The organism is Streptomyces sp. NPDC049687 (assembly GCF_044465285.1).
Lineage (GTDB): Bacteria > Actinomycetota > Actinomycetes > Streptomycetales > Streptomycetaceae > Streptomyces.
Genome location: NZ_JBITLN010000003.1, coordinates 172,077 through 286,680, shown reverse-complemented (window position 1 = coordinate 286,680; position 114,604 = coordinate 172,077). Strand labels below are relative to the sequence as shown.

At 71.2% G+C, this 114,604-nt stretch carries 92 protein-coding genes, 2 tRNA genes and 5 pseudogenes (2 of these 99 only partly in view); 55 read left to right on the top strand and 44 right to left on the bottom strand.

The window, feature by feature from the left end; genetic code table 11:
* Nucleotides 1-1,121 carry the 3' portion of an adenylosuccinate synthase gene (locus tag ACIBVL_RS11240; RefSeq protein ID WP_399095533.1) on the top strand. The gene continues 163 nt to the left of window position 1, outside the view, so only the last 1,121 of its 1,284 coding nucleotides appear in the window; its start codon lies off the left edge, out of view; its stop codon occupies nucleotides 1,119-1,121.
* Between the two features lie 71 nt (nucleotides 1,122-1,192).
* On the opposite strand, the gene ACIBVL_RS11235 is transcribed toward ACIBVL_RS11240, so the two are convergent.
* Together ACIBVL_RS11235 and ACIBVL_RS11230 are read right to left on the bottom strand one after the other, a co-directional pair.
* Nucleotides 1,193-1,795, bottom strand: a complete 603-nt coding sequence (locus ACIBVL_RS11235; protein ID WP_399095530.1) for an SRPBCC family protein — start codon at nucleotides 1,793-1,795, stop codon at nucleotides 1,193-1,195.
* Between the two features lie 50 nt (nucleotides 1,796-1,845).
* On the bottom strand, nucleotides 1,846-2,877 hold the full coding sequence (locus ACIBVL_RS11230; RefSeq protein ID WP_399095527.1) for a medium chain dehydrogenase/reductase family protein: 1,032 nt from the start codon (nucleotides 2,875-2,877) through the stop codon (nucleotides 1,846-1,848).
* Nucleotides 2,878-2,979: 102 nt separating this feature from the next.
* Here ACIBVL_RS11230 and ACIBVL_RS11225 point away from each other — a divergent pair, with 102 nt between their 5' ends.
* Nucleotides 2,980-3,570 carry a TetR/AcrR family transcriptional regulator gene (locus ACIBVL_RS11225; protein WP_399095524.1) on the top strand — a complete coding sequence of 197 codons (591 nt, stop codon included), beginning with the start codon at nucleotides 2,980-2,982 and terminating at the stop codon, nucleotides 3,568-3,570.
* A gap of 343 nt (nucleotides 3,571-3,913) precedes the next feature.
* Here the strand turns inward: ACIBVL_RS11225 and ACIBVL_RS11220 are convergent, their stop codons facing one another.
* The 4 genes from ACIBVL_RS11220 to ACIBVL_RS11205 all read right to left on the bottom strand — a co-directional run bounded on the left by ACIBVL_RS11220 (nucleotide 3,914) and on the right by ACIBVL_RS11205 (nucleotide 11,818).
* On the bottom strand, nucleotides 3,914-4,381 hold the full coding sequence (locus ACIBVL_RS11220) for a hypothetical protein (RefSeq protein ID WP_399095521.1): 468 nt from the start codon (nucleotides 4,379-4,381) through the stop codon (nucleotides 3,914-3,916).
* A gap of 314 nt (nucleotides 4,382-4,695) precedes the next feature.
* Nucleotides 4,696-4,983 carry a hypothetical protein gene (locus tag ACIBVL_RS11215; RefSeq protein ID WP_399095518.1) on the bottom strand — a complete coding sequence of 96 codons (288 nt, stop codon included), beginning with the start codon at nucleotides 4,981-4,983 and terminating at the stop codon, nucleotides 4,696-4,698.
* Nucleotides 4,984-5,519: 536 nt separating this feature from the next.
* Nucleotides 5,520-6,794, bottom strand: coding sequence for a hypothetical protein (locus ACIBVL_RS11210; protein WP_399095515.1), 1,275 nt, complete (start codon nucleotides 6,792-6,794; stop codon nucleotides 5,520-5,522).
* Nucleotides 6,795-6,871: 77 nt separating this feature from the next.
* Entirely contained in the window at nucleotides 6,872-11,818 is a 4,947-nt protein-coding gene (locus ACIBVL_RS11205) for a ricin-type beta-trefoil lectin domain protein (protein WP_399095513.1), read from the bottom strand.
* A gap of 385 nt (nucleotides 11,819-12,203) precedes the next feature.
* Between ACIBVL_RS11205 and ACIBVL_RS11200 the strand changes: the two genes are divergently transcribed.
* Together ACIBVL_RS11200 and ACIBVL_RS11195 are read left to right on the top strand one after the other, a co-directional pair.
* Nucleotides 12,204-14,006 (top strand): bifunctional metallophosphatase/5'-nucleotidase, encoded by a 1,803-nt coding sequence (locus ACIBVL_RS11200; protein WP_399095509.1) that lies wholly within the window; start codon nucleotides 12,204-12,206, stop codon nucleotides 14,004-14,006.
* Nucleotides 14,007-14,499: 493 nt separating this feature from the next.
* Nucleotides 14,500-14,793 (top strand): hypothetical protein, encoded by a 294-nt coding sequence (locus ACIBVL_RS11195; protein WP_399095507.1) that lies wholly within the window; start codon nucleotides 14,500-14,502, stop codon nucleotides 14,791-14,793.
* 18 nt (nucleotides 14,794-14,811) lie between these two features.
* Here the strand turns inward: ACIBVL_RS11195 and ACIBVL_RS11190 are convergent, their stop codons facing one another.
* From ACIBVL_RS11190 to ACIBVL_RS11175, 4 genes are all read right to left on the bottom strand, one after another.
* The gene (locus ACIBVL_RS11190; RefSeq protein ID WP_399095504.1) at nucleotides 14,812-15,462 is read right to left on the bottom strand and encodes a hypothetical protein; all 651 of its coding nucleotides are present in this window, start codon (nucleotides 15,460-15,462) and stop codon (nucleotides 14,812-14,814) included.
* A gap of 18 nt (nucleotides 15,463-15,480) precedes the next feature.
* Nucleotides 15,481-17,904, bottom strand: a complete 2,424-nt coding sequence (locus tag ACIBVL_RS11185) for a dolichyl-phosphate beta-glucosyltransferase (RefSeq protein ID WP_399095501.1) — start codon at nucleotides 17,902-17,904, stop codon at nucleotides 15,481-15,483.
* Nucleotides 17,901-18,602 carry a GntR family transcriptional regulator gene (locus tag ACIBVL_RS11180; RefSeq protein ID WP_399095498.1) on the bottom strand — a complete coding sequence of 234 codons (702 nt, stop codon included), beginning with the start codon at nucleotides 18,600-18,602 and terminating at the stop codon, nucleotides 17,901-17,903. The genes ACIBVL_RS11185 and ACIBVL_RS11180 overlap by 4 nt, the downstream gene beginning before the upstream one ends.
* A 135-nt stretch (nucleotides 18,603-18,737) precedes the next feature.
* The gene (locus ACIBVL_RS11175) at nucleotides 18,738-20,093 is read right to left on the bottom strand and encodes an aspartate aminotransferase family protein (protein WP_399095495.1); all 1,356 of its coding nucleotides are present in this window, start codon (nucleotides 20,091-20,093) and stop codon (nucleotides 18,738-18,740) included.
* Between the two features lie 178 nt (nucleotides 20,094-20,271).
* On the opposite strand from ACIBVL_RS11175, the gene ACIBVL_RS11170 reads away from it, so the two are divergent.
* From ACIBVL_RS11170 to ACIBVL_RS11160, 3 genes are all read left to right on the top strand, one after another.
* A complete protein-coding gene (locus ACIBVL_RS11170; RefSeq protein WP_399095492.1) occupies nucleotides 20,272-20,883 on the top strand; it encodes a type 1 glutamine amidotransferase family protein in 612 nt (203 codons plus the stop codon).
* Nucleotides 20,880-21,368, top strand: a complete 489-nt coding sequence (locus ACIBVL_RS11165; RefSeq protein WP_399095489.1) for a MarR family winged helix-turn-helix transcriptional regulator — start codon at nucleotides 20,880-20,882, stop codon at nucleotides 21,366-21,368. The genes ACIBVL_RS11170 and ACIBVL_RS11165 overlap by 4 nt, the downstream gene beginning before the upstream one ends.
* Nucleotides 21,369-21,446: 78 nt before the next feature.
* A complete protein-coding gene (locus tag ACIBVL_RS11160; protein ID WP_399095486.1) occupies nucleotides 21,447-23,252 on the top strand; it encodes a serine/threonine-protein kinase in 1,806 nt (601 codons plus the stop codon).
* Nucleotides 23,253-23,308: 56 nt separating this feature from the next.
* On the opposite strand, the gene ACIBVL_RS11155 is transcribed toward ACIBVL_RS11160, so the two are convergent.
* Nucleotides 23,309-24,058, bottom strand: a complete 750-nt coding sequence (locus ACIBVL_RS11155; RefSeq protein WP_399095483.1) for an SLATT domain-containing protein — start codon at nucleotides 24,056-24,058, stop codon at nucleotides 23,309-23,311.
* A gap of 235 nt (nucleotides 24,059-24,293) precedes the next feature.
* Here ACIBVL_RS11155 and ACIBVL_RS11150 point away from each other — a divergent pair, with 235 nt between their 5' ends.
* The 3 genes from ACIBVL_RS11150 to ACIBVL_RS11140 all read left to right on the top strand — a co-directional run bounded on the left by ACIBVL_RS11150 (nucleotide 24,294) and on the right by ACIBVL_RS11140 (nucleotide 26,006).
* Nucleotides 24,294-24,656 (top strand): YbaB/EbfC family nucleoid-associated protein, encoded by a 363-nt coding sequence (locus ACIBVL_RS11150; RefSeq protein ID WP_399095480.1) that lies wholly within the window; start codon nucleotides 24,294-24,296, stop codon nucleotides 24,654-24,656.
* Between the two features lie 98 nt (nucleotides 24,657-24,754).
* A complete protein-coding gene (gene recR / locus ACIBVL_RS11145) occupies nucleotides 24,755-25,354 on the top strand; it encodes a recombination mediator RecR (protein WP_399095477.1) in 600 nt (199 codons plus the stop codon).
* Nucleotides 25,347-26,006 carry a DUF5063 domain-containing protein gene (locus ACIBVL_RS11140; protein WP_399095474.1) on the top strand — a complete coding sequence of 220 codons (660 nt, stop codon included), beginning with the start codon at nucleotides 25,347-25,349 and terminating at the stop codon, nucleotides 26,004-26,006. Before recR ends, ACIBVL_RS11140 begins: the two co-directional genes overlap by 8 nt.
* Before the next feature lie 31 nt (nucleotides 26,007-26,037).
* Here ACIBVL_RS11140 and ACIBVL_RS11135 read toward each other — a convergent pair whose 3' ends face one another.
* On the bottom strand, nucleotides 26,038-26,772 hold the full coding sequence (locus ACIBVL_RS11135) for a sulfite exporter TauE/SafE family protein (protein WP_399095471.1): 735 nt from the start codon (nucleotides 26,770-26,772) through the stop codon (nucleotides 26,038-26,040).
* 113 nt (nucleotides 26,773-26,885) lie between these two features.
* Between ACIBVL_RS11135 and ACIBVL_RS11130 the strand changes: the two genes are divergently transcribed.
* The gene (locus ACIBVL_RS11130) at nucleotides 26,886-27,074 is read left to right on the top strand and encodes a hypothetical protein (RefSeq protein ID WP_399095468.1); all 189 of its coding nucleotides are present in this window, start codon (nucleotides 26,886-26,888) and stop codon (nucleotides 27,072-27,074) included.
* Nucleotides 27,075-27,182: 108 nt separating this feature from the next.
* Complete coding sequence (locus tag ACIBVL_RS11125) at nucleotides 27,183-27,683, top strand: SgcJ/EcaC family oxidoreductase (protein WP_399095466.1); 501 nt, start codon at nucleotides 27,183-27,185, stop codon at nucleotides 27,681-27,683.
* On the opposite strand, the gene ACIBVL_RS11120 is transcribed toward ACIBVL_RS11125, so the two are convergent.
* On the bottom strand, nucleotides 27,684-29,036 hold the full coding sequence (locus tag ACIBVL_RS11120; protein WP_399095463.1) for a sensor histidine kinase: 1,353 nt from the start codon (nucleotides 29,034-29,036) through the stop codon (nucleotides 27,684-27,686).
* Complete coding sequence (locus ACIBVL_RS11115) at nucleotides 29,033-29,719, bottom strand: response regulator transcription factor (protein WP_399095460.1); 687 nt, start codon at nucleotides 29,717-29,719, stop codon at nucleotides 29,033-29,035. Before ACIBVL_RS11115 ends, ACIBVL_RS11120 begins: the two co-directional genes overlap by 4 nt.
* 195 nt (nucleotides 29,720-29,914) lie before the next feature.
* On the opposite strand from ACIBVL_RS11115, the gene ACIBVL_RS11110 reads away from it, so the two are divergent.
* The 4 genes from ACIBVL_RS11110 (at nucleotide 29,915) to ACIBVL_RS11095 (ending at nucleotide 34,491) form a co-directional block, all read left to right on the top strand.
* Complete coding sequence (locus ACIBVL_RS11110) at nucleotides 29,915-31,207, top strand: aspartate kinase (RefSeq protein ID WP_399095456.1); 1,293 nt, start codon at nucleotides 29,915-29,917, stop codon at nucleotides 31,205-31,207.
* A complete protein-coding gene (locus ACIBVL_RS11105; protein WP_399095453.1) occupies nucleotides 31,207-32,265 on the top strand; it encodes an aspartate-semialdehyde dehydrogenase in 1,059 nt (352 codons plus the stop codon). Before ACIBVL_RS11110 ends, ACIBVL_RS11105 begins: the two co-directional genes overlap by 1 nt.
* A 391-nt stretch (nucleotides 32,266-32,656) precedes the next feature.
* Nucleotides 32,657-33,349 carry a SigE family RNA polymerase sigma factor gene (locus ACIBVL_RS11100; RefSeq protein ID WP_399095450.1) on the top strand — a complete coding sequence of 231 codons (693 nt, stop codon included), beginning with the start codon at nucleotides 32,657-32,659 and terminating at the stop codon, nucleotides 33,347-33,349.
* A 113-nt stretch (nucleotides 33,350-33,462) separates the two neighbouring features.
* Complete coding sequence (locus ACIBVL_RS11095) at nucleotides 33,463-34,491, top strand: hypothetical protein (RefSeq protein ID WP_399095447.1); 1,029 nt, start codon at nucleotides 33,463-33,465, stop codon at nucleotides 34,489-34,491.
* Here ACIBVL_RS11095 and ACIBVL_RS11090 read toward each other — a convergent pair.
* Nucleotides 34,461-35,270, bottom strand: coding sequence for an SURF1 family protein (locus tag ACIBVL_RS11090; RefSeq protein ID WP_399095444.1), 810 nt, complete (start codon nucleotides 35,268-35,270; stop codon nucleotides 34,461-34,463). The genes ACIBVL_RS11095 and ACIBVL_RS11090 overlap by 31 nt on opposite strands.
* Before the next feature lie 200 nt (nucleotides 35,271-35,470).
* Between ACIBVL_RS11090 and ACIBVL_RS11085 the strand changes: the two genes are divergently transcribed.
* Nucleotides 35,471-37,294 (top strand): prolyl oligopeptidase family serine peptidase, encoded by a 1,824-nt coding sequence (locus ACIBVL_RS11085; protein WP_399095441.1) that lies wholly within the window; start codon nucleotides 35,471-35,473, stop codon nucleotides 37,292-37,294.
* Nucleotides 37,295-37,412: 118 nt separating this feature from the next.
* Here ACIBVL_RS11085 and ACIBVL_RS11080 read toward each other — a convergent pair whose 3' ends face one another.
* Nucleotides 37,413-39,329: an NAD-binding protein gene (locus ACIBVL_RS11080; RefSeq protein WP_399097180.1), complete on the bottom strand. Its 1,917-nt coding sequence runs from the start codon at nucleotides 39,327-39,329 to the stop codon at nucleotides 37,413-37,415.
* A 188-nt stretch (nucleotides 39,330-39,517) separates the two neighbouring features.
* Here ACIBVL_RS11080 and ACIBVL_RS11075 point away from each other — a divergent pair, with 188 nt between their 5' ends.
* On the top strand, nucleotides 39,518-40,534 hold the full coding sequence (locus ACIBVL_RS11075; RefSeq protein WP_399095438.1) for a permease: 1,017 nt from the start codon (nucleotides 39,518-39,520) through the stop codon (nucleotides 40,532-40,534).
* Entirely contained in the window at nucleotides 40,531-41,247 is a 717-nt protein-coding gene (locus ACIBVL_RS11070) for a TIGR03943 family putative permease subunit (RefSeq protein ID WP_399095435.1), read from the top strand. Before ACIBVL_RS11075 ends, ACIBVL_RS11070 begins: the two co-directional genes overlap by 4 nt.
* A gap of 28 nt (nucleotides 41,248-41,275) precedes the next feature.
* On the opposite strand, the gene ACIBVL_RS11065 is transcribed toward ACIBVL_RS11070, so the two are convergent.
* Nucleotides 41,276-41,734, bottom strand: a complete 459-nt coding sequence (locus ACIBVL_RS11065; protein ID WP_399095431.1) for a hypothetical protein — start codon at nucleotides 41,732-41,734, stop codon at nucleotides 41,276-41,278.
* A gap of 211 nt (nucleotides 41,735-41,945) precedes the next feature.
* Here ACIBVL_RS11065 and ACIBVL_RS11060 point away from each other — a divergent pair, with 211 nt between their 5' ends.
* Together ACIBVL_RS11060 and ACIBVL_RS11055 are read left to right on the top strand one after the other, a co-directional pair.
* A complete protein-coding gene (locus tag ACIBVL_RS11060) occupies nucleotides 41,946-42,335 on the top strand; it encodes a luciferase family protein (RefSeq protein WP_399095428.1) in 390 nt (129 codons plus the stop codon).
* Nucleotides 42,336-42,535: 200 nt separating this feature from the next.
* Nucleotides 42,536-43,630 (top strand): hypothetical protein, encoded by a 1,095-nt coding sequence (locus tag ACIBVL_RS11055; RefSeq protein ID WP_399095425.1) that lies wholly within the window; start codon nucleotides 42,536-42,538, stop codon nucleotides 43,628-43,630.
* 10 nt (nucleotides 43,631-43,640) lie between these two features.
* On the opposite strand, the gene ACIBVL_RS11050 is transcribed toward ACIBVL_RS11055, so the two are convergent.
* The 3 genes from ACIBVL_RS11050 to ACIBVL_RS11040 are packed head-to-tail and all read right to left on the bottom strand — an operon-like array spanning nucleotide 43,641 to nucleotide 46,878.
* Nucleotides 43,641-44,948 carry a sugar ABC transporter permease gene (locus tag ACIBVL_RS11050; protein ID WP_399095422.1) on the bottom strand — a complete coding sequence of 436 codons (1,308 nt, stop codon included), beginning with the start codon at nucleotides 44,946-44,948 and terminating at the stop codon, nucleotides 43,641-43,643.
* The gene (locus ACIBVL_RS11045) at nucleotides 44,939-45,718 is read right to left on the bottom strand and encodes an ATP-binding cassette domain-containing protein (RefSeq protein WP_399095419.1); all 780 of its coding nucleotides are present in this window, start codon (nucleotides 45,716-45,718) and stop codon (nucleotides 44,939-44,941) included. The genes ACIBVL_RS11050 and ACIBVL_RS11045 overlap by 10 nt, the downstream gene beginning before the upstream one ends.
* A 47-nt stretch (nucleotides 45,719-45,765) precedes the next feature.
* Nucleotides 45,766-46,878, bottom strand: coding sequence for a sugar ABC transporter substrate-binding protein (locus tag ACIBVL_RS11040; protein ID WP_399095416.1), 1,113 nt, complete (start codon nucleotides 46,876-46,878; stop codon nucleotides 45,766-45,768).
* A gap of 492 nt (nucleotides 46,879-47,370) precedes the next feature.
* Here ACIBVL_RS11040 and ACIBVL_RS11035 point away from each other — a divergent pair.
* The 3 genes and pseudogenes from ACIBVL_RS11035 to ACIBVL_RS11025 form a co-directional block, all read left to right on the top strand.
* Nucleotides 47,371-47,496, top strand: a pseudogene (locus ACIBVL_RS11035) (transcriptional regulator); the annotation flags it as partial.
* A gap of 354 nt (nucleotides 47,497-47,850) precedes the next feature.
* On the top strand, nucleotides 47,851-48,555 hold the full coding sequence (locus ACIBVL_RS11030; RefSeq protein WP_399095412.1) for an RNA polymerase sigma factor: 705 nt from the start codon (nucleotides 47,851-47,853) through the stop codon (nucleotides 48,553-48,555).
* On the top strand, nucleotides 48,552-49,658 hold the full coding sequence (locus tag ACIBVL_RS11025; protein WP_399095409.1) for a CU044_5270 family protein: 1,107 nt from the start codon (nucleotides 48,552-48,554) through the stop codon (nucleotides 49,656-49,658). Before ACIBVL_RS11030 ends, ACIBVL_RS11025 begins: the two co-directional genes overlap by 4 nt.
* A 122-nt stretch (nucleotides 49,659-49,780) precedes the next feature.
* On the opposite strand, the gene ACIBVL_RS11020 is transcribed toward ACIBVL_RS11025, so the two are convergent.
* Nucleotides 49,781-50,647 carry an MBL fold metallo-hydrolase gene (locus tag ACIBVL_RS11020; protein WP_399095406.1) on the bottom strand — a complete coding sequence of 289 codons (867 nt, stop codon included), beginning with the start codon at nucleotides 50,645-50,647 and terminating at the stop codon, nucleotides 49,781-49,783.
* Nucleotides 50,648-51,213: 566 nt separating this feature from the next.
* Nucleotides 51,214-52,032: a hypothetical protein gene (locus ACIBVL_RS11015; protein ID WP_399095403.1), complete on the bottom strand. Its 819-nt coding sequence runs from the start codon at nucleotides 52,030-52,032 to the stop codon at nucleotides 51,214-51,216.
* 209 nt (nucleotides 52,033-52,241) lie between these two features.
* Here ACIBVL_RS11015 and ACIBVL_RS11010 point away from each other — a divergent pair.
* A pseudogene (locus ACIBVL_RS11010) lies at nucleotides 52,242-53,006 on the top strand (tyrosine-type recombinase/integrase); the annotation flags it as partial.
* 107 nt (nucleotides 53,007-53,113) lie between these two features.
* On the opposite strand, the gene ACIBVL_RS11005 reads toward ACIBVL_RS11010, so the two are convergent.
* From ACIBVL_RS11005 to ACIBVL_RS10995, 3 genes are all read right to left on the bottom strand, one after another.
* A tRNA-Pro gene (locus tag ACIBVL_RS11005) sits at nucleotides 53,114-53,187 on the bottom strand.
* A 42-nt stretch (nucleotides 53,188-53,229) separates the two neighbouring features.
* Nucleotides 53,230-54,015, bottom strand: a complete 786-nt coding sequence (locus ACIBVL_RS11000; RefSeq protein WP_399095400.1) for a Pr6Pr family membrane protein — start codon at nucleotides 54,013-54,015, stop codon at nucleotides 53,230-53,232.
* 197 nt (nucleotides 54,016-54,212) lie between these two features.
* Nucleotides 54,213-55,139 (bottom strand): metallophosphoesterase, encoded by a 927-nt coding sequence (locus tag ACIBVL_RS10995; protein ID WP_399095397.1) that lies wholly within the window; start codon nucleotides 55,137-55,139, stop codon nucleotides 54,213-54,215.
* Nucleotides 55,140-55,278: 139 nt separating this feature from the next.
* Between ACIBVL_RS10995 and ACIBVL_RS10990 the strand changes: the two genes are divergently transcribed.
* Nucleotides 55,279-55,743 (top strand): GatB/YqeY domain-containing protein, encoded by a 465-nt coding sequence (locus tag ACIBVL_RS10990; RefSeq protein WP_399095394.1) that lies wholly within the window; start codon nucleotides 55,279-55,281, stop codon nucleotides 55,741-55,743.
* 125 nt (nucleotides 55,744-55,868) lie between these two features.
* On the opposite strand, the gene ACIBVL_RS10985 is transcribed toward ACIBVL_RS10990, so the two are convergent.
* Complete coding sequence (locus ACIBVL_RS10985; RefSeq protein WP_399095391.1) at nucleotides 55,869-58,157, bottom strand: transglycosylase domain-containing protein; 2,289 nt, start codon at nucleotides 58,155-58,157, stop codon at nucleotides 55,869-55,871.
* Between the two features lie 407 nt (nucleotides 58,158-58,564).
* Between ACIBVL_RS10985 and wblA the strand changes: the two genes are divergently transcribed.
* Nucleotides 58,565-58,903, top strand: a complete 339-nt coding sequence (wblA, locus tag ACIBVL_RS10980; RefSeq protein ID WP_390659500.1) for a transcriptional regulator WblA — start codon at nucleotides 58,565-58,567, stop codon at nucleotides 58,901-58,903.
* 40 nt (nucleotides 58,904-58,943) lie between these two features.
* On the opposite strand, the gene ACIBVL_RS10975 is transcribed toward wblA, so the two are convergent.
* Nucleotides 58,944-60,353: an ArsA family ATPase gene (locus ACIBVL_RS10975; protein ID WP_399095388.1), complete on the bottom strand. Its 1,410-nt coding sequence runs from the start codon at nucleotides 60,351-60,353 to the stop codon at nucleotides 58,944-58,946.
* On the bottom strand, nucleotides 60,350-61,327 hold the full coding sequence (locus tag ACIBVL_RS10970; RefSeq protein WP_399095385.1) for an ArsA-related P-loop ATPase: 978 nt from the start codon (nucleotides 61,325-61,327) through the stop codon (nucleotides 60,350-60,352). Before ACIBVL_RS10970 ends, ACIBVL_RS10975 begins: the two co-directional genes overlap by 4 nt.
* Before the next feature lie 309 nt (nucleotides 61,328-61,636).
* Here ACIBVL_RS10970 and ACIBVL_RS10965 point away from each other — a divergent pair, with 309 nt between their 5' ends.
* The 4 genes from ACIBVL_RS10965 to ACIBVL_RS10950 all read left to right on the top strand — a co-directional run bounded on the left by ACIBVL_RS10965 (nucleotide 61,637) and on the right by ACIBVL_RS10950 (nucleotide 64,266).
* A complete protein-coding gene (locus ACIBVL_RS10965) occupies nucleotides 61,637-61,795 on the top strand; it encodes a DUF4177 domain-containing protein (RefSeq protein ID WP_003967454.1) in 159 nt (52 codons plus the stop codon).
* Nucleotides 61,792-62,256, top strand: coding sequence for a RidA family protein (locus ACIBVL_RS10960; protein ID WP_399095382.1), 465 nt, complete (start codon nucleotides 61,792-61,794; stop codon nucleotides 62,254-62,256). Before ACIBVL_RS10965 ends, ACIBVL_RS10960 begins: the two co-directional genes overlap by 4 nt.
* Before the next feature lie 59 nt (nucleotides 62,257-62,315).
* Entirely contained in the window at nucleotides 62,316-63,203 is an 888-nt protein-coding gene (locus tag ACIBVL_RS10955; protein WP_399095380.1) for an NUDIX hydrolase, read from the top strand.
* A 232-nt stretch (nucleotides 63,204-63,435) separates the two neighbouring features.
* Nucleotides 63,436-64,266: an MBL fold metallo-hydrolase gene (locus ACIBVL_RS10950; RefSeq protein ID WP_399095377.1), complete on the top strand. Its 831-nt coding sequence runs from the start codon at nucleotides 63,436-63,438 to the stop codon at nucleotides 64,264-64,266.
* Here ACIBVL_RS10950 and ACIBVL_RS10945 read toward each other — a convergent pair.
* A pseudogene (locus tag ACIBVL_RS10945) lies at nucleotides 64,263-65,155 on the bottom strand (nucleotidyltransferase domain-containing protein). The gene ACIBVL_RS10950 and the pseudogene ACIBVL_RS10945 sit on opposite strands and share 4 nt — an antisense overlap.
* A gap of 138 nt (nucleotides 65,156-65,293) precedes the next feature.
* Entirely contained in the window at nucleotides 65,294-65,968 is a 675-nt protein-coding gene (locus tag ACIBVL_RS10940; protein WP_029382547.1) for a Crp/Fnr family transcriptional regulator, read from the bottom strand.
* A 205-nt stretch (nucleotides 65,969-66,173) separates the two neighbouring features.
* Here ACIBVL_RS10940 and nth point away from each other — a divergent pair, with 205 nt between their 5' ends.
* From nth to ACIBVL_RS10925, 3 genes are all read left to right on the top strand, one after another.
* The gene (gene nth / locus ACIBVL_RS10935) at nucleotides 66,174-67,223 is read left to right on the top strand and encodes an endonuclease III (RefSeq protein WP_399095374.1); all 1,050 of its coding nucleotides are present in this window, start codon (nucleotides 66,174-66,176) and stop codon (nucleotides 67,221-67,223) included.
* A gap of 264 nt (nucleotides 67,224-67,487) precedes the next feature.
* Nucleotides 67,488-68,150, top strand: a complete 663-nt coding sequence (locus ACIBVL_RS10930) for an NUDIX hydrolase (RefSeq protein ID WP_399097177.1) — start codon at nucleotides 67,488-67,490, stop codon at nucleotides 68,148-68,150.
* A gap of 13 nt (nucleotides 68,151-68,163) precedes the next feature.
* Nucleotides 68,164-69,363 carry a MarP family serine protease gene (locus tag ACIBVL_RS10925; RefSeq protein WP_399095371.1) on the top strand — a complete coding sequence of 400 codons (1,200 nt, stop codon included), beginning with the start codon at nucleotides 68,164-68,166 and terminating at the stop codon, nucleotides 69,361-69,363.
* Between the two features lie 92 nt (nucleotides 69,364-69,455).
* Here the strand turns inward: ACIBVL_RS10925 and ACIBVL_RS10920 are convergent, their stop codons facing one another.
* From ACIBVL_RS10920 to ACIBVL_RS10895, 6 genes are all read right to left on the bottom strand, one after another.
* Complete coding sequence (locus tag ACIBVL_RS10920) at nucleotides 69,456-69,638, bottom strand: hypothetical protein (RefSeq protein ID WP_078890568.1); 183 nt, start codon at nucleotides 69,636-69,638, stop codon at nucleotides 69,456-69,458.
* 127 nt (nucleotides 69,639-69,765) lie between these two features.
* Nucleotides 69,766-70,716 (bottom strand): alpha/beta fold hydrolase, encoded by a 951-nt coding sequence (locus tag ACIBVL_RS10915; RefSeq protein ID WP_399095368.1) that lies wholly within the window; start codon nucleotides 70,714-70,716, stop codon nucleotides 69,766-69,768.
* A complete protein-coding gene (locus tag ACIBVL_RS10910) occupies nucleotides 70,713-71,201 on the bottom strand; it encodes a phage holin family protein (protein WP_399095365.1) in 489 nt (162 codons plus the stop codon). Before ACIBVL_RS10910 ends, ACIBVL_RS10915 begins: the two co-directional genes overlap by 4 nt.
* A gap of 88 nt (nucleotides 71,202-71,289) precedes the next feature.
* Nucleotides 71,290-72,753, bottom strand: a complete 1,464-nt coding sequence (nhaA, locus tag ACIBVL_RS10905) for a Na+/H+ antiporter NhaA (RefSeq protein WP_399095362.1) — start codon at nucleotides 72,751-72,753, stop codon at nucleotides 71,290-71,292.
* Between the two features lie 180 nt (nucleotides 72,754-72,933).
* On the bottom strand, nucleotides 72,934-74,895 hold the full coding sequence (acs, locus tag ACIBVL_RS10900; RefSeq protein ID WP_399095360.1) for an acetate--CoA ligase: 1,962 nt from the start codon (nucleotides 74,893-74,895) through the stop codon (nucleotides 72,934-72,936).
* Nucleotides 74,896-75,184: 289 nt separating this feature from the next.
* Complete coding sequence (locus ACIBVL_RS10895) at nucleotides 75,185-77,818, bottom strand: SulP family inorganic anion transporter (protein ID WP_399095357.1); 2,634 nt, start codon at nucleotides 77,816-77,818, stop codon at nucleotides 75,185-75,187.
* 346 nt (nucleotides 77,819-78,164) lie between these two features.
* On the opposite strand from ACIBVL_RS10895, the gene ACIBVL_RS10890 reads away from it, so the two are divergent.
* The gene (locus tag ACIBVL_RS10890) at nucleotides 78,165-79,430 is read left to right on the top strand and encodes a hypothetical protein (RefSeq protein ID WP_399095354.1); all 1,266 of its coding nucleotides are present in this window, start codon (nucleotides 78,165-78,167) and stop codon (nucleotides 79,428-79,430) included.
* A 32-nt stretch (nucleotides 79,431-79,462) separates the two neighbouring features.
* Here the strand turns inward: ACIBVL_RS10890 and ACIBVL_RS10885 are convergent, their stop codons facing one another.
* Nucleotides 79,463-80,443, bottom strand: a complete 981-nt coding sequence (locus ACIBVL_RS10885; RefSeq protein WP_399095352.1) for an ATP-binding protein — start codon at nucleotides 80,441-80,443, stop codon at nucleotides 79,463-79,465.
* 101 nt (nucleotides 80,444-80,544) lie between these two features.
* On the opposite strand from ACIBVL_RS10885, the gene ACIBVL_RS10880 reads away from it, so the two are divergent.
* Nucleotides 80,545-81,369: an oxidoreductase gene (locus ACIBVL_RS10880; protein ID WP_399095349.1), complete on the top strand. Its 825-nt coding sequence runs from the start codon at nucleotides 80,545-80,547 to the stop codon at nucleotides 81,367-81,369.
* Between the two features lie 330 nt (nucleotides 81,370-81,699).
* Here ACIBVL_RS10880 and ACIBVL_RS10875 read toward each other — a convergent pair whose 3' ends face one another.
* A complete protein-coding gene (locus tag ACIBVL_RS10875) occupies nucleotides 81,700-82,533 on the bottom strand; it encodes an HAD family hydrolase (RefSeq protein ID WP_399095346.1) in 834 nt (277 codons plus the stop codon).
* Nucleotides 82,534-83,114: 581 nt separating this feature from the next.
* Between ACIBVL_RS10875 and ssd the strand changes: the two genes are divergently transcribed.
* The 7 genes and pseudogenes from ssd to ACIBVL_RS10840 all read left to right on the top strand — a co-directional run.
* Nucleotides 83,115-84,215, top strand: coding sequence for a septum site-determining protein Ssd (gene ssd, locus ACIBVL_RS10870; RefSeq protein WP_399095343.1), 1,101 nt, complete (start codon nucleotides 83,115-83,117; stop codon nucleotides 84,213-84,215).
* Nucleotides 84,212-85,423, top strand: coding sequence for a TadA family conjugal transfer-associated ATPase (locus tag ACIBVL_RS10865; RefSeq protein WP_399095340.1), 1,212 nt, complete (start codon nucleotides 84,212-84,214; stop codon nucleotides 85,421-85,423). Before ssd ends, ACIBVL_RS10865 begins: the two co-directional genes overlap by 4 nt.
* A complete protein-coding gene (locus ACIBVL_RS10860) occupies nucleotides 85,407-86,273 on the top strand; it encodes a type II secretion system F family protein (RefSeq protein WP_399095337.1) in 867 nt (288 codons plus the stop codon). Before ACIBVL_RS10865 ends, ACIBVL_RS10860 begins: the two co-directional genes overlap by 17 nt.
* A gap of 35 nt (nucleotides 86,274-86,308) precedes the next feature.
* Nucleotides 86,309-87,094, top strand: a complete 786-nt coding sequence (locus ACIBVL_RS10855) for a type II secretion system F family protein (RefSeq protein WP_399095334.1) — start codon at nucleotides 86,309-86,311, stop codon at nucleotides 87,092-87,094.
* Nucleotides 87,095-87,178: 84 nt separating this feature from the next.
* Nucleotides 87,179-87,388, top strand: coding sequence for a DUF4244 domain-containing protein (locus tag ACIBVL_RS10850; protein ID WP_399095332.1), 210 nt, complete (start codon nucleotides 87,179-87,181; stop codon nucleotides 87,386-87,388).
* A pseudogene (locus tag ACIBVL_RS10845) lies at nucleotides 87,375-87,740 on the top strand (TadE family type IV pilus minor pilin); the annotation flags it as partial. The gene ACIBVL_RS10850 and the pseudogene ACIBVL_RS10845, both read left to right, overlap by 14 nt.
* 173 nt (nucleotides 87,741-87,913) lie before the next feature.
* A pseudogene (locus ACIBVL_RS10840) lies at nucleotides 87,914-88,294 on the top strand (Rv3654c family TadE-like protein); the annotation flags it as partial.
* Between the two features lie 52 nt (nucleotides 88,295-88,346).
* Here the strand turns inward: ACIBVL_RS10840 and ACIBVL_RS10835 are convergent.
* Nucleotides 88,347-90,905, bottom strand: a complete 2,559-nt coding sequence (locus tag ACIBVL_RS10835) for a DEAD/DEAH box helicase (protein ID WP_399095329.1) — start codon at nucleotides 90,903-90,905, stop codon at nucleotides 88,347-88,349.
* An 80-nt stretch (nucleotides 90,906-90,985) separates the two neighbouring features.
* Between ACIBVL_RS10835 and bldG the strand changes: the two genes are divergently transcribed.
* The 12 genes from bldG (at nucleotide 90,986) to ACIBVL_RS10775 (ending at nucleotide 109,855) form a co-directional block, all read left to right on the top strand.
* Complete coding sequence (gene bldG / locus ACIBVL_RS10830) at nucleotides 90,986-91,327, top strand: anti-sigma factor antagonist BldG (protein ID WP_399095326.1); 342 nt, start codon at nucleotides 90,986-90,988, stop codon at nucleotides 91,325-91,327.
* Nucleotides 91,328-91,435: 108 nt separating this feature from the next.
* Complete coding sequence (locus tag ACIBVL_RS10825) at nucleotides 91,436-91,867, top strand: ATP-binding protein (RefSeq protein ID WP_399095323.1); 432 nt, start codon at nucleotides 91,436-91,438, stop codon at nucleotides 91,865-91,867.
* 310 nt (nucleotides 91,868-92,177) lie between these two features.
* On the top strand, nucleotides 92,178-94,583 hold the full coding sequence (locus tag ACIBVL_RS10820) for a sodium-translocating pyrophosphatase (RefSeq protein ID WP_399095320.1): 2,406 nt from the start codon (nucleotides 92,178-92,180) through the stop codon (nucleotides 94,581-94,583).
* Nucleotides 94,584-94,776: 193 nt separating this feature from the next.
* Nucleotides 94,777-95,376 (top strand): small secreted protein, encoded by a 600-nt coding sequence (locus ACIBVL_RS10815; RefSeq protein WP_399095318.1) that lies wholly within the window; start codon nucleotides 94,777-94,779, stop codon nucleotides 95,374-95,376.
* A 43-nt stretch (nucleotides 95,377-95,419) separates the two neighbouring features.
* On the top strand, nucleotides 95,420-96,940 hold the full coding sequence (locus tag ACIBVL_RS10810; protein WP_399095315.1) for a methyltransferase: 1,521 nt from the start codon (nucleotides 95,420-95,422) through the stop codon (nucleotides 96,938-96,940).
* 247 nt (nucleotides 96,941-97,187) lie between these two features.
* Nucleotides 97,188-99,584, top strand: a complete 2,397-nt coding sequence (locus ACIBVL_RS10805; protein ID WP_399095312.1) for a protein kinase — start codon at nucleotides 97,188-97,190, stop codon at nucleotides 99,582-99,584.
* 198 nt (nucleotides 99,585-99,782) lie between these two features.
* Nucleotides 99,783-99,980: a hypothetical protein gene (locus ACIBVL_RS10800; RefSeq protein WP_399095309.1), complete on the top strand. Its 198-nt coding sequence runs from the start codon at nucleotides 99,783-99,785 to the stop codon at nucleotides 99,978-99,980.
* 324 nt (nucleotides 99,981-100,304) lie between these two features.
* Nucleotides 100,305-103,130, top strand: coding sequence for a type I DNA topoisomerase (gene topA / locus ACIBVL_RS10795; RefSeq protein WP_399095306.1), 2,826 nt, complete (start codon nucleotides 100,305-100,307; stop codon nucleotides 103,128-103,130).
* A 159-nt stretch (nucleotides 103,131-103,289) separates the two neighbouring features.
* Complete coding sequence (tmk, locus tag ACIBVL_RS10790; RefSeq protein ID WP_399095303.1) at nucleotides 103,290-106,664, top strand: dTMP kinase; 3,375 nt, start codon at nucleotides 103,290-103,292, stop codon at nucleotides 106,662-106,664.
* A gap of 119 nt (nucleotides 106,665-106,783) precedes the next feature.
* Entirely contained in the window at nucleotides 106,784-107,989 is a 1,206-nt protein-coding gene (locus ACIBVL_RS10785) for a DNA polymerase III subunit delta' (RefSeq protein WP_399095300.1), read from the top strand.
* 89 nt (nucleotides 107,990-108,078) lie between these two features.
* Nucleotides 108,079-109,671: an alpha/beta hydrolase gene (locus tag ACIBVL_RS10780; protein WP_399095297.1), complete on the top strand. Its 1,593-nt coding sequence runs from the start codon at nucleotides 108,079-108,081 to the stop codon at nucleotides 109,669-109,671.
* 107 nt (nucleotides 109,672-109,778) lie between these two features.
* Nucleotides 109,779-109,855, top strand: a tRNA-Thr gene (locus ACIBVL_RS10775).
* Between the two features lie 767 nt (nucleotides 109,856-110,622).
* On the opposite strand, the gene ACIBVL_RS10770 is transcribed toward ACIBVL_RS10775, so the two are convergent.
* The 5 genes in view from ACIBVL_RS10770 to ACIBVL_RS10750 are tightly spaced (at most 10 nt apart) and all read right to left on the bottom strand, a layout consistent with a single transcriptional unit that may run on beyond the window.
* Nucleotides 110,623-111,114, bottom strand: a complete 492-nt coding sequence (locus tag ACIBVL_RS10770) for a nuclear transport factor 2 family protein (protein ID WP_399095294.1) — start codon at nucleotides 111,112-111,114, stop codon at nucleotides 110,623-110,625.
* 6 nt (nucleotides 111,115-111,120) lie between these two features.
* On the bottom strand, nucleotides 111,121-111,915 hold the full coding sequence (locus ACIBVL_RS10765; protein WP_399095291.1) for an enoyl-CoA hydratase/isomerase family protein: 795 nt from the start codon (nucleotides 111,913-111,915) through the stop codon (nucleotides 111,121-111,123).
* A 10-nt stretch (nucleotides 111,916-111,925) separates the two neighbouring features.
* Nucleotides 111,926-113,080 carry an acyl-CoA dehydrogenase family protein gene (locus tag ACIBVL_RS10760; protein ID WP_399095288.1) on the bottom strand — a complete coding sequence of 385 codons (1,155 nt, stop codon included), beginning with the start codon at nucleotides 113,078-113,080 and terminating at the stop codon, nucleotides 111,926-111,928.
* On the bottom strand, nucleotides 113,073-113,936 hold the full coding sequence (locus tag ACIBVL_RS10755; RefSeq protein ID WP_399095285.1) for an SDR family oxidoreductase: 864 nt from the start codon (nucleotides 113,934-113,936) through the stop codon (nucleotides 113,073-113,075). Before ACIBVL_RS10755 ends, ACIBVL_RS10760 begins: the two co-directional genes overlap by 8 nt.
* Nucleotides 113,933-114,604, bottom strand: partial view of a 3-hydroxyacyl-CoA dehydrogenase NAD-binding domain-containing protein gene (locus tag ACIBVL_RS10750; protein WP_399095282.1) — the 3' end only. 1,503 nt of this gene lie beyond the right edge of the window; only the last 672 of its 2,175 coding nucleotides appear in the window; its start codon lies off the right edge, out of view; the stop codon is at nucleotides 113,933-113,935. The genes ACIBVL_RS10755 and ACIBVL_RS10750 overlap by 4 nt, the downstream gene beginning before the upstream one ends.

The following is a 114,604-nucleotide window of genomic DNA, read 5'->3' as shown; positions in this document are numbered from 1 at the left end:
TCCCTTCCGGAATCCTGTCTCCTGGATGTACGCCGGTCATCGGAAACGGTGTCGTCGTCGACCCGTCGGTCCTGCTCTCCGAGCTGAGCGGTCTGAACGAACGCGGCGTCGACACGTCGAAGCTTCTGATCAGCGGCAACGCGCACATCATCACGCCCTACAACGTCACTGTCGACAAGGTGACGGAACGCTTCCTCGGAAAGCGCAAGATCGGCACCACCGGGCGCGGGATCGGTCCGACTTATGCGGACAAGATCAACCGGGTCGGCATCCGCGTCCAGGACCTCTACGACGAGTCGATCCTCACCCAGAAGGTGGAGGCGGCTCTCGACGCCAAGAATCAGCTGCTGACCAAGCTGTACAACCGCCGCGCGATCGCCGTCGACCAGGTCGTCGAGGAACTGCTGGGCTACGCGGAGAAGCTCGCTCCGTACGTCACGGACACGGTCCTGGTCCTCAACCAGGCGCTGGAGCAGGACAAGGTCGTCCTCTTCGAGGGCGGCCAGGGCACGCTCCTCGACATCGACCACGGCACGTACCCCTTCGTCACCTCGTCCAACCCGACCGCGGGCGGCGCCTGCACGGGCGCGGGCGTGGGTCCGACGAAGATCAGCCGGGTCATCGGCATCCTGAAGGCCTACACGACTCGCGTCGGCTCGGGGCCCTTCCCGACCGAGCTCTTCGACGAGGACGGCGAGGCCCTGCGCCGCATCGGCGGCGAGCGGGGCGTGACGACCGGCCGTGACCGCCGCTGCGGCTGGTTCGACGCGGTCATCGCGCGGTACGCGACCCGGGTCAACGGCCTGACCGACTTCTTCCTCACCAAGCTCGACGTCCTCACCGGCTGGGAGCAGATCCCGGTCTGCGTCGCCTACGAGATCGACGGCAAGCGCGTCGAGGAACTCCCGTACTCGCAGAGCGACTTCCACCACGCGAAGCCGGTCTACGAGACCCTCCCGGGCTGGTCGGAGGACATCACCAAGGCCAAGTCGTTCTCCGACCTCCCGAAGAACGCCCAGAACTACGTCAAGGCCCTGGAGGAGATGTCCGGCGCCCCGATCTCCGCGATCGGCGTCGGCCCGGGCCGGGACGAGACGATCGAGATCAACTCCTTCCTCTGATCGTCCCCTCGCACGCGCCTGTGCCCCTGACCGGCGACCTCGGTCAGGGGCACAGGCGCGTCGGCAGGGTGTCAGGCGCGGGCTTCGGCGGCGCTCTTGAGGTCGCGCAGCCATGCCTCCAGGCCCGCGCCGAGGGCCGCGGTCGCGGCGGGGACGTCGGCCTCGACCTGGGCGCCGGTCCAGGTCTCCTCCGTGTGCACGCGGACACCGCCCCGGACCTTCTCGAAGGTCCACAGATGTACGCCGTTGTCGATGCGCAGCCCCTCGCCGACGGCCGGACCGTCCCACAGCACGCAGCGGCCCGGCCGGAGCTGTCGGACGGTCGAGACGATGTCCAGCGTGGTGGCGGGCGCGGGGGTCGTCCACCGGAACGCCGAACCCTTCCGGAGAGGCCCGCGGGGGTCGAGGCGCTCGGCGGTCAGGACGGGCGGCTGCCAGGACGGCCAGTGCGCCACGTCGGTCTGCAGCTTCCACACGGTGCTCAGCGGCGCGTCGATGACGATGTCGGTGGCGTAGCGGATACGGGCCGAGGCGTCGACGCCGTCCCCGCGGCACGTGGTGGTGGCCGGCGTGTGGGCGGTGGCGGCACCGGCGCCCGGTGCGCCGGCGGCGAGGGCGGCGGCGAGGGCGAGGGCGAGCGGCAGCGTGCGAGCGGCCGTGGACTTCCAGGACATGGTCTTCCTCCGGGGCGGGCGATGCGGTGGGGGCGAGGGGGGGTGGGGCGCTACGGGTTCAGGACGACCTTCCCGGCGACCGTGCCCGACTCGGCCAGCCGCAGGGCGTCGGCGGCCCGGGTGAGCGGCAGTTCGGCCGCGATCCGTGCCGTGACCTCGCCGCGCTGGAGGGCCGCGAAGACCTGCGTGAGGTCGGCGCGCAGCCGGGCCCGGAAGCGGTTCCTGGCCAGGGCCCGTCCCGCCCAGACGTTGAAGAAGTAGGCGCGGCGGCGGTTGGGCAGCGCGTTCCACAGCCACACCCGGCCGAGTAGCTTCAGCACGGGCGCCTGCTTGGAGCCCTCGGCGTCCCGGGTGGCGGCACTGCCGTACGAGACGAGGGTGCCGCCGGGCGCGAGGAGCCGCCAGGAGTCGACGATGCCCCGGCCGCCGACGTGGTCGAAGACGGCGTCCACACCGCCGGGGGCGAGGGCGCGGATGCGCGCGGCGAGGTCCTGGGCGCGGTAGTCGACCGGGGTCACGCCCTGCTCGCGCAGCGCGTCGTGGTGGCGTGCGGACGCGGTGCCGATCACCCGGGCGCCGGCCGCCCGGGCGAGTTGGACCAGGACCGAGCCGACGCCGCCGTTGGCGCCGTACACGACGACCGTCTGCCCGGCGCGGACGCGTGCCTTGCGGTGCAGCATCTGCCAGGCCGTGACGCCGTTGACCACCAGGGTCTCCGCCTCGGCCGCGCCGACGCCCTCGGGCACCGCCACCACGTCCGCCGCGTCGACGACCACGTGACTGGCCCACCCGCCGACCTTCAGCAGCGCGGCCACCCTGAGGCCGGCCAGGCCCGGGTCGACACCTGGGCCGGTCGTCAGGACGGTGCCGACCAGGTCGTAGCCCGGCACGAACGGGAACGGCGGCTGGTCGTAGTAGCGGCCGCGGCGCATCTGCTGCTCGGCGAAGGAGACGCCGGTGGCCTCCATCCGCACCACGATCCGCCCGGGGCCCGGGACGGGAACGGTTCCCTGCCGAATCTGGAGCCCCTCCGGCTCGACCTTGCCCGGCAGCACTACCTCGACGAGTCGTTCGGCGTTCATGACGGCCTCCTGGCACGAGTTTGTTACTGGCTTTCGTGTTCGTTAGAAGTTATAACTCGCCGAGAAGGCGAGTGTCAATAACTTCAGTGATAGCCTCTAACCATGACGGAGACGGAGAGTGCGAAGACCCCGCGCGAGCGCTACCGGGCCCAGGTGCGCGCGGAGGTCAAGGAGCGGGCGTGGGAACAGATCGCCACGGCGGGAGCGTCCGCGCTCTCCCTCAACGCGATCGCCAAGAACATGGGGATGAGCGGCCCCGCGCTGTACCGCTACTTCGCGAGCCGCGACGAGCTGATCACCGAGCTGGTCAGGGACGCGTACCGCAGCCTCGCGGACACGTTCCGCGCGGTGGCCGAGCGGTCGGGCCGGCCCGACCTGGCCGCCCTCGCGCACGCCCTGCGCGACTGGGCCCTGGCCGACCCCCACCGTTACTTCCTCGTCTACGGCACCCCGATCCCGGGCTACCACGCCCCCGAGGACACCACGGTGATCACGCGCGAGATCATGGCGGTCCTCCTCGCCGCGCTGCCGGAGTCCGACGCCCCGCCGAGCCCCTTCGACCGTGCGCTGAGCTTCTGGACCCGCACGCACGGCGTGCTGTCCCTCGAGCTGGCCGGCCACTTCCACGGCATGGACTTCGACCCGGCCCAGCTCTTCGCGTCGGAAGTGGACGGCCTGCGCCAGGAGTCCTAAGAGGTCGTTTTCACCTGATTTGCGTCGCTTCACGCGTCACGGTTGAGCGCTCGTGCCCCTCTGTTTCGGGCCCCTGTACAGGGAGGCGCGAGGGAAACGCGCGGCAAATCCCCCACCGCCTGGAACGCCGAGCCGGGCCGCGCTGCGGCGCGCCGGAATGGTGCCGGCCATTGCGGGTATCGCGGTCGGAGCGGCGACCGGAACGGCGAGTGCCGACGGGACCGACGGCCGGTACAAGCTGTGTTCCAACGGCACCTATGTGTACGACGACGGCGGCCGGGAACAGGACAGTGCCCGCCCCGCCTTACCACGGCGGGGCGGGCACTGCCTTTGTTTCAGTGTTTCAGATGGTGGCCCAGAGCTGCTTCTCGGGGTCGTCGGCGCGGTAGTTGAAGCTGACCTCTCCCGTGTTCCAGCCCGTGAGGTTCAGAAGGCCGTCGACCGGCCTGATCTTGACACGGTTTCCGCCCACGGGAATGAAGCCCATGTTCTGGCCGTAGTCCTCGGTAGTGCACGGGGACAGATAGGGCGAGCTTCCGATCATGTCGTGGTTCCAGTCCAGGCACATCCCGGTGGCCACGTTCTTGAGTATCCCGTCGCCCTCCGCCGGCTCCCACTTGGCCCGGGAGTCGCAGTTGCCCTGACGGACGGTGCGGTCGGAGTTGCCCACGAGGCAGCGGCCGCTTTCCACGTTCTGCAGGGTGTACTGCTGACCCGCCGCATGGGCGGGCACCGCCGCGAGCACCGCCGAAACGGCCGCACCCACCAGCGCGACGTTCATCAGGGCGCCGAACCTCGTCTTCACCGTCATATGGCTCTTCCGTCGTGATCTCTGCCCGGCGCTCCCGGGAGAGCCGCCGGCAGCCGTTTCCGCTTCCGCGTCGCCCCGCGTGTCAGGCGTGGGCGTTCATGGCTTCTACGACGGATCGGCCGGGCCGGTTCGAACGTGCCCGGGCACCGGCCCGGGGGCCGCACCGGCGGGGCGGGGGCTCACCCGGCGCCGTAACTGATCACCACCGGTTGCGGCTGGTGACGCGGGTTCTCTCATCCCCTCACGCGCGCACGCCGCCCAAAGCCAGGGCGACGGCCCTGGGGCCTCGGGCGGCATGCGCGCTCTCGAGTGGGTCAGCCCACCGTGTTCGCTATCTCACTCGGGGTGAGCTCCGAGATGGGGGTCGGCACGGAGATGGGGATCGACTTGTGGACCGGGCTCGGGGTGGAGACCGGGCTCGGGGTGGAGGTGTGCACCGGGACCGGGGTGGAGGTGTGCACCGGGACCGGAGTGGAGACGGGGGTCGGGGTCGGGGTCGCGGCCGAGGCGACGCCGCCCATGCCCACGGCGGCCAGGGCGGTTCCGGCGGTGAGGGTGAACATCATGCGGCGGTTCTGCGTGATCTTCCGGTGCTTCGACAACGGTCTTCCTTTGCCTAGAGCTACGGGCTGCCACCTTCTGGCGGAAGCCCTGGTGCAAGAGGAGTACGGGAGCAGGTCCGGGCAGGTTGCACAGCGCCGTCACGAAATATCTGCCCGGCAGCCATGCAACCTGCAGGGACCAGATCCACGTATGCGTGAGGGGGGAGCCATGAGCGTGGCGGAAGGCCGTACGAGTTAAGGAAGTGATCCGGAATAAAGAGTTCCGGGTTCGCCGAGGGTGGGGAGTTGGCGGTCCGCGCCTCACCTAGCCGCTCCAGGGGCGGCAACAGCCGATACAAGCTGTCGGCGAAGACGAGAACGGCCCACGGCCTCCGCCGCGGTCACCGCGGGGCACAGCACGCGTTCGGTGCCCGTCCGACGGCACGCCTCGACGAGCGCGCCCGCCCATGGCGGCTCCCGCACCCGTGATCACCGTGCGGGTGTCGGACCCCGCCTGGACCGTGGTCTGACGCCCAGCACCACCCGGCGCCCACACGGCAGGATCGTTGTCCGGTGCAAGGCATGGAAGCGCTTGGCTAATGCCCCGGGCCGGTCAGGGAGGCGATGTGGGGCCGGCTGTGGCCGAAGGCGTCACCGAGGGCGGTGAGGCGGGCCACACGTTCTTCGGTCAGCGGTACCGAGTACGCGCTCAGGGTCCGCAGCAGAAGGCGGAAACCGAGGTCGGGGTCGACTCGGCCGGTGACCTGTTCCAGTACGGGGACGGCCTGGTCCGACAGCGCGAACCACGGGCTGGTGTCGGCGCCGTACCAGGGGCTGTCGCGCACCGCGGCCGTCACCGCGGGGGCGACATCCCGCAGTTCCCGCAGGACCGGGTCCCGCAGCTCCATGGCGGCCGGAGCGGGGGCGGCGGGCGTGAAGCCGGGGTCGGTCAGCCGAAGGCACTCCCCGCAGATGTCCGTGATCCGGCGCAGCCAGGGCCGTACGCCGCCCTGCTCGTCGAGGTCGTAACCCCGGTACGTCGTCACCTGCCAGAGCGTCGTCAGGGTGCCGTCCGACAACGGAGAGCCCAGCAGCCGCGAGGTGTCCTGGAGGAGAGCGAACGCGGCCACGCCCGGTACGAGCCCCACCTGGTCGGTGGCGACGCCGCGGACTCCTTCGTCGACCGTGTACGCGTGCTGCCACAGATCGCCGTGGAAACGGCCGACGACGGCCGAGAACCCGAAGTCGAACTCGAACCGCCGCCGCACCGAGGCGTCGTCGAAGCGCGGCCAGCGCACGGCGAGCCCCTCGGGGACCAGCCGCCCCGGGTAACCGAACGCGCCGGCGATCGCCTGGTAGCGGTCGTAGTCCGCCAGGCCGACCGGCACCGCGTACGCCTTCAGCACCCGCAGGAACAGCCGGAATCCCAGATCCGCGTCCACTTCGGCGACGACGCGCGCCAGTGCGGGGACGGGGACGGTCCCGCTCCCTGCCGGTGTGCCGGTGACGGCCTGCACTTCGGCGAGTACGGCCTCTCTCATGGCGTTCTCGTCCACGGCGACCGTCGGGGGAGTGCCCGGGCCGGGTTCGAGGACATCGGCGGCGATCTCCTCCTCGCACCGCTCGACGACACCGCACAACCGGGAACGCGGATCCGCCCCGGGATCCCGGCGACCTCCCGAGGCGGCGAGCCACACGGCGCGCAGGACCTCGTCCGGGAGGGACGACTCCAGCAGCAGCCGTGCGTCGTCCCGGAGGGCGCGGGCCTCGTCGGCGTCGCCCGACAGCTCCGCCGCGGGATCGGCCGTGAGCAGACTGAGCCCGAAGTCCCCGTCGAAGTTCCAATGGCGCGCCTCGCGCTGTTCTGACATGCGTTTCCTCGCACAGCGCCGGGGGCGACCGGTGACCCGGTCGCCCCCGGCAGTCGGACGACTACGACGAAGGCTGATCAGCCGGCCAGGTACGACGTGTAGACGACGTAACCCGGCGGGTGCTGACGTCCCGTGTACCGCAGCTGAATCACCACCTTATTTCCGGCGTCGACCCCCTGCTCACCGTTGCGCACCCACTTCAGGCCGAGGTTCTCGGCGTCCTTGAGGGTCCAGGTGATCTCCTTCAGATCGGTTCTGGGATCGAAGTACCCGCGGTCGTTGTTCTTGCCGAACTTGTTCCGCATCTTGGTCAGCCAGCTGTCCAGGCCCTTCGGGTTGCGGGCGATCCACTGCTGGAACGCCTCGTTGACCGATTTCTCGGCGATCGCGGCGCTGTTCCACCGCGTGGCGATGCCGGACGTGCTGTTCTCCGCCTTCTGGGCCATCTTCACGTCGTCGGGATCGACGTGGTCCGCCTTCGTGTGGGCCCCGCCGATCCCGTTGGCCTCGTCGTCGAGGATCTTCAGGCAGTTGTGGACGAGGACGTCCGCCGAGGTGACGCCCTGGGCGCGCACGAAGAAGGTGTGCAGGTCGTCCACCGTGAGGTCGAAGACCTCCGCCCGGCCCGGGCGGTCGGTCAGCGCCGTCACGGCGTTCCAGGTGCCGTCCGGTGCCCGCAGCCGGTCGCCCACCACGAGGTCCGCGACCGTGGTCCAGCCGCGGCCGTCGACGTAGAAGCGGTGGCCCCGGGTGCTGGTGAGCAGACCGCCGTGCACGGCGATCTCCGTCATACGGTCCGTGTCGTGCCGGAAGGTGTCGGTCACCGGCTCCGGCCGCAGCCGCCCCGTCCCGGGGTCGGCGGCGAGAACCAGGTCGCCCTCCCTGACCTCCCGGATCGCCCTGCGGGTCCCGTCACCCATCAGCACCTGGGTGTCGCCCGGGAAGCTGTTCCGCTTGCAGACCGTGACCGCGTCCTCGTAGACGCGGATGCTGTCCTCGATCTTCGCCAGCGTCGCCGGGTCTATGTCGTCCAGCGCCTTGAGGGCCTTGAACGCGTCCTCGATCCCGACCCCGGTCTTCAGCGCGACGTTCAGCGCGCGAAGGGCCTCGGCGGCCTTCGTGAAGACCTTGCCCGGGATGAAGTTGGACGCGAACCACGCGCAGCCGACCTTGTCGCCGTGGTAGCAGCGGACGGCGTCGCCCAGCACCACCTCGTACAGCACCGCGCCGAGCGTGTCCCCGAAGAGCGCCTGCCAGCCCATCCGGGTGATGTCACCGGCGGTGAAGTGGTGGGTCCACTCCTGCTTCTGGTTCTTGAGCACCTCCGTCCTGAGGAAGACGGTGTCCTCCTGCGGGCAGCCGGATTCGGTGGCCGGGACGTCGGGGTTGTCGCAGAAGTAGTAGCTGACCGTGACGTCGACGTGCAGTTCGTACGTCACCGTGCAGCCCTGCAACGTGTAGTCGCACAGGTTGAGCTGCTTGGCCGGCGCCGCCTCGGCGATCTTGTCGATGATGTAGAAGACACCGCCGACACCGGTTCCGGCGCCCGCCTGCACCTGCCCGTTCGCCTCGCCGCGCTCGGCCTGGTCGGCCGCCTGCTGGGCGGACTCGGCGTAGGCCTGGGCGTCCTTCGCCGCCTGTTCGGCGGCGGTGGCCTCGGCGTCGGCACGATCGGCCGCCGCTCGGGCGTCCTTGGCGGCCTGCTCGGCCTCGGAGGCGGCCGCGCGGGCGGCTTCGGCGTCCAGGGCGGCCTGGTCGGCGGAGGAGCGGGCCTCGGACGCGTAGTTCTCGGCGCGGCCCGCCGCCCGGTCGGCGGCTGCCGCGTCCACGCCCGCCTGCCGGTCGTACTCGATGGCCCGGGCCAGCGAGGACTGCGCGTCGGCGGCGTACTGGGCTGCCTCGGCGGCGTAACCCAGCGCCTCCTTCGCCGACTTGCGGGCGGCGGCGGCGAAGGAGGCGGCCTCCGCGGCCAGCGTGTACGCCGCCTTCGCGTCGCCGGTCGCCGCCGCGGCCAGGCTCGCCGCCTGGTCGGCGTTCTTCTGGGCGTTGGCGGCGTGCGCCTCGGCCACGGCCTGCTGCTGTTCGGCGATCGTCTTCGACGACTGGCCGGTCAGGACGACCAGACCGGCGGCGGAGTCGGTGTCGACGTACGGGGAGCCGAGCTGGACCGCGTCGTTGGCCGGAGCGGCGACCTGCTGCGCCGAGGCACCGGCGTCCGCCGCGGCCTGCGCGGTGGTGTAGGCGTGGCCGGCCGCGTCGGCCGCCGACGCGACCGCCTTGACGGACTCGGTCTTCGCCGCGTCGGCCTGGGCCTTGGCGTTCGCCGCGTTCTTGTCCGCGTCGTCCGCGAGCTTCACGGCCGTACGGGCGGCTGAGGCGGCGGTCTGCGACGCCTTGATCGCGTCCGCGGCCGCGCTGGTCGCCGTGCGCACCGCCGCGTCCGCCTTCAGCTTGGCGGCCTGCGCCGCGTCGGCGTCGGAACGGGCCCGCTCGGCGGCGGCCTCCGCGCGGGTGGCGGCGGCGTCCGCGTCGGCCGCGGCCTGGGTGGCGGCGTTCGCTTCCGCTCGCGCGGAACTCGCCGCCGCTTCCGCGTCGTCGGCCGCCTTGTCGGCCTGGTTCGCCGCCGCCCGGGAGGCCTGGGCGTCGGAGTCGGAGTCGTGGGCCTCGGCGTAGGCGTCCTTGGCGTCGGCCTTGGCGCGGGCCGCGTTGGCCTTGCTCTCGGCGTCCCAGGCGTCGTCGCGCTTGCCCTTGGCCCGGTCCCGGGCGGCCTCGGCGTCCTGGCGCTTGGCGCGCGCGGTGGACTCGGCGGTCTCCGCCCGGCCCTTGGCCTCCGTGGCGGCCGTCGCATAGCCCTGGGCGTTCTGCTTGTGCCGGGCGGCCTCGGCCTGCTTGGCGGCGGCGGTCTCCTGCTCCGCCTTCGCGGTGGCCTCCTCCGCCTCCGCGTCCAGCCGCTTGGCATGCGCCTCCGCGGCGGCGGCCTTCGCGTCCGCCTCCGCCTTCCGCGTCTCGGCGAGCTTGGTCTTCGCGAGATCCCGGGCGGCCTTGGCGGTCTGCGCCTGTACGGCGGCCGCGTCGGCGGCGGCCTTCGCCTGGGCGCGGGCCTCGTTCGCGGCGGCCGTACGGAACGCCGCCTTCGACTGGGCGGCCTGGGTCAACGCCCGGGCGGCGACGGTCGCACTGTCACCGGCGGCGGCGCGGGTCGCGGCGTACGCCGTGTCACCGGCCTTGGCCAGAGCGTCCAGGGCAGCCGCGGACGCCTTGGTGACCTGCGCCTTCTGCTGACCCGTCAGCAGACCCCGGCCGCGCGGGGCGCCCGCCTTGTCCGCGACGGCGTACGCCGCCTGCGTCGCCGCGTCGGAATCGGTCGCGGCCTTCTTCGCCGCGGCGGCCTGCGCCTTGATCAGGTCGAGCTGCTTCTTCGACTCCGCCTGCGCATCCGCGATGCCCTTCTTCGCCTTGTCGAACTGCGCCTTCGTCGGGTAGTCGAGGTCGCCCGTGCCGGCGTGCTCGGAGGCCACGATGTCGAACTGCTGCGGGGCCTTGCCCGTGCAGTCCCACATGCGTCCGTCACGGCCGTTGGTGTAGTCCGCCAGGTCCAGGCAGTTGGCCGTACCCGGGTTGTAGAGCCGGCTCGTGCCGTGGGTGCCGTACTCCCAGCTCTGCGAGGCGCTGAAGTCGCAGGTGGAGATCTGTACGGCCGTACCGTTGGCGCTCGCGCCGCCCTTGACGGCCAGGCACTTGCCCGAGTTGGGGTTGTAGAGACGGGCGCCGGAGATCTGCCACTTCTGCCCGACGCCGCCGTTGCAGGTGGAGATCTGCACGGGCGTGCCGTTGTCCTTCTTCGCGCCCGTCACTTCGAGGCACTTGTCGGTGGCCCCGTGCGCGTGGATCACGAACGGGCTGTCACCGATCCAGCCGGGACCGCCGGCCGACCACCAGTCCTGCCAGCGGGTGAGGTGATCGGCGATCCAGGACTGGCCGAGCATCTCACCCAGCGCGGCGGCGCCGGTGGCCAGGGACTTCGTGGCGTCCTTGCTCGCACTGAGGATCTGGTTGCGCTGGGTGGCCTGCCCGGCGATCTCCTGCTGCCACTCGGCCGACGCCGCGGAGACCTCCTTGCCCAGGACCTTGTTCGGGTCGGCGGGGCTGTGCCAGTCGCAGGAGGCGAACCGGGTCTTCAGGTCCTCCGCGGCGATGCGGTACTCGACGCTGCCCGGCTCGGGCGCCGTGCGCGGGAAACCGCCCGAGGAGAGGAAGATCCGGGCGTCGTCGGCCCACTGCGGGTGCATGAAGACGCGGTCTTCGAAGGCGTTCTTCTCCGCCAGCGCACGGCTCCACTCGGCCGACGGAAGGCTGGGGTCGGGGGACTTGCCGTAGAGCGGCGTGCCGAGGTCGGTGACGGCCTTGGCCGTCGCGTCGTCGGCCTTCGGGGTCGGGTCCGCGTAGTAGTCGCCCTCGGCCTTCCACCACTGGGCGCCCAGCCACGGCGTGATGCCGACCTGCTGGAAGTAGTTCTCACCCCGTCCGGCGAGGCCCGGCGGGTCCGTGAAGTCGGCGATGCTCTGGAAGCCGCCGGGGTCGGAGAGGCCGGAGAGGGCCTTCTTCCATTCACCGAGCCGCGCGTACAGGTCGATCTTGTCGATGTCGTCGCGGTCCTTCTGGAACGCGGTGCTCAGCGCTGTTTCGTTCCAGTAGTGGCGGTCCGCCGCGGTGTGCAGCCCGTCCGGGGTCTGGTTCAGCCCGTCCTGTGCGACGCCGTACATGGCGGGGCCGCCCATCCGCAGCACCTCGGTCATCAGGCACTGGTCCTGACGGAGTTGCTCGGCGGCCTTGGCGTCGAAGCCGTCGTAGCTGTCGCCGGTTGCGGCCGCGGGGGCCATGTCGTCGGCCGCGTACCGGCCGAGCAGGTCCGGCTGGACGGCGAGGCCGCCGAGCAGGGCCGCTGCGACGGCGGACGTCAGCAGTGTCGTGAGTGGTCCGGACCGTGCTGATCCGGGTCTGATGAACCCTCGTTTCGGGCGCAAGGAAGCATCCCCTTCATCGCATGGTGGGCGACCGGGGGGTGCCCGTGCGCAGGGCATGCGTGAAGAGCCGGCTCGCGGCATGACGAACGGTCTGTCTCTCCCCGTGGCGACGGTGTCCCCCGGTCGCCTGTCGTCGCGCACGATCGCGGAGTGGTCGGCTCCGCCTGCGCGGCGATCACCATACGCACACATGACGGGTTCAGGACAAGAGTTTCGGTGACGATCGTGAAGAAACCGTGATGGCGTGCGAGGGGCAAGGATTGCGGTGATTTCCCTTTGTTGACCGGGACATGGCCTGTTCCTGGTTCCCTGCGGAAGCGGCGGGCGGCAAGCATCTACGCGGGTAGTGCCGTTCCTCCAACCGCCCCCGTTCCAGGAGCCCCGAATGCCCGTCAACCCCATGAACCGCCGTGAGTTCGTGCAGAAGTCGGCCGTGACCGGAGCGGCGGTGGCCGTCGCGGGGACGGTCTGCGCAGGCACCGCCGAGGCCGCCACGCCGAAGGCCCGACACCAGCCCCGCACCTGGTCCTTCTCCATCCTCGGTACCACGGACCTGCACAGCCACGTCTTCGACTGGGACTACTACAAGGACGCCGCCTACGCCGACGCCAAGGGCAACTCCGTCGGCGTCGCCCGCGTCGCCACCCTCATCAAGCAGCAGCGGAAGGCCAAGGGCGAGGACCACGTCCTGCTCGTGGACGCCGGCGACATCATCCAGGGCACCTCCCTCGCCTACTACTTCGCACGCGTGGACCCCATCGGCGACGACGTCAAGCACCCCATGGCCGTCGCCATGAACCACATGCGCTACGACGCCGCCGCGCTCGGCAACCACGAGTTCAACTACGGCATCGACGTGCTGCGGAAGTTCGAGCAGCAGTGCCGCTTCCCGCTGCTCGGCGCGAACGCCCTCGACGCGAAGACGCTGAAGCCCGCCTTCCCGCCGTACACCGTGAAGCGGATCTGCGTCCCGGGCGCGCCCGACATCAAGGTCGGCATCCTGGGCCTCACCAACCCGGGCATCGCGATCTGGGACAAGGACAACGTCAGCGGGAAGATGGTGTTCCCGGGCCTGGTCGAGCAGGCGAAGAAGTACGTCCCGAGACTGCGCGCCCTGGGCTGTGACGTCGTGTTCCTCACCGACCACTCCGGCCTGGACGGCTCCTCGTCGTACGGCGACGAACTCCCCTACATCGAGAACGCGTCGAACCTCGTGGCCCAGCAGGTCCCCGGCATCGACGCGATCCTCGTCGGCCACACGCACGTGGAAGTCCCCTCGTACACCGTGAAGAACGAGGAGACGGGAGAGGAGGTGCTGCTGTCGGAGCCGTACTGCTGGGGGTACCGCCTCAGTGTCTTCGACTTCGAGGTGGAGCTGGAGCACGGCCGCTGGAAGGTCGTCAGCAAGACCGCGCAGACCCTCAACCCCAACACCGTGGACGAGGATCCGGAGATCAGGAAACTCCTGGAGGCCGACCACGAACTGGTCGTCACCTACGTCAACACGGCCGTCGGCACCTGCACGGCCGACCTCTCGGCGGCGGAGTCCTGCTGGAAGGACGTCCCCATCATGGACTTCATCCACGAGGTCCAGATACAGACGGTGAAGGCCGGCCTGTCCGGCTCCGACGCGGCGCTCCCGCTCATCTCGGTCGCCGCGCCGTTCTCCCGGACGGCGGACATCCCGGCGGGCAACGTCACGATCAAGGACATCGCCGGCCTCTACATCTACGACAACACCCTCTACGGCAAGAAGCTCACGGGTGCCCAGCTCAAGGACTACCTGGAGTACGCGGCGAAGTACTACCACCAGGTGCCCGCGGGGACCGCCGTGGACACCGCCACCCTCACCAACGCCAACAACTTCTGGGACTACATGTACGACACGGCGGCGGGCGTCGACTACGAGATCGACATCGCGCAGGTCGAGGGTTCCCGGATCAAGAACCTCAGCTACAACGGCACCGCCGTCGCCGACGACCAGGTCTTCGTCGTCGCCGTCAACAACTACCGCGCGAACGGCGGCAGCGGCTACCCGCACATCGCCTCCGCCGACATCGCGTACAGCTCGACGAACGAGATCCGCCAGCTGATGATCGACTACGTCGTGTCCAGGGGCACGTTGAACCCGTCCGACTTCGCGGTGACCAACTGGAAGCTGACGCAGGACGGCACACCGGTCTTCTGAGCCCTGCCGCCAGCTGACGCGGTCGGCGCAGTCGGGTGGGAGGCCGAGGCAGGCGTGGAGGACCTGGCCCACCCGGCGGTCGACCGCCGTACGCGTGGCGGCGGGATGCGGGGCGTCCGGTGGCGGCAGGAGGGCGTACGGAAGTGCGGCGGTGAAGAGGCTGAGCGTGGCGCTGTCCTGCTCGGGGCCTGGGCGTAAATGACAGGTCACGTGGTGTGCGAGCCACCGCAGGGCCGCGTCGTGCCATTCGGTCGTCGGGCTCAGTACGGCGGTGTGCGTCAGGCCTGGTTCCTTGCGGGCCATGGTGGCGACGACGGGATGCTCCCGTAGGAGACGCGCCGCCCGCGGTTCAGGCACTCGCGGGCTCGCCAGGGCGGCCCCATGAATCCGGCGTCCAAGTACGCGAGCAGCCCGCGACCTGGGCGCCCTCTTTTGCCCGGGCATATCCTGAAATGGTCCATCCGCGCGCGTCGACCAGAAGAAGGTGACCACGATGCGCATGATGCTGAAGGCGTCCATGAACACGGAAAGGGCGAACGAGCTCATCCGGAACGGGACTCTCGGAAAGTTGATCGAGGAGTCCCTGCAGCAGATGAAGCCCGAAGCGGCCTACTTCACCGCTGAGGGCGGCCGGCGCACCGCCTTCCTGTTCTTCGACATGGAGGACCCCTCCGACATGCCGGTGCTCAGCGAGCCGTTCTTCCTCGAACTGGGTGCCGACCTCACCTACACACCCGTGATGAACAGGGAAGACGTGCAGAAGGGTCTTTCCCGCCTCGGCCGCTGATCCGCAACCGTCCGTCCCTCAGCTGAACACGATCATCGACCCCTGCGCCAGACTCCGCGTCGCCGCCGCGTGCAGCCCCAGCCAGACGTGCCGTTCCCGCGCGAAGGGACTGGGGTCGTACGGTGCCGGTACGGCGGGCTCCTCCAACTCCGTGGGCGCGGCCGGGGCTTGCGGTGGCGCCGGCGGGTTCGCCGGGTCGATGCCGATCGACGGGGCGACGAACTCCAGCTCCCGGAGGAGGGTTTGGGAGGAGCCCAACGGGCCACCGCCGGCCAGGAGTTCGTCGTTGGAGAGGGGCTGCGGGAAGTCGACCGGGACGTACGCGCCCGCGTGGTCGTAGTGCCAGACCAGGTGCGACTGCTGGGCCGTCGACTCGAACATTTCCAGGAGCTGCTCGTAGTCGCCGCCCAGTTCGTCGACCGGGGTCACCGGCAACTGGCACACCTGCAGCAGATACGCGCGGCGCAGGAAGTGCAGCGCGTCGTAGTCGAAGCCGGCCACCGGAGCGACCTCGCCGGACAGGCCCGGCATGTACTGGTACACCGGCACCGGCGGCAGCCCCGCCTCGGCCAGCACCTTGTTGTACTGCGCGAGTTCCTCGGCGAACGGGTTGTCGGGCGTGTGGCACAACACGTCGACGAGCGGTACCAGCCACAGGTCACAGGCCAAAGAGAGCTCCTCCAGTCGTTACTCGTGCAGGTCCCATACCCACACTCCGTCCACCCGCCTACCGGGTCGACCCACCAGCTTTTCCACAGTCTCACGCAGAACGCCCGCGTTCGGCTGCGGGGCGAGCACGAGCGCGCCCGCCCGCCAGTACGCGAGGTCCTCGGCCGCCGCGGCCCGCGCCGACGCGTCGATCACCGGAGCCACGCCCGTGAACCGCGTCTCGCGCAGCAGGCTCGCCGTGAAGCGCAGCGGGACGCCGTAGACACCGGTGCGGTCGCCGTCGCCGTACGGCCCGTTGAAGTAACCGCCGGGCATCCGGAAGCCGAGACCGGTGGCGGTCTGCCAGTGCAGCGCCTCGGCGGCGCCGGGCTCGGCGAGCGGCACGGGGACCAGGGTCTCGCCGGCGTGGGCGTGGGAGGTCCAGGTCCCGTCCGTGAAGAACGCGGGCGTGGCGGGACGCGGCTCCGACCGCAGGGGTGCGGGGAGGACGGGGAGCAGGGCGAGGGCCACGGCGGCCAGGCCGGCGTACCGCACGGCGCGGCGCGGGGCGGCCACGAGCGCCTCCGCCGCGAGCGCCGTCAGCATGCCCAGCGGCGCGGCGCAGACGATGGCCACCCGGCTCTCGATCACCGACTCGAAGAGGGGCAGCCTGTCGAGCAGGGCCCAGGGGCCGGGAAGGGCGCCGACGCGCGGACCCATGGAGAGCAGGGCCGCCGCGAACGCCGTAGCCGCCAGCGCCCGTACCACCGGCCGTCGCCGCCACAGCAGCACGGTGATCACCAAGGTCAGCAGTGCCAGCGGCCAGCCGTAGAAGGCGTTCTGTTCGGTGGGGTTGAGGGACAGGGCCCGCACGGTGTCGGCATCGCCCGCGATCAGGGAGCGCTCGGCGAAGGTCAGCAGCGCGCGCAGGGAGTTCGCGGTGCCCTGCGCGGTGCCGTGGTCGATGCCGTCGTAGCTCTGCGGGCCGGAGAACTGCCAGGCCAGCGGGTAGACGAGGAGGGGGAGCGCGACGGCGGCGGCGATCGCCAGGCCGCGCAGCAGCGGACGTACGGACCGTCGGGCCACGTCCGGGCGTACGGCCGCGTAGGCGACGGCGAACACGAGCATGCCGAGGACGGCCAGGAGGAGGGGTTCCTCGCCGAGGAAGAACTGGTAGGCGGCCATCAGGCCCAGCGCCGTCGCGTCCCGGGCGACCCGGGTGCCCTCGCACAGGCGCAGGGCCCGGTCGATCAGCAACGGGATCATGAAGAGGACGACGAAGTTCGGGTGCGCGTTGGCGTGGCTGACCAGGGGCGGCGCGAAGGCGGCGAGGGCGGCGCCGGTGAAGGCGGCGGCACGGCTGTCGACCAGCCGTTTCCCGATCAGCCAGTACCAGGCGGCGGCCGTCGCGGCCAGGCCCAGCGTCATCACCAGGCTGAGGGTGATGGCCGGGCCGGACAGCAGGGTGAGCGGTGTCAGGGGGACGGAGAGACCGAGCATGGCCGTGTTGGCCATCAGGTTCACGCCGTCCGGGAAGCCCTGGAGGTCGGTGAAGAGGGGGTTGCGCAGATGGACCACGTTGTCGGCGGTCACCGCGAAGAACCACTCCCACTGGTTCTGATCCTGCAGGGAGTCGGTGAGATAGCGGTGCGCCGGGTCGAAGAAGCGGCCCGCGTAGAGCGTGACGGCGAAGACCAGGAACAGGAGGGCGGCCAGGAGGTCCGGCCGGCGCAGCCGGGCCAGGTCGCGGAGGAAACCGAGGTAGTCCAGGGGGCGGATCTTCGAGCCGGGGCGGTGCGACCAGTGCACGGGCACCTCGACGACCGGCCAGCCTTGCCGCTGGAAGTACCGCAGTACCTCCACGTCGATGGCCCAGCCGTCGATGCGGGAGGCGGCGAAGGCCGCGCGGGCCTTGTCGCCGTCGAGGAGCTTGAAGCCGCACTGGGTGTCGCGTATCCCGCGGACCGTGGTGGCGCGGATGAGGACGTTGCCCGCCGTGCCGAGGAGCTCGCGGACCCGGTGCTGACGGTCGCCGAGGGTCGCGCCCGGGAGGGCACGTGAGCCGACGGCCGCGGCGTGTCCGTCGGCGAGAGCCTTCTCCAGGCGCTCCAACTCCGTTACGGGGGTTGCGAGATCGGCGTCCGTGAGGAGGATGCGGCGGCCTCGGCCGGCGGCCACGCCGAGGCGCAGGGCGTGCCCCTTGCCCCGGCCGCCGTCACCGGCGACGAGTCGTACCCGCGGATCGCGGCGGGCGGTGACCAGCTCGCGGGTGGCGTCGGTGGAACCGTCGTCGACGACCACGACCTCCCAGGTGCCGCCGGTTCCGGCGAGATGGGCGACGAGCGCGTCGAGGGTCGGACCGAGCCGGTTCTCCTCGTCGCGGGCGGGGACGACGACGGAGAGCTCGACGACGTCATCGGCTTCCGGCCCCGGCTTCCGCTCGACGGCCCCCTCCACCGTCATCCCGCCGCCAGCCGCTCGACGAGGGCGAGGGAGTCGGTGTTGTACGCGGCCAGCATGGTGCGGGCGGTGATCGTGTCGCGCCGGTACAGCGCGTCGACCAGTTCCGTATGGCCGGACCACAGATGGCCGCGCAGATCGGTCAGCCGGCGCAGGTGCTGGACCGTGCACACCCAGGTCTGCACGCGTAGCCGGTGCAGGAAGTCGGCGAGGTAGGGGTTGCCGAACAGGGTGCTCAGCTCCCGCCAGAAGCGCAGGTCGTAGCCGATGAGGACGGTGAGGTCACCGGCGGCCGCGGCCCGCTGGGCCTCCTCGCCGCGCCGGCGCACCCCGGCTATCGCGGCGGCCAGCCGGGGGTCGTCGGGGCTGCCGAAGTGCTCGGGGCCCTGGTCGATGCGCAGGAACATTCCCTCGATGATCAGGGCGCGCGCCTCGATCATGCCCCGGTGGTCGGCGACCGAGTACTCGTGGACGTGGAAGCCCCGGTGCTGGTCCGCCTCGAGGAGCCCTTGCGCGGAAAGATCCACGAGCGCCTCGCGGACCGGGGTCGCGGAGACGCCGTACTGCTCGGCTATCTCCTTGACCGTGAACTCCTGCCCGGGTTGCAGCCGCCCCGCCAACACCTCGTCCCGGAGCGCGTCGGCGATCTGTTGCCGCAGGGTGCTGCGCGTCACGGCGCCGGTGCCGCTGCTGCCGGGCATGTTCGGGGCGTCTCCCTCGGGGCGTTCGGACGGTGGATGGCGTGCTCGTCGTTATGTACGGGCACGCCACCTTACGCGTTCGAGGATTTCAAGGCCCTACACGCGTAGCGTGCGCGGACTGCCCCGTGTCCGTGCCTACCTCGTGTACTCGTCGGCCACCGAAAGTGCCGTGTCCAGGGCCGCGAGGCCCTCCTTCACCTCGGACTCGGAGACGTTGAGCGGTGGCACGAAGTGCGTCCGGTTCATGTTCACGAAGGGCCACACACCGGCCTTCTTGGCGGCCGCTCCGAAGGCGGTCATCGCCGTGTTCGCCTCGCCGGCCGCGTTGTAGGGGACGAGCGGTTCGCGCGTCTCCCGGTTCTTCACCAGCTCCAGGGCCCAGAACATGCCGACGCCCCGCACCTCGCCGACGCTCGGGTGCCGCTCGGCGAGCTCCCGCAGCCCCGGACCGACGACACTCGCGCCCAGGTTCCTCGCGTTCTCGACGACGCCTTCCTCCGCCATGACGTCGATCGTCGCGACGGCGGCGGCACACGCCAGCGGATGCCCGGAGTACGTCAGACCGCCCGGGTAGGGCCGCTTCCCGAAGGTTTCCGCGATGGCACCGGAGACGGCGACACCGCCGAGCGGCACATATCCGCTGTTCACGCCCTTGGCGAAGGTCATCAGGTCCGGTACGACGCCGAAGAGGTCGGCGGCGAACCACTCACCGGTGCGCCCGAACCCGGCCATCACCTCGTCGAGGACGAAGACGATCCCGTACTTGTCGCAGATCTCCCGGACCCCGGCGAGATAGCCGGGCGGCGGGACCATGATCCCGGCGGTGCCGGGGACGGTCTCCAGGATGATCGCGGCGATCGTCCCGGGTCCCTCGAAGGCGATCGTCGTCTCCAGGTGCTCGAGCGCCCGCGCGCACTCCTGCTCCTCGGTCTCCGCGTAGAAGCGGGACCGGTAGAGGAAGGGCGCCCAGAAGTGCACGACCCCGGCGGCGGCGCCGTCGGAGGCCCAGCGTCGCGGATCGCCGGTGATGTTGACCGCCTGCTGCGTACCGCCGTGGTACGAGCGGTAGGCGGAGAGCACCTTCGCCCGGCCCGTGTGCAGCCGTGCCATGCGGACGGCGTGCTCGACGGCGTCCGCGCCGCCGTTGGTGAAGAAGATCTTGTCCAGGTCGCCGGGGGTGCGCTCGGCGATCAGCCGGGCGGCCTCGGAACGGGCCTCGACGGCGAAGGCGGGCGCGAAGGTGGTCAGGCGTGCGGCCTGCTCCTGGATCGCGGCGACGACCTTCGGGTGCTGGTAGCCGATGTTGGTGTAGACGAGCCCGCTGGTGAGGTCGAGGTACCGCTTGCCGTCGTAGTCCCAGAAGTACGACCCCTCCGCGCCGGCCACGGCGAGCGGGTCGATGAGGTCCTGCGCTGACCAGGAGTGGAAGACATGCGCACGGTCCGCGGCCTTCACGGCGGCGCCGGCCTGGGGGTCGGTCTGAGGGGTCATGCGAGTGAGCGTAAATGTCCGCGATGCGGAAGAGGTATCGGCGTCCTGTGCTGTGGACGGGGGGATTACGCGACAGGTTGTCGGGCGTGCGGGGCGGTGGCTCGGGCAACAATTGACAGCATGCTGCCAAAGTGACAACGTGTTGTCGTAAGCGACCCTCGTCGCCGAGGAGGAAGCCATGAGCCGCAAACCGGTGCATCTCGCCGTGTACGACACGCTCGCCGACTGGGAGACGGGGTTCGCCACGGCCTACCTCGCCCGGGGCGGGTACGGGATCCGGACGGTCGGAGCCTCCGGCGCGCGGCCGGTGGTCAGCGTCGGCGGACTGCGGGTCCTTCCCGATCTGGCTCTGGACGCCGTGCGGCCCGAGGACAGCAGTCTGCTGATCCTCCCGGGCGCCGATCTCTGGGACACGTCCGACGACCTCGCCCCCTTCGCCCGCAAGGCGCGGGAGTACCTCGCCACCGGCGTGCCCGTCGCCGCGATCTGCGGTGCCACCGCCGGACTCGCCCGCGAGGGCCTGCTCGACGACCGGGACCACACCAGCGCGGTCTCCTTCTACCTGGCCGCCACGGGGTACGGCGGCGGGGAGCGGTACGTCGAGGCGGACGCGGTGACGGACGGCGGGCTGATCACCGCCGGACCCACCGAGCCGGTCGCCTTCGCCCGGGAGATCCTCCGGCTCCTCGGGGTGTACGACGGTGAGGTGCTGGACGCCTGGTACCGGCTGTTCCACGACTCCGACGCCGGTGCCTACGCGGTGCTGGAGAAGGCGACGGCCGGCCGGTGAGCCGTGAGCGTCAGGAACTGCTCAGCCGGAGCGCCCTCGGGGTCTTCCGGCTGAACGGGCAGTTCCTCGCCGTCGCCGAGGAACTGGCCCGGCCCGCCGGGATCACCGCCGCCTGGTGGCAGGTGCTGGGCGCGGTACTGGGCGAGCCGCTGCCGGTGTCGGGAATCGCGCGGGTGATGGGCGGGGGCCCGGGGGCGTCGTCCGGAAAGCGCAGAACCCGGCAGAGCGTGCAGCGGATCGCCGACCTGCTGGTGGGGAAGGGCCTGGCCGAGTACCGGCCCAACCCCGCGCACCGGCGGGCCAAACTGCTCGCGCCGACCGAGGAGGGGCGGGCGGCGATCGCCCGTATCGGGCCCGGGCACGCGGCCTTCGCCGACCGGCTGGCGGCGGCGTACGGGGAGGCGGAGCTGAGGGAGGCGGTGGCCACGCTCGAACGCCTGTCCAAAGTCCTGGACGGGCTGGAGCCCCCCGTTACGGAACCGTAGACATCGCGCCACGCGACTCCTGGAACGGCCGGTTTATCCTCGGCTCGACCACACATGTGGGGGAAAGGCGGCGCTGCCATGGAGAAACTGGGGCCGGAGGACCCTCAGCGCATCGGCGGCTACCGGCTGCTCGCGCGGCTGGGTTCCGGCGGCATGGGGCAGGTCTACCTCGCCCGCTCGGACCGGGGGCGGACCGTCGCCGTGAAGCTGGTCCGGGCGGAACTGGCCGCGCGCGAGGAGTTCCGGGCCCGGTTCCGGCAGGAGGTGCGCAGCGCCCAGCGGGTCGGCGGGTTCTGGACCGCGCCCGTCCTCGACGCCGACACCGAGGCCGCCGTGCCCTGGGTGGCCACCGGCTATGTCGCCGGACCGAGCCTCCAGCAGGTCGTGGACCACGACTACGGCCCGCTGCCCGAGCGATCGGTGCGCATCCTCGCCGCCGGGCTCGCGCACGCCCTCACCAACATCCACGCCGCCGGGATCGTCCACCGCGACCTCAAGCCGTCCAATGTGATGGTCACCATAGAAGGACCCCGGGTCATCGACTTCGGGGTCGCGCGGGCGCTGGACACGGTCACCGAGGGCGGTCTCACAGGGGCCGGGGCGGTGATCGGCTCACCCGGTTTCATGGCGCCCGAGCAGGTGCGCGGCGAGCCGATCACCCCGGCCGGCGATGTCTTCTGCCTCGGCTCCGTGCTCGCCTTCGCGGCTACCGGCACCCTCCCCTTCGGCGGCTCCGAGAACGGGGCGCACGCCCTGATGTTCCGCATCGCCGAGGAGGAACCCGACCTCACGGGCATTCCCGAGGGCATCGCCGACCTGGTCCGCGCCTGTCTGCGCAAGGACCCCGCCGCCAGGCCGTCGCTGGCCTGGATCCTGGAGCGGACCGGCGCGGGGGACACCGTCGCCGACGGCCACTCCCGGGAGCCGTGGCTGCCGGGCGCGTTGGTGGCCCAGCTGGGGCGGCACGCCGTACGGCTGCTGGAGACGGAGGAACCGGAGGGGGCACCGGAGGGATCGGCGTACAGGCCCGAGGCCGCCCCGCAGCACTCCGGGCCGCGCGGGGAGAGCGCCACCCTGTTCGAGGGCGGCACCCTGCCGGCCCACCCGGCCTACGGTCACCCGCGGCAGCATTCCCAGACCGCCCCCTCCGCCTACGGCCACCCGCAGGCGCCGACGGCCGCACCGGCGCCCTACAACCCGTACGCGGGAGACTTCGGCACCGCTCCCTCGTACGGCTCGTACGGCCCGGGCGCCACCCCGCCCCCCGCCTCGTACGACCCGTACGGCCCGGCCGACCCGGGGTTCGCGGAGGAACCGGGGGAGCCGCCCCGCCGCAGTCGCCGTACGAGCGCCCTGCTCGTGGCGGTCGCGCTGGTCGTCGCGCTCGCCGCCGGCGGTTCGGTGTACGCGTTCATGAACGGGGACGACGGCTCCCCGGCCGCGAAGGCGAACCCGACGCCGAGCCGGACGGCCACGACGGGGGAGGCCGCGCCCGCGGAGAAGCCGTCCTCGTCGCCTTCCGCCTCCCCCTCCGGGGCCGACGGCGTGGTCCCCGCCGCCTACGTCGGCACCTGGACCACCACGATCGACAACGCGAGCGGCGAGAACACCCGCCTGCTGACCATCAAGCAGGGCGAGGTCGGCGACGCGGTGCTCTCGCTCGTCGCCGACGGGGAGGCGTACCACTGCGAGTTCACCGCCGACCTGGCCCAACGCCCCTCGTCCGACGGACCGTTGAGGATTGGCCCCTCCACGGTCACCTCCGGCCGGCCCCGCTCCTCCTGCGCCCCCGGCGCCGCCACCGAGGTCACCCTGCTGTCCGACGGCAGGCTGCGCCGGGTCAACCCCGACACCGGCGAGAAGCTGACGTACAGCCGCCGGTGAAGTCGCGGGCGTACCCCGATCGGCCACGGCGCGCTCGACCTCGCCGACCACCAGGCTCAGCGCGGCTCCGGCGGTCGCTGGCGCGGCATGTTCGGCCGGCTGTTCACGCCCGGCGGCAGCGGAAACCTGCTCGTCCCCGTGCCCCCCTCCTGCCGCCCGCCGGAGGCGAGCGCCGCCTGAATGCCCAGCGGCGCCGACCCCGTACGGAACTCCACCATCCAGTCCGCCGTCTCCGTCCGCACCAGTTCCATCACATCCTCCGAGAACCGCCGCAGCACCCCCAGGCACCGCTCGGCCGCCTCGCCCGCCGTCCCCTCCGCAGGCCCCAGCACCTCCCGCACACTCTCGCTCGCCCAGTCGAACTGCAGCACCTGCAGCCGCCGCTGGACGGCCTGCGCCGTCGCCACGTCCCTCATCCACCCGGACGTCACCCCGAAGAACCGGTCCACCGCCACACACGACACCGCCAGCAGCAGCGCCAGATAACCCCACGGCGCCACCCCGCCCAGCACCCCGGTGAGATCCAGCAACGGCAGCCCCGCCCCGGCGACCGCCCCCGCCGCCGCGCCCCCGCGCAGGAGCCGCGCACTCCGCCGCTTCCACACCCGGTCCGCGAGATACCAGGCCGCCGTCTGCAGGGCCCCCCGCTCCACCCACCGGTACAGCTCCTCCAGCCGTTCCGCGGGCTCCCCCCAGTCGCCGAGCGGAAACGCCCGCCCGGTCAGATCGCCCGGCCGCAGCCCGGCCGCACCCTCGCCCCGCCCGTCCTGAGGCGGACCCTCGGGCTGCATCTCCGGCTGACCCACCCGGCACTCCCTAACTGACTCAGTGACTCCGCGTAACGTCTGATGCTGATGTGCCGGACCCTTCCTACCTCCCAATGGGTGGCGAAGGGGAAGCTTTGATCCCTTTTCCGCCCGGAAGGGGGCCTTGATCAGGTATAGGCCACCGATGTAACTCACTCGAAAGAGTGGCGGGGCAACGCGCGCATGGAGCACGTAGGCTCAGTGACAGACAGGAAAAGGCAGACAGGAGCTGATCGTGATTCCCGGTGGTGGCCAGCCCAACATGCAGCAGCTGCTCCAGCAGGCCCAGAAGATGCAGCAGGACCTGGCCCTTGCCCAGGAGGAGCTGGCGAACACGGAGGTCGACGGACAGGCGGGCGGCGGCCTCGTGAAGGCGACGGTGACCGGCGCCGGTGAGCTGCGCGCGCTGAAGATCGACCCGAAGGCGGTGGACCCCGAGGCTGCGTCCGTCGAAGAGACGGCCGAGACCCTCGCCGACCTGATCGTCGCGGCCGTCCAGGCGGCCAACCAGAACGCGCAGACGCTCCAGCAGCAGAAGCTCGGCCCGCTGGCCCAGGGCCTCGGCGGCGGCAGCGGCATCCCGGGCCTGCCCTTCTAGGACCGGCCCGCCTTTCCAGAACCGGTCCGCCTTTCAAAGACCGGCCCCGGGCAACTACCGTACGTACTGCAAGGAACCCCAGGAAGGACGGCAGTCCGTTGTACGAAGGCGTGGTCCAGGACCTCATCGACGAACTGGGGCGGCTGCCCGGCGTCGGTCCCAAGAGCGCGCAGCGGATCGCCTTCCACATCCTCCAGGCGGAACCGACGGACGTACGGCGTCTGGCGCAGGCCCTCATGGAGGTCAAGGCGAAGGTCCGCTTCTGCGCGACGTGCGGAAACGTCGCTCAGGAGGAGCTGTGCGGCATCTGCCGCGACCAGCGCCGGGACGTCTCCGTGATCTGTGTCGTGGAGGAGCCGAAGGACGTGGTGGCGATCGAACGGACCCGGGAGTTCCGGGGCCGCTACCACGTCCTGGGCGGAGCGATCAGCCCCATCGAGGGCGTCGGTCCCGACGACCTGCGGATACGGGAACTTCTCGCGCGGTTGGCCGACGGGACCGTCACGGAGCTGATCCTGGCCACGGATCCGAACCTGGAGGGCGAGGCGACGGCCACGTACCTCGCCCGCATGATCAAGCCCATGGGCCTGAAGGTCACCCGCCTGGCCAGCGGCCTCCCGGTGGGTGGCGACCTGGAATACGCGGACGAGGTCACCCTCGGCCGCGCCTTCGAGGGGAGACGACTTCTAGATGTCTGACGCCACGCTGCACGCGACCGAGCAGAACCCGGACGACTTCGCGGTCCAGATCGCGGACCAGATCGAGAGCTTCCTGGTCGCCGTCACCGAGGTGGCGAAGGGCGACGAGCCGGACTCGGCCGTCCCCTTCCTCCTCCTGGAGGTCTCCCAGCTCCTCCTGGCCGGCGGCCGTCTCGGCGCGCACGAGGACATCCTCCCCGACGAGCGCTACGAGCCCGACCCGGGTTTCGAGCCGGACGTGGACGAACTCCGCGAGCACCTGGCCCGTCTGCTGGACCCGGTGGACATCTACTCCGAGGTCTTCGACCCCTACGAGCCCCGCAAGGCGCCCGTACCGGCCCGGATCTCCGACGACCTCGCCGACGTCATCGCCGACCTGCGCCACGGCATGGTCCACTACCGCGCCGGCCGCACCACCGAGGCCCTGTGGTGGTGGCAGTTCTCCTACTTCTCCAACTGGGGCTCCACCGCCTCCGCCACCCTCCGCGCCCTCCACTCGCTGCTGGCCCACGTCCGCCTGAACCAGCCCCTCGAGGAACTCGACGGACTGGACACCGACCAGGGCATGGGCGACGACACCCTCGAATTCGAGGCCGGCAAGGTCATGGAAGTGGAGATCGCGGACCAACTGGGCATGCGTTCGGCGCAGTAGACGGAGTTCGTGGACCCGACCGCCCGGCGGATCAGAGCCCCCACAGCCCCTTGCCCACCGCCGTCACCCCGCCCGCCAGCGCCAGGCCCAGCACCAGGAGCCGGGCTCGTGGTTCCGGCAGGCGTCCCGCGAGTCCCCTTCCGATGAGTGCGCCCACCGTCATGGCCGCAGTCACCGACGCCCACCGGGGCGCGCTCAGGTCCGGGAGGCCGTTCGCCGTCACCGAGAAGGCGTTCACGACGACGCCGTAGAACTGCGCGTTCGGGACGAACTCCCGTATCGTCCAGCCCGCGTTGACGGCGTAGAGGGAGATCGGGGGGCCGCCGACGCCCGCCGCCGTGTTCATGAAGCCGCCCGCCGCGCCGGCCACCACCGCGCCCCGGGTGCCGCGCAGGGCGGGGACGCGGGCCCCGCGCATGATCAGCAGGACCGCGACCGTCACCAGACCGCCCATCACCAACAGCAGGGCCGGTGCCGGGAGTCGGTGGGTCAGCCAGGCTCCCGCCGGAACCGTGCAGGCCGCCGCCGCGCACAGCGGGACCATCGCGGCCGGGCGTACGCGGCGCCAGCCGCCCGCCAGACCCACGACGCTGATCGCGCCCGCCGCGCAGTTCGCCAGGACGACCCCCTCGGAGGGGCCGAGCAGCAGGATCAGCGCGGGGACCGCCACCAGCGCGAAGCCCATCCCCGTCAGCCACTGCACGCACGAACCCAGCAGCACGATGCCCGCCAGGGCCAGGTCGGCCGCGTGCCCTCCACCCGTCATGGTGTACCTGCCTACACCATCACTCGGGAGTACGCTCTCTCCTTTGCGCAGGTCGGAGACGGGATCGTTGATCTCGCAAGGCAATGGCCCTCCTCCGAAAGCGAAGCCCCGTCATGAAGTCGCTGCTCTCCTCCCGTCCCGTCCTGTGGTTCCTCTTCCTCTTCAACCTCGCCGTCGCCGTCGTCGCGCCCTTCGTGGTCGACGGGGCACAGGGCGTGATGACCGCCGTCGGCATGGGTGTGGTCTCCCTCGGCGCGGGGATCAGCCTGGCGCGCGACCGGGGCAGGCGTGTCTCCGCCTGAGAATTGGACGGGTCCTAAACGTCCCCTGTACGACGGCTGCACGGGCCCTAACCGGCCGAACGCGAGTCTTGAGTCATCCCAACAGGCACTGCCCGCACAGGAGTTGCGATGACCCGCAAGACCCGCATACGCGCCGCCCTCGTCACCGCCACCGCCCTCGTCACCGCCGCCACGGTGACGGCGGGGATCAGTGCGGCCGGCGCCGGGACCTCCCCGAAGAAGCCCACCGAGAAGCAGATCGCCGCCCTCTTCGACGGCTGGAACGCCGCCCTGCGGACCGGCGACCCGGAGGTCGTGGCCGACCGCTACGCCAAGGACGCGGTCCTGCTGCCCACCGTCTCCAACAAGGTCCGCACCGACCACGCCGGCATCGTCGACTACTTCGAGCACTTCCTGCTGAACAAGCCGGTCGGCCAGAAGGTCCGGACGATCGTCAACGTGCTCGACAGCGACTCGGCGATCGACACCGGTGTCTACGAGTTCACCCTCACCGACCCGAAGACGCAGCAGAAGCGCGTCGTCGAGGCCCGCTACACCTACGAGTACGAGAAGCGCGGCGGCACGTGGCTGATCGTCAACCACCACTCGTCGGCGATGCCCGAGGGGTGATCAGCCCGCGCGTGGCGCCGCCCGTAGCGTGATGCGGACGCACAGCCCGCCTGCGGCCGCGTCCCCCAGGCTCACCGTCCCGCCGTCGTCCGTCACCAGCTGCTTGACGACGGCGAGGCCGAGCCCGGAGCCGGAGCGGCCGGTCAGTCCCTGGCCGCGCCAGAAGCGGTCGAAGGCGCGCGACTTCTCCTCGTCCGACATACCCGGTCCCTCGTCCGCCACGGACAGGACCACTTCCCCCGCCCCGGCCTCCATCCGGACGATGATCGTCCCGCCGTCCGGTGAGACCTCCAGGGCGTTCGAGAGCACGTTGTCCAGCACCTGGTCCAGGTGACCGGGGCTGGCCAGCACAGACGGCCGGTCGTCGACACCACTCCCCCTGAGCGCGATGGTGACTCCGCGCTCGTCGGCGGCCGGTCTCCACACCGTCAGCCGCTCGGCCACGATGTCCTTCAGCGGCAGCGGCTCCGCGGCCGTCACCTTCGCCTCGGCCCGCGCCAGCACCAGCAGGCCGTTCACCAGCCGGCTCATGCGGACCACCTCCGCCGTGGCCTGCTCCACGTCCTCGCGCACGAACTCGTCGTCCACCCCGTCCGCGATGTTGTCCAGCGACAGGCGCAACGCCGTGAGCGGTGTGCGGAGCTGGTGCGAGGCGTCGGCCACGAAGATGCGCTGCGAGGCGACCAGCGTGTCCAGGCGTTCCGCGCCCTGGTTGAGGGTGCGGGCGAGGGTCTGGGTCTCCGGTGGACCCGTCACCGGGGAGCGCGCCGTCAGGTCGCCGTCGCTGAACCGGCTCGCCATGGAGTTGAGCGCGCGCAGCGGCGCGGTGATCCGGCGGGCGGCGAACGCGCCGATCGCGGCCGCCGCCGCCAGGACGAGTACGGCGAGCCCGGCCCGGAAGCCCCAGATCTGCCACAGCCGCCGGGTCATGTCCGAGGTCGAGTAGACGATCCGTACGGCCGCCTCCCCCCGGGCCGGTACGGTGACCGTCAGATTCCCGCCCCAGATGAAGTCGGAGCCCCAGTCGGTCGTCGGCTCGTTCTCCCGCACGGCCCGGGTCAGTGCCCGGCCCGCGACGGGGTGCGGCAGGTCCGGGGAGCAGTGGCTGGTGGGCGTCACCTGGACGCTGCCGGGGGTCTCACGGCGGTACGCCTTGGCCACCCTGGTCAGGGCCTCGCACGAGATCCGGTCGCTGTTGCCCAGCAGCAGCGCCATGGTGTTGGCCTCGCGCACGACGGACACCTCGGTGTCGTCCCGCAGCTGCTTGGTGAGCGTGAAGGCCACCGGCACCGTGAACAGCAGGATGGCGACCGCGACGAGCAGGATGTAGCTGCGGATGAGCTGGCGGTTCATGCGGACTCGGCGTCCTTGACGATCTCCAGGCGGAAGCCGACACCCCGTACCGCCTCGATGGCGACGACCCCGGCGAACTTCCGTCTCAGGGCCGCCACATGGACGTCCAGTGTCTTCGTCGGGCCGAACCAGTTCGCGTCCCAGACCGCTTCCATGATCTGCTCGCGCGACATCAGCGCGCCCGGCTCCTCGGTGAGGAAGGCCAGCAGGTCGTACTCCTTCGGCGCGAGGGCGACCTCCTCGCCGTCCACATGGACGCGGGCCGCCTTGCGGTCGACGGTGAGGCGGGCGCCGTACTGGTCGGCACCGGTCTCGGCGGCGGCCGTACGCGGCTGGACGCGGCGCATCACGGCCCGTATGCGGGCGATCACCTCGCGCACCCCGAACGGCTTGGACACGTAGTCGTCGGCGCCCAGTTCCAGGCCGACCACGCGGTCCGTCTCGTCGCTGCGCGCGCTGATCACGATGATCGGCACGTCACCGCGCCCGCGCAGCGCCTTGCAGACGTCGAGTCCGTCGGTGTCGGGCAGGCCCAGGTCGAGGAGTACGACGTCGTAGGGGCCGGAGTGGGCCAGGGCGGCGGCGCCCGTGCTGACCCAGTCGACCTCGAAGCCGTACCGCTTCAGTCCGCGCCGCAGAGATTCGGCGACCGGCTCGTCGTCTTCCACCAGGAGTACGTGCACGGATCGCACACTAGTGCTTGAAACTTAATTCACAGCCATCACTTCCTTCTCGGTGGGAAGGGAACTTCCGGGACCGGCGCCCGGCATCTCACGATCCGATACCTCGGGGGTGAATTTCGGGCGCTCGTTAGACTGAGCCGACCGCAGTACAAGGACGTATGTGCGGAAAGAAGACAAACTGAGCGAGGAGCGCACGTGGGCCTTGTCGTGCAGAAGTACGGAGGCTCCTCCGTAGCCGATGCCGAGGGCATCAAGCGCGTCGCCAAGCGGATCGTGGAAGCGAAGAAGAACGGCCACCAGGTGGTCGTGGTCGTTTCCGCGATGGGCGACACGACGGACGAGCTGATCGATCTCGCCGAGCAGGTATCCCCGATGCCGGCCGGGCGTGAGTTCGACATGCTGCTGACCGCCGGAGAGCGGATCTCCATGGCACTGCTGGCCATGGCGATCAAAAACCTGGGCCACGAGGCCCAGAGCTTCACCGGCAGCCAGGCAGGCGTCATCACCGACTCGGTCCACAACAAAGCCCGGATCATCGATGTCACGCCGGGGCGCATCCGCACCGCGCTGGACGAGGGCAACATCGCCATCGTCGCCGGTTTCCAGGGTGTCAGCCAGGACAAGAAGGACATCACCACGCTCGGGCGCGGTGGGTCCGACACCACCGCCGTCGCCCTCGCCGCCGCGCTCGACGCCGAGGTCTGCGAGATCTACACCGACGTGGACGGCGTGTTCACCGCCGACCCGCGGGTGGTGAAGAAGGCGCGGAAGATCGACTGGATCGCCTTCGAGGACATGCTGGAGCTCGCGGCCTCCGGTTCCAAGGTGCTGCTCCACCGCTGTGTGGAGTACGCCCGCCGTTACAACATCCCGATCCACGTCCGGTCCAGCTTCAGCGGACTGCAGGGCACGTGGGTCAGCAGCGAGCCAGTCGTTCACAGGACACAGCAGCAAGGGGACAAGAGGGTGGAGCAGGCCATCATCTCCGGTGTCGCGCACGACACCTCCGAGGCCAAGATCACGGTCGTCGGCGTGCCGGACAAGCCGGGCGAGGCCGCCGCGATCTTCCGTACGATCTCGGACGCCGAGATCAACATCGACATGATCGTGCAGAACGTCTCGGCCGCGTCGACGGGGCTGACGGACATCTCCTTCACCCTCCCCAAGGCCGAGGGCCGCAAGGCCATCGACGCCCTGGAGAAGAACAAGTCCGGCATCGGCTTCGACTCGCTGCGCTACGACGACCAGATCGGGAAGATCTCGCTGGTCGGCGCGGGCATGAAGACGAACCCCGGCGTCACCGCCGACTTCTTCACCGCCCTGTCCGACGCCGGCGTGAACATCGAGCTGATCTCGACCTCCGAGATCCGGATCTCGGTCGTCACCCGCGCCGACGACGTCAACGAGGCCGTGCGCGCCGTGCACACCGCCTTCGGGCTCGACTCCGACTCCGACGAGGCCGTCGTCTACGGGGGCACCGGGCGCTGATGACGGTGACCCGCCGGCCGACGCTCGCGGTCGTGGGAGCGACCGGAGCCGTCGGCACCGTCATGCTCCAGATCCTCTCCCAGCGGGCGGACATCTGGGGCGAGATCCGTCTCGTCGCCTCGCCGCGCTCGGTCGGCCGCAAGCTGACCGTGCGGGGCGAGGAGGTCGAGGTGGTGGCCCTGTCGGAGGAGGCCTTCGACGGGGTCGACATCGCCATGTTCGACGTACCGGACGAGGTCGCCGCGCAGTGGGCGCCGGTCGCGGCCGCCAAGGGCGTGGTCGTGGTGGACAACTCCGGCGCCTTCCGGATGGACCCGGACGTGCCGCTGGTCGTCCCCGAGGTCAATCCGCACGCCGTGCACATCCGGCCGCGCGGGATCGTCGCCAACCCCAACTGCACCACCCTGTCGATGATCGTCGCCCTGGGCGCGCTGCACGCCGCGTACGGGCTGCGCGAGCTGGTGGTGTCGTCGTACCAGGCGGTCAGCGGGGCCGGGCGGGCCGGGGTGGAGACGCTGCGGCAGCAGATCTCGCTGGTGGCCGGCACCGAACTGGGGACCGGCCCCGGGGACGTGCGGCGGGCCGTGGGCGAGAACACCGGTCCGTTCCCGGAGCCCGTCGCGCTGAACGTCGTGCCGTGGGCCGGGTCGCTGCGCGAGGACGGCTGGTCGTCGGAGGAGATGAAGGTGCGGGACGAGTCCCGCAAGATCCTCGGGCTGCCGACGCTGCCGGTCGCCGTGACCTGTGTGCGGGTGCCGGTCGTCACCACGCACTCCCTCACCGTCCACGCCCGCTTCCAGGACTCGGTCACCGTCGAGGGCGCCCGCGAGATCATCGCCACCGCGCCCGGGGTCGTCCTGTGCGACAACCCGGAGGCGGGTGAGTTCCCCACGCCCGCCGACGTCGTCGGCACCGATCCGACCTGGGTGGGGCGGGTGCGGCGGGCCCTGGACGACCCGACCGCCCTGGAGCTGTTCGTGTGCGGGGACAACCTGCGCAAGGGCGCCGCGCTCAACACCGCGCAGATCGCCGAGATGGTGGCGGCGGAACGGAACTGACTCGCCAGTCAGGAGCTCGGCGGAAAAAGGCCCTGGCCAGAGCCGTGTCTGTTTGTAAGATCTACGGACTACGGGGCGAAGTGTGAGCCGGTCGATGGTCCGGACCACTTGTATCGGACACCGTTGTCGTCCGAAGATTGGCCGAGATTTCTCCCCGTCCCGCGCAACCGTGCGCGGGGCGGGGAGCGTCTTTGCGGTCACCCCTTCTGGGGTGCGCGAAGGTGTGCTTGGTCCCGGCGTGGGGACGCCGTGATCCGGGCGTGGGGACGCCCGTTCATATGGGATACAAGGGAAGAGCGGGACAAATGAAACGGGTACGTGTGGCGTCGGCCACCGTAAATGGGACGCCCGGCGCGTACAACCTCCACGGGGGGACGTGTGTCCAACTGACGTGGCAGAGGTACTCGACTTCCCCGCGGCGATTCGTGGCACGGCCCTACGGCCGCCCCGCGCCGTTCTCCGACCCCGCGTGCCCGGGGCGCCCGGCGGCCTGCCGGTGATCGCGCCCATGCCCGCAGCGCGGCCGACCCGCATCCCCAGCCAGCGCGACGGCGCCGAGCACGCCGACACCGCCGAGAACGCGGCGGCGGCGGGTACCACCGTTGACCACCTCACCGAGACCTACCGGGCGCACTACCGCTCGCTGCTCGGCCTCGCCGCCCTCCTCCTCGACGACACCGCCTCCTGCGAGGACGTCGTCCAGGAGGCCTTCATCCGCGTCCACTCCGCGCGCAAACGCGTCCGCGACCCGGAGAAGACCCTCGCCTACCTGCGCCAGACGGTCGTCAACCTCTCCCGCTCCGCCCTGCGCCGCCGCATCCTCGGCCTGAAGCTGCTGTCCAAGCCGATGCCGGACATGGCCAGCGCGGAGGAGGGCGCCTACGACCAACTGGAGCGCGACTCGCTCATCAAGGCGATGAAGGGCCTGCAGCGCCGCCAGCGCGAGGTCCTCGTGCTGCGCTACTTCGCGGACATGACCGAGGCCCAGGTCGCCGAGACCCTCGGTATCTCCCTCGGCTCCGTCAAGGCGTACGGGTCGCGCGGCATCGCCGCCCTGCGCACCGCCATGGGGGCTGCGGCGTGAACGACGAGGACGAGGGCCGGGGCTCGCACGAGCGCCACGAGCCGTACGCGTGGCACGAGCCGATGACGCCGGGCACACAAGAGCCGAAGCAATCGCACGCTGGGAACTCAACCGTGAACCACCACCTCGACGACCAGGGCCTCGAGGGGCTCGACTCGGACGAGCTGGCACTGCGCCGGATGCTGCACCAGGCGGTCCTGGACATGGAGCCGCGCGACGGGACCCTGGACCACCTGCGCCGGGCCGTTCCCGCCCGCCGGGCCCGCAAACGGCAGGCCGCCGTCGGCATGGCGGCCGCGGCACTCTTCATCGGCACCGCCATCCCCGCCGTGATCCACGTCTCCGCCGCGGGCGGCTCCGACGCCAACCCGGCCATCGCCGGCCAGGCCTCCCAGTCGCAGGGCGGCGCGAGCCAGGGCAAGGGCCCCGACGGTGGCTCCACCGGCAAGGTCGGCGACTCCTCCGGCAAGACCGACGAGCAGGGCAAGGAGAGCTCCTCCGAGGCCGGTCAGACCAAGGGCACGAGCAGCACCGGCGCCTCCAGCGGCAGCGAGTCCTCCTCCACCTCCGCCGTGACCGCCCCGGCGTGCACGGCCTCCCAGCTCGGCTCCACCTCCGCCGGCGTCGACGTCCCCGACGCGGCCGGCACCGTCTACGGCACCTTCCGCGTCGCCAACGTCTCCGGCACCGCCTGCACCGTCGCCGGCGCCGTCACCCTCACCCCGACGGCCCAGGGCGCCGCCGACGCCACGAAGATCTCCGTGGTGGAACACGTCTCCGGCGACGCGGCGGCCGGCCTGCCCGACCCCTCCCTGTACGTCACGCAGCACGTCCTCGCCCCGGGCTCCGCGTACGACGTGAAGTTCGCCTGGGTCCCGTCCGAGACCTGCCCCACCACGAGCAGCAGCGGCGGCGCCACCGGAGGCGAGTCCTCCCCCTCCCCGACGCCGACCGAGCAGGACAGCACCGCCGGCGCCACCACCTCGGGCGTCACCAGCCAGATGCTCACCGAGGACGGCACGGCCGACGGCAGCGTCGTCGTCACCTACACGGCGGACGACGGCTCCACGGCGGTCTCGGCGACGGTGTCGAACGCCTGCGCGGGGGTCATCTACCGGACGGGCGTGGTGGCCTCGTCGTGAGCCACTGAGACGGCGGCCTCCTCGGGCACGATCCCGAGCGCCGCGTCCCGGACGAACTCCACCTCGCGGCGCAGCAGCCGGAACCACATGAACACCACGAACCCGGCGAACACGAACCACTCGCCGGTGTAGCCCAGGTTCTGGAAGGCCTTCAGGTCGAGCCCCGTGTCCGGCGCCGCGCTCACCGGCACCGTCGTCATCCCGGCGTCTGCGGTGTCCAGGGTGACCCAGGCGTCGTAGACGTCGTACGGCACGAGATTGATCAGGGACGCGGCGCTGATCGCCGCGGTCTGCCCGGCCGGCAGACCGCCCTGGGCGCTCACGCCGTTGTCACCGGGCTGCTCGGAGGCCTGCAGCGCGCCGGTGACGGTGACCTCGCCGGAGGGCGGGGCCGGGGCGTCGGCGGAGTCGGCCTTCCCGGGCAGCCAGCCACGTACGACGGGCAGCGCCTTCCCGCCGTCCGTCCGCAGCAGGGTGAGCACGTAGTACCCGTCCTTCCCGTCCAGCTCCCGGTCCGGCACCAGCAACTGCTTGCCGTACCGCCCGCTCGCGGTGACCCGCTTCCCGGACGTCGCCTTGTCCACGGGCAGCAGCTCGGCGAGCGGCCGCGCCGTCTCCTCACGGTTCGACTCGGCCTGCGCCTTCGCGTCACGGTGGTCGTCGACGCGCGACTCGAACCGGCTCAGCTGCCAGGACCCCATGAACACGCAGAAGGGGATGGCCAGCAGTACGAAGACGTTGATCCCCCACCATCGGGGCGTCAGCAGAAACCGGTACACGCCCTCCACGGTACGGGGCCCTGCCCCGGCGCCCGGCCTCGGGGTCGGCGAACGACAGGGCGCGCGGGTCGTCCGCCCCACGGGCCGAGCGGGGTGCACGCCGACCCTGACCATCTGGTTGACCTGCGCAGATGTAAAGGTTGTCCACAGGCCGGGGGCCTCGGCGGTCGTTTGTCGGCGCGGGCGGGCAGTATGGGGTCATGACTGAGAGCTACGGACCCGACGCGTCGGAGTTGATCGAGGAGATGCCGGACTGGGAGAAGCGCTTTCGGGCGCCCCGGGTGTCACTGCCCGACTGGGCGCAGGACGCCCCCGACCGTTCCCTGTTCGTTTCCAATGCGACGGGTACGTACGAGCTGTACGCCTGGGACCGCGCCACGGGCGAGCAGCGTCAGGTCACGCAGCGGGCGAACGGCACGACGGACGGTGTGCTCACCCCGGACGGGGCGTGGATCTGGTGGTTCGACGACAAGGACGGCGACGAGTTCGGGGTGTGGCGCCGCCAGGCGTTCCAGGGGGGCGAGGACGAGCTCGCCGCGCCCGGCCTGGATCCCTCCTACCCGGCGGGTCTCGCCCTCGGCCGTGACGGCCGTACGGCGGTGGTCGGCCGCTCCACGGACGAGGACGGTACGACGATCCATGTGGCGCGCTCGGGGGAGCCCCCCTTCGAGCTCTACCGACACCGCGAGTCCGCGGGGGTCGGGGATCTTTCCCACGACGGCTCGCTCATCGCCGTCGAGCACACCGAGCACGGCGACGCGATGCACTCCGCGCTGCGGGTGATGCGGCCGGACGGTACGACCGTCGCCGAGCTGGACGACACCCGGGGCGGCACCGAGGAGCTCGGCCTCGAGGTCCTCGGCTTCGCACCGGTCGACGGCGACACCAGGCTGCTGATCGGGCACCAGCGGCGGGGCCGTTGGGAGCCCCTGGTGTGGGACGTGGCCACGGGCGAGGAGACCGACCTGGCGCTGGACCTGCCGGGTGACGTCAGCGCCGAGTGGTACCCCGACGGCTCCGGCCTGCTGATCGCGCACAGCTTCGAGGCCCGCAGCGAGCTGTTCCGCTATGACCTGGCGGGCGGTGAGCTGGTCAAGGTGCCGACTCCGCCGGGCACGGTCTCGGGCGCCACGGCCCGCCCGGACGGCAGCGTCGAGTACCTCTGGTCCTCGGCCGCCGAACCGCCGGTGGTCCGCTCGACGACGGGCCGGGTCGTCCTGGACCCGCCCGGCATGAAGTCCCCCGGCTCGGTCCCCGTGGAGGACGTGTGGGTGGACGGCCCCGGCGGCCGCATCCACGCCCTCATCCAGAAGCCGGCGGGCGCCACCGGACCCCTGCCCACCGTCTTCGACATCCACGGCGGCCCGACCTGGCACGACAGCGACGCCTTCGCGGCGGCCCCGGCGGCCTGGGTGGACCACGGGTACGCGGTGATCCGCGTGAACTACCGCGGCTCCACGGGCTACGGCCGGGCCTGGACGGACGCGCTGAAGGTACGGGTGGGCCTGATCGAGCTGGAGGACATCGCGGCGGTGCGGGAATGGGCGGTCTCGTCCGGCCTCTCCGACCCCGCCCGTCTGATCCTCACCGGCGGCTCCTGGGGCGGCTACCTCACCCTCCTCGGCCTCGGCGTCCAGCCGGACGCCTGGACCCTGGGCATCGCGGCGGTTCCGGTCGCCGACTACGTCACGGCCTACCACGACGAGATGGAAGCCCTGAAGGCGATGGACCGCACCCTGCTGGGCGGCACCCCCGAGGAGGTCCCCGACCGCTTCGAGGCCTCGTCCCCCCTCACCTACGTCGACGACGTCAAGGCCCCCGTCTACATCTCGGCCGGCGTCAACGACCCCCGCTGCCCCATCCGCCAGATCGACAACTACGTCAAGCGCCTGGAGGCGAGGGGAGCGGTGCACGAGGTCTACCGCTACGACGCGGGCCACGGCTCGCTGGTCGTCGACGAGCGCATCAAGCAGGTACGCCTGGAGCTGGACTTCGCCGAAAGGCATGTGGGACCGCTCGCATAGCCTCGGGCAGTCGGCCGCTGGGGCGGCACGGGTGGGCGCGGCGACACCCCGCGGGCGGGAGTGGGCGAGCCCACCCCCGCCCGCCCCCGGCCCACCCGCACCCCGCGACCCCGGCCGCCTACACCGCCGTACGCCCACTGCGCCCGCGTCGCCCCAACAGCTCCGCCAGCCCCCGTCGCGTAGCCGCCAGCACCACCCGGTCCGAGTCCCTCAGGACGTAGGTGTCGGGCAGATCCCACACCAACCCGGACCCGCCCTCCCCCTCCGCCCCGGTGTCCAACGCCAGCACCCGCCACCGCCCCGCCCGAAACGCCTCTCCCACCGTCCTGCCCGCCAACTGCGCACACCCTCCGACCTCCAGCGCGGCGAACAGCAACACCCGCCGCTCCACCGGGATCGCCCCCAGGATCTGCCGCCCCATCATCGCCCCGGCGAACGACGGCGCCGAAAGATGCGACACGCTCCGGCTCCGGGTCAGCGCCTGCGGATGCGCCGCGCGCAGCGTCCGGTACACCGCCGTCGCGAAGTCGTCGTCGTACAGCCGCAGCACCACCCGCAGATCCGGCCGCAGGGTCCGCGCGTACAACGCGGCCTCCAGATTCGTCGTGTCGGAACTGGTCACCGCCAGCAGGGCATGCGCCCGGTGGATCTTCGCGGCCTCCAGCACCCCCTCCTGCGTGACGTCCCCCAGCACCACCGGCACCCGCAACCGCCGCGCCACCGCGAGCCCCCGCGCCTCGGGCCCCGCCTCCACACACACCACGGGGATGTTCAGCTCCCGCAGCCGGGTCAGCACCCGGGTGCCGATCTTCCCCAGCCCGAGCAGGACGACATGCCCGCCCAGCCCGCGCGGCGGCCGCCGCAACGTCCCCGCCCCCCGGAACGTCCCCAACGCCTCCAGCACCGCCGCCAGCAGCACCGGCAGCAACAGCAACCCCATCAGCCCGGACAGCAGTTGCAGCACCTGACGGGCCGTACTCGCCCCCACCGCGGGATCGTTGATCGCGAACAGGTCCAGCAGCGTCAGGTACAGCGCCCCCAGCGGATGGATCCGGGTCACCACCCACAAGGCCACCGCCAGCGCGAACACACACCCCACGAGACCGACCAGCGACCACCGCAGCCGCCGGGAGAAGAGTGAGGCGAACGGCGCCACCGCCTCCACGACCCCCACGCCGCGCCCGGCCTGCGGCGCGGGCCGGGCCGAGTACGCCACCTGCTCAAGGACGACCGAACCGCGCCGCCCGGCCGCCTCCCGCACCGCGGCCGCGTCGGGCAGCAGCAACGGCCCCTGCTCCCCGCTGCTGTCGGAACCGTCCGCGAAGGCGGGGTCGTTGCCGGTGGCGGAGAGCAGCGCGAGCGTGGGACGTCCGCTCAGGCCGCTCAGGCCGCTCAGGCCACTCGGGGCGTCCCCCTCCTCGCCCGGCGGCCGTTCGACCGCGCGCAGCAGCAGCCCGTCCGTCTGGACGACCTTGGTGGTGCCCGCGACGGCGGACGCGGCCAGCGCGGGCGCGGCGGTGTCGGCGTCGGACAGCACGGTGGTGGAGGCGTCGCTCTCGGGGGAGCTGCCGCCGGCCGCCAACGCGGCGGCCTGGTCGAGGAGTTCCTCGATGTGCTGGCCCAGCCGCCGGTTGTAGAGCCGCAGCACGAGCCGCAGCCGCGGGTTGAGTCGGCGGGCGGTGAGGGCCGCGCGGATGTTCGTCTCGTCGTCGTCGTACACGAGCGCCAGCGCGGCGGCGCGCTCCACGCCCGCCTCGGCGAGCACGGCCTCGGTGGGCTCGACGGCCTCCAACGTCCGCTGCCCGCTCCCGGGTTCACCCGCGGCGGGGACGGTGCCGTTGCCGGCGGCCCGGCTGACCGCCGCGCTCACCACCCGGTCGAGGAGCGCCGCCGACACCGCGCGGGCACGTCCGACGACCGGCGGCCGCACCGAGCGCTCGGCGGGCGGTACGACGAGGGTGACCTGCTCCTCGTAGACACCCCGCAGCTCGGCGGCGAGCCGGTGCGCGAGCCCGTCGTCGCCGCACACCACCATGTGCGCACCGGCGCCGCCGGGCGCCCGACCCTGATTCGGAACGCTCCCCACGAGGGAGAAGACTGCCTCACCGGGACGGGAGGTTCCACGGCGGCACTGAACGGCGGGCGCGGCAGGCCCGTAGAAAAGGGGAGGGAATGCGAGAAACAGGGATCAGGGAGAACACGGAAGCCGGAGGTGCCCGACCCGTGGCCATCACCAAAGCGGCGCCCCGTACGGGCGAGCGCACCCCACCCCCCGAGCGGCCCCCGGAGACCCGGCGGCTGACCTCCCCCCTCGCCCTCACGATGCTCCTGCTCCTCCTCGTCCTGCTGCAGAGCCCCATCCGCCGGGCGCTGTCCGCGCCGGTGATGCAGAGCTGGACGACGGTGTTCGTGGCGGTCGTGATCCAGGCCCTGCCGTTCCTGGTCCTGGGCGTGCTGCTGTCGGCGGCGATCGCGGTCTACGTCCCGCCGTCCTTCTTCGCCCGCGCCCTGCCCTCCCGCCCCGCCCTCGCCGTACCGGTCGCCGGGATGGCGGGCGCGGTCCTGCCGGGCTGCGAGTGCGCCTCCGTGCCGGTCGCGGGGGCGCTGGTCCGACGGGGTGTGACGCCGGCCGCCGCCCTCGCCTTCCTGCTCTCCGCCCCGGCGATCAACCCGATCGTGCTGACCGCGACGGCCGTGGCCTTCCCCCGCGATCCCGAGATGGTCCTGGCCCGTTTCGTCGCCAGCCTGCTGGTGGCGTGCGCGATGGGCTGGCTGTGGCAGCGGGTGGGCCGCACGGACTGGATGCGGCCGCCGACGCACGCCCATCACGAGGGACAGACCAGGGGGGCCGCGTTCTGGGACTCGGTCCGCCATGACGTGATGCACGCGGGCGGCTTCCTGGTGGTGGGCGCGATGGCGGCGGCGACGCTGAAGGCGATCGCCCCGGAGAGCTGGCTGCGCACGGCGGCGGACAACCCGGTGGTGGCGGTGCTGGCGCTGGCCGTCCTCGCGGTCGTGCTGTCCATCTGCTCGGAGGCGGACGCGTTCGTCGCCGCGTCCCTCACCCAGTTCTCCCTGACGGCCAGGCTGGCGTTCCTGGTGGTGGGCCCGATGATCGACCTCAAGCTCTTCGCGATGCAGGCGGGCACCTTCGGCCGTGGCTTCGCGCTCCGTTTCGCCCCCATGACCTTCGCCCTGGCCATCGTGTCGGCCGTACTGACAGGAGCGGTCCTGCTGTGAACCGACAGTCCCAGGCCGCCGTCCTCTTCCTGCTCGGCGCGGCCCTCCTCCACGCCGGCACCACCGACCTGTACCTCCGCTACGTCAAGGCGGGTCTACGGCCCCTGCTGCTGGCGTCCGGCGCGGTCCTGATCGTGGCGGCGCTGGCCACCGCGTGGTACGAGCGCCGGAGGGCGAAGGAGGAGCACGAGCAGGGGCACAGCCACCCCGAACCCCGGATCTCCTGGCTCCTGATCCTGCCCCTGCTCGCCCTGATCCTGGTCGCCCCGCCGGCCCTGGGCTCCTACAGCGCGAACCGCACCGGTACGGCCCTGCAGGAACCCCTCGCCTATCCGGCCCTCCCGGCCACCGATCCCCTGCGCCTCGGCATCGTCGACTACGCGGGCCGCGCGGTCTACGACCACGGTCGTACGCTCACCGGCCGCCGGGTCCAGCTCACGGGCTTCGTCGCCCTGGACCACGACGGCACGCCCTACCTGGTCCGCATGGCCCTCAACTGCTGCGCCGCCGACGCCCAGCCGGTCAAGGTCGCCCTGACCGGCGACATCCCCCCGGTCCTGCAGCCGGACACCTGGCTGACCGTCACCGGCAGCTACGTCCCCCGTGAGTCCCGGGACCCGGTCAACAACGGCCCCATTCCCTTCCTCAAGGTCACGACCGCGAAGCCGGCGGCCGAGCCGAGGGACCCCTATGACGAGTCGTACAACAACTGACGGCGAACCGTGAGCGGCCGATGACCCGTCAGGAGGCTTCCGGGGAAGCGCCGTTCAGACCGTTCTGGGCGGATTCCTCGATGGTGCCGCCCAGTTCGGTGCGGGCCTTCTCCATGGCCGAGCGGGGGTCGGCCGACAGGACCCAGCGGTTGCCGACCAGGTAGACGCCGCCGTACATCTGGGCGGTGTCGAGCCAGGCGCGCTGGCCCTCGGTGGTGTCGAAGGTGACCAGCACGTACTCGGCGTCCGCCGAGTCGCACAGGCCCTGGCGGTAGTCCAGGGTCTTGCCGGCCTCCTTCGGGGCCGTCTCGCAGCCGACGGCCTTCCCCAGCGCCTCCAGGGTCATCGGGCGCGCGGACGGTGCCGCGCTCTTCGTCGCGGCCGTCGGCTTGGCGTCGTCGCCGCCCCCACCGCACCCGGCGAGCAGGAGTGCCGCGGCGGCCACGCACACCGGGGCACCGAGCAGACGGCGGACGGGACGGTACATCGGGGCTCCCAACACGGCGCGGGGCATCGGTCCCTGGGAGGTACGAGGCACGGTGCCCACGTGTTCATCACAGCCACGTCCGGACGACGCTCCGCTTCCCCTCCCGGCCCGGCGGCAGGCCTCGGCAGGGAGCCGCGCACCGCCCGCTACGGCCCGGTTACGTCTGCCTCAAACCCTGGTGGCCGAGCGGTGAGCACACCATGATGGGCATATGACGACGGCCTGGCACGCCCTGGCACAGCTGGTGAGTTGGCCGGATCTCACCGAGGTCCGGTCCAGTTGCGGCACCGGCCGGGCGTTGCGCTCGGCGAGAGCCGAGATCGCGCACTTCCACTCCGACCGGCGCGTCGACCTGCTCCTCACGGCCGGGGCGATCCGCCGCTACGAGCGCGACCTGAGACGTTCGACCGCGATCCGGCTGGTGCCCGGCTCGCACTGGGTGACCGTCCGCCTGGAGTGCGAGGCGGACATCAGCCTGCTGATGACCCTCATGAGCGCCGCCCTCCGCGCTCACCAGGAGTGGCCGGAGACCGCCGAGGCCGGGCCCACCCGCTGCAACGACCGCCTCGAGACCGCGCTCGCGCAACGCGAGTACCTGTGAACACCCCGGTGTGCTCCCGTGTGCGTAATGCGGGGTTGCCGGGGCATTGGAAGGGGGCAGGAGGGAAGCGGCGTGCTGCCTGGGGAGGTCGAGCGCCGCTTCCCGCCTGCTGAGCCGGTGCCGGCGTACACAGCCGAATTCACTGTGCGGTCAGTCCCACTCCCTCGCGCGGGGCGGTCCTTCCTGCGAGGCTCGGGCACGTGACGTACGTAGTGACCGTGGACATGGGCATCCCGGAGGGCACTCCGGAGATGGACCCGTTGCAGCGCGCCGGTGCCGTGGCGCTCATCGAGGACGGATTCGACTCCGTCCGGGCCGTCGAGGGCCCCGACGGAGTGGAAGTCGATCTTCTCGACACCATGGTGGCCGTCCACCCCGGCGGCGCCCTTCTGAAGGTCGTCGTGGACGCCCCGGCGCTGGAGTTCGCCGAAGAATCGGTGCAGGTGCTCGTGGACGAACTGCTGGAGCGCTCCGAGCTGCTGGCCGACTGGACGATCGAGCGGTGCGAGGTCGAGCTGCACCAGGACCTGGCCAGGGAGAGCCTCGACGCGGCCGAGGGCCCGGACGCCCCGCCCGACGACCCGGCTCTGCGCAAGGCCCGGCACACCGGGGGTGCCACGAGCGAGGGCACCGCACACGGCCGCGGCGCCGAGGCGAAGTCCGCGGCCGTGCGAAGCCGGCTGCTGGGCCTGGCGGACGAACTGCGCTCCTTCTCCCCGGCCGTGTTCGGCGCGCTCGACGACACGGCCGCCGCGGACGGCGACCACGGGGGCGCCGTCCCGGCGGAAAGCGCCCGACTCGCCGCCGGCGCCCTGGTCCACGCGACCGACGTCCTGGTGGCCGAGCTCTTCGAGGACCTGCAGGTCCTGACCCAGGAGGACGCCACCGTCGCGGAATGCGAGGGTCCGCTGTGGCACCTGGAGCGCCTGCCCGACCGCTACGCCCTCCAGTACGACGCCCCCTTCGCCCGCCGCTTCCTGGTGACCGTGATCGCCATGACCACCCGTTTCACCGACGGCAGTTTCCAGCGGCTCAGCTGCGTCGCCGAGGAACTCGCCCTGAGGTTCCTGCTGGGCCAGGCGACCATGATCCTGGAGCTGTACGACCTTCTCGACGACGAGGTGGCGGCCGCTCTCGACGCCTTCGCGGCCGGCGTGTACGAGGACAGGGACCACGAGTTGCTCTACGACGACGTCGCGCCCCTGTCCTTCAGGTCGTGGTTCACCCCGTTCCACGAGGGTCGGTACGTGCACCCGTCCGCCGCCGACGAACCCGAAGGGGCGGCCCCGGCCTGACGGAACCACGTCAGGCCCGCCCGAGCGGGTTCGCCCCGCGCCGCGTCAACGAGTCGACGACCACCGCGAGGTAGAGCACCCCGCCCGTGATCATGAACTGGACCGGGGGTGCGACTCCCAGCAGCGCCATGCCCGAGGCGATCGACTGGATGATGAGCACCCCCAGCAGCGCCGACCACGTCGAGCCGCGTCCGCCGAACAGGCTGGTGCCGCCGACGATGGCGGCGGCGATGGCGTTGATCAGCAGCATGCCGGAGCCCGGGACCTGGGTCGCCGAGGTGAGCCGGGACGCGATGAACAGGCCGCCGAGGGCCGCCAGGGTCCCGGACACCATGAACACCGAGATCCGCACGCGCGTCACATCGACGCCGGCCCGCCGGGCCGCCTCCACCCCGCCGCCCAGCGCGAGGATCTGCCGGCCGTAGGGCGTGCGGCGCAGGAAGAGGTCCGAGGCGACGACGACACCGAGGAAGATCAGGAGGGCCAGCGGCAGGCCTTCGAACTGGTCCAGCACGTAGACGGCGGCGAACGCGAGCACCGCGAGGAGAGCCGTACGCACCCAGATCTCGCCGACGGCCCGGTACGGCATCCCGGCGGCGCTGCGGCGTCTGTGGTCATGGAGGGAGACGAGGAGGTACGCGGCCGTGGCGAGCGCCGCCAGGCCGTAGGTGGCGAGGGCGGTGCTGAAGTACCGGCTGGTCAGCGTGGCGACCAGCCCCTCCTCACTGAAGTTGATGGTGGTCTCCGTCCCCAGCAGGTAGAGCATCACGCCGTTCCAGGCGAGCAGGCCCGCGAGGGTGACGACGAACGCGGGCACGCCGATCCTGGCGAAGGAGAACCCGTGCAGGGCCCCGGCGGCCGTCCCGCAGAGCAGCGCGATGATCACGGCGAGCCATTCCGGCATGCCGAAGTTCACGTTGAGCGCCGCGAACACGGCTCCCGCGAGGCCAGCGAGCGAGCCCACCGACAGGTCGATCTCGCCGATCAGCAGCACGAAGACGATGCCGACGGCGACCATGCCGGTCCCGACGATGTCCACGCTGAGGACGGACAGGTTGCGCGGCGAGAGGAAGTTGTCGTTGAGGCTCTGGAAGACGATCCAGGTCACGGCGAGAGCGAGCAGGACGGGGGTCGGGCCGAGGTCCCCCTCCCGCAGTCTGCGCAGCACCGCCTGGGCGTACGCCTTCGGAGGACCGGTGTGCCGGGGGCTTCCGTCGTGGCGTCCGGCATGGCCGTCCCGGCCCCCGTCACGGTGTCGATCGCCGGCGGGCTCGGGGCCGGTGGTGTGCGCCCGGGCCCGCCTCCCCCTCACGGCCATGCCTCCTCCGGGCGGGTCGGGCGGTGGGCGGCGGCATTGTCCGCCGCGCCGGTGATGGAGGAGATGATCTGCTCCTGGGAGGCGGTGTCGACGTCGAAGACGCCGTTGTTGCGTCCGAGGCGCAGGACGGCGACCCGGTCGGCGACGGCCTTGATGTCGCCCATGTTGTGGCTGATCAGGAGGACACCGAGGCCCCGGTCGCGCAGTTCCTCGATCAGGTCGAGGAGCTGGCCGGTCTGCTCGACGCCCAGGGAGGCGGTGGGCTCGTCGAGCAGGAGCAGCCGGGGTGCGCCGAGGAGCGAGCGGCTGATCGCGACGACCTGCCGCTGGCCCCCGGACAGCGCGGCGACCGGCACCCGTACGTCGGGGATACGGATGGACAGGGTGTGCAGCAGTTCGCGGGTGCGGCGCTCCATCTCCACCTCGTCGAGGATGCCGAGCCGGTGGATCTCCCTGCCGAGGAACAGATTGCCGACGACGTCGAGGTTGTCGCACATCGCGAGGTCCTGGTAGACGGTCGCGATCCCCAGGACCTGGGCGTCCTGGGGGCGCTTGATCTGGATGGCACTGCCCTGCCACTCGATGAGGCCCTTGTCGGCCGGGCCTGCCCCCGAGATCACCTTGACCAGGGTGGACTTCCCGGCGGCGTTCTCGCCCATCAGGGCGACCACCTCCCCGGTCCTGATCTCCAGTTCGACGTCCACCAGCGCCTGGACGGCGGCGAAGCGCTTGGAGACGCCGCGCAGCACCAGCAGAGGCTGACCCGGCACGGGGCCACCTCCTTCCGCCTCCAGGGAAGGCTCATCGACGAGTCTCCTCACGTGAGTCCGGCCTTGTCGCAGGCGGACCGGAGATCAGGGCTGCAGATCTGGTTGATGGTGTACAGGCCATCCTTGACCAGAGTGTCCTCGATGTTACCGACAGTCACCGAGACCGACGGGAGCAGAACCGCCGGGATGTCCTTGGTGGTGGGGCTGTCGACGGTGTCCGTGGCGATGGACTCCACCGACTTGTCCCGCCCCAGCGCGACGGCCATCTCGACGGTGGCGTCGGTCGCGCGCTTGTAGGGCTTGTACACGGTCATGTACTGCTCGCCCCGGATGATGCGCCGCACGGCCACGAGGTCGGCGTCCTGGCCGGTGACCGGCGGCAGCGGCCTGACCTGAGTGGCGTTGAGGGCGGAGACCACGGCGCCGGCGAGGCTGTCGTTGGCGGACAGGACGCCGTCGACGTTGTCCGCGCCCAGGGAGGCGATGGCGCCCTTCATGTTGACGAAGGCGTTCTCCGGCCGCCAGCCGACCGTGTCGTACGACTTGCCGATCTTCACCTTGCCCTTGAGGACGGAGAGCGATCCCTCTTTGAACCAGCCGGCGTTGGGGTCGGTCGTGGCGCCGTTCATCATGACGATCTGGCCGCCGGCCGCCTCCGTGCCCATGGCCTTCAGAAGCGCCTCCGCCTGGAGTCTGCCGACCTGAGCGCCGTCGAAGGTGACGTAACCGGAGATCGTGCCCTCAGCGAGCCGGTCATAGGCGACGACCGGGATGCCTGCGCGATGGGCCTCCTCGACCGCCGGTCGCAGCAGCTGGGGGTCGACGGCGGCGACGATCAGCACGTCGACCCCTCGGGTGATCATGGACTCGAGCTGCTGGCGCTGGACCGCCGGGTCGGGCGTGGCGGCGACGGTCGCCGCGGGGCACTCCGGGCACAGCTCCTTGAGCTTCTTCTCGATCAGGGGCTTGTCGAACTGCCCGAAACGCGAGGCGCCGCCTCCGGGAAGCAGCACACCGACCTTGAGGCTGTCACCGCCCCCGCCGCCGCCTCCGCCACAAGCACCCACCAGGGCCAGCCCACCGGCCACCACGATCGCCAGGGGCGCCCGGGCTAGGGCTTTCCACTTCACGGCTGCGAGGCCGGCACCACCGAGAGCCATCGTCGGTTCCTTAATATATGTCCAGCTTCACCCCGTAATGTGACCTTAATCCCAAGAGTAGCCAAGCCGCCGACGTCCCGTTCGGGCGGGGCCGTCACCCGGGTCGGCGTCGGGCGACGCGGCGGGGGCCTGATCGCTCGGGGTGACGACGGCGGCATTCGGCCACACCCGGACGCCGGGCACCCCCGCCCGGCACTCCCGCCCGGCACTCCCGAGGACGCCCCCTCCTCGGCGGCGCCGTGGTGCGGCGCGGCGCCTGACCATCCGTACGGGGGATGGCCGCCTGCCCGCACGGGCGCGGCTCCCGGTCGGGCGGCCGCCACCCGTACGGAGCAGATCAGGGCTTCAGCAGGACCTTGACGGCGCGGCGCTCGTCCATCGCCTTGTAGGCGTCGGCGGCCCCCTCCGGCGGGAGGGGGCGAGGTCGAAGACCTGCCCGGGTTCCTGGACACCGCGGCTCGCCGTTTCCACCCCGACTGGGACCTCATCGCCGACATGACCGACGAACCTTGCCCCACCCTTCTCGTCTACACCGCCGAACCCGGCTCACGCGCCGAGGAGGGCCTGCGCCTGCTTGCCTCCTGGGCCGCCTCCAGGGAGGGTGCCGTAACGTCTTGAGGTCCGTGGAGGTGTGTCACGTGGTCCGGAGCGGATCCAGGAGACCGGGCCTGATGAAGACCGTGCCGACGCGGGACGTCACGTTCGTCAACGGGGCCTTGAAGCGGGCCGGTTCACTGGGAGTGCCGGATCCGGCCGGACCGCCGGTTGGGCGGGCGTAGCGCTGGTCGGGGGGTCCGGGCCGTCCGACAGGCGGTCGACCCGAAGGGGACTCGCCCGGCGCCGCGCGCGAATCGAGGAAGCGCAAGCCGTCGCCCGCCAGGGCGGCTTGGGCAGCACGTCGAGATCGAGTGTGACGCAGGTCACGGGAAGTCGGTGCGGGGTGCCGGACAGCTCATTGAGGTGAGCACTCATATGCGTACCCGGGTACGGGCCGGGGATTCGAGCGCGTTCGCCGAGCTCTTCGACAGCTACGCCCGCGCGGTCTACAACCACGCCTTCCGGCTGACCGCCGACTGGTCGACGGCCGAGGACGTGATGGCCGCGACCTTCATGGAGGCGTGGCGGCTGCGCGGCCAGGTCGATCCGGAGGGCGGTTCCCTGCGGCCCTGGCTGCTGGGCATCGCCACCAACACCGCGCGCAACCAGTACCGGAGCAACCGGCGGTACCGGGCGGCGGCGCAGGCCGCCGCGGCGGCCGAACGCTCGGTGCCCGACCACGCCGAGGAAGTGGCCGACCGGCTCGACGGCCGACAGCGCCTTGCGACGGCGCTCACCGCCCTCGCGTCCTTGCGCCGCCCGGAGCGCGAGGTCATCGCGCTCTGCCTGGGGGAGGGCCTGGACTACGAGGCCGCGGCGGAAGCGCTCGGCATTCCGGTCGGCACGGTCGCCTCCCGGCTCTCCCGCGCCCGCAAGAAGCTCCGCAAGCTCGCCGAGGCCGAACCGGCCGTGACTCGACCCACGAGTCACAAAAAGACGTTGAGGGACCCCGCGGCGGCGACAGCGTTCGCCGGAAGTCTTGAAGAAAGTCTCGTGAAACGGGAAGTCGGCCGCCCCGGCCGACAGACAAGAGGCGATCACGCACACGCGATTCGGCCCGCACAGGAAGGAAACCGATGAACGCGAACACGTCCCGGCAGAACCCTGCCGAGTGGGAAGAGGGCGCCCAGCTCTTCGACCGGACGACGCGCGACCTGCCGGCGGGCCGTCACCAGTTCCACAAGGAGCGCATGATGGCCCGGATTCACGAGACGCAGCAGGCTGAGCAGAGGGACGCCGGGGCGAGGACGGTGGCCCAGGCGCAGATTCGAAGGTTCCGACTGCCCCGTCCGGCGATCGCCCTGCCCGCGCTGGCGGCCGCCGTGGCCGCGGCGGTCGTCGCCGGCGTCGTGACGTCCGGCGGCGGGGGCAGGGACGGCGGCGTCGCCACCGGACCGGCCCTGACCACGCCCGTCGGCGCCGCGACCGCCAAGGGCGTACCGCAGCTGCTCGACCAGATCGCGCTGGCGGCGGCCGAGGTGGACCAGTCGGCCGTCAAGCCCGGCCAGTACGTCTACATCGAGTCCAGGACGGCCGACAGCTTCGTGAAGACTGTCGGCGACAAGAGCACCCTGGCCAGCCACAAGCTGCACACCCGTCAGGTGTGGGAGTCCCCGGACGGCACCAAGGGCTGGCTGATCGACCCCGCCGTCAACGACGGCCCCGAGGGCGAGACCCTGAGCCTCCCCGACGAGCAGGGCAACACCCCGGAGGCGCATCTGAACGCTCCGTCGTACGACTACCTGGCCAAGCTGACCACCGATCCCGACGTCCTGCTGGCCAAGATCTACAAGGAGACCAAGGGGCAGGGCAACACCCCCGACCAGGAGGCTTTCACCACCATCGGCGACCTGCTCGGCGAGAGCTACCCCCCGGCGGAGCTGTACGCGGCCCTGTTCAAGGCCGCCGCGAAGATTCCCGGTGTCGTCGTGGTCGACGACGCGGTGGACGCGGCGGGCCGGCACGGTGTGGCAGTGGCCCGCCTCGACGAAACCAGTGGTCAGCGCGAAGAATGGATCTTCGACAAGAAGACCCACGTCTACCTGGGCGAGCGCACGGTTCAGGTGAAGGGGACCAGTGGTGACGACCACCTGATCAAGCCCGGCACGGTTGTCTTCACCAGCGCCATCATGAACCGCGCCATCGTCGACGGCATCAAGCAGACCCCGTCACAGACCGGCTGACGTATCCCGAGGAGAAGACCGGCACCTCCGGCGAACCGACCGGAGGCACCGGGGGAACGGAGACGAGGCCACGCTGCCGCTCTTTTGACACCGAAGGCACGCATGCCAGAGGCCCGCGGGCCTCATCCAGGGGCGCCAGGCACCGGCGGCCGCCCACCTCCATCCGTCACACCACGGCTGGGCCCGCCACCGCTCGGCTCGAACCCCGCGAGCATCTGTTCCAGCGCCGCCTGGTCAGGCCCCACGAACGGCGGCGCTCCGGCTGCCGAAGTCAGTCTGTCGATCATCGTCCCGGACAGTCCCCGGGCAGGTGGCAGATGGGTCGAGAGGATGAGTTCCGGCTCTCTCTCCCGCAGCGGCTCGAAGCTGGCCTCGAACTTCCCGGGATCGACGTTCGCCACCCACGGACTGTCCACCGTGGCCCACAGCAGTTGCGCGGCGCGGAGCTCCTCCGCGTCGACCGAGCGGACGTCGTCGGTTCGCGCCAGTTCCTCGCTGGGCATCGGCCCGCCGAAACAGTCGGAGGTGAAGCAGATCCCCGACCGGTCGTCGAAGAAGCCGACGGTGCCCGGGTTGTCGAACAGGGGCGGCCTGAACGCCGTGAGGGTGCGGTCGCCCACGTCCAGCGCCTGCCCCGGGTTGATCAGGTGGAGGCGGTCGAGCGGCAGCGGTCGTTCGCAGGACAGGTACCCCACGGACAGGAACGTGGTCACCACCCGCGCCTCGGGCGCGGCGGCCAGCAGGTCGTAGATCCCACCGGTGTGGTCCCGGTCGGGGTGGGTGAGCCAGATCCAGCGCACGTCGGCGGGGTCCAGCACGGAACCGACAGTGTCCAGGAAGTCTCGGTCCGGAAGCCCGAGGCCGGTGTCGACGACGACGGGCTGGGCGGCGAGCAGGACGAAGGCGTTCACCGAGAGATGCCCGATCGCGGGAACCTCAAGGCTGTCGTTGAGGACCCGGATGTCGGGGCGGATGTTGTGAACCGGCATGTCGCATCTCCATCCCCCCGGGATGGTGATCGCGCCGTGCCTACACCTCCAGCATGCTCCTCCCCACCGCCACCGCATCTGCGGCGACAACACGCCATGTGGCGGCGGGCAGCCACCCCATCAGCGGTCTGGCCTTGCGGCCTACCAGCGGGGCATGGCCTGACCGCAGAAGTCAAATGCCTCCGGCGGCAAAGTGCTCACCCACTGGCGCCCACGGCATCGAGGCCGGGATACCGGGAGGCATGGACGGCCGGCAAGAGTCATGGTGGTTGCTGTATTCCGCTGCTGTACACACGTAAGAGGCCCATTCACGATCACATGAATGGGCCTCTGACTTGTGTCGGGGTGGCGGGATTTGAACCCACGACCTCTTCGTCCCGAAGCTACTTTGATGAGCGTTTTGGCCCTGGGGCTGTGTGCCCTTGAGCTGCTGCGATGGCCCACAGTTGCGCGGTTGTCCGTCGCTGCCTGTCGGCGTTGTCACGCAGTTACACACTCACTGCTGGAACGGGTATTACCGGCGGCATGGATGCAGACAAGGCCAGACTGGCTTCTCCCGAAAACGACTACTCCCGGGTCGCTGGCGTACCCTGATTCGGCACGCGTGGGTCCCGGTTCGCCAGCTCGTAGATGCTTCTTTCGAGCCCGACCCTCCGCGTGCTCCAGTCGACGATGGCAACACGTTTGCCGGTTTCTCTCTCGACGCGAGCGGCCAGTGACTTAAGGTCGTCCTGGAAGGATGCGGCGGCAACCCACAGAAACGCATCAAATTCAGCTTGTGCTGCACGCGCCATGAATTGGTCGGCGAAGGCTGTCGACACACGCCCTGTCTCTGACTTGGCGGTCATAGCGTAGATCCCGATGCGTTGCCCGGTAGAGCGTTTGAGTACCAGCAGGGGGTCCCCGACCTCTGGATCGGTCAGGTGATGCAGTTCGCCCTCCGGTTCAAGGACTTCGTCAGCCGCATGCCTCACCTCGTCCAGCAGGAGGGCAAAGTCCAGTGCAACAGCGCTGGGATCTTCTATCACCTCAGGGTCGGTCAAGATCAGGGTATCCATCAGGAACCTTGCTTCGAGCGGTGGTGCAGCCTTGGCCCTCTGAATCAAGCGAGCCCGACGGCGTCCCATCAACAGCTCAGCGTCCATGAGTCGTCCACCGAGGAACGGCATACCCGTGATCGACATCAGGAGAAAGACGCCGCCGACGACAAGAGCCACCGCGGTGCCCGCGCCGTTGTCGCTCACAAACAGTGCAACTGCCCCAGTTCCCGCCAGCAGTATCCCAGCGGTAGCCGCTCCGACTCGCTGCCGCTGTGATAACGGATCCGCCTCGGCGGGATCGAACTGTACGCGGGCGCTGACACCACTCGTTTCGCTCTGTGACATAGCTTGACGGTAAGGCAACGGGCCGCGCAGTGTCATGACCACGATGCAGTCCTGAGCGGTAACTCCTTGGAGAGCCACCACCGCCAGGGTCTCGAGAGGGATCTGACCGCCACTTAAGCTTCCGGCGCGTCGGGCGGTCCGTGGACCTGCCCGGTAGAAGCACGACGTTGGGGCCATGATCTTCGAGGGTCGCGCCAAGTGGCTGGCTAATCCAATCGATCCACTCATACCTGAACCGCGCGGTCAAGCGGGCCATGGCGCGGGACAAGGTCAAGCAAAACATTGTCGAGCTGTGCGCGGTACCCCGGGGGAAGGCTGGACACCCCTCCGAGGCGCTGACATTCGCGCAAGCTGAGGCCGTGCTCCAGGGCGCCGAGGGAACCTCGATGTACGCCTACATCGTCCTGGCCCTGCTGACCGGTGCCCGCACTGAAGAGCTCCGGGCCCTCACCTGGGACCGCGTATTCCTGAAGGGCCGTCCCGAAATGGACCCGCCGCAGCCTCCCCACATCGCAGTCTGGCGCTCGGTCCGGCGCACCGGAGACACCAAGGCCCGGAAGTCCCGGCGCACGCTCGCCCTGCCGGCGCGCTGCGTCGAAGCCCTCTGGCAGCAATTCGAAGATCAGGGCTGGGATCGGCTCGCCGCTGACGACAAGTGGGAGGAACACGGGCTCGTCTTCTCCTCGGCCGTGGGCAAGCCGCTCGACGCGGCCAACGTCCGCCGCGCCTTCCGCCAGGCGCTCAAGGACGTCGACGGGATCAACGGAGACGAGTGGACGCCGCGGGAGCTCCGGCACAGCTTCGTGTCGCTGCTCTCAGACCGGGGCGTCCCGCTGGAAGAGATCTCCCGGCTCGTCGGGCACTCCGGTACGGCTGTGACGGAAGAGGTCTACCGGAAGCAGATCCGGCCCGTGATCCAGACCGGCGCCGTCGTCATGGACGGCATCTTCGGCACCGAGCAACAGCGGCCGTAAGCACGCAGCCAAGCACTCAAGAATCGATAGTCACGCAGTTAGACACGCAGCAACGCCAGAGGGCCCTTACCGATCCGGTAAGGGCCCTCTGATCTGCTACTTAGCTGTCGGGGTGGCGGGATTTGAACCCACGACCTCTTCGTCCCGAACGAAGCGCGCTGCCAAGCTGCGCTACACCCCGATGTCGCTGCTTGTCCTGCTTGTCGCGGCGACGTCGTTTACTTTAGCCCACTGGTGGCTGGAGACGAAATCCGGTTTTGGCGCGGTGGCGGATCGGGTTGGGGCGGGCGTGGTCGAGGGTCACGAGGAGGACGGCGAGGGCGTAGAAGGAGAGGCCCAGGAGGAGGGCGTCGGCCAGGGTGTGTTTGAAGCCGTGGGCCTCGGTGTCGAGGAAGGGGTAGAGGTGGCGTCCGGGGGTGCCGGAGGCGATCAGCTGGGCTCGGGTGAGGGAGAACAGCAGGTAGACCAGGGGGTAGGCCATCCAGGTCGCCGTTTGGCGTAGGCGCAGGCGAACCGGTGGGGTCAGGAGCAGCCAGTCCAGGAGCGCGGCCGCCGGGGTCACGGTGTGGAGGAGGTGGTGGGTCACCGCCGCCCAGCCCGTGGGGGCGGTCGTCGTGTCCGTCACCGAGAACGGGGGCGTCGCGTCGGAAAGGAGCAGGTAGTAGGCCAGGCCGGTGATGGTGACGTAGAGCAGCGCGGCGCCGGTCAGGGCGGAGGGGAGGGGGTTGCGGGCCGACCAGGCGCGGCGGGCCGAGAGGAGGGTGACCAGGGCGAACAGCAGGTTGCTCTGGATCGAGAAGTGGCTCAGTACCCGCAGCGGGTCGCCGAGTAGCAGCGCGAGCGTCACGCCTGCGGCCGCCGTGGCGGCGATCAGTAGGCGCAGGACGGCGGCCAGGGGGCGGCGTACGGGTGACACCACCGCGGAGGCGGGGACGAAGGAGGGCAGGAGCGCGTGGGGTCGCGGAATCGCGGGCAGGTCCGGGTTGTCCCTGGGTATGTGCGCAATCATGCCCTCACGCTAGAGATGTGGGGCAAAAAGGGCGATTTGGGTGGGCCGTGAGGGGGAGGGTGGGGAAGATCCGTCTCATGGACGGCCACAGGAACCCGTACGGCCACAGCACCCGTACGGCCACAGCAACCCGTACGGCCACAGGAACCCGTGCAGCCACAGCGACCCATACAGCCACACGAACGCCCTCGAACCCCCTACTCCCTCCCCACCAACGTCAACAACGTCACCTCCGGCGGGCACGCGAACCTCACCGGTGTGTAGCGGTTCGTGCCGCAGCCGGCCGAGACGTGGAGGTAGGACGTGCGGCCCTCCGCCGTGTGCGTGGACAGGCCCTTCACGCGGTCCGTGTCCAGGTCGCAGTTGGTGACGAGGGCGCCGTAGAAGGGGATGCAGACCTGGCCGCCGTGGGTGTGGCCGGCGAGGATCAGGGGGTAGTCGTCCGCCGTGTACGCGTCCAGGACGCGCAGGTACGGAGCGTGGACGACGCCCATGGAGAAGTCGGCCGAGGCCGACGGACCGCCGGCCACCTGCGCATAGCGGTCGCGCTTGATGTGCGGGTCGTCCAGGCCCGTCAGCTCCACCGACATGCCGTCGATCTTCAGCACGCCCCGCGTGTTCGTCAGGTTCAGCCAGCCCGCCGCGTCGAAGCCGTCCCGCAGGTCCTCCCACGGGTTGTGGACGACGTTGACCGCGGGTGCGTTGCCGTTCAGGCCGTGGCGGCCCTGGGCCTTCTCCATCAGGTAGCGGGCGGGGTTGCGCGGCCTGGGGCCGTAGTAGTCGTTCGAACCGAAGACGTATGCGCCCGGGAAGTCCATGAGCGGGCCCAGCGCGTCCAGGGTCTCGGGTACGCCCTCCGGGTCGGAGAGGTTGTCGCCCGTGTTGATCACGAAGTCGGGGCGCAGGCCGGCCAGCGAACGCAGCCAGCGCTGCTTCTTTCGCTGCCCGCCGACCATGTGGATGTCCGAGACCTGCAACACGCGCAGGGGACGCATTCCGGCGGGAAGGACGGGGACCGTCACCCGCCGCAGACGGAAGGAGCGGGCCTCGAAACCCGCCGCGTACACCAGACCGGCGGCGCCGGCCGCCGCGATGGACAGAGGTACTCGGTATTGCGCGCGCATACGTCCATCGTGTCAGACGCCGCTCACATCTCATTCCCCGCGGTCCTTACCCCTCCGGGCGCGGCCGTACCCCGCCGTGCCCCCACCTCCCCTTAAATGAACGGGCGTCGGTCGTTCCACACCTGCGACAATCAAACCCATGACCACGCTCAAGTCGAAGCTGCAGGAAGACCTCAACGCCGCGATCAAGGAGCGCGACGAGCTCCGCTCCTCGACGCTCCGGCTGACGCTCACCGCGATCACCAAGGAGGAGGTCGCGGGCAAGCAGAAGCGCGAGCTCTCCGACGACGAGGTGCTGATGGTGATCACCAAGGAGGCGAAGAAGCGCCGGGAGGCGGCCGACGCCTTCGCGCAGGGTGGTCGCGCCGAGTCCGCCGAGCGGGAGAAGGCGGAGGGCGAGGTGCTCGCCGAGTACCTGCCGAAGCAGCTCGGTGACGAGGAGCTGAACGACATCGTCGCCCAGGCCGTCGAGGAGGCGAAGGCGGCCGGCGCCGAGGGGCCCCGGGCCATGGGTGCCGTCATGAAGATCGTCAACCCGAAGGTGGCGGGGCTGGCCGAGGGCGGCCGCGTCGCCGCCGCGGTCAAGAAGCTCCTCGCGGGCTGACCGACCCCGGGTCCCACAGTCCGCCCCTCACAAGAGGGGAACGGCCCCTGCTTCCCGTACCGATAGCGGTACGGGAAGCAGGGGCCGTTCCCTGTCGCCGGGCGGTGTGCCGGGGTTAAAGGGCGTCAGCCGCGCCCGCCCCCGTTGCCGTTCCCGTTGCTCTGGCCCTGGAACAGACCCTCGAAGCCCGTCGAGTTGTCGCCGCCGGTCGTGGAGCCGCCGTTCGTCGTGCCGTTGGTCAGCAGGCCGCCGGGGAAACCGTCGTTGTTGCCGTTGTCACCGTCGTCATCGTCGCCGTTGTCGTTGTCGTTGTCGTTGTCGTCGTCGTCGCGGCCTATGTTGGCGCTCGGGATGTTGACGAGGTTGAAGCTCGGGGCTTCCTTGCCCTCCAGGGCGCCGGTCATGGCGTCGCGCCAGATGGGGCCGGGGGTGTCACCGCCGTAGACCTGGGCGTGGTAGACGCCGCCGATGGAGATGTTGGTCATCTCCACCTTCTGGGTGGCGCTGCCGACCCAGACGGCGCCGGCGAGGTTCGGGGTGTAGCCGACGAACCAGGCGTTCTTGCGGGAGTCCGTCGTACCCGTCTTACCGGCGTTGTCGCGGCCCGACAGACCGGCCTGCTGGCCCGTACCGGAGTCGATCACGCCGCTCAGCAGGGTGTTGATGGTGTCCGCGGTCTTCTCGCTCATCGCGCGCGAGCAGGTCGACTTGGGGACCTCCAGCGACTTCTTCTTGCCGTTCACGGTCTGGATGATCGACTCGATGGCGACCGGGGTGCAGTACATGCCCCGGCTGGCGAAGGCGGCGTACGCGCTGGCCATGGTGAGGGGGGAGAGGCCGGTGGAACCGAGGGTCATCGACGACGGGACCTCGGGCACCTTGTCGCCGTTGCCCTGGACCACGCCGAGGGCGTTGGTCATCTTCACCACGGGGCACATGCCGATGTCGGAGAGCATCTGCACGAAGTAGGTGTTGACCGACTTGGCCATGGCCGTCTTCAGCTCGTACGGGCCCTTCTCGGTCTCGCTCTCGTTCTCGAGCTTGTAGTTGCCGTCGTTGACCCACGGCTTGCCGCTGCACGTCTGGACCGTGGCCGGGTACTGCATCTCGTACGGCGCGGCGTACACCTGGTTGGCCGGGCGGCCCTCCTCCAGCGCGGCCGCGGCCACGAACGGCTTGAACGTCGAACCGGTCGGGAAGCCGAAGTTCGAGCCGCCCATGGAGGCGTTGACCGAGTAGTTGTACTCGGTCTCGTTCTTGCCGTAGCCGTACGGCTTCGACTGGCCCATCGCGAGGATCTTGCCGGTGCCGGGCTCGACGAGCGTGGCGGCCGCGGCGACCTTGTCCGACTTGTAGACGTGCTGCTTGAGCGAGCTCTGGGCCGACTTCTGGGCCTGCGGTTCGAGGGTCGTACGGATGGTCAGGCCGCCCTGGTTCCAGACCTGCGCCCGCGCCTCCTTCGTCTTGCCGAAGACGGGGTCGCTGAGGAAGACCCGCTCGACGTACTTGCAGAAGAAGCTGGCGCCCTTGACGGCGGTGATGCAGCCGTTCTTCGGCTGGGTGACCTTCAGGCCCAGCGGGGCCTTCTGCGCCTTGGCGGCCTCGGCCTCGGAGATGTCGCCGACCTCGGCCATGCGCTGCAGTACGACGTTACGGCGGCGGGTGGCCTCCGCCGCGTCGTTGACCGGGTCGTAGCGGCTCGGGGACTGGACGATGCCGGCCAGCAGGGCCGCCTGGGGCAGGGTGAGGTCCTTGGCGTGGGTGGAGAAGTAGCGCTGGGAGGCCGCCTCGACGCCGTAGGCCTGCTCGCCGAAGAACGTGATGTTCAGGTAGTTCTCGAGGATCTTCTTCTTGCCGAGCTCCTCCTCCACCTGGATCGCGTACTTCAGCTCCTTGATCTTGCGGCCGATGGTCTGCTGGGTGGCCTGCGCGACCTTCGTCGGGTCGTCGCCGGCCTCCTCCACGAAGACGTTCTTCACATACTGCTGGGTGAGCGTCGAGGCGCCCTGGGAGACGCCGCTGCTCTGCACGTTCTTGTTGAGGGCGCGCAGGACGCCCTTCAGGTCGATCGCGCCGTGCTGGTAGAAGCGCGAGTCCTCGATCGCGACGATCGCCTTCTGCATGTACGGCGAGACGTTCTTCAGTTCGACCACCGTGCGGTCGCGGGAGTAGACCTGCGCGATCTGGCCGCCGTCGGCGTCGAGGATCGTGGTGCGCTGGCTCAGTGGCGGTGTCTTCAGGTTGGCCGGGAGTTCGTCGAACGACTCCACCGACCCCTTGGCGGCCAGCCCGAGCGCGCCGAACGCGGGCAGCGCGATGCCCGCGAGTACGGCTCCCGAGAGCACACTGACACCGAGGAACTTGGCGGCCTGCTGCGTGGTGGACAGGCCACCGCCCGAGCGCTTGTTTGGCATGAGGGCAGCCTACGTTCTCATTCGCCGGACACGCGTATATGCCTTGGCCTAAGCTGCTCTCAACTGTCACAGCAGTAGGGCCACGTATCAATACGTCCGGCGACCCCGAATCGTTCCGGAGGTTCCCCAACTTTTTTGTTGGGGGCGTGCCCGAATCCGCCTTGTGTGTCATCCGGCGTCCGTTGTGACCCAAGAGAACTGTCCCGTTCGCCGGGATAGTCATGTATGTCGCGGGCTCACTCCCCCGGGTGATCTGCCGCTTACCCATAGTCCGTTCGGGCCATTCAAGATTGGGCCCGAAGGGGGTGTTGCGCTGTGCCCACCTTCCGTAACGTCCTCAACTGGCGGCGGTGAATATGCCGCTGCCGCCGTGGGGGAGCCTCGATTCGGGAGAGGACGGCGCCGGTATGGGCTGGGTTACCGACTGGAGTGCGCAGGCTGCCTGCCGCACTACCGATCCGGATGAACTGTTCGTTCAGGGAGCAGCGCAGAACAGGGCCAAGGCGGTGTGCACCGGATGCCCGGTACGCACCGAATGCCTGGCCGACGCGCTCGACAACCGCGTCGAGTTCGGCGTGTGGGGAGGCATGACAGAGCGCGAGCGCCGCGCCCTGCTGCGTCGGCGGCCGACCGTCACCTCGTGGCGCCGGCTGCTCGAGACCGCGCGGTCGGAGTACGAGCGCGGCGCGGGCATCGTGTCGCTCGACGACGACCAGATGTACGAGAACTACGCGGCGGTGAGCTGAGGAGACCCCTCGGCGCCTCCGCTCGGCTGTCGGGAGCCACTCAGCTGTCGACAGCCTCGGGCAGCTCCGGCCGGTTGGCCGCGAGCCGGTTGCCGATGTCCCGCAGCCCCGCGAGGTCGTGCACATCGCCGGGCAGCGCCGCCACTTCGGCCACCGCCACCTCGGGGTGGAGGGCGGTGAAGCGGTCGCGCGTGCGCTGCTCGCGGGAGAGCAGATACATGCGCTCGGCGTGCAGCTTCAGCAGGCCTACGGTGAGGTCGTCCACGGCCCGGTCGGCGTCGATGGGGGAGACGGACTCGGACCCGGTGGTCCCGGGTGCGGTGGACTCGGCCGTGGTGGACGCGGATGCGGGAGATTCTGAAATGCCGTACGTGTCGGGAGAGTTACGAAGTCCAGCTTTCCCGCCGTCCTGATCCACAATGCGGGGTTCTCCAAGATTTTCCGTCGCGGGGGAATCGGTAGGGGCGTCGGCGGGTCCGTCGGCCAGATCGAGATTCTCCGCGGCGGCGAGTGCCCGCTCGGCGGACAGCTGGGTCGCGCCGCTGCCGTGGACCCGGTTGAGCACCAGCCCGGCCAGTGGCATGTCCTCGGCGGCCAGCCGCTCCACGAAGTACGCGGCCTCCCGCAGGGCGTCCCGCTCGGGAGCCGCCACCACCAGGAACGCCGTCCCGGGCGCCTGGAGCAGCTTGTACGTGGCGTCCGCGCGCGTGCGGAACCCGCCGAACATCGAGTCCATCGCCGCCACGAACGTCTGCACGTCCTTCAGCAACTGCCCGCCCAGCAGCTTGCCGAGCGCGCCGGTCATCATCGACATCCCGACGTTCAAGAACTTCATGCCCGCGCGGCCGCCGACCTTGGCGGGCGCGAGCAGAACGCGGATCAGCTTGCCGTCCAGGAACGACCCGAGCCGCTTCGGCGCGTCCAGGAAGTCCAGCGCCGAGCGGGACGGGGGAGTGTCCACGACGATCAGGTCCCACTCGTCCTTGGCGCGCAGCTGCCCCAGCTTCTCCATCGCCATGTACTCCTGCGTGCCCGCGAAGCCCGCCGAGAGCGACTGGTAGAAGGGGTTCGTCAGGATCGCGGCAGCCCGCTCGGGGTCCGCGTGCGCCTCCACGATCTCGTCGAAGGTGCGCTTCATGTCGAGCATCATCGCGTGCAGTTCACCGCTCGCGGAGTCGTCGATGCCCTTCACCCGGCGCGGGGTGTTGTCGAGCGAGTCGATGCCCATGGACTGGGCGAGCCGGCGCGCCGGGTCGATGGTGAGGACGACCACCTTGCGGCCCCGCTCGGCCGCCCTGAGACCCAGCGCCGCCGCCGTCGTCGTCTTGCCGACCCCGCCCGAGCCGCAGCAGACCACGATCCGGGTCGCCGGGTCGTCGAGCAGCGGATCGAGGTCGAGGACCGGCGCGGGGGAGAGCCGGTGCTGTGCCTGCGCCTGGTCCCGGCTCATACGATCCCCTGCTTCCGCAGCTCGGTGGCGAGTTCGTACAGGCCCGCCAGGTCCATGCCCTCGGCGAGCAGCGGCAGTTCGTGCAGTGGCAGGCCCAGCTCACCGAGGACCGCGCGCTGCTCGTGCTCCAGCGTGTACCGCTCGGCGTACTCCTCGGCCTGCCGCAGCAGCGGGTCCACCAGCCGCTCGGCGTGCCCGCCGCGCCGCGCCCCGCCCAGCCCGGCTGCCGACAGCGACCGCGCAATGGAGGAACGTGTCACGGTTCGTACGAGTTCCAGCCCGTCCGCGTCCAATACCTCGGGTCGCACCATGTTGACGATGACCCGGCCGACCGGCAGCTTCGCCGCCCGCAGCTCGGCGATGCCGTCCGCGGTCTCCTGGACCGGCATCTCCTCGAGCAGCGTCACCAGGTGCACGGCCGTCTCCGGTGACTTCAGCACCCGCATCACGGCCTGCGCCTGATTGTGTATCGGGCCGATCTTGGCGAGGCCGGCCACTTCGTCGTTGACGTTCAGGAAGCGGGTGACGCGCCCGGTGGGCGGGGCGTCCATGACGACGTAGTCGTACACGAACCGCCCGCTCTTGTCCTTGCGCCGGACCGCCTCGCACGCCTTGCCGGTGAGGAGTACGTCCCTCAGGCCGGGCGCGATGGTGGTGGCGAAGTCGATGGCGCCCAGCTTCTTCAGGGCCCGTCCGGCGCCCCCCAGTTTGTAGAACATCTGGAGGTAGTCCAGAAGGGCCAGTTCGGGATCGATGGCGAGGGCGTACACCTCACCACCGCCCGGCGCGACGGCGATCTTGCGTTCCTCATAGGGCAACGCCTCCGTCTCGAAGAGCTGCGCGATGCCCTGCCGGCCCTCCACCTCGACGAGAAGCGTCCGCTTCCCTGCCGTGGCGAGGGCCAGCGCGAGGGCTGCGGCGACCGTCGTCTTTCCGGTCCCGCCCTTGCCGCTGACGACCTGGAGCCTGCTCACGTCTTCGAGCGTAACCAGTCCATGGCCGAGGCAATCGGGAGGCTGTGGACAACGGGGTCCGGTTCGGCCACTTGGCCTGTGGACAACTCGTGGAGGGGGCGGCTTTCGGGGAGCCTGTGGACAGCCGCGGGCACGGGTGATCGTACGGCTGTACGACAGAACTGCTGTGCGACCGTACGGCTCTCCGGCGGTACGGCCGGGGGAGGCGGGAGCCGTGGACGGGGGCCGTACGACCCCGTGGGTGACCCGGACGCAGTCGCCGTACGGCCTGGCAGGGGCCCCTCCGGCAGCAGCGGATACAGTCGGCCCATGACCAAGTGGGAATACGCAACCGTGCCGCTGCTCGTCCATGCCACGAAGCAGATTCTGGACACCTGGGGCGAGGACGGCTGGGAGCTCGTCCAGGTCGTGCCCGGACCGAACAACCCCGAGCAGCTCGTGGCCTACCTGAAGCGGGAGAAGGCGTGAGCGCGGTCGAGGCGCGGCTCGCCGAGCTGGGTCTGACCCTGCCGGCCGTGGTGCCGCCCCTCGCGGCCTACCAGCCCGCCGTGCGGTCCGGGCCGTACGTGTTCACCGCCGGCCAGCTGCCCATGGTGGACGGCAAGCTGCCGGTCACCGGCAAGGTCGGCGCCGAGGTCACCGCCGAGGAGGCCAAGGAACTGGCCCGCACCTGCGCCCTGAACGCCCTGGCCGCCGTGAAGTCGGTCGCGGGCGATCTGGACCGCATCGCGCGCGTGGTGAAGGTCGTCGGCTTCGTCGCGTCCGCCTCGGACTTCACCGGCCAGCCCGGCGTCCTCAACGGCGCCAGCGAGCTCCTCGGTGAGGTCCTCGGCGACAAGGGCGTGCACGCCCGCAGCGCGGTCGGCGTCGCGGTGCTGCCCCTGGACGCGCCGGTCGAGGTCGAGATCCAGGTCGAGCTGGCGGACTGAGGCGTTCCAGCTCAGGGCACCTCTCGAACATTCGCCCACCACGGGATAGCCTCGCGCCCATGGCGAATGGGCAGTGGTTTCCCTCGGACTGGCCGGAACGCATCCGCGCGCTCACGGACGGGACGCTGACGCCCGTCACCCCCAAGCGCGCGGCCACCGTCATGCTCCTCAAGGACGTGGACCAGGGAGCGGGCGGTCCGGCCGTCCACATGCTGCGCAGACGCGCCTCCATGGCCTTCGCCGGAGGCGCGTACGCCTATCCGGGCGGCGGCGTCGACCCGCGCGACGACGAGCGCCTCGTGCGCTGGGCGGGCCCCACGCGCGCGTGGTGGGCGCAACGCCTCGGCGTCGACGAGGCCGCGGCCCAGGCGATCGTCTGCGCGGCCGTACGGGAGACGTACGAGGAGGCAGGCGTCCTGCTCGCGGGGCCGACGCCCGACTCGGTCGTCGGTGACACCACGGGCGCCGACTGGGAGGCCGACCGTGCCGCCGTGGCCGCCCGTGACCTGTCCTTCGCGGAGTTCCTCGACCGCCGTGGCCTGGTCCTGCGCTCCGACCTGCTCGGCGCCTGGACGCGCTGGATCACCCCGGAGTTCGAGCCCCGCCGCTACGACACCTGGTTCTTCGTGGCCGCGCTTCCCGAGGGCCAGCGCACCCGCAACGCCTCCACGGAGGCCGACCGCACGGTGTGGATCCGCCCGGAGGACGCGGCGGCCGGGTACGACAAGGGCGAGCTGACGATGATGCCGCCCACCATCGCGACCCTGCGCCAGCTGATGCCGTACGCCACGGCCGCCGAGGCGCTCACCGCGGCCCCCGGGCGCGATCTGACCCCCGTCCTGGCCGAGGCCCGCCTGACGGACGCCGAGATCGTGCTGTCCTGGCCGGGCCACGACGAGTTCACCAAGCACATCCCGATCCCCGCTGCCGGCGGAGGCCCCGCATGACCGCCGCAGGCACCCCGCCGGACCGGCCGCACGGCACAGCCCCGTTCTCCGGCACGCCCCACGCCCGGTCCGGCAGCCACGTCGGGCCCCGGTCGACGGTCTCGGTCATCCCGCGCGGGGGCCCCGAAGCGCCGCGCGGCGGCCCGGCAGCGGCCCACCGGGCACGACCGGGCGCCGCGTCGCCCCGCGGCCGTGCGCATGACCTGCCCGTTCGGTGGGAAGGCGGCCCTGCATGACCGACGCAGCAGTCCTTCCCGGCCAGCCCCGCGGCGGTGTCCTCTCCGGGCCGGCCACCCCCCGCGCGGTGAACGTCCTCGCCCCCAACGCCTCGGCGATGACCCTGGACGGCACCAACACCTGGATCGTCTCCGAGCCCGACTCCGAACTGGCGGTCGTGATCGACCCGGGCCCGCTGGACGACGGTCATCTGCGGACGGTCGTGGACACCGCCGAGAAGGCCGGCAAGCGCGTCGCCCTGACCCTGCTGACCCACGGCCACCCCGACCACGCCGAGGGCGCCGTCCGCTTCGCCGGGCTCACCGGCACCCCCGTGCGGGCCCTGGACCCGGCGCTGCGGCTCGGCGACGAGGGCCTGGGCGCCGGTGACGTGATCACGACGGGCGGCCTCGAGCTGCGGGTCGTGCCGACCCCCGGCCACACCGCCGACTCGCTCTGCTTCCACCTCCCGGCCGACCGGGCGATCCTCACCGGCGACACCATCCTGGGCCGGGGCACCACGGTCGTGGCACACCCCGACGGCCGCCTGGGCGACTACCTGGACTCCCTGCGGCGCCTGAGGTCCCTCACGGTCGACGACGGCGTCCACACGGTCCTCCCGGGCCATGGACCCGTCCTGGAGGACGCCCAGGGCGCCGTCGAGTTCTATCTCGCCCACCGCGCCCACCGCCTCGCCCAGGTCGAGACGGCCGTGGAAAACGGATACCGCACCCCCGCCGAGATCGTCGCCCATGTGTACGCCGACGTCGACCGCTCCCTGTGGCCGGCGGCGGCACTCTCGGTACGGGCACAGGTGGAGTACCTGGAGGAGCACGGGCTGATCTAGCGTTGGTTCGGACAGTCCCGTCCGGCCCGCGACGCCGGGCGGACGACGCTACTTCCGACGCACGCCGCCCAGCCGGGGCGCGGCGCCTTGACGCCGTGCACGCGCGCGTACTCGTCCGCGAGCCAGGGCCCGAGGTCGTCGACGTACGACGCGAGGACACCCGCGTCCCCCGTCGGCTCGTATCCGAGTACGGCCGCCGCCCTGACCTGTTCCGCCCGCTGCGGGCAGAACGTCCCGAACGCCTCGGCCATCTCGTGCAGATCGCTGGTCCAGCCGTTCCAGCGGGGCATGACCAGGGTGAACGCGGTGCGCACGAGGTGGCGGGACATGAACCGTACGAGGGGCCGCCGGGCCTCCTCCGCGTCGGGCGCCACGGCGACGCGCTCGCGCCAGCGGGGAAGGAGCAGGGCGAGGTCGCCGTTGGTCTCGCGCGCGAGCAGGGAGTCGGGCCGGTAGCGGGGCAGGTACTCGGCGAGGTCGTCCCCGAGGAGCGGGGTGCACAGACAGGCGACGAAGAACCCAGGTCGGACGTCTCCAGGTCGCTCAGCAGCCGTGCGCGACCGTAGAGCAGCGTCCCGCCGCCGTCGATCTGCGGGAACTCCTTGTCGAGGGCCTCGACCAGCGCACGGCCGTCGGCGTGGTCGGCCGCGGTCGGCTCCTCGTGCAGGGCGACCAGGAGGTCCAGATCGCTGCGCCCCACGCGCGCGGTGCCGCGCGGAATCGATCCGTAGAGGTACGCGCTGTGCAGTCGCGCCCCGAAGAGCTCCAGCAGCCCGTCCCGGGCGGCCGCGACGACGGGCCGGAAGGTGTGCGGCACGCGCGCGAGGGAGCCCTCGCGGACGATGTGGCCCCGGGGATCGAGCCCCCGGAGGGGAACCGTTTCAGCCATAGGGCAACCGCGCCGCGCGGCGAGCCGACCGGCGGATCATTCCGGAGCGAGGGCCGGTGCAAACAGCCTGTCCGGCGCTTGAGGACGGGGCGTTCAGGCCCAAGCGGGGGTCCGGGGGCGGCCGCCCCCCTGGGACCGTCAGCGCGAGCGCTTCGCGAGCCGCTCCACGTCCAGCAGGATCACGGCCCGCGCTTCAAGCCGCAGCCACCCCCGCTGAGCGAAGTCGGCCAGCGCCTTGTTCACCGTCTCGCGCGACGCGCCGACAAGCTGTGCCAGCTCCTCCTGCGTCAGGTCGTGGACGACGTGGATGCCCTCCTCCGACTGCACACCGAAGCGGCGGGAGAGGTCCAGCAGGGCGCGCGCCACACGGCCGGGTACGTCCGAGAAGACCAGGTCGGACATGGCGTCGTTGGTCTTGCGCAGGCGCCGGGCGACGGCGCGCAGCAGCGCGGCGGCCACCTCGGGGCGGGCGTTCAGCCAGGGCTGGAGGTCGCCGTGGCCCAGGCCGAGCAGTTTGACCTCGGTGAGGGCGGTCGCCGTCGCCGTACGCGGGCCCGGGTCGAAGAGCGACAGCTCGCCGATGAGCTCGCCGGGGCCGACCACGGCCAGCATGTTCTCGCGGCCGTCGGGGGATGTGCGGTGGAGCTTGACCTTGCCCTCGGTGACGACGTAGAGCCGGTCGCCCGGGTCGCCCTCGTGGAACAGGGAGTCGCCACGGGCGAGCGTCACCTCACTCATGGAGGCGCGCAGCTCCGCGGCCTGCTCGTCGTCGAGAGCCGCGAAGAGCGGGTTGCGCCGCAGAACGTCGTCCACGAGTTCTCTCCTTGTCGACCTGCTCAGGGGATCTTGTCCCCCGCTTACCAGGGGTCCGTGTTCCCCATTTTGCCGGACGGTCCAAACAGTGTGATCTGTCACAAGGATGCCGCACACATGTCCCGAGGTAAGCGGCAGGGGTCCAATTGGGGGCCGATCTTCGGGGTCCGGGGCGGATGTCGGTGCCGGGCTTTAGGCTGGCCGGGTGTCCAAATCGCCGGTGAGAGCGCAGGCCGAGGGGGCTGGACGGGTGGTTGTACGTCGCAATTCCGCTGTGGGCGAACAGGGCCCGGGTGGAGGTAAGAAAACGGCAAAGGTGACAAAAAGGACTCCAGGCGATAAAACGGCCGCAAAGCGCATCGGGAAGCCGGACGTGGAGGTGGCGGCGAAGCCGGGCGCGAAGGCGGCCGGAAAGCCCGGCGCGAAGGTGGCGGCGAAGCCGGGCGCGAAGGCTGCGGCGAGGCCCGTCGCGGCCGGGAAGCCCGAGTCGCGTACGGCGCTCGTCCGCCGTGCCCGCCGCATCAACCGCGAGCTCGCCGAGGTCTATCCCTACGCCCACCCCGAGCTGGACTTCGAGAACCCCTTCCAGCTCCTGGTCGCGACGGTCCTGTCCGCCCAGACCACCGACCTCAGGGTCAACCAGACGACCCCCGCTCTCTTCGCCAAGTACCCCACCCCCGAGGACCTGGCCGCGGCCAACCCGGAGGAGGTCGAGGAGATCCTCCGCCCCTGCGGGTTCTTCCGCGCCAAGACCAGGTCGGTCATAGGGCTGTCCAAGGCCCTGGCCGAGGGGTTCGGCGGGGAGGTCCCCGGCAGGCTGGAGGACCTCGTCAAGCTGCCCGGCGTCGGCCGCAAGACCGCCTTCGTGGTGCTGGGCAACGCCTTCGGGCGCCCCGGGATCACCGCCGACACGCACTTCATGCGGCTCGTACGGCGCTGGCGGTGGACCGAGGAAACCGACCCCGACAAGATCGAGGCGGCGATCGGCGCGCTCTTCCCCAAGAGCGACTGGACGGACCTCTCCCATCACGTCATCTGGCACGGCCGCCGCATGTGCCACGCCCGCAAGCCCGCCTGCGGGGCCTGTCCCATCGCCCCGCTCTGCCCGGCGTACGGCGAGGGCGAGACGGACCCCGAGAAGGCGAAGAAGCTTCTGAAGTACGAGAAGGGCGGCTTCCCCGGCCAACGGCTGAACCCGCCGCAGGCCTACCTGGACGCGGGCGGCCGGCCGGCCCCGCCGCTGGGGGCCGGATGAGGCGTACGGCCACGGAGCGTCGGCCGACGGCGGTGACAGCTGCATCTGCGGTACCGGCGGCAGCGGCGACCGGGCGGCCCCGGCGGCGTCGGGACGGCGAACGGACATGGCGAGCGCGGACCGGCCGGGGGAACGATCTACGGGTCCTCACGCGTTGGACCCGGCAGAACGGGGGGTGGTGTGGCGATGGCACGGGTGAGTGACACGGCAAGGGACACAGCGCGCGACACGGCGGGTGACACGGCGAGCGGCGAGGCCACCGCGGTGCCGCTCAGCAAGGAGGGCCTGCCCGAGTGGCTGTACCCGGTCGTGCACGCCGTGGAGACGGTCCGGCCGCGCCAGCTCAGCCGCTTCCTGCCGCCCACGGACGGCGCGGGACGGCAGTCGGCTGTCCTCGTCCTGTTCGGTGAGGGCGAGCAGGGCCCCGAACTGCTGCTCATGGAGCGCGCCACCTCCCTGCGCTCGCACGCGGGACAGCCCTCCTTCCCCGGCGGCGCCCTCGACCCGGAGGACGGTGATCCGCAGGGCGACGGGCCGCTGCGGGCCGCCCTGCGCGAGGCCGAGGAGGAGACCGGTCTCGACCCCTCCGGCGTCCAGCTCTTCGGCGTCCTGCCCAAGCTGTACATCCCGGTGAGCGGTTTCGTCGTCACCCCGGTCCTCGGCTGGTGGCGCGAGCCGAGCCCGGTGGGTGTCGTCGATCCGAACGAGACGGCCCGGGTCTTCACGGTCCCCGTGGCCGATCTCACGGACCCGGCCAACCGTGCCACGACCGTCCATCCCAGCGGCCATCGAGGCCCGGCATTCCTGGTCGAATCCGCCCTTGTCTGGGGCTTCACGGCCGGCATCATCGACCGCCTGCTGCACTTCGCGGGCTGGGAGCGTCCCTGGGACCGTGAGAAGCAGGTCCCGCTCGACTGGCGGTCATGACAGGGTGATCCCCGTGAACGTGCTGGACATCCTGTTGCTGGTCGCGGCCGTCTGGTTCGCGGTGGTCGGCTTCCGCCAGGGCTTCGTCGTCGGCATCCTGTCGGTGATCGGCTTCCTGGGCGGCGGCCTCGTCGCCGTCTACCTGCTGCCGCTGGTCTGGGACTGGCTCACCGACAACGCCGAGGTGAGCACGACGGCGGCCGTCGTCGCGGTCGTCATCGTGATCGTCTGCGCCTCGGTCGGCCAGGCCCTGACCACCCACCTCGGCAACAAGCTGCGCCGGTACATCACCTGGTCCCCGGCCCGCGCGCTGGACGCGACGGGCGGCGCGCTGGTGAACGTCGTGGCGATGCTGCTGGTGGCCTGGCTGATCGGATCGGCCCTGGCGGGCACGACCCTGCCGACCCTCGGCAAGGAGGTCCGCAACTCCACGGTGCTGCAGGGGGTCTCCCGGACCCTGCCCACCCAGGCCGACACCTGGTTCGCGGACTTCTCCTCCGTCCTCGCGCAGAACGGCTTCCCGCAGGTCTTCAGCCCGTTCGCCAACGAGCCGATCACCGACGTCCAGCCGCCCGACCCGGCGCTCGCCCACAGCGCCGTGGCCACCCGCGCGCAACGCTCCATCGTCAAGGTGATGGGCACCGCCGAGAGCTGCGGCAAGGTCCTGGAGGGCAGCGGCTTCGTCTTCGGCGAGCGCCGCGTCATGACCAACGCGCACGTCGTCGGCGGCGTCGACGAGCCCACCGTCCAGGTCGGCGGCGAGGGCCGCAAGTACGACGCCACCGTCGTGCTCTACGACTGGAAGCGCGACATCGCCGTACTCGACGTACCCGATCTCGACGCGCCGGTGCTGCGGTTCACCACCGACGACGCGGCGAGCGGTGACGACGCGATCGTCGCCGGCTTCCCCGAGAACGGGTCGTACGACGTGCGGGCCGCGCGCGTGCGCGGCCGTATCTCGGCCAACGGGCCGGACATCTACCACCGCGGCACCGTGCGCCGTGACGTGTACTCGCTGTTCGCCACGGTCCGCCAGGGCAACTCGGGCGGTCCGCTGCTCACCTCCGACGGCCGCGTGTACGGCGTGGTCTTCGCGAAGTCACTCGACGACGCCGACACCGGGTACGCGCTCACCGCGGACGAGATCCAGCAGGACATCACCGAGGGCCGTAGCGCCGGACAACAGGTGGACAGCGACAGCTGCGCCCTCTAGGGCGGGTTGTGAAAGTGGCGTGGTCCGCCCGGAGGGCGGGCAGGCGGGACTTTCACTACACGCCCCAGCCGCGGCACCAGGTGATGCGGGGGTCAGCCTCGCGGGTGACGCAGGCGTACCGAGACCCAACGGGCCCGGCGGCGCAGGATGCGCGGGATGCCCACCCGAAGGTCGGAGCCCGGCAGCTGCGGGTCCGCGCCTCGTTGGTGAGGGCTCAGGCCACTGGCCGAGCGGCGGTTGCGTGCTGCGTCACTGTAGTCGTGCGTCCAGCCCATACCCCGACGTCTGCCCCCGCCCCAAGGTCGATAACCGCCTGGGGGCCCGCCAATTGGCCTATGCGCCGGGCAATTGGCCGTTCGTCGTACAGGTGTTTTGTTCCGGGTACCGGGCGCGATGGCGTGGTCACCGATCGGGTTCGGGATCCTTCAGCCAATTGACCAGTTCGGTGGAGAAAACGACCGGATCCTCCTCGTGCGGGAAGTGGCCCAGTCCGTCGAACAGCCGCCACCGGTACGGCGCCTCGACGTACTCGCCGGACCCGGCCGCACTGCGGGTGCGCATCACCGGGTCGAGGGAGCCGTGCAAGTGGAGCGTGGGGACGCGCACGGGCCGCTTCATGCGCCGGTAGAACTGGATGCCGTCAGGCCGGGCCAACGAGCGCACCAGCCACCGGTACGGCTCGACGGAGCAGTGCGCGGTGGAGGGGATGCACATGGCCCGCTGATACGTCTGCAGCACCTCGTCCCCGGGCGGTTGCGGTCCCGACCAGTCCCGGATCAGCCGGCCCACCAGTTCGCCGTCGTCGGCGGTGAGTTGCCGCTCGGGGATCCAGGGCCGCTGGAAGCCCCAGATGTGGGAGCTCGCGGTGGACTGCCGGACGTCGGCGAGCATCGCCGAGCGCCAGCGCCGGGGGTGCGGCATCGAGGCGACGGCGAGCCGCCGGACCAGCTTGGGGCGCATCACGGCCGCCGTCCAGGCGAGATAGCCGCCCAGGTCGTGGCCGACGAGCGCGGCGTCCGGTTCGCCCAGGGAGCGGATCACGCCGGTGATGTCGAGGGCGAGGTTGGCCGGGTCGTAGCCCCGTGGCGTGCGGTCGCTGCCGCCCACGCCCCGCAGGTCCATCGCGACGGCCCGGAAGCCCGCGTCGGCCAGCGCGCCGAGTTGGTGCCGCCACGTCCACCAGAACTGCGGGAAGCCGTGGACGAGCATGACCAGCGGCCCGTCACCGGCCTCCGCGATGTGGAAGCGGGCGCCGTTCGCGGCCACCTCGCGGTGGGTCACCTTGGTGCCGTCGGCGAATTCCGGCCGTACGAGCGAGATGGGCTGCGCCGAAGGAGTGGCGGGGTCCGTCATGACGACGAGCGTGCCACAGCCTCGATGGCCTCCGGGGCCCGGTCCTGTGCGAGCTCCGGTCGCGGGTGCGGCTTGGCCTTCTGCAGGACGCCCGCGCTCTCCTTCATCGACGCGGCCACCTTCTGCGGGCCCTGGCTCTTCTTGGCCTTCTTCGCGAAGACCACGCCGATCAGCACGAGGAGGAGCGCGACGAGCACGTTCGCGGCGAAGGACAGCAGGAAGCAGATCGCGAGGTTCCAGTCGCTCCAGGTCCGGATGCCGTACGCCAGCGCGAAGTTCAGCATCGGCAGGGAGAACAGCAGCACCGCGCCGGCCACCGTGAACGCGCCGCCGCTCGTCGCGCCGCGCTTGACGTCCTGCTTGAGCTGCGCCTTGGCCAGCGCGATCTCGTCGTGCACCAGCGCCGACAACTCGGTCGTCGCCGAGGCGAACAGCTGGCCGATGCTGCGTTCGGCGCCGACCGGGCTGCCATCGGGTGCGCTCATCGCGGTCTCCCTCTCCTGCTGCTGCTCTGTGTTGCCGGTGCGTGGTACCGGTCCGTGTTTCCGGCTTCTTTTGTACCGTCCCGTCAGATCATGCCGGACCGGCGCCGTCCTCGCCTGCCCCGCCCGGCACTTCGGCGGTCCTGTGGTGCACGGGGTCCGTCTGCGCGGCCCTCTCCCGGGCCATCTCCGCGGCGATCCGGCGGTGCTCGGCGGCCTTGCGTTCGTGGATCTCCGCCATGCGCAGGTGGTACGCCGGGTCGTCCTGCTCGTAGATGTCGGGGATGCCGTCGCTGTCCTCGTCGCGCTCCTCGGCCTCGTAGATCCGGCGGTACACGGCGTTGCGCAGCTTCAGCAGCACGGTCGCGAGCGTCGCCGCGATCAGCGAACCGGTCAGTACGGCGGCCTTGATCTCGTCGGTCAGGGTCTGGTCGCCCTCGAAGGCCAGCTCCCCGATCAGCAGCGAGACGGTGAAGCCGATGCCCGCGAGCGAGGCGACCGCGAAGACGTCCGCCCAGGCCAGGTCCTCGCTGAGCGAGGCCCGGGTGAAGCGGACGGTCAGCCAGGTCCCGCCGAAGATGCCGATCGTCTTGCCGACGACGAGACCGAGCACGACCCCGAGGGTCTCCGGCCGGGTGAACACATCTCCCAGGGCGCCGCCCGAGACCGTCACACCGGCGCTGAACAGCGCGAACAGCGGCACCGCGAGGCCTGCGGAAAGGGGCCGGACCAGGTGTTCGATGCGTTCGCCGGGGGAGTGTTCCTCACCTTCCCGGGTGGTGCAGCGCAGCATCAGGCCCATGGCGACACCGGCGATGGTCGCGTGGACGCCGCTGTTGTACATCAGCGCCCAGATGACCAGCGCGAGCGGCACGTACACGTACCAGCCGCGTACCTCCTTCCGCAGCAGTGCCCAGAAGACGGCGAGCCCCGCGACCGCACCGCCCAGGGCCGCGAAGTCGATGCTCTCGGTGAAGAAGACCGCGATGATCAGGATCGCGAACAGGTCGTCCACGACGGCGAGCGTGAGCAGGAAGGCGCGCAGAGCACTCGGCAGGGACGTACCGATGACGGCGAGCACGGCGAGCGCGAAGGCGATGTCGGTGGCGGTGGGCACGGCCCAGCCGCCGAGATCGCCGCCGCCGGTGAGGGTGGTGACCGTGTAGACCAGTGCCGGTACGGCCATTCCGCACAGGGCGGCCACGACGGGCAGCGCGGCGGCCCGGGGGTCCCGTAGGTCCCCGGCGACCAGTTCACGCTTGAGTTCGATGCCGGCGACGAAGAAGAAGACCGCGAGGAGTCCGTCGGCCGCCCAGTGCGCGATCGACAGGTTCAGCCCCAGGGCCTCGGGCCCCAGATGGAAGTGGCTGACGCTCTCGTAGCTCTCGTGCAGGGCGGGGACGTTGGCCCAGATCAGTGCGGCGATCGCGGCGACGAGCAGCAGGACACCGCCGACGGTCTCGGTGCGCAGCGCGTCCGCGACGATGGTCCGCTCGGGGAGGGAGAGACGTCCGAGTACCTTGCGGGCGGTGGCGGGGGGGCGGGGCGCGGTCACGGGGAGACCTCCGGTCGGTGGGCACGGCTGAGCACATGCCGACCAGACTTCCCGGCGCACCTGAGGTTGACGTGTTTTTTATTAGCTTACCTAAGGTACGCGGGACGTTCCGGTGGATCTCACGGTAGGCACAAAGGGCCGCCCGGCGCGCGACGCGCCGGGCGGCCCTTCGGCCGCTACTCAGTCCTCGCTCGGCGCCGCCGGGAGCTTCGCCTGGATGAGGTCCATGACCGTGGAGTCGGTCAGCGTGGTCACGTCGCCGAGCTGACGGTTCTCCGCGACGTCCCGCAGCAGCCGGCGCATGATCTTGCCGGAGCGGGTCTTCGGCAGCTCCGCCACCGGCAGAATCCGCTTCGGCTTGGCGATCGGGCCGAGTGTGGCGCCGACGTGGTTGCGCAGTTCGTTGACCAGGTTCTCGTCCTCGGCGTCCGCCGTCCCGCGCAGGATGACGAACGCGACGATCGCCTGTCCGGTCGTCTCGTCGGCAGCGCCGACCACGGCCGCCTCGGCGACGGACGGGTGCGACACGAGCGCCGACTCGACCTCCGTGGTGGAGATGTTGTGGCCCGAGACGAGCATGACGTCGTCGACGCGCCCGAGGAGCCAGATGTCCCCGTCGTCGTCCTTCTTCGCGCCGTCGCCGGCGAAGTACTTGCCCTCGAAGCGCGACCAGTACGTGTCGAGGAACCGCTGGTCGTCGCCCCAGATGGTGCGCAGCATCGACGGCCACGGCTCGGTGAGGACCAGGTAGCCACCGCCGCCGTTGGGCACCTCGTTCGCCTCGTCGTCGACGACGGTCGCTGAGATGCCGGGCAGCGGGCGCTGGGCGGAACCGGGCTTGGTCTCCGTCACCCCCGGCAGCGGCGAGATCATCATCGCGCCGGTCTCGGTCTGCCACCAGGTGTCGACGATCGGTGTCCGGTCCGCACCGATGTGCTTGCGGTACCAGATCCAGGCCTCGGGGTTGATGGGCTCACCCACGGACCCCAGCACCCGCAGGCTGCTGAGATCGAACTTCGCGGGGATGTCGTCGCCCCACTTCATGAACGTACGGATCGCGGTCGGTGCCGTGTACAGGATCGTCACCCCGTACTTCTGCACGATCTCCCAGAAGCGGCCCTGGTGCGGGGTGTCGGGCGTGCCCTCGTACATCACCTGCGTCGCGCCGTTCGCCAGCGGCCCGTAGACGATGTAGGAGTGCCCGGTGACCCAGCCGACGTCGGCGGTGCACCAGTACACGTCGGTCTCGGGCTTGAGGTCGAACACGGCGTGGTGCGTGTAGGCGGTCTGCGTGAGGTAGCCGCCGGAGCTGTGCAGGATGCCCTTCGGCTTACCCGTCGTACCGGAGGTGTAGAGGATGAACAGCGGGTGCTCGGCGCCGAAGGCCTCGGGCGTGTGCTCGGCCGGCTGCCGCTCCACGATCTCGTGCCACCACACGTCCCTGCTGTCGTCCCAGGCGACCTCCTGGCCGGTACGGCGGACCACCAGCACGTGCTCGACGTTGCCGGCCTTGGTGATCGCCTCGTCGACGGCCGGCTTCAGCGCGGACGGCTTGCCGCGCCGGTACCCGCCGTCGGAGGTGATCACGACCTTGGCGTCGGCGTCCTGGATCCGGGTGGCCAGCGCGTCCGCCGAGAAGCCGCCGAAGACGACGGAGTGCGCGGCGCCGATCCGGGCGCACGCCAGCATCGCGATCGCCGTCTCCGGGATCATCGGCATGTAGACCGCGACCCGGTCGCCCTGCTGGACGCCCAGTTCCAGCAGGGCGTTGGCGGCCTTCGCCACCTCGTCCTTGAGGTCGGCGTAGGTGATGGCGCGGCTGTCGCCCGGCTCGCCCTCGAAGTGGATCGCGACCCGGTCGCCGTGCCCGGCCTCCACATGGCGGTCGACGCAGTTGTACGCGACGTTGAGCTCGCCGTCCTTGAACCACTTGGCGAACGGCGGGTTCGACCAGTCCAGCGTCTCCTTCGGCTCCTTGGCCCAGGTCAGCCGGCGGGCCTGCTCGGCCCAGAAGCCGAGCCTGTCAGCCTTGGCCTGTTCGTACGCCTCCGCCGTGACGTTGGCATGTGCGGCCAGGTCGGCGGGTGGCGCGAACCTGCGCTCTTCCTTGAGCAGGTTGGAGAGGGAGGGATTCTCGCTCACTGTTCCCTCTCCTTCCTCGGCAGGTTGGCCAGGCTCTCGTTGCTCACGACATCTCCCTCTCGAAGGGTGTCCGTTGTGTCCCAGGCCACAGCTCATCAGAACCGGGGGGCCGGTGACAAGGGCCGACGGAAAATTGGTTTAGACCTGTGGTCGGGTTGGAGGCGGGACGGTCATCCGTACCCACGGACCTGGGCCGGACGGAGTTCAGCCGGTGTTACGCCTTTCACACTTGCTGCCTGCCGGGTGGCGCCCCCGAGGAGAGGGACTCGACGGGCGCCACCCGCCGCGGTCACGTCCTCAGGTCCGCCACCCCCACGTGATCGAACAGCCCGTCTCCGTTCGTCTCGGTGAGCAGGTACGTCTGCGCCTCACCCACGTGAAAGTACAGCCCGTGCAGCTCCAGCGCCCCGGCCCGCTGCGCTCGCGCCACCGACTCGTGGGCGCGCAGATGGTCCAACTGCTGCACCACATTGGTCAGACAGAGCTGCTCGACCGCGTCCGCGGGCGCCCGCCCGGCCAGTCCGGCCCCGGGGCCGCGGTCGTCGGCCATCCGCTCCAGGCTCGGCAGCCCGTGCCGCAGCCACCGCTCCAACGGGGTCCGCTCCCCACCGGGTTCGGAGCTGAGCAGTGCCTGCATGGCCCCGCACCCGGAGTGCCCGCACACCGTGATGGACCGCACCTTCAGCACGTCCACCGCGTACTCGATCGCGGCCCCCACCGAGTCGTCCCCGCTCTCCTCACCCGGTGGCGGCACCAGATTGCCCACGTTCCGCACCACGAACAGATCGCCCGGACCACTGGAGGTGATCATCGAGGTGACCAGCCGCGAGTCGGCGCACGTGAGGAAGAGCTGCGTCGGCTGCTGCCCCTCCCGCGCCAGCCGCGCCAACTCCCCCCGCACCAGCGGAGCGGTGTTCCGCTGGAAGGCGCTGATGCCACGGACCAGTCGGTGACCGCTGGGCTCGGGGGCGCCGGGGGCGGAGCCGCCGGGAAGCGCGGTGCCGGGGGCTGTGCCGTCGGGAGCCGAACGGCTGGGAGCCGTGCCGTCGGAAGCCGTGCCACCGATGGTGGTACCGGGGGTGGTGGTACGGGCAGCGGTGTCACCGGGATCGTTGGATCTGGGTCTGGTGGCTGTGGAGCCGGAGGTTCTCGAGGAAGCGGTTGCGGTGCCAGGGGATGCGGAGTCGGTGGACGTGTCTCCCGCTGGGCGCGGCACCTCGCACTGGTGGTTGCGCCAGGGCGTCCAGGGTCGGCAACGGCAGTCGGTCAGGGTGCTGCCCGGCGTGTGGGTGGGGTCGGCGGGCGGTGCGGCGGTCGGCTCGCCGCTTCTGGCGCCGGTGTGGGTCCCGGGGGTGGCCCCCGCGGCGATCCGGCGGCCGGTCAGCTCGACGGTGCCGCCCTGTGCGGTGTGCGTCTTCTGCCAGTCCTGCAGTGCCTCGTACGCCGCGTGGTCCATGAAGGAGCCGTCCAACTCGACCACGACCGGGGTGCCCTGGGGTACGAGATGCAGGGCTCGGCTGAGCCGCGGTACCGCGAGGAACGTCAACTGGCCTCGGACATGTACGTGGTGGACTCCCTCCTGCTCGTCATGGGTGATACGGGTGTGGGTGAGGCGGTTGAGGGCGACGGCCACGGCCACCGCGATCCCCAGCGACACGCCCTCCAGGACGCCGAGGAACACCACGCCCAGGGTGGTGACGGCGTACACCAGCACCTCTCGGTGGCGGGTCACCGTGCGGATGTGGTGCAGGGACACCATCTGGATGCCGACGGCCATCACCAGGGCGGCGAGCGAGGCGAGCGGGATGAGCTCGAGGACCGGGACCATCAGCAGCGCGGCGACCACTACGAGAACGCCGTGCAACATCGTGGAGTTCCGGCTCACGGCACCGGCTCGGACATTCGCCGAACTGCGCACGGCCACCCCCGCGACCGGCAGTCCGCCGAGCGCGCCGGAGACGATGTTGGCCGCGCCCTGACCGAGCAGCTCGCGGTCGAGGTCGGAGCGGCCGAGGCGGGGGGAGCACCCGGTGGGGGAGGCGATGAGGCCGGGTCGGGAGGCGATCAGCTTGTCGACGGCGACCGCACCGAGCAGCGACTGCACGCTGCACACCAGCGTGATGGTGAGAACGGCGGCCGCGACGCCCAACGCCGGCCCCTCGGGCAGCCCGGCCAGGGCGTGGCTGCGCCAGGAGGGCAGGTCGACCTTGGGCAGGGTGAGACCGGCGAGGGAGGCGACGGCCGTGGCTCCGGCGACGGCGACGAGCGCGGCGGGCACCGTGCGCAGCAGCTCGCCCACCCGGCCGGGGATGCGCGGCCAGAGCAACAGCAGCGTGAGGGTCAGTGCGCTGACGGCCACCGACGCGGGTTGGAGAGCGGCCAACTGGGCTGGCAGTGCCCGGAGGTTGTCGAGGACGGCGCTCTGCGGGGTGCCGCCGAGGACGATGTGGAGCTGGGCGACGGCGATGGTGACGCCGATGCCGGCGAGCATGCCGTGCACGATGGCGGGGCTGACGGCGAGCGCGGTGCGCGCCACGCGCAGGCAGCCCAGGCCGAGTTGGGCGCATCCGGCGAGGACGGTGACGGCGCAGGTCGTCTGCCAGCCGTAGCGCTGGATCAGCTCGGCGGTGACCACCGTCAGCCCGGCGGCGGGGCCGCTGACCTGGAGCGGGGAGCCGCCGATGCAGCCGGCGACGATCCCGCCCACGGCGGCGGCGACGAGGCCGGCCTGGAGCGGTGCCCCGGTGGCCAGGGCGATGCCCAGGGACAGGGGGAGAGCGATCAGGAAGACCGCGATCGAGGCGGACACGTCGGCGCCCGCGATGCGGAAGCGGCGGCGCGGGGCCGGTGGGGGGTTGTGGGGTGGCTGGACGCGCTTCGTGTGCGTCGGGTCGGACGTATGAGTGGGGACGCAGGCTGACATGTTCCCGTCTCCTCCGGGGCAGCGCGGTCGCGGAACTGGTGAACCCCCGTCGTCGACGGGGGCGGTCGCGGCCGTGGGTCACGGCGTACAGCGGCGGGATGAAGAATCAACGCTCGGTAAAGCGATCGTAATGCAGAGTAAAGGTCAGGCATGGATTTATCTGGCAAATAGGGCAATGAATCACTCTCACGTGTGATGCGGGCATTTCATCGGCTTGTCGTACTAACTCCTTCTCGGGTCCATGCGACCTTGTCCGCGCTGCCGGCTCGTCCCGGCAGCGACCCATAGAACGCCGTTGTCGGCGTGGGCCGAGAGCGGGCCGAGAGAAGGAAGAAGGTGGGCGGACATGGCCGCCACCCAGAGGGTCGCCGCGGGCGCCGTGGTCGCCGCGACGGTTGCCGCATCGCTCGCCGGTTGTGCGACGGGAACCGACGGTTCGAACAAAGGGGCGCCCGGTCCGCAGCACGGGGCTCCGACGCCCAGGAGCACGGTTCGGCTGATCGGGGACGGCTCCACCGCGTACACCGGAGCGCAGCCGCACCTGTCCCGGCCCGAGCGCCTGAAGCCGGGCCAGAAACCCCCTCAGTTCGTGGTGTTCTCCTGGGACGGCGCCGGCGAGGACGGCCAGAGGCTGTTCTCCCACTTCCGCAAGGTGTCCAGGGCCAACCACGCGACCATGACGTACTTCCTCAGCGGTGTGTACTTGCTGCCGGAGGAGAAGGCCGACCTCTACAGGCCGCCGCAGCACTCGCCCGGGCGCTCCGACATCGGCTTCAACGACGAGCAGGGCATCACCGACACCGTGAAGCAGCTGCGTCTGGCGTGGCTGGAGGGCAACGAGATCGGCACCCACTTCAACGGGCACTTCTGCGGGAGGAACGGCGGCGTCGGCCAGTGGTCGGTCGCGGAGTGGAAGGACGAGATCGCCCAGGCCAAGCGGTTCGTGAAGTCCTGGAAGACCAATACCGGCCTGAAGCAGGCGGCGCCGCTGCCCTTCGACTACGACAAGGAGCTGATCGGCGGCCGAACCCCCTGCCTCGAGGGACAGAAGAACTTCATGGAGGCCGCCCGCGAACTGGGCTTCCGCTACGACTCCAGCGGGGTCGACGACCAGGTCTGGCCTCGTCGGAAGAGAGGACTGTGGGACCTGTCCATGCAGCTCGTGCCCTTCCCCGGCCACACCTACGAGCAACTCACCATGGACTACAACTTCATGGTCAATCAGTCCGGCACCAAGACCCAGGGCAACCCCGCCAAGTACGCCTTCTGGGGCGACCAGATGCGTGAAGGCCTGCTCAGGGGCTTCCACCGCGCCTACGACGGCAACCGTGCCCCGCTGATCATCGGCAACCACTTCGAGTCCTGGAACGGCGGCACGTACATGCGCGCCGTCGAACGGGTCGTCGAAACCGTCTGCAACAAGCCGGACGTGCGGTGTGTGTCCTTCCGGCAACTGGCCGACTGGCTGGACGCCCAGGACCCGACGACCCTGGCCAAACTGCGCTCACTGCGAGTCGGCGAGGCGCCGAAGCGGGGATGGGCGTCCTTTCTGACCGGCCCTCCCGCTCCGGCCCCGAAGGGCGTGCCCGGCGCGCCGACGACCCGCCAGTAGACGGCACCCGTCAGTGTCGCGGTCGCCCCCTCCTAGACGGTGGCCGCGACGCCTTCGCCGAGGACGAAGTGCGGGTCGACCTGTGCGGTCAGGTCGGCCCCAGTGCGTTCGTTGCCCCAGGACTGGGCGTTCTTCAGGTGGAAGTGCACCATCTGGCGCGTGTAGCGCTCCCAGTCCCGCCGCTCGTACGTCGCGTCGACGGCCGTCCGCAACAGGCTCAGGGCGTCACGGGCGGCGTCCTCCAGGAGGTCGAACCGGAGCGGCCGGCCCTTCTCCATGGCGCGGACCCAGTCCGAGTGCCCGACCGTCACGAGCAGGTCGTCGCCGACCTCGGCGCGGAGGAAGTCGACGTCGTCCCGCTCCTGCACCTTGTTGCCGACGACCTTCAGCTCGACGCCGAAGTCGCGGGCGTACTCCTTGTACTGGCGATAGACGGAGACCCCCTTCCGGGTCGGCTCGGCGACGAGGAACGTGATGTCGAAACGAGTGAACATGCCGGAGGCGAAGGAGTCCGAGCCCGCCGTCATGTCGACCACGACGTACTCGTCGCGGCCGTCCACCAGATGGTTCAGGCACAGCTCCACCGCTCCCGTCTTGGAGTGGTAGCAGGCGACCCCCAGGTCGGCGTCCGTGAAGGGACCGGTGATCATCAAACGGACGGCGCCGCCGTCGAGTTCCACCGGCCGGGCGCAGGCGCCGTACACCGGATTGTCCTCACGCACCCTCAGCAGCCGCGAGCCCGCGCCGGGCGGTGTCGTCTTGATCATCATCTCGGCGGAGGTGATACGCGGGTTGGAGCCGCGCAGATAGTCCTTGATCAGCGGAAGGTGCTCGCCCATCGCGGGCAGCCCGGCCGCCGCCGTCTCGTCGAGGCCGAGGGCGGGTCCCAGATGCTGGTTGATGTCCGCGTCGACGGCGATCACGGGGGCGCCGAGGGCGGCGAGGTGGCGGATGAACAGGGACGACAGGGTGGTCTTGCCGCTGCCGCCCTTCCCGACGAAAGCAATTTTCATGTTCACCAAGCGTAGTGCGGTGATGGCTGTACGTGGCGGCGGAGCGTGAAGAAGACCACTCCTTCGAGGGGTGTGGGCGCTGGTTGCGTAATGTCGTACTCATGAGTACGACAGGCGCGTCCGCCGATCCGCTCGCGGCCCTGGGCTCGTTGCCCGGTGTGGCCGAGTCCGTGGAGTCCGTGCGCAAGGCCGTGGACCGGGTCTACGGGCACCGCGTCATGCGGCGCCGCAGCACCGAGATCACCTCCGAGGCCGCCTTGCGCGGCGCCCGCGGCTCGGCCGCGCTGTCCGGCGCCGACTGGGCCTTGGAGGAGGTGCGCCGGCGCAGCGACTTCGGCGTCGACGACGAGGCGCGGGTCATGGGTGCCGCCCTCCGGCTGACCGCGGAGGCGGGGCAGCTGCTGTCCATCTGGCGTCAGTCGCCGCTGCGGGTGCTGGCGCGGCTGCACCTGCTGGCCGCGGCGAGCGGCGGTGATGAGGTCGGGCGGCCGCGGCAGGCCGGTGAGGCGGTGGAGGAGCCGCTGATCGAGCTGCCGCTGCCCGGCGCCGACGAGGTGGCCGGCCGCCTAGAGGGGCTGTCCCGGCTGATCGTCGCGGGCAGCTCGGCGCCCGCCCTGGTGACGGCCGCCGTCGTCCACGGCGAGCTTCTCGCCCTGCGCCCCTTCACCTCGCACAACGGACTGATCGCCCGGGCCGCGGAGCGCATCGTGCTGATCGGCAGCGGCCTCGATCCCAAGTCGGTCTGCCCGGCGGAGGTGGGCCACGCCGAGCTGGGCCGGGCGGCCTGTCTGGCGGCCCTGGACGGCTATGTGTCCGGCACGCCGGAGGGCATGGGGGCCTGGATCTCCCACTGCGGCAGGGCGGTCGAGCTGGGTGCCCGCGAGTCGACGGCGGTGTGCGAGGCGCTGCAGCGCGGGGCGGCGTAGAAGTCCCCGTACAAGGGTTGCGGCGGTACGAGTATTCGTACCGCCGCTGGCATGTTCACCGGGTTACCAAGCGTCCTCGATATGTTGCCCATCAGGTCGGGATCTTTGCCCGTGACCTGGTGCGGCTGGCCCGTAATCGACGGGTCGACGTCGCGTGGGTGCTCGATGTTCATGCATCGGTCCGTGGGGCCAAATGCGTTATTAAGGTGATCCTTTCGGATGTCCTTGGTCTCGCGGGCCGTTGAGTCCTTTGTACTCCAGGGCCAAGGCGAGCGGAAGCCCTGCCGCCAGTTCTTTACTTTTGCTGCCAAATGGGTTCTAAAAGGCAGCTCAGGCGGTCGCCGACCGGCGTCGGTTCGCGTACCAGACGAAACCTGCGGTGGCGGCCGCCGCGCCTATGGCGGCGGCCGCGACGAGGGCCGGGCGGGGCGGCACGGAGAACGACGGGATCCGCTGCTTGAGCCGTACCGGCCGGTGGAAGTCGAGAATCGGCCACCCGCGCGTGACGGCCTCGCGCCGCAGGGCCCGGTCCGGGTTCACGGCGTGCGGATGACCCACCGCCTGCAGCATCGGCAGATCGGTCGCCGAGTCGCTGTAGGCGTAGCAGCGCTCCAGGTCGTACCCCTCCGACGCGGCCAGCTCCTTGATCGCCTCCGCCTTCGTGGGGCCGTAGGCGTAGTACTCCACCTCGCCGGTGAAGCAGCCGTCCTCGCCCACGATCATCCGGGTGGCAACCACACGGTCCGCGCCCAGCAGCTCGCCGATCGGCTCGACCACCTCCGCGCCCGACGTGGACACGATCACGACATCACGGCCGGCCGTGTGGTGTTCCTCGATGAGGGACGCGGCCTCGTCGTAGATGAGCGGGTCGATCAGGTCGTGAAGGGTCTCCGCCACGATCTCCTTCACCTGTTGGACGTTCCAGCCGCGCACCATCCCCGACAGGTACTCGCGGGTCCGCTCCATCTGGTCGTGGTCCATACCGCCCACGAGGAAGACGAACTGGGCATACGCGGTCCGCAAGGCAGCCCTGCGGTTGATCAGGCCGCCTTGGTAGAAGGACTTGCTGAAGGTGAGCGTGCTCGACTTCGCAATGACCGTCTTGTCCAGGTCAAAGAAGGCCGCTGTGCGGGGCAAGGAGTGGTTTTCCACAACCAAGAGCATAAGGGCAGCCCATTCGGCGTAAGGTGGGCGCGTGGGTTTGCCTGAGAGGGCTCTCGGGTACACCATGGAAGTCACGGATCGTTCGCGACCGTGCTAACCCGGTCCGGCTCCTCCCCCCCCCGAGTCGGCCGTGGAGACGACCCCCGCTCTCCCCCCCGGCGGGGGTCGTCGCATGTCCGGGTGCGTTTTCCCCTTCTGTTCGCGGCTCGGCCGCGCTTGCGAGGCGGCTGCGGCCGCCTCTTCGGCATGCCCGTGATCCGTCACGGTGGGTAGTCGTCGGACTGCTCTGCGGAAGTCGCACAGGAGATGGTGCAGTGCTCACCGGTATGGGTGATGGCGATATTCACAACCGGCCGCCCCTCCACAGTTTTCCACCAAGATCCACACGGATTTCCGCTTCGCTGCACCGTGATTCCCACGCGTCCGCTCGGGCCGAGTTCACGGCCGGTTCCGTTTGCCGGGTGCGCGCGGCCGGTTTCGGTCGGCCGCTCCCATGAAGACCGGTTGCCCGGCTCTTCGCACGTCTGGGAATCACGGGGCCGCAGGGCCGCGCGACCCGCACTCAAAGGGGGATGAAAATCATGGCCGGAGCCGTCACACACGACCCACCCACCACCGCGGGACGACAGGGCAGGCCGCTGATCGTCACGGAGGACGCGGAGCTGCTCGACGACCTGCTGCGCCTGTGCGCCGCGGCGGGCGCCACACCGGAGGTCCACCCCTGCGTGCCCGAGCGCCGGGGCAGCTGGGAGGCCGCACCGCTCGTTCTGGTCGGCGACGACGCCGCGCGCCGACTTCGCGGGGCCGCACGCAGACGCGGAGTGGTCCTCGTCGGACGCGACCAGGACGACTCCGGGGTGTGGCAGCGCGCCGTCGAGATCGGCGCCGACCACGTCCTGATGCTGCCCGACGGAGAACAGTGGCTGGTCGACCGCATCGCCGACGTCGCCGAGGGCGTCGGCAGGCCCGCGCTCACGGTCGGCGTCATCGGTGGCCGCGGCGGCGCCGGAGCGTCCACGCTCGCGTGCGCCCTGGCCGTCACCTCCGCGCGCGAAGGTCTGCGCACCCTCCTTGTGGACGCCGATCCTCTGGGCGGCGGCCTCGACGTTCTGCTCGGCGGAGAGGCGACCGAGGGTCTGCGCTGGCCCGCGTTCGCCGGCTCGCGCGGGCGGGTCGGTGGCGGCGCCCTGGAGGAGTCGCTGCCCGAGCTGCACTCGCTGCGGGTGCTCAGCTGGGACCGCGGCGACTGCGTCGCCATCCCGCCGCAGGCCGTCCGGGCGGTGCTCGCCGCGGCCCGGCGCCGGGGCGGCACAGTCGTCGTCGACCTGCCACGCCGTATCGACGACGGGGTCGCCGAGGCCCTCGCCCAGGTCGACCTCGGGCTCCTCGTGGTCCCCGCCGAACTGCGCGCCGTCGCGGCCGCCGGACGGGTGGCCTCCGCCGTCGGCATGGTCCTGCGCGACCTCAGGGCGGTGGTACGCGGCCCGTACGCCCCCGGACTCGACGACCGTGAGGTGGCCGGGCTGCTCGGGCTGCCCCTGGCCGGCGAGGTGCCCGTGGAGCAGGGACTGCTGCGCGCGGACGGCGGTAAGTCCCCGCCTGGCGCCGCCGCCCGCGAGCCCCTCGCCCGCTTCTGCAAGCAGTTCTGGGAGCGGGCGCTGACCGAGGCGGGTGGCGCATGAGCACGGCACCGGCGCTGGAGAGGGCGCTGCTGGACGGCGTACGGCAGTGGCTCGCCGCGCGCGGGGGCGAGCCGACGCCCGCGCGGGTGGCGCAGGCACTGCGCGAACAGGGGCGGGTGCTCGGGGACGCCGAGGTCCTCGGCGCGGCCGAGCAACTGCGGTCAGAACTGATCGGCAGCGGGCCGCTGGAGCCGCTGCTCGCCGACCCCTCGGTGACCGACGTACTGGTGTCGGCCCCGGACCGGGTCTGGGTCGACCGGGGCGGCGGCCTGCAGCTGACCGGTGTCTCCTTCCCGGACGCGGCGGCCGTACGACGCCTCGCGCAGCGCCTGGCCGCGGTGGCCGGACGTCGCCTGGACGACGCCCGCCCCTGGGCCGATGCCCGGCTGCCCGACGGGACGCGGCTGCACGCGGTGCTGCCACCGGTCGCCGTCGGCTGCACCTGTCTGTCGCTGCGCGTGGTACGGCCGCGGGCGTTCACGCTCGACGAACTGGTGGCCGCGGGAACCGTGCCGCCCGGCGGGGACCGGTTACTGCGGGCCCTGTTGCGGGCGCGGCTGTCCTTCCTGGTCAGCGGCGGCACCGGCAGCGGCAAGACGACCCTGCTGAGCGCGCTGCTCGGCCTGGTGGGGCCGGGAGAGCGGATCGTCCTCGCGGAGGATTCGGCGGAGCTGCGGCCGGACCACCCGCACGTCGTGCGCCTGGAGACGAGACCCGCCAACCAGGAGGGCGCCGGGCTCGTCACGCTCGAGGACCTGGTGCGGCAGGCCTTGCGGATGCGGCCGGACCGGCTCGTCGTGGGCGAGGTGCGCGGGCCGGAGGTGGTCCATCTGCTGGCCGCGCTCAACACCGGCCACGAGGGCGGCTGCGGGACGGTCCACGCCAACGCGGCCGCGGACGTCCCCGCTCGGCTGGAGGCGCTCGGTACGGCGGCCGGGCTCGACCGGGCCGCGCTGCACAGCCAGGTGGCGGCCGCGCTCTCGGTGGTCCTGCATCTGGTCCGCGACCCGGTCGGGCGGCGGCGGATCGCGGAGGTGCATGTGCTGGAGCGGGACCCGTCGGGGCTGGTGCGGACGGTGCCGGCGCTGCGGTGGCGGGCGGACGCGTTCGCCCACGAGCGGGGGTGGGAGCGGCTGCGGGAGTTGCTGCGGAGCCAGGGCGGCGAAGTCGGCGAAGGGAGCGGAGGAGGCGATGGATGTGAGGCCTGAGGTGCCGATGGGTGCGGCGGTGGCCTGTCTGGGGGCGGCGGCGTGGCTGCTGGGCGGGCCGTACTCCGGGGCGCGGCGGGCGCAGTTGCTGCTCGCCGGCGGTGGGGTGGTCGGTGGACCGCCGACATGGCAGGACATGGTGCTGGGGCTGCGCAGGCTCCGGAGGCGGTGGCGGCCCGAGTGGTGGGCGCCGGTCGTCGGGCTGGTCCTGGCGGTGCTGGGTGCCTCGGTGCTGCCGGTCCTCGCGGGGGCGGCCGCGGTGCCCCTGGTGCGCCGGGTGCGGCGGGCCACGCAGGCGCGGCGGGCGGGGGAGCGCCGGGGAGACGGCGTGCTCGCGCTGTGCGCGGCGCTCGCCGGGGAGGTGCGGGCAGGCCGGCAACCCGGTGAGGCCTTGCAGCGGGCCGCGCGGGACTCCGGAGGCCTGGGTGAGGCTCAGGCGGCGGTGCTGGCGGCCGCCCGTTTCGGCGAGGACGTACCCAGGGCGCTCGCGGCCGCCGCACGGCAACCGGGAGCCGGCGGACTGCTGGGGCTCGCGGCCTGCTGGCGGGTGGCCGTGGACCAGGGAGCGGGCCTCGCGGACGGACTCGACCGCCTGGAAGGGGCGTTGCGGGCGGAGCGCGACCAAAGAGCCGACCTGCGTGCCCAGTTGGCGGGAGCGCGGGCCACGGCGGCGATGCTGGCCGGCCTGCCCGTCCTGGGCCTCCTGCTGGGCGCCGCGCTCGGCGCCGATCCGCTGCACGTGCTGCTGCACACCGGAGCCGGGCTGGGCTGCCTGCTCGTGGGCGGGGCGCTGGAGGGCGTGGGGGTGTGGTGGGCGCTGCGGATCGTACGGATGGCGGAGGGGGCGTGAGGTGACATGAGGCGGACGACGAGGAGGGAGGTGCGGTGAGCGCGGAAGTTGTCCACAGGCTGGGGGTGGCCGTGGGGATCGTGCCGGTCCTCGGGTGGCTGGTGTGGTGGCTGGAGAGGGTACGGCGCGTCCGCGGGGCCCGCCGTCGGGTTGCCGAGTTGCTGGGGCGGGAGAGGGCGCCGGGCGTCTCGCGCGCGGGAGTGCGGGACGCCGTGCGGAAGTGGCTGCCGGCAGGCGCGGTGGCGGGCGTCGGCTGGGTGGTGGTCGGTGGCGTCCTGGGGGTCGTGGTGGGCGCGATCGGGGCGGTCGCGCTGTGGCGGTGGCGGAGTCGGCAGCAGGCGGCGGGAACCGTGAGCGAGGCCGATGCACAGCTCGCCGCACGACAACTCCCACTCGCCGCCGATCTGCTGGCCGCGTGCATCGCGGCGGGGGCCGGCCCGGTGATCGCGGCGCAGGCTGTGGGTGAGGCCCTGGGGGGCCCGGTGGGAGAAGGGCTGGCTCGCGGTGCCGCCGAGATACGGCTGGGCGGCGAACCGGCCACCGCGTGGCGGAGTCTGGCCTGCGCGCCGGGAGCGGCGGCCCTGTCGCGGCTGCTGGAGCGGGCCGACGTGACCGGGCTGCCGGCGGCCGGACCCGTGGCCCGGCTCGCCGCGGACGCCCGCGCCGACTGGACGCGTGCCGCGACGGCCCGTGCCCGGCGGGCGGCCGTCATGGTCGCCGCGCCGGTGGGGCTCTGCTTCCTGCCCGCCTTCATCGCGATCGGCGTGCTGCCCGTGGTGATCGGGCTCGCGGGCGGGGTGATGGGAGGGGGTGGGCCGTGAGAGAGCGCTGAGCGGGGGCGACGAGTGACCGAACGAGTGAAGAACGACCAGAGACCAACGGGACCGAACCTCAAGGGGGTTGCGATGAACAAGACGGTACGGGCGCGGCTGCGCGCCCTGGTGTGCGGGATGCGGGGCGCGCGGAGGGACGCCGGAATGGTGACGTCCGAGTACACGATGGGGATCGTGGCGGCGGTCGGGTTCGCCGTGCTCCTCTATCAGGTGGTGACCGGCGACGCCGTCACCGAGCAGATGCAGGACATCGTGAAGCGGGCGCTCAGTGCGGGGATGTGAGCGGCGGCGGCTCGGCGGTGACCGGGGTTTCGTGACGGCGGAGTCGGCCGTGGTGCTGCCGGTGCTGGTGGCGTTCGCGATGGCGCTGGTGTGGGGGCTGCTTGCGGTGGCCGCTCAGATCCAGTGCGTGGACGCGGCCAGGACCGGCGCCCGCGCGGCGGCACGGCAGGACCCGGCCGGCGCGGTCGTCGAACTCGCCCGCGCGGCGGCCCCGCGCGGGGCACGCGTGACGGTCAGCCGGGAGGGCGACCAGGTCCGCGTGGTGGTCGTGGCGAAGCCACCGGTGCTGCGGGGGCTGCCGTTCGAGGTGCGGGAGGAGGCCGTGGCGGCGGCGGAGGAGGTCGTGGCGGAGGAGGTTGCGGGGACGGCGGAAGGGGCTGCCGAAGGGATGGCGGAGACCGGGCGGCCCGAGGAAGACGCCGTGGGGACGGCTGAGGAGGGTGTGGTGACCTCCGTGGCGCCGTCGGATGGCTTCCGAGGTGGCTCATGAGGGCCGGTGACGTCGGATGGCTTAGGAGGTGGGTCATGAGGGCCGGTGACGTCGGAGCGTGGCTGTGTCGGAGGGGGGACCGGGGCTCCGCCACGGTCTGGAGTCTCGGCGCGATCGCCGTGCTGTGTGTGGTGTTCGGGGTCGTCCTCGCCCTGGGGCAGGCCGTCGTGGCCCGGCATCGTGCCGCCGGGGGCGCGGACCTCGCGGCGCTCGCGGCGGCGGACCACTGGACCGACGGCGAGGCGGGGGCCTGCGCCCGGGCGGACCGGGTGGCCCGGGCGCAGGGGGTGCGGCTGGTGCGATGCGTGGTCGAGGGGGAGATCTCGGAGGTGACGGCGGCGTCGGGACGGGCGCCCTTCGCGGCCGAGGCCAGGGCACGGGCGGGTCCTCCGGGGCCGGTATCGCCACCTCCGGGCCTGCCTCGGGGATCGACCGGGCCTCCGGGCCTGCCTCGGGCATCGACCGCGCCTACGGGCCCGCCTCCGGTATCCACCGGGTCTCGGGGTCTGCCTCGGACACCGGCCGCGCCTCAAGGGTCGGCCGCGCCTCCGGGGTCAGCTCAGCCCCCTCTCCGCTCTCCTGCGGCGCCCCCCGCAGCAGTTCCGTGAGGAGTCGTACGGCGCCCCTCTTGTGCAAAGGATCGTTGCCGTTGCCGCACTTGGGGGACTGGATGCAGGACGGGCATCCGGCGTCGCACTCGCAGGAGGCGATGGCCTCGCGGGTGGCGGTCAGCCAGGCACGGGCGGTGTGGAAGGCGCGCTCCGCGAAGCCCGCGCCGCCGGGATGGCCGTCGTAGACGAAGACCGTCGGGAGGAGCGTGTCGGGGTGGAGCGGGATCGACACGCCGCCGATGTCCCAGCGGTCGCAGGTCGCGAAGAGGGGCAGCAGGCCGATCGAGGCGTGCTCGGCGGCGTGCAGGGCGCCGCCGAGGATCTCGGGGTTGACGCGGGCGGCGTCCAGCTGGTCCTCGGTGACCGTCCACCACACAGCGCGGGTGCGCAGGGTGCGAGGAGGGAGGTCGAGCTTCGACTCGCCCAGTACCTCACCGGTGAGGACACGACGACGCAGGAAGGAGACCACCTGGTTGGTGACCTCGACGGAGCCGTAGCACAACCGGCCCTGGCCCCAGGGGATCTCGACGTCCGTCTCCAGGACGGAGATCGACGTCGTGTCGCGGGCGACCGTCGCGTACGGCGGGCTGGCCTCCTCGACCAGGGCGACCGAGTCCTCCAGGTCCAGGGAGCGGACCAGGTAGGTGCGGCCCTGGTGGAGGTGGACGGCGCCTTCGTGGACGGTGGAGTGGGCGGAGCCCTCGTCGACCGTGCCGAGCAGCCGGCCTGTGCCCTCCTCGACGATCTGCACCGGCCGGCCGCCCTCGCCGCGGATGTCGGTGAGGTCGGCGGCCCGTTCGCGGCGCGTCCAGTGCCAGGCCTTCGTCCGGCGGCGCAGCAGCCTCGCGGCCTCCAGCTGGGGGAGCAGGGCCTCGGTCTCCCGGCCGAACAGCGTCAGGTCGTCCTCGGTCAGCGGAAGTTCCGCAGCCGCCGCGCACAGGTGCGGGGCGAGGACATAGGGGTTGTCGGGGTCGAGGACCGTCGACTCCACCGGGCGGTCGAACAGGGCCTCGGGGTGGTGGACGAGGAAGGTGTCCAGCGGGTCGTCGCGGGCGACCAGCACCGCCAGCGCGCCCTGTCCGGACCGCCCGGCCCGGCCGGCCTGCTGCCACACGGACGCGCGGGTGCCCGGATAGCCGGCGATCAGGACGGCGTCGAGGCCGGAGACGTCGATGCCGAGCTCCAGGGCGGTGGTGGCGGCGAGGCCGAGGAGTTCGCCGGAGTGGAGCGCCTGTTCGAGGGCGCGGCGTTCCTCGGGCAGGTAGCCGCCCCGGTACGCCGCGACACGCCGGGCGAGCGAGCGGTCGACCTCGGCGAGGCGTTCCTGGGCGATCACCGAGATCAGCTCGGCGCCACGCCGGGAGCGGATGAAGGCGACCGTGCGCACGCCCTGGACGGCGAGGTCGGTGAGCAGGTCGGCCGTCTCGGCCGTGGCGGTACGGCGGACGGGCGCGCCCTTCTCTCCCTGCATCTCGGTGAGCGGGGGCTCCCAGAGGGCGAACACCAGTTCACCGCGGGGTGAGGCGTCGTCGGCGACCTCGACCACCGGGAGGCCGGTGAGGCGGCCGGCGGCGACCGAGGGCTCGGCGGCCGTCGCGGAGGCCAGCAGGAAGACCGGGGAGGCGCCGTAGCGGGCGCACAGGCGACGCAGGCGGCGCAGGACCTGCGCCACATGGGAGCCGAAGACGCCGCGGTAGGTGTGGCACTCGTCGATGACGACGTACTTCAGCGACTTCAGGAAGGAGGACCAGCGGGGGTGGGACGGGAGGATGCCGCGGTGCAGCATGTCCGGGTTGGTCAGGACGTAGTTGGCGTACTGGCGGATCCACTCGCGTTCCTCGAACGGCGTGTCGCCGTCGTACACGGCCGGGCGCACGGCGTTGCCCAGCGGTTGTGCAAGTTCTTTCACAGAACGGCACTGGTCGGCGGCGAGGGCCTTGGTGGGCGCGAGGTAGAGGGCGGTCGCGCCGCGGCCGTTCGGGGCCTCGGAGCCCTCGAGAAGGGTGGACAGCACGGGCGCGAGGTACGCCAGGGACTTACCGGAGGCCGTCCCCGTGGCGACGACCACCGAGTCGCCGTCCAGGGCGTGCTCGGCGGCGAGGGCCTGGTGGGCCCAGGGGTGTTCGATTCCGCATGCCTGGATCGCCGCGATCACCTCCGGGCGAATCCGGTCAGGCCAGACGGCATGGCGACCCGCACGTGGGGGCAAGTGCTCCGTATGAGTGATGCGCGACGCCCGGCTCGGGCCCGGGGCGAGCCGCTCCAGGAGCGCGCCCGGCGACAGGCGGGGCGCGGGCTGCGCCGGGGATCGATCGGATCGGTGATTCTTGGCCATCGGCACCGAGTGTGTCACTGGCGTGACGGACAATGGAGCCAAGGCGTCGTGCACGCCTGCCGGTAAGTGATTGAATGCCATCGCGGCTGGCGAACCGTCCCGGGGGCTCTGCCGAGGTGTCCCGAGGGGCGACCGCTCGATAGCAAGGTGCTGGAGGATCCGTGGACCTGTCCCTGTCGACCGAGACCGTCGGCGATCGCACGATCGTCAAGGTCGGTGGCGAAATCGACGTATATACCGCGCCCAAGCTGCGCGAGCAGTTGGTCGAGCTGGTGAACGACGGGAATTTCCACCTCGTCGTGGACATGGAGGGCGTGGACTTCCTCGACTCCACCGGGCTCGGCGTGCTGGTCGGCGGCTTGAAGCGAGTGCGTGCCCATGAGGGCTCGCTGCGCCTGGTATGCAACCAGGAGCGCATTCTGAAGATCTTCCGCATCACCGGTCTGACCAAGGTGTTCCCGATTCACACCTCGGTCGAGGAAGCGGTAACGGCTACCGACTGACCCATCCGTCCGGGTCCGGTGACCCGGACGGCCCAGTTGAACACCGGGGGACCGGGCTTTCGGCAGCCCGGCCCCTCGACAGCACGCCCGTAGTTCCGAGGGGGACGTATGGCCACCGTTGAACTCCGCTTCAGCGCGCTGCCCGAGCACGTCAGGACCGCCCGACTGGTGGCGGCAGCGGTGGCGCGCAGGGCCGGAGTGGACGAGGCCGTCCTCGACGAGGTGCGGCTCGCCGTCGGCGAGGCCTGCACCCGTGCCGTGGGCCTGCACCAGAGCGGCGGTATCACCGCTCCGGTGATGGTGGCGCTGATCGAGGAGGAGAAACAGTTCTCCATCGAGGTCGGCGACGAGGCGCCGCGCTCCGCCCCCGGCGACCGAGTGCCGGGCTCCGGCGCGGACGACGTGGACGCCGAGGAGGACGAGATGGGCCTCGCGGTCATCAGCGGGCTCGTCGACGACGTCGAGGTCACCGCCGGGCAGCATGGCGGGCTGATCCGCATGACCTGGCCGAAGACGCCGGCGGCAGCGCCGCTGACCTGAGCCGAGCGTCGCGAAAGACTGCCCGAAGGGCCCCACTCCGGTGGGGCCCTTCGGCGTGCGCACGGACGGGTACTCGTGCTTACAGTTGTCCCATGAAGTGAATCATGAAGTGATCCGCCATGTGATCCGTGAAGTGAATCATGGCGCGGAAATTGCGCCGTGCATTTCGTGAAGCAATTCACGATCAATGCCTTCGGGGCATTACTGGACGCGAGAGTGAATTGTGTTTACCGCGTACCTGTTTTGATCAGGTTCCGGTACCTACAATCCGTCCACATCTTGAGCTCAGCCCGAGCGTCAGGGAGGACGAATGGCGGGGCTTTCTACCCCTCATCGGTTGGACCACTCCACAACCTTCGCAGCCGCAGTGCTGACCGACGACAACCGACTCCTCGTGGTGGTCATCGCTGTCGTGGCACTGGCTGCGCTCGTGGTCGCGGGCGTACTCATGCGCCAGGTGCTCGCGGCCGGCGAGGGCACCGACAGCATGAAGGCGATCGCGTCCGCGGTCCAGGAAGGCGCCAACGCCTATCTGGCCCGGCAGCTGCGCACGCTCGGCGTATTCGCCGTCGTCGTGTTCTTCCTGCTCATGCTGCTGCCCGCGGACGACTGGAATCAGCGCGCCGGACGATCATTGTTCTTCTTGATCGGCGCGGGGTTCTCCGCGGCCACCGGCTATATCGGCATGTGGCTCGCCGTGCGCAGCAATGTGCGCGTCGCCGCGGCGGCCCGGGAAGCGACTCCCGCGGCCGGCGAACCGGAAAAGGATCTCACCGCCGTCTCGCACAAAGCGATGAAGATCGCATTCCGCACGGGCGGCGTCGTCGGTATGTTCACGGTGGGGCTCGGCCTGCTGGGCGCCTCCTGTGTGGTGCTGGTGTACGCGGCCGACGCGCCGAAGGTACTGGAGGGCTTCGGGCTCGGTGCGGCCCTCATCGCGATGTTCATGAGGGTCGGCGGCGGCATCTTCACCAAGGCCGCCGACGTCGGCGCCGACCTGGTCGGCAAGGTCGAACAGGGCATTCCGGAGGACGATCCGCGCAATGCCGCGACCATTGCCGACAACGTGGGCGACAACGTCGGCGACTGCGCGGGCATGGCCGCCGACCTCTTCGAGTCCTACGCCGTGACCCTGGTCGCCGCGCTGATCCTCGGCAAGGCGGCCTTCGGAAACGACGGACTCGCATTCCCGCTGCTGGTGCCCGCGATCGGCGTGCTCACGGCCATGGTCGGCATCTTCGCGGTCGCCCCGCGCCGGACCGACCGCAGCGGCATGTCCGCGATCAACCGGGGCTTCTTCGTCTCCGCGGTGATCTCGCTGGTGCTGGTGGCCGTCGCCGTCTACGTCTATCTGCCCGGAAAGTACTCCGACCTCGACGGTGTCAGCGACCAGGCGATCCTCGAGAAGGACGGCGACCCGCGGCTTCTCGCCCTCGCAGCGGTGGCGATCGGCATCCTTCTGGCCGCCGTCATCCAGCAGTTGACCGGCTACTTCACCGAGACCACCCGCCGCCCCGTGAGGGACATCGGCAAGTCGTCCCTGACGGGCCCCGCCACGGTCGTCCTGGCCGGTATCTCCGTCGGCCTCGAATCGGCCGTCTACACCGCCCTGCTGATCGGCCTCGGTGTGTACGGGGCCTTCCTCCTCGGCGGTACGTCGATCATGTTGGCGCTGTTCGCGGTGGCGCTTGCCGGCACCGGCCTGCTCACCACGGTCGGCGTGATCGTCGCCATGGACACCTTCGGGCCGGTCTCCGACAACGCGCAGGGCATCGCCGAGATGTCCGGCGACGTCGAGGGAGCGGGCGCGCAGGTGCTCACCAACCTCGACGCGGTCGGCAACACCACCAAGGCCATCACCAAGGGCATCGCCATCGCCACCGCGGTCCTGGCGGCGTCGGCGCTCTTCGGCTCGTACCGTGACGCGATCACGACCGGCGCCGAGGACGTCAAAGAGAAGCTCTCCGGAGAAGGCGCGCCGATGAGCCTGATGATGGACATCTCGCAGCCCAACAACCTGGTCGGTCTCATCGCCGGCGCGGCGGTCGTCTTCCTCTTCTCGGGCCTGGCGATCAACGCGGTCTCGCGGTCGGCGGGCTCCGTGGTGTTCGAGGTGCGGCGGCAGTTCCGCGAGCACCCGGGGATCATGGACTACAGCGAGAAACCGGAGTACGGCAAGGTCGTCGACATCTGCACCCGGGACGCCCTGCGGGAGCTGGCCACGCCCGGTCTGCTAGCCGTCATGGCGCCGATCTTCGTCGGGTTCACGCTCGGCGTGGGCGCGCTGGGCGCCTACCTCGCGGGCGCGATCGGGGCGGGCACGCTGATGGCGGTCTTCCTCGCCAACTCCGGCGGCGCCTGGGACAACGCCAAGAAGCTCGTCGAGGACGGCCACCACGGCGGCAAGGGCAGTGAGGCCCACGCGGCCACGGTGATCGGCGACACGGTCGGCGACCCCTTCAAGGACACCGCGGGGCCCGCGATCAACCCGCTGCTCAAGGTCATGAACCTGGTCGCGCTGCTGATCGCGCCCGCCGTGATCAATTTCAGTTACGGCGACGACAAGAACGTCGGCGTACGGATCGTGATCTCGGTGCTCGCCCTCGCCGTGATCGTCGGCGCGGTGTACGTCTCCAAGCGGCGCGGGATCGCCATGGGTGACGAAGACAACGCCGACTCGTCGTCCAAGTCGGCCGATCCAGCGGTGGTTTCATAGGCCGGCCGTCGGGGCCCAGTTCAAAGGGCGGGCGGGAGACGTGTGTTGACACGTCTCCCGCCCGCTGTGCCGCGAGTGTGCCGGAGCCGTGAGCCTTCTCTCCCATGGTGCAAACAGCAGCAAAGACGCATGGATCGTGCATTCGGCCTGGGGTTGTTGCCCGGTTGGCGTGTATGTTCCGGGGCCGAGAGCCATGGAAGGGACCAATCCGGTGAACAAGAAGCTCGCGGCCGCACTGTCCGGCGGTGCGGTACTGGTACTGGCGCTGTCCGGTTGCAGCAGTGACGACGGCAACAAGGAGCTCGACGCCTGGGCCAAGAAGGTCTGCGACGCGCTGCCGGCGCAGGACGCGAAGGTCGACGCGGCCAACGCCGCGATCAAGCAGGCCGCCACGGACAACAACGCTCCGGCGAACGTCCAGAAGACCGACTCGCAGGCCTTCCAGGACATGTCCGACGCCTACGCGGCGCTCGCCCTGGCCGTCCAGAAGGCCGGCGCACCCCCCGGGGTCGACGGGGGCGAGAAGAAGCAGAAGGACGCCGTCGCGGCGCTCAACACACTTTCCACCTCCTACGCGGACCTCAAGAAGCAGGTCGACGCGCTGGACACCAAGGACCAGGCGAAGTTCGCCGACGGCCTGGCGGACATCGCCACCCAGCTCGGCACGCTCAGCAAGACCGGCAACACCGCGCTGAAGAACCTGGAGCAGGGCGACGTCAAGGGCGCCATGGCCAAGCAGGACAGCTGCAAGAAGGTAGCCGCCTCGGCCTCGGCCCGCGCGACGACGAGCTGACCCGGGAGCCGCGCGGCGGACGGCGACCGGAGACAATGGGGGCGTGAGTAACGCCACCCTGTCTCCCCTGCCCTCCGCCGACCGCCCCGACGTGGCCGCCCGGCTGCGCGGTGCCCTGCTCGCGGCCTCCTTCACCGCCGACGGCCTGCTCGACCTGCTCGGCGCCCCCGCCTACGCGGCCCTGGCGCGCAGCGAGACCGTGCCCGCGCTCCGGGCGACCCGCCGGGACACGCCCCTGGAGACGCTCGTCCGCCTCTTCCTGCTCCAGCAGCCGGTGCCGTACGCGCGCGTGGAGGCGTTCCTGCCCGTACACGCGTGCGTGGAGAGCGGCTGGCTGGTGAGTGTCGGCGCCGACGAGGTGGCGGCGACGGTGGATGTACGGCCGTACGGCGGACCGGGCGGCGAGGACTGGTTCATCGTGTCGGACCTGGGCTGCGCGGTCGGTGGCGCGGGCGGCGTCGGCAGCCGGAACGAAGGCGTCGTCCTCGGGGTCGGCGGGGCCTCGACGACCCTCGCCGGGATCACCGTCCGTACGCCCGTGTCCTCCGCGCTCGACCTCGGTACCGGCTCCGGGATCCAGGCGCTGCACGCCGCTCAGCACGCCACGCGCGTGACGGCCACCGACCTCAACCCGCGCGCGCTGCACATCACCGCCCTCACTCTCGCCCTGTCCGGCGCCCCGGCCGCCGACCTGCGCGAGGGTTCCCTCTTCGAGCCGCTGCGGGACGACGAACGGTTCGATCTGATCGTGTCCAACCCGCCGTTCGTGATCTCGCCCGGCGCCCGGCTGACGTACCGGGACGGCGGCATGGGCGGGGACGATCTGTGCCGCTCGCTCGTTCAGCGTGCGGGGGAACGGCTGACCGAGGGCGGGTTCGCGCAGTTCCTCGCCAACTGGCAGCACGTGGAAGGGGAGGACTGGCAGGACAGGCTCAGGTCGTGGGTGCCGCGCGGGTGTGACGCGTGGATCGTGCAGCGCGAGGTGCAGGACATCACGCAGTACGCCGAGCTGTGGCTGCGGGACGCCGGTGACCACCGGGGCGACCCGGCCGAGTACCAGGCGCGGTACGACGCGTGGCTGGACGAGTTCGAGGCGCGCAAGGTGAAGGCCGTCGGCTTCGGCTGGATCACCCTGCGCAGGACGGCGGCCGCCGAGCCCGTCGTCACCGTGGAGGAGTGGCCGCACCCGGTCGAGCAGCCGCTCGGTGACACCGTCCGGGCGCACTTCGAGCGACTCGACTACCTGCGCGCGCACGACGACGCGGCCCTGCTCACCGGGCACTTCAGGCTGGCCGCCGAGATCGTCCAGGAGCAGGTCGGCATGCCCGGAGCCGAGGACCCGGAGCACGTCGTGCTGCGCCAGCACCGCGGAATGCGCCGGGCGACCAAGGTGGACACGGTCGGCGCCGGCTTCGCGGGCGTGTGCGACGGCTCGCTGAGCGCCGGCCGCATCCTGGACGCCATCGCCCAATTGGTCGGCGAGGACCCGGTGTTGCTGCGCGACCGCACGCCCGCGCAGATCCGGATGCTGGTGGAACAGGGATTCCTGGATCCAGTGGTGTGAACCCGCGATCCGGTGGTGTGAACCCGCGATCCGGTGGTGTGAACCCGCGATCCGGTGGTGTGAACCCGCCCGCGGCTCGCCCCGCCTGAGACGGGCCGGCACTGCCGGGACCGCTGTGCCCGATCTGGTGGGATTGACAGGATTGCTGCGGAAAAGGGCTCCTGTCAGTGGTGCGTGCGAAGCTACCTTCAAGGGGACAAACTCCGCGCGTTCTCGGGGGAGGCGCGCTGTCTCGGGGGGAGGCGCGATGGCGGGGGAGACGCCGGACCGGGGTGCGGGCCGGATCGTGGGCGGCCGGTACCGGCTGCGGCGGACGTTGGGCGCGGGCGGCATGGGCCGCGTCTGGCTCGCCTACGACGAGGAACTGGCCTGCGAGGTCGCGATGAAGGAGATCGCGCTCCCGGACACGGCCCTGGACCCGACCGAGCCCGCGATGGGCAGGATCGCGCGAGCGCGCAGCGAGGCGCGGCACGCGGCGCGCCTGCGCGACCATCCACATGTGGCGACGGTGCACGACGTGGTGGTGCACGAGGGCCTGCCGTGGATCGTCATGGAGCACGTCCCGGACGCGATCGACCTCCAAGAGGCCGTACGGCGCTCAGGACCGCTTCCGCCCGCCCAGGTGGCCCGTATCGGACTCGCCGTCCTCGACGCGCTCACCGCAGGCCACCGCATCGGCATCCTCCACCGGGATGTGAAACCGGCCAACATCCTTCTCTCACCGGACGCTTCGGGCGACTCCTACGCGCGCGTGCTGCTCACCGACTACGGCATCGCCCTCCAGCCCGAGTCCGGCGAACCCCGGCTCACCGCCACCGCCGGCATCCTCGGCACCCCGGGCTATCTGGCACCGGAACGCGCGCGGGGCGAGCCGCCGACCCCGGCCGCCGACCTGTTCTCCCTCGGCGCCACGCTGTACGCCGCCGTCGAGGGCCGCGGTCCCTTCGACCGCCACGGCGACTACGCCACCCTCACAGCCCTCCTCGGCGAGGACCCGACCCCACCGGCCCGGGCCGGCCAACTCGCGCCCGTGCTCCTTGGCTTACTGATCAAGGACCCCCTGCGCAGGTCGTCACCGGAGACGGTGACGCGGGGCCTGGAACGGGTTCTGCGCACGGCGGGCGACGCGGGACCGCCCGCCCTCCCCGGCGGTGGAACAGGGCTTGGCCTTGGGCCGGGGGGAGCGGCCGCCCCACCGGCGGCACTTGACCCGGCGCAGCCCGGCGGGGCTGTGACGCCGCGAGGTGCGGGGATGCGAGGGGGGCCGGCGCCGGCGGCTGGGGCCTGGACGCCGGGTGGCGGCGCGCGGCCGGGTGGGGCTTGGATGCCGGGTGGTGCCGCGACGCCGGGTGGTGGGGCTGGGACGCCGGAGGCCCCCGCAGGGCCCTGGGTCTCCGAAGGGGCCGGCGGTGCGCCCGGCCACCACACACCGGGAGTGATGTCCCATCCCGACACGCCCGGTGCTCCGCCGCCCGTCGACACGCCCGGTGCCTCGCCAGGCCCCGCGCCCCACGGTCCCTGGCGGCCGCCGGCCTTCCAGCAGCCCTTCGATCAGCGTCCCTCCGGCGCCGCCAACCCCTATGCCCAGACGGCCGAGAACTCCTCTGCCCCACCCCTGCCCGCGCCGGGCAACCCGTACGCGACGAGCGGCGGCAACCCGCCGCCGTACGGCGGAGCCCAGCCGCCCCACGGCGTCGGCGGTCCCCCGCCTTACGGGATGGGCACAGCGGTCGCCGTGCCGCCGCCGCCCGACGGCGGGAAGCGGCTTGCTGTCGTCGCGCTGGTCGTGGCCGTCGTCCTCGTCGTCGCCGGTGGCGCGTGGGCGGCCGCGCTGTTGACCGGCGGCGACGGCGGGAAGGGCACGGACGCGAGCGGCGAGGGGTCGTCCAGCGCCTCGCCGTCGCAGTCGCCGACCGGTCCCGTCCATCCGTACGGCGATGTCGTCGGGCTCACCGAGCCGCTGGAGGCGGGGGACTGCGTGAAGGCGGTGTGGTCCGGGGCGCCGTTCAGGTCGGCGCCGAACCTGGGCGTGGTGGACTGCGCGGACGACTGGCCGGACGGGCAGGTCGTGGCGGTCGACACGGCCACCGACCACGCCGACGCCGAGGCCCAGGGGCCCACCCGGTGCGCCGCCCGGACGAAGACGATCGTCGACGCCCTGCCCGACGCGGGCGGGTACGCCGTCGTACCGACCCGGGACGGCTTCGACGCGGCCGACGGCGGCACGGCATGTCTCGTACTCGGCCGCCATGCGGCGATAGGCGGGGAGGTGGGCCGGTTCCGGGACGCGGGCATCGACCTGTGGGTCGGACAGATGAGCGTCGGTGACTGCTGGATCTACGAGGACCTGGACGACGGCTACAAGGCGCTCCTCACGGATTGCGCCAAACCCCACACGGACCAAGTGATCGGGACCGTTCAGGCCCCCGACAAAATGAGCCACAAGAAGGGCATCGACAACTCCACCAAGCTCTGCGGCAACAAATTCGAGTCGGCCTGGGCACCCGGTGCGGAGCGCGTCACGGTCGGCTGGGTGACCGACGAGGACGACTGGAAGGCCGGATTCACCAAGATCGTGTGCACGGTGAGCCGGGCCGACAACGGGAAGACGACCGGAAAGATACCCGCGCCGGGTTCGGTGTGACGCGTGTCGCATCCTGGGCCGCCCTGAGGAGGTCACCGGGGAGGCGACAGGTTCCACCTGGTGGCAGCCGACGTCGGCGGCCCGCCGCTCCCGCCCGTCGACCTCTCGTTCACCTCCGGTTCGCCTGGGCGCCGCCCGCGCGTGTCAGCCTCCCGACGGCGATGCACGCGCGGTGGGAGAAATGGGGCGGGGACGATCATGGAGAGCGGGCCGGCGATCTTCGCGGGAATGGTGTTCGCCCTGTTCGGGGGCGTGCTGCTGGTGTGGACCGCGGTCCGTGTGAGGCACCGTGAACCCGTCGCCCAGGGTGTGAGACCCGTCGCATCGGCGGCCCTCGCGGCGCTTGCCGCACTGGTCGCGCTCGCCGTCGGAACCTGGTGCTTGACCCGCGTCTGAAACCGTCTCGCACCCACCCCCGGCCGCCTTCGAATCGCTTCAGTATCCGCCTTCGAGGATCTTGCCGGGACCCCCGTTTGAACCGCGTAAGCGGGGTCACGCCGGTAAAGAAGAGAGCGCGTTCCGCTCCGACGGAAAAGGACCGGTCGGCACTCCGGGCGGCAGGAATGGCGGTAGTCGGGTTACCGTTCGAGTGGCCGTTGCGGGCTTTTCCCGTTTGACACGGGGGCGGGATGTACCGTCACACTCCGCAGCGTCACCATGACCCGACCCCGGGAGCAAGGCCTGGGGAGGCCCCAGCGTCGACCGGAGAGAAGAGCGAAGTTGTCCCCGACCAGCGAGACCGCACAGGGCGGCCGCCGACTCGTCATCGTCGAGTCGCCTGCCAAGGCGAAGACGATCAAGGGCTATCTCGGCCCCGGATACGTCGTCGAGGCGAGCGTCGGGCACATCCGCGACCTCCCCAACGGCGCCGCCGAGGTGCCCGAGAAGTACACCGGCGAGGTCCGCCGCCTCGGCGTGGACGTCGAGCACGACTTCGAGCCGATCTATGTCGTCAACGCGGACAAGCGGGCCCAGGTCAAGAAGCTCAAGGACCTGCTGAAGGACTCCGACGAGCTCTACCTCGCCACCGATGAGGACCGGGAGGGCGAGGCGATCGCCTGGCACCTCCAGGAAGTGCTCAAGCCCAAGGTCCCGGTCAAGCGGATGGTCTTCCACGAGATCACCAAGTCCGCGATCCAGGCCGCCGTCGCCAACCCGCGCCAGCTCAACCAGAAGCTCGTCGACGCCCAGGAGACCCGCCGCATCCTCGACCGCCTCTACGGCTACGAGGTCTCGCCGGTCCTGTGGAAGAAGGTCATGCCGCGCCTGTCGGCCGGCCGTGTCCAGTCCGTCGCGACGCGACTCGTCGTCGAGCGGGAACGCGAGCGCATCGCGTTTCGTTCCGCTGAGTACTGGGACCTGACGGGCACCTTCGCGACCGGCCGCGCGGGGGACCCCTCGGACCCGTCGTCGCTCGTCGCCCGCCTCCAGACCGTCGACGGCAGGCGGGTCGCGCAGGGCCGCGACTTCGACTCCCTGGGACAAATCAAGAGCGCGAACACCCTCCATCTCGACGAGGCGAACGCCCGCGCCCTGGCCGCCGCCCTGGAGAACACCCGCTTCTCCGTCCGGTCCGTCGAGTCCAAGCCGTACCGCCGCTCGCCGTACGCCCCCTTCCGTACGACGACGCTGCAGCAGGAGGCCAGCCGCAAGCTCGGCTTCGGCGCGAAGGCCACCATGCAGGTCGCGCAGAAGCTGTACGAGAACGGCTACATCACGTACATGCGTACGGACTCCACGACGCTCAGCGACACCGCCGTGGCCGCCGCTCGTGCCCAGGTCACGCAGTTGTACGGCGCCGACTACCTGCCGGCCCAGCCGCGCACGTACGCCGGCAAGGTGAAGAACGCGCAGGAGGCGCACGAGGCGATCCGCCCCTCGGGTGATCGTTTCCGCACGCCCGCCGAGACGGGCCTGACCGGCGACCAGTTCAAGCTCTACGAACTGATCTGGAAGCGGACCGTCGCCTCCCAGATGAGGGACGCGACCGGCAACAGCGTCACGGTGAAGATCGGCGGCACCGCCGCCGACGGCCGGGACGTCGAGTTCAGCGCCTCCGGCAAGACGATCACCTTCCACGGTTTCCTGAAGGCGTACGTCGAGGGCGCGGACGACCCGAACGCCGAGCTGGACGACCGCGAGCGCCGCCTGCCCCAGGTGGCCGAGGGCGACGCGCTGACCGCCGAGGAGATCACGGTCGACGGGCACGCCACCAAGCCCCCGGCCCGCTACACCGAGGCCTCGCTGGTCAAGGAGCTCGAAGAGCGCGAGATCGGCCGCCCGTCGACGTACGCGTCGATCATCGGCACGATCCTCGACCGCGGCTATGTGTTCAAGAAGGGCACGGCCCTGGTGCCGTCCTTCCTGTCCTTCGCCGTGGTCAACCTCCTCGAGAAGCACTTCGGGCGGCTCGTCGACTACGACTTCACCGCCAAGATGGAGGACGACCTCGACGCCATCGCGCGCGGCGAGGCGCAGTCCGTGCCGTGGCTGAAGCGGTTCTACTTCGGGGAAGGCACGGGTGAGGGCCGCGCGGCCGACGCCGGCAACGGCGACGGAGACCACCTCGGCGGCCTCAAGGAGCTCGTGACCGACCTGGGCGCGATCGACGCGCGCGAGGTGTCGTCGTTCCCCGTGGGCAACGGCATCGTGCTGCGGGTCGGCCGCTACGGCCCGTACATCGAGCGCGGCGAGAAGGACGCGGAAGGCCACCAGCGCGCGGACATCCCCGAGGACCTGGCGCCCGACGAGCTGTCCGTCGAGCTGGCCGAGGAGCTGCTCGCCAAGCCGAGCGGCGACTTCGAGCTGGGCACCGACCCGGCCACCGGCCACCAGATCATCGCCAGGGCCGGCCGCTACGGCCCGTACGTCACCGAGGTGCTCCCCGAGGGCACCCCGAAGACCGGCAAGAACGCCGTCAAGCCGCGTACGGCCTCGCTGTTCAAGTCGATGTCCCTGGACACGGTCACGCTGGACGACGCCCTCAGGCTGATGTCCCTGCCGCGGGTCGTCGGCACGGACGCCGAAGGCCAGGAGATCACCGCGCAGAACGGGCGCTACGGGCCGTACCTGAAGAAGGGCACGGACTCGCGTTCGCTGCAGTCGGAGGACCAGCTCTTCACGATCACCCTCGACGAGGCGCTGCAGATCTACTCCCAGCCCAAGCAGCGCGGCCGCGCGGCCGCCAAGCCGCCGCTGAAGGAGCTCGGCCAGGACCCGGTCAGCGGGAAGCCGGTCGTCGTCAAGGACGGCCGCTTCGGGGCGTACGTCACCGACGGGGAGACCAACGCGACCCTGCGCTCCGGCGACAGCGTCGAGACGATCACCCCCGAGCGCGGCTACGAGCTGCTCGCCGAGAAGCGCGCGAAGGCCCCCGCCAAGAAGACGGCGAGAAAGGCCCCCGCGAAGACCGCTGCGAAGAAGGCGGCCCCCGCGAAGAAGACGACCGCGAAGAAGACCGCGGCCAAGAAGACGACGGCGACGGCGGCGGCCAAGAAGACGGCCGCGAAGAAGACGACCGCCGCGCGGTCGACGTCGGACGACTGAGCCGACCGTGGGCCCGGTCCGGCGAACAGGCCGGGCCCGGCCACGGTTCGCCCACCGCGGCTTCACGAAACGAACGCCCCGGCATCACTTTGGTGTCGGGGTGGTCGCACGTCCCCACGGGCGCTCCGGGCCGTCAGTCGCTGCCGATAGGCTGAAAGCATGACGCGAGCCGAGCAGCCAACGGCCCACCACCCGGCACCGGACGACGCCTTGGTGGCGGACTCCCGAGAACGCGCTGTACGCGCCCTGTTGCGCGAGCCGCAGCTGAAGCGGCTGTGGAGCGCGCAGTTGGTGGGCGGTGTCGGAGACGCCCTCGCGCTTTTGGTGTTCGTCGTCCTCGTGCTCCAGGCGGCCATCGCCGAGGGCTCGTTCGGGGGCGGCTACCGGGGCGTGGCATTCGCAGTGGCGACCGTCTTCGCCGTACGAGTTCTGGCCACGTTGCTGTTCGGCGCGGTCCTTCTCGGCCCGCTGACCTCGCTGACCTCGCCGGAGGGTCCGCTCGACCGGCGCTGGACGATGGTCGGCGCGGACGGCGTACGTGCCGCGCTGCTGCTCGTCGCGCCGCTGTGGATCGACTGGACGCCGGACGACGCGCTGGCCTTCCTGCTGGTGACCGTCTTCGTCACCGGTGTCGCCGAGCGTTTCTGGACGGTCGCCCGCGAGAGCGCGGCGCCCGCCCTGCTGCCCGCCCCGCCCCTGGAAGGGGCGACGGTACGGCCGCTGCCGGACCACATGGACGCGCTGCGCCGCCTGTCGCTGCGCACGGGCTTCGTGGCGATCCCGCTGGGCGCGGCCACCCTCGTCGTCGCCGCGCTGTTCAACAATCTTCTGGGCACCGGCATCGAATGGTTCGCCCAGCACCAGGCGGCCCTCGCCTCGTACGTCGCCGGGGGGCTCTTCGCCGGATCCCTGTCCGTGGTCGCCTTCTTGGAACTGCCCTCGGTGCGCACCCCCCGCGCGCGGTCCCCGCTGGAGGGGCTGCGCAGGCCCCGTACGGCCACGGGTGTCGACGCGGGCCGCACCGGCGCGATTCCGCTGCTGGTCCTCGCCTGCGCCGCCGTCGCGGGGGCGATCGCCGCGGCCGTCGCCGTGGCCGTGCTGCACGCCACGGACCTGAAGGGCGGCCCGGTCCTGTACGGGCTGCTGGTGCTCGCGCTGACCGGCGGAGTCGTCATCGGTGTGCGTACGGCCCCGAAGGTCCTGGTGTCGCTGTCGCGGCGCCGGCTGCTCGCGCTGGCGATCGCCTTCACCGGCATAGCCCTGCTGGCCGCAGGACTGGACCCGGACGTCACCAGCGTGCTGCTGATCCTGGGCCTGGCAGGCGTCGGCGCGGGCGTCGCCGCCAACACCGGGCACGCGCTGCTCGACCAGGAGACCGAGGACAGCCGCCGCACCCGCACGACGGAACACCTGCACGCGGTGGTGCGGGTCTCCGTGGCGCTGGCCGCGCTGGGCGCCCCGCTGCTCGCGGCGCTGATCGGACCGCACCGGCTGGAGAACGGCAAGTTCGTCTTCGCGCACGGCGGTGCCGCGTTCACACTGATGCTGGTGGGCGCGCTGCTGCTGCCGGTGGCGGCGCTGGTGCTGGCCAAGGTCGACGACCGCTCCGGCGTGCCCCTGCGCAACGACCTGCGGGACGCGCTGCTCGGCGGCGACGACCCGGCGGTGGGACCGGCGGCGACCGGCTTCTTCATCGCCCTGGAGGGCGGCGACGGCGCCGGCAAGTCCACCCAGGCCGAGGCGCTCGCCGAGTGGATCAGGGCCAAGGGCCACGAGGTCGTCCTCACGCGCGAGCCGGGGGCCACCCCCGTGGGCAAGCGACTGCGCTCGATCCTGCTGGACGTGTCCAGCGCGGGACTGTCGCACCGCGCGGAGGCGCTGCTGTACGCGGCGGACCGCGCGGAGCACGTCGACACGGTCGTGCGGCCCGCCCTGGAGCGCGGCGCGGTCGTGATCACCGACCGGTACATCGACTCGTCCGTCGCCTACCAGGGAGCGGGCCGCGACCTGTCCCCGACCGAGATCGCACGGATCTCGCGCTGGGCGACCAACGGCCTGGTCCCGCATCTGACGGTGCTGCTCGACGTCTCGCCGGAGACCGCCCGCGAGCGGTTCACGGAGGCGCCGGACCGGCTGGAGTCGGAGCCGGCCGAGTTCCACACGCGTGTGCGTTCCGGTTTCCTCACACTGGCCGCCGCCGACCCCGGCCGCTACCTGGTGGTCGACGCGGGCCAGGAGCCCGAGGCCGTCACCTCCGCCGTACGCCACCGGCTCGACCGGATGCTGCCGCTGTCCGAGGCCGAGATCAAGGCCCAGGAGGAGGCGCGCAAGAAGGCCGAGGAGGAGGCCCGCCGCAAGGCCGAGGAAGAGGCCGCCCGCAAGGCGGAGGAGGAGCGCCTGGAGCGCGAGCGCCAGGAGCAGCTCGCCAAGCTGCGCGCCGAGGAGGAGGAGCGCAAGCGGCGCGAGCTGGAGGAGGCGCAGCGGCGCGAGGCCGAGCGCCAGGCCGAGGAGGCCCGCCGGCGCGCCGAGGAGGCCCGCAAGCGTGCGGAGGAGGAGCGGCAGCGGCTCATCGCCGAGGAGAAGGCCCGCGCCGAGGAGGAGGCCCGCCGCAAGGCGGACGAGGAGCGCCGCAGGGCCGAGGAGGAGCGGCGCCGCAAGCTGGCCGAGGAGGAGGCCCGGCGGCGCGCCGAGGCCGAGGCCAAGCGCCTGGAGGAGCAGCGGAAGGCCGAGGCCCTGCGCCTGGAGAAGCAGCGCAAGGCCGAGGAGGCGCTGCTGCGGGCCGAGGAGGCGCGGCGCGCGGCGGAGCAGGCCGCCGCGGCGGCGCAGGTCGGGCCCAGGCCCAAGCCGCCCACGCCTCCGGCGGCCGCGCCGGACGCGTCGACCGTGCCGACACCCGTGGTCACGCCGACGAACGCGTCGGGCGGCCCGGTGGAGGAGACGGCCGTGCTGCCTCGGGCGCGGATGGACAAGGACCCGGTGGATCAGACCACCCCGCTGCCCCGGGTCCGCATGGACAAGGAGCCGTCGGAGCCCTCCCGGCCGTCCGAGCGGGCGTCCGGGGCGTCCGGAAAGGGCTCCGGCGGGTCGGACGCCGAGGTGACGACGGAGCTGCCGCAGCCGTCGGTGCCGCCCGCCGGGTCGGTCGACGAGACGGCCGTGCTGCCGCCCGTGACTCCTCCCGGGGCCGCGGACGAGACCGCCGTGCTGCCGCCGGTGCGGGACGAGGGCGCCGCGGACGAGACGGCCGTGCTGCCGCCGGTACGCCAGGAGGGCCCCGCGGACCGGGTGCCGCCAGGCTTCTTCCGCGACGAGCGGGCGGGCGGCGGCCCGGACGGGTCCGAGGACCGTACGCGCGAGCTGCCGCAGGTGGACGAGGCGGGCGCGCCCCGCAGGCGGCCGCGGTCGGACTGGGCCGAGGAGACGCCGCTGGACGACCTGCCGTCGCTCGCGGACGAACTGCTGGGGCCGCACCGGGACGACGACGGGCCCGACGAGGGCCGCGGCGGCGGCCGGGGACGGGGCCGGCGGCGCTGACGAACACGGGGTCACCTTGGTGGCCCCCGTTGTCAGTGGTCCCCCGCACAATGGAAGCGGCGAACGAAACCGGCGCATCGGCCCGGTGGCGCGGACGTGACGGAAGGGCGGCGTGACCCATGACCGTGTGGGACGACCTCGTCGGGCAGGAGAAGGTGAGTGAGCAGCTGGCCGCTGCCGCTCGGGACGCCGACGCGCTCGTCACCGCGGCCGCCTCCGCCGCCCCGCCGCCCGAGGCGTCGAAGATGACGCACGCCTGGCTGTTCACGGGCCCGCCCGGCGCGGGCCGTACCCAGGTGGCGCGGGCGTTCGCCGCCGCCCTGCAGTGCGTGAGCCCGGACCGCGCGCTCGGTGGGGCCCCCGGCTGCGGGTTCTGCGACGGCTGTCATACGGCGCTCATCGGCACCCACGCCGATGTGACCACCGTCGCCGCCGTGGGCACGCAGATCCTCGCCGAGGACATGCGCGACACGGTCCGCAAGTCCTACACCTCCCCGGCCACCGGACGCTGGCAGATCATCCTGGTCGAGGACGCCGAGCGGCTGAACGAGAAGTCCGCCAACGCCGTCCTCAAGGCGGTCGAGGAGCCCGCCCCCCGGACGGTCTGGCTGCTGTGCGCGCCCTCCCTCGAGGACGTGCTGCCCACGATCCGCTCCCGCTGTCGCCACCTGAACCTGCGGACGCCGTCCGTGGACGCCGTCGCCGACATGCTCGTACGGCGCGAGGGCATCGAACCGGCCGTCGCCGAGGCCGCCGCCCGGGCCACGCAGGGCCATGTGGACCGGGCCCGCCGACTGGCCACCGACCCGGCGGCCCGCGAGCGCCGCGCCGCCGTCCTCAGGCTTCCCCTCCGGATCGACGACGTCGGCGGCTGCCTCAAGGCGGCCCAGGAGCTGGTGGACGCGGCGGCGGAGGACGCCAAGGTGCTCGCCGAGGAGATGGACGGCAAGGAGACCGAGGAGCTGAAGGCGGCGCTGGGAGCGGCCCAGGGCGGCCGGATGCCGCGCGGCACGGCGGGTGTGATGAAGGACCTCGAGGACAAGCAGAAGCGGCGGCGCACCCGCACTCAGCGCGACAGCCTCGACCTCGCGCTCACCGACCTGACCGCCTTCTACCGAGACGTCCTCGCCCTCCAGCTCGGCTCGCGCATCGCGCTCGCCAACGCGGACGCCGAGGACACCCTGGAGCGCCTCGCCCGCGCCGGCAGTCCCGAGTCGACCCTGCGCCGCATCGAGGCCATCGGGGCGTGCAGAGAGGCCCTGGACCGGAATGTGGCGCCGCTGCTGGCGGTGGAGGCGATGACGATGGCGCTGAGAGCGGGCTGAGGCGGGGCCGCCGGTTGACGGCGTCACTCTTCCGTGGCGGTTCACGCACGTAAAGCACTCGCCCGGTCGCGCAGAGTTAGGCTCGCGAGATGTACATCAGGCGCTCCCCCCGCAGGTCCGGTAGGTCCCGAACCGGCGTCACCCTCCGCTCGCTCACCTGCTCCCTCGCCACGCTGCTCGCCGTCTCCGCCTGCTCCTCCGCGAGCTCGACGAGCTCCGCGGGCCCGGCGGCGCTCGCGGAACTGGCGGCGCTGCCGAAGGCGACCCCGTCGGCACTCGCGCCGTACTACGGGCAGAGGCTTGACTGGCACGACTGCGGAGTCCCCGGCTTCCAGTGCGCCACGATGAAGGCACCGCTGGACTACGGCCACCCGGACACGGGCGACGTCCGGCTCGCCGTCACCCGCAAGAAGGCGACGGGCCCGGGCAAGCGGCTCGGGTCGCTTCTGGTGAATCCGGGCGGACCGGGGGCCTCGGCGGTCGGCTACCTCCAGGCCTACGCCGGCGTCGGCTACCCGGCCGAGGTCCGCGCCCGCTACGACATGGTCGCCGTCGACCCCAGGGGCGTGGCCGGCAGCGAGCCCGTGGAGTGCCTCGACGGACGCGACATGGACGCGTACACGCAGACGGACACCACCCCCGACGACAGTGGAGAGACGAGCGAACTCGTCGCCGCGTACAAGGACTTCGCGGAGGCCTGCGGCGCCCACTCGGCCAAGCTGCTCCGCCATGTCTCCACCGTCGAGGCGGCCCGTGACATGGACATCCTGCGAGCGGTCCTGGGCGACCGGCGGCTGACGTACCTGGGGGCGTCGTACGGGACGCTGCTCGGGGCGACGTACGCGGGGCTCTTCCCGGAGCGGGTGGGACGGCTGGTGCTGGACGGCGCGCTGGACCCGTCGTTGTCGGCCCGCCGGCTGAACCTGGACCAGACGGCGGGCTTCGAGACGGCGTTCCGGTCGTTCGCGAAGGACTGTGTACGGCGGCCCGACTGCCCCCTCGGCAAGAAGGAGGGCGAGGTGGGCAAGAACCTCAAGTCCTTCTTCACCCGGCTGGACACGCGCCCCCTCCCGACCGGCGACGCGGGCGGCCGCAAGCTCGGCGAGGCGCTCGCGACGACCGGGGTGATCGCGGCGATGTACGACGAGAGCACCTGGGAGCAGCTGCGCGCGGCACTGGCCTCGGCGATTCGGGAAAAGGACGGCGCCGGCCTCCTGGCTCTCTCCGACAGCTACTACGAGCGCGACTCCGACGGCCGTTACGCCAACCTGATGTCCGCCAACGCGGCCGTGAACTGTCTGGACCTCCCCGCCGCCTTCACCACCCCCGAGCAGGTCGAGAAGGCCCTGCCGTCCTTCGAGAAGGCTTCCCCGGTCTTCGGCGAGGGCCTCGCCTGGGCCGCCCTGAACTGCACGTACTGGCCGGTCGGACCCACCGGTGCGCCGCGTCGCATCGAGGCGAAGGGCGCCGCCCCGATCGTCGTCGTCGGCACCACCCGCGACCCGGCGACCCCCTACCGCTGGGCCCGCTCCCTCGCCCGCCAGCTCTCCTCCGCCCGCCTCCTCACCTACGTCGGCGACGGCCACACCGCCTACGGCCGCGGCAGCGCCTGCATCGACTCCGCGATCGACGCGTACCTCCTCCGCGGTACGCCCCCGGCGCAGACAAAGCGCTGCTCCTAACCCCGCTCCCGCCCCCGGAGCGGCCGCCTCCGGGGGTGGTGCGGACCACCCCCGGAAACTGTGTAGACTTACCGACGTTGCTGATCGCACCATGGTGCGGACGGCGCGCCGCCTTAGCTCAGATGGCCAGAGCAACGCACTCGTAATGCGTAGGTCTCGGGTTCGAATCCCGAAGGCGGCTCCATGGTGAACCCCAGGTCGGGCCTCTGACCTGGGGTTTCTTGTTTCGCGTGTCCTTGGATTCCGGGCTGATCGGACACCCCGGGGCTACGCATCGCAATGCGTAGGTCTGGGGTTGAAGCCAGTGGCCGTTTCGGTTCGCGAGGCCGTGACCTGGCCTTTTGTTACGTGCTGCCGGTCAACTAGGGTCTGTTGGGTTCAGTGTGGTGGCCATGTGGTGGCCACGCGTGCAGAGATCGTGCAAACGGGTCCCGATGCGCCGTGCCCTCGCAGGCGTGCTCAAGGCCATGGGGTTGTGCCATCCGGACAATCCCAGGATCAACGCGCTCCGCCTGGGGCCCCATCGAGCAAGCCGCTCGTAGAGCGGCTCCTGCGCCTGCAACAGTTGGCGCTCAGCAGCCAGAAGGTAATGCCCATGGAGGCGATGGGGTGCCGTGGAGGCCGTGACAGCAGAGGCAGTTGCGTCGCACAGCTGGGTGTCCATGGCGAGGCGGACGGGATCGCCGACCTCGGACACGGTCGGACCGTCGTCGCCGGGCCGGTGACCGGCAGGCTCAGCGGACGGGTGCCCTCTGCAGGGCGAGCACGATATGGGTGAGTGGCTGAAATCGGGTGCCGTCTACCGCTCGGCGGGGCGCGGGGACTTCTCTCCGCGGGATGTGAGGGCCCGGATGGTGGCGGTTGCCCCACGCCGGTCGTGCTCCTCGCACTCAGCCGTCATCAGCTCGGGGAGAAGCCCGCGGAGGAGAGTCCCTCGCGTTCAGCGCGGTCTCAGCCCTGACCGGCGCCGAGCAGGGAGAGGAGGTAGGCGCCTCCGATCTTTCCGTTGCGGGGAGGCAGTGCGCCCAGTTGGCGCATCATGTCGTTGATCTCGTACTGCGCCAGGTAGTGGGAGAGCAGGCCGTCGGTGAACTTGAGGAAGATGTCGCAGCCGTGGGTGGAGAACCGGCGGGAGGGGTCCAACTGGGGCGGTCCGCTGCCCTCTTGACGGAACAGGACGACCGCCCGGCCGTCCTCGGGCGCGGTGAACAGCTGGACCTCGTCGAAGGACACGTCGGGCATCGCCCGCCAGATCCGGTCGATGTAGCCCCGCAGGGCCTCTCGGCCGTGGATGACCTCCGTCCAGAAGACGGTGTCGTCCCAGGTGACGTCCGGATGCGTCAGCGCGAGAACCTGCTCGGTGTCGTGGGAGTTCCAGGCGGCCAGCCACTCGGTGGCGAAGCGGCGCAGGAAGGCGGGACTGGTGGTGTCGTCAGGGCTCATGGCGTGTCAGCTCCTCGATGGGGTGTGGGTGAAGTCCGGCCGCCGTTTGTGGAGGAAGGCGGTGATGCCCTCTGCGGCGTCCGGTGTCTCGACCAGAGCGGAAATGGACGCGGCTTCGCGCCGGAGATGTTCCGTCAGCGGGGTGGCCGGGGCGTCGCGTACCAGCTGGAGCGACCGTGCGAATGCTTCACGGGGGCCGTCGGCGAGTGAGCGGGCCAGCCGGAGTGCCTCCTCGAAGGCGGTGCCGGGCCTGACCGCGCGGCTGGCCAGCCCCAGGGTCTCCGCCTCGGTTCCGGTGACCTTCCGGTTGGTCAGGATCAGGTCGTTGGCGCGGGCGGGTCCGAGCAGTCTGGCCAGGGTCCAGGACACTCCGCAGTCGGGCGAGAGCCCCGCGGCGGTGTAGGCGACCACGAAGCGGGCGGTGTCCTCGGCCAGTACGAGATCCGCGGCGAGAGCGAATCCGATGCCGCCGCCGGCACAGGCGCCGTGGACGGCACTGATCACCGGCATGGGAAGGGCCCGGAACCCGAGGACGGCCTCGTGCGCGGTATCGGCGAGTTCCGCGAGGAACGCACCGGGTGCGGCTGCTGCCGCGAACTCTTCGAGGTCGCCGCCGACGGAGAACTGCTCACCGTGTCCGAACAGGACCACCGCTCCGACGTCGGGCAGCGAACGGATCTCGGTGACGACGTTCCGCAGCTCTCGCGCCATCGGCAGGCTGATCGCGTTGCCCACGGTCGGCCGGGACAGGCCGACCAGCGCGATGCCGTCGGTCGTTTCGAAGGTGACTGGTGCAGTCATATCGGCGTCCTCACAGGCCCATGTCGCGGCCGATGATCTCCTTCATGATCTCGGTCGTGCCGCCGTAGATGGTCTGGATGCGGGCGTCGGCGAACGCGCGGCTGACGGGGTACTCGCGCATGTAGCCGTAGCCTCCGTGCAGTTGGAGGCAGCGGTCGGCCACGCGGACCTGTAGTTCGGTGCACCACCACTTGGCCTTGGCGGCCTGGACGGGTGTCAGCCGTGCCTGGGCGTGGAGGGCGACACAGTGGTCCACGAAGACGCGGGCGATGTCGACCTCGGTGTGGAGTTCCGCGAGCAGGAAGCGGTTGTGCTGGAAGCTTCCGATCTTCTGTCCGAAGGCGTGGCGTTCGGTGACGTACTCCATGGTGCGGGCCAGCACGCCCTCCGCGGCGGAGACAGCCGTGACGGCCAGGGAGAGCCGCTCCTGTGGGAGGTTGCGCATGAGCTGGAAGAAGCCCTCGCCCTCCGCGCCGAGCCGGTTCGTCACCGGGACCTGTACGTCGGTGAAGTGCAGTTCGCTGGTGTCCTGGCCGTGCAGTCCGAGCTTTTCCAGGTTGCGTCCCCGCTCGAAGCCGGGCATGTCGCTCTCTACGACGAACAGCGTGAGGCCACGATGCCGGTCCTCGGAGGTGCGGGCCGCCACGACGACCAGGTCGGCGTTCTGGCCGTTGGAGATGAACGTCTTGGAGCCGTTGAGGACGTAGGTGTCCTTGTCGCGCACGGCGCGCGTCGCGATGCCGGACAGGTCGCTGCCGGTGCCCGGTTCCGTCATCGCGATGGCCCCGATGAGTTCGCCCGACGTCATCCCGGGCAGCCATCGGCTCTGCTGCTCCTCGTCGGTCAGCTCCAGGAGGTAGGGGCCGACCACGTCGTTCTGCAGGGCGAGTCCGAGGCCGGCCGAGGCGTGGCCGGCGCGGCCGAACTCCTCGTCCAGGACTGCGTTGAAGCGCCAGTCGTCGATGCCCGCCCCGCCGTGTTCCTGCGGGGTGGCGAACAGCAGGAGGCCTGCCTCACCGGCCTTGCGGAACAGGGAGCGGTCGACGATGCCGCGTTGCTCCCATTCCTCGTCGTACGGGGCGACTTCCGCCTTGATGAACGACTGCACGGTCTGCCGGAACAGCTCGTGATCCTCGTCGTACACCGTGCGGGTGGCGTCAGGCATGTTCGCCTCCGGGCAGGAACAGGTCGGGCTTGAGGTCGGCTTCGGCGGCGTCGCCGTAGCGGTAGGCGCTGAAGTCGGTGATCCCCTCGTCGCGCAGTACGTCGTCGTCGATGAGGCAGTGGCCCGTGCGGTCGGCCGCCTTGCGGGAGAGGACGGCGTGGGCGGCGTCGGCCATGATCTCGGGGCGGCGGGACACGGCCATCGCGGCGTCGCCGCCGACGATGTTCTGCACCGCCGCGGTGGCGATGGTGGTGCGGGGCCACAGACAGTTCGCGGCCAGCGGCTGGGGGTGGTGCTGTCCGGCCAGGCCGAGGGTCAGCATGGTCATGGCGTACTTGCTGATCGTGTAGGGAGCGTGCTGGTGCAGCCACACGGGGTCGGGGTTCAGGGGCGGGGACAGGGTCAGCACATGCGGGTTGTCCGACTTGTACAGGTGCGGCAGGGCGGCGCTGATCAGGGTGAACGTGCCGCGGGCGTTGATGTCGAGCATGAGGTCGTAGCGCTTGAGCGGGAGTTTCCCGATCGGCGCCAGGGCGATGGCCGAGGCGTTGTTGACCACGACGTCGATGCCCCCGAAGGCGGCGACGGCCTGCTCGACGGCCGCGGTGACGTCCTCCTCGCGGCGTACGTCGCCGACGACGGCGAGCCCCTTGCCGCCGGCGGCCTCGATCTCGGCCACGGCGGTGTGGACCGTGCCGGGCAGCCGGGGGTCGGGCTTGTCGGTCTTGGCCAGCAGGACGACGTTCGCGCCGTCCCGGGCGGCCCGGGTGGCGATGGCCAGTCCGATGCCGCGGCTGCCGCCGGACATGAGGATCGTGCGGCCTGCCAGCGGACGGGCCTGGTCTGCGGTGGTCATCGGTAGTCCTCTCCGTTCTGCGCCTTGCGGACGAGTGAGTCCGGCGGCGCGAAGCGGTCGCCGTACTGATGGGTGAGTTCCAGTGCCCTGCTCACGAACCCGCGCACGCCGCCGGCGTACTGGTTGACGTACTGCAGGACACCGCCGGTCCAGGCGGGGAAGCCGATGCCGAGGATCGAGCCGACGTTCGCGTCCGCGACCGAGCGGAGCACGCCTTCGTCGAGGCAACGGATCGTGTCGAGGGCTTCCGCGAAGAGCATGCGCTCCTGCATGTCGATCAGCGGGATCGTGGTGTTCGTACCGCCGAAGGCGTCCTTCAGCCCGGGCCACAGGCCGGTCTTGCGGCCGTCGGCGTAGTCGTAGAAACCGGCGCCCGCGGCCCTTCCCCTGCGGTCGAACGTGTCGATCATCCGGTCGATCACCGGCGCCGCCGGGTGGGCGGGCCTCTCGCTTCCCGCCGCGCGGTGACCGGCGGCCGTCTCCTCGCGGATCTTGCGCAGCAGGGTCAGGGTCAGCTCGTCCACGAGCGCGAGCGCGCCGACGGGGTAGCCGGCCTGGGTGGCCGCCTGTTCGATGGACGCCGCCGGCACGCCCTCACCGAGCAGTGCGACGGCCTCGTTGACGAACTCCAGGATGACGCGGCTGGTGAAAAAGCCCCTGCTGTCGTT

Coding starts and splice junctions, on each gene's coding strand:
- ACIBVL_RS11235 (WP_399095530.1), bottom strand. CDS start 1,795: ATGTCCTGGAAGTCCACGGCCGCTCGCACGCTGCCGCTCGCCCTCGCC.
- ACIBVL_RS11230 (WP_399095527.1), bottom strand. CDS start 2,877: ATGAACGCCGAACGACTCGTCGAGGTAGTGCTGCCGGGCAAGGTCGAG.
- ACIBVL_RS11225 (WP_399095524.1), top strand. CDS start 2,980: ATGACGGAGACGGAGAGTGCGAAGACCCCGCGCGAGCGCTACCGGGCC.
- ACIBVL_RS11220 (WP_399095521.1), bottom strand. CDS start 4,381: ATGACGGTGAAGACGAGGTTCGGCGCCCTGATGAACGTCGCGCTGGTG.
- ACIBVL_RS11210 (WP_399095515.1), bottom strand. CDS start 6,794: ATGTCAGAACAGCGCGAGGCGCGCCATTGGAACTTCGACGGGGACTTC.
- ACIBVL_RS11200 (WP_399095509.1), top strand. CDS start 12,204: ATGCCCGTCAACCCCATGAACCGCCGTGAGTTCGTGCAGAAGTCGGCC.
- ACIBVL_RS11195 (WP_399095507.1), top strand. CDS start 14,500: ATGCGCATGATGCTGAAGGCGTCCATGAACACGGAAAGGGCGAACGAG.
- ACIBVL_RS11185 (WP_399095501.1), bottom strand. CDS start 17,904: ATGACGGTGGAGGGGGCCGTCGAGCGGAAGCCGGGGCCGGAAGCCGAT.
- ACIBVL_RS11180 (WP_399095498.1), bottom strand. CDS start 18,602: ATGCCCGGCAGCAGCGGCACCGGCGCCGTGACGCGCAGCACCCTGCGG.
- ACIBVL_RS11175 (WP_399095495.1), bottom strand. CDS start 20,093: ATGACCCCTCAGACCGACCCCCAGGCCGGCGCCGCCGTGAAGGCCGCG.
- ACIBVL_RS11170 (WP_399095492.1), top strand. CDS start 20,272: ATGAGCCGCAAACCGGTGCATCTCGCCGTGTACGACACGCTCGCCGAC.
- ACIBVL_RS11160 (WP_399095486.1), top strand. CDS start 21,447: ATGGAGAAACTGGGGCCGGAGGACCCTCAGCGCATCGGCGGCTACCGG.
- ACIBVL_RS11140 (WP_399095474.1), top strand. CDS start 25,347: ATGTCTGACGCCACGCTGCACGCGACCGAGCAGAACCCGGACGACTTC.
- ACIBVL_RS11135 (WP_399095471.1), bottom strand. CDS start 26,772: ATGACGGGTGGAGGGCACGCGGCCGACCTGGCCCTGGCGGGCATCGTG.
- ACIBVL_RS11130 (WP_399095468.1), top strand. CDS start 26,886: ATGAAGTCGCTGCTCTCCTCCCGTCCCGTCCTGTGGTTCCTCTTCCTC.
- ACIBVL_RS11125 (WP_399095466.1), top strand. CDS start 27,183: ATGACCCGCAAGACCCGCATACGCGCCGCCCTCGTCACCGCCACCGCC.
- ACIBVL_RS11120 (WP_399095463.1), bottom strand. CDS start 29,036: ATGAACCGCCAGCTCATCCGCAGCTACATCCTGCTCGTCGCGGTCGCC.
- ACIBVL_RS11105 (WP_399095453.1), top strand. CDS start 31,207: ATGACGGTGACCCGCCGGCCGACGCTCGCGGTCGTGGGAGCGACCGGA.
- ACIBVL_RS11085 (WP_399095441.1), top strand. CDS start 35,471: ATGACTGAGAGCTACGGACCCGACGCGTCGGAGTTGATCGAGGAGATG.
- ACIBVL_RS11080 (WP_399097180.1), bottom strand. CDS start 39,329: ATGGTGGTGTGCGGCGACGACGGGCTCGCGCACCGGCTCGCCGCCGAG.
- ACIBVL_RS11065 (WP_399095431.1), bottom strand. CDS start 41,734: ATGTACCGTCCCGTCCGCCGTCTGCTCGGTGCCCCGGTGTGCGTGGCC.
- ACIBVL_RS11060 (WP_399095428.1), top strand. CDS start 41,946: ATGACGACGGCCTGGCACGCCCTGGCACAGCTGGTGAGTTGGCCGGAT.
- ACIBVL_RS11050 (WP_399095422.1), bottom strand. CDS start 44,948: ATGGCCGTGAGGGGGAGGCGGGCCCGGGCGCACACCACCGGCCCCGAG.
- ACIBVL_RS11040 (WP_399095416.1), bottom strand. CDS start 46,878: ATGGCTCTCGGTGGTGCCGGCCTCGCAGCCGTGAAGTGGAAAGCCCTA.
- ACIBVL_RS11030 (WP_399095412.1), top strand. CDS start 47,851: ATGCGTACCCGGGTACGGGCCGGGGATTCGAGCGCGTTCGCCGAGCTC.
- ACIBVL_RS11025 (WP_399095409.1), top strand. CDS start 48,552: ATGAACGCGAACACGTCCCGGCAGAACCCTGCCGAGTGGGAAGAGGGC.
- ACIBVL_RS11020 (WP_399095406.1), bottom strand. CDS start 50,647: ATGCCGGTTCACAACATCCGCCCCGACATCCGGGTCCTCAACGACAGC.
- ACIBVL_RS11015 (WP_399095403.1), bottom strand. CDS start 52,032: ATGTCACAGAGCGAAACGAGTGGTGTCAGCGCCCGCGTACAGTTCGAT.
- ACIBVL_RS11000 (WP_399095400.1), bottom strand. CDS start 54,015: ATGATTGCGCACATACCCAGGGACAACCCGGACCTGCCCGCGATTCCG.
- ACIBVL_RS10995 (WP_399095397.1), bottom strand. CDS start 55,139: ATGCGCGCGCAATACCGAGTACCTCTGTCCATCGCGGCGGCCGGCGCC.
- ACIBVL_RS10990 (WP_399095394.1), top strand. CDS start 55,279: ATGACCACGCTCAAGTCGAAGCTGCAGGAAGACCTCAACGCCGCGATC.
- ACIBVL_RS10985 (WP_399095391.1), bottom strand. CDS start 58,157: ATGCCAAACAAGCGCTCGGGCGGTGGCCTGTCCACCACGCAGCAGGCC.
- wblA (WP_390659500.1), top strand. CDS start 58,565: ATGGGCTGGGTTACCGACTGGAGTGCGCAGGCTGCCTGCCGCACTACC.
- ACIBVL_RS10975 (WP_399095388.1), bottom strand. CDS start 60,353: ATGAGCCGGGACCAGGCGCAGGCACAGCACCGGCTCTCCCCCGCGCCG.
- ACIBVL_RS10965 (WP_003967454.1), top strand. CDS start 61,637: ATGACCAAGTGGGAATACGCAACCGTGCCGCTGCTCGTCCATGCCACG.
- ACIBVL_RS10955 (WP_399095380.1), top strand. CDS start 62,316: ATGGCGAATGGGCAGTGGTTTCCCTCGGACTGGCCGGAACGCATCCGC.
- ACIBVL_RS10950 (WP_399095377.1), top strand. CDS start 63,436: ATGACCGACGCAGCAGTCCTTCCCGGCCAGCCCCGCGGCGGTGTCCTC.
- ACIBVL_RS10920 (WP_078890568.1), bottom strand. CDS start 69,638: ATGGGCTGGACGCACGACTACAGTGACGCAGCACGCAACCGCCGCTCG.
- ACIBVL_RS10915 (WP_399095368.1), bottom strand. CDS start 70,716: ATGACGGACCCCGCCACTCCTTCGGCGCAGCCCATCTCGCTCGTACGG.
- ACIBVL_RS10910 (WP_399095365.1), bottom strand. CDS start 71,201: ATGAGCGCACCCGATGGCAGCCCGGTCGGCGCCGAACGCAGCATCGGC.
- ACIBVL_RS10895 (WP_399095357.1), bottom strand. CDS start 77,818: ATGTCAGCCTGCGTCCCCACTCATACGTCCGACCCGACGCACACGAAG.
- ACIBVL_RS10890 (WP_399095354.1), top strand. CDS start 78,165: ATGGCCGCCACCCAGAGGGTCGCCGCGGGCGCCGTGGTCGCCGCGACG.
- ACIBVL_RS10885 (WP_399095352.1), bottom strand. CDS start 80,443: ATGAAAATTGCTTTCGTCGGGAAGGGCGGCAGCGGCAAGACCACCCTG.
- ACIBVL_RS10880 (WP_399095349.1), top strand. CDS start 80,545: ATGAGTACGACAGGCGCGTCCGCCGATCCGCTCGCGGCCCTGGGCTCG.
- ACIBVL_RS10875 (WP_399095346.1), bottom strand. CDS start 82,533: ATGCTCTTGGTTGTGGAAAACCACTCCTTGCCCCGCACAGCGGCCTTC.
- ssd (WP_399095343.1), top strand. CDS start 83,115: ATGGCCGGAGCCGTCACACACGACCCACCCACCACCGCGGGACGACAG.
- ACIBVL_RS10865 (WP_399095340.1), top strand. CDS start 84,212: ATGAGCACGGCACCGGCGCTGGAGAGGGCGCTGCTGGACGGCGTACGG.
- ACIBVL_RS10860 (WP_399095337.1), top strand. CDS start 85,407: ATGGATGTGAGGCCTGAGGTGCCGATGGGTGCGGCGGTGGCCTGTCTG.
- ACIBVL_RS10850 (WP_399095332.1), top strand. CDS start 87,179: ATGAACAAGACGGTACGGGCGCGGCTGCGCGCCCTGGTGTGCGGGATG.
- ACIBVL_RS10835 (WP_399095329.1), bottom strand. CDS start 90,905: ATGGCATTCAATCACTTACCGGCAGGCGTGCACGACGCCTTGGCTCCA.
- ACIBVL_RS10825 (WP_399095323.1), top strand. CDS start 91,436: ATGGCCACCGTTGAACTCCGCTTCAGCGCGCTGCCCGAGCACGTCAGG.
- ACIBVL_RS10820 (WP_399095320.1), top strand. CDS start 92,178: ATGGCGGGGCTTTCTACCCCTCATCGGTTGGACCACTCCACAACCTTC.
- ACIBVL_RS10815 (WP_399095318.1), top strand. CDS start 94,777: ATGGAAGGGACCAATCCGGTGAACAAGAAGCTCGCGGCCGCACTGTCC.
- ACIBVL_RS10805 (WP_399095312.1), top strand. CDS start 97,188: ATGGCGGGGGAGACGCCGGACCGGGGTGCGGGCCGGATCGTGGGCGGC.
- ACIBVL_RS10800 (WP_399095309.1), top strand. CDS start 99,783: ATGGAGAGCGGGCCGGCGATCTTCGCGGGAATGGTGTTCGCCCTGTTC.
- tmk (WP_399095303.1), top strand. CDS start 103,290: ATGACGCGAGCCGAGCAGCCAACGGCCCACCACCCGGCACCGGACGAC.
- ACIBVL_RS10785 (WP_399095300.1), top strand. CDS start 106,784: ATGACCGTGTGGGACGACCTCGTCGGGCAGGAGAAGGTGAGTGAGCAG.
- ACIBVL_RS10780 (WP_399095297.1), top strand. CDS start 108,079: ATGTACATCAGGCGCTCCCCCCGCAGGTCCGGTAGGTCCCGAACCGGC.
- ACIBVL_RS10770 (WP_399095294.1), bottom strand. CDS start 111,114: ATGAGCCCTGACGACACCACCAGTCCCGCCTTCCTGCGCCGCTTCGCC.
- ACIBVL_RS10765 (WP_399095291.1), bottom strand. CDS start 111,915: ATGACTGCACCAGTCACCTTCGAAACGACCGACGGCATCGCGCTGGTC.
- ACIBVL_RS10760 (WP_399095288.1), bottom strand. CDS start 113,080: ATGCCTGACGCCACCCGCACGGTGTACGACGAGGATCACGAGCTGTTC.
- ACIBVL_RS10755 (WP_399095285.1), bottom strand. CDS start 113,936: ATGACCACCGCAGACCAGGCCCGTCCGCTGGCAGGCCGCACGATCCTC.